The organism is Streptomyces sp. SID8374, assembly GCF_009865135.1.
Classification (GTDB): Bacteria; Actinomycetota; Actinomycetes; order Streptomycetales; family Streptomycetaceae; genus Streptomyces.
In genome coordinates, this window is sequence record NZ_WWGH01000002.1 from 228,799 (window position 1) to 344,141 (window position 115,343).

A 115,343-nucleotide genomic window follows, 5' to 3' on the forward strand; every position below is an offset into this window, starting at 1 on the left:
CTCCGCGACATGCTCCGCCGTCGACCGCAGCCCGGCGATCTCCTCCTCGGCCTGCTCCTGCAAGCCGGAGACGGAGTCCCGCACCTGCTGGGCGGTCTGCTCGGCCGCCGAGACCAGCTCGGTCGCCCGGGCGTCCGCCTCCTCGACCAGCCGCTGCGCCTCGGCCTGCGCCTCCTCCACCCGCTTGCGGGCGGAGGCCAGCAGCTCCTCGCTCTGCTCCCGGGCCCGCTCGCGCTCCTGGCCCGCTTCCGTACGGGCGGCACCAAGGATCTCCTCGGCCTCCCGGCGACGGCGTGAGGCCTCCTCCTGGGCGGCCTCCAGCGCCTCGGCGGCCTCGGCCCCGACCCGCTCGGCGGCGGCCGCGGCCTCGGCCCGCACCCGGTCGGCGGTCTCCTGCGCCTCGGTCTTCAGCCGCTCGGCCTCGGCGGCGGCCTCGCTCCGCAGCCGTACGGCGATGTTCTCGCCCTCGGCACGCGACTGCGAGGCGTCCGCCGCGGCCTCGTCACGGAGCCGCTCGGCCTCCGCCTCGGCCTGCTCGGTCAGCGTACGGACGCGCTCGGCGGCCTCGGCGCGCTGCCGCTCGGCCTCCTCGTTCGTCTCGCGGCGGATCCGCTCCGCCTCCGTACGCGCCTCGCCCAGCGCCTCCTCGGCGGCGGCGAGCCGGGTCTCGGCCTCGGTGTGCAGCCGGTTCAGCTCGTCGGCGGCCTCGGCCTGCCGGGCGGCGACCGCGCGCTCGGTCTCCTCGCGCAGCTCGGCGGCCGCCCGCTCGGCCTCGGCGGTGGTGGCCTCGGCCTGCTCCTCGGCCTCGGACCGCAGCTTCTCGGCCTCGGCGCGGGTGCGCTCCAGCGTCTCCTCGGCCTGCTTGCGCAGGGCGGCCGCGCGCTCGGCGGCCTCGGCGCGGATGCGCTCGCTCTCGCCGCTCGCCTTGGTGCGCAGCTCGTCGGCGTCGGAGCGCGCCTTGGTCAGCAGCTCCTCCGCCGTACGCGCGCCCTCCTCCAGCTGCTGGACCGCCTCGCGGCGGGCCTCGCTCCGGATGCGCTCGCCCTCGGCGACCGCCTCGGAGCGCAGCTGCTCGGCCTCGCCGCGGAGCCGGCGGGCCTCCTCCTGGAGCTCGACCGTCTTGGCCCGGTACTCCTTGGTGTCGTCCTTGGCCGCGCCCTTGAGCTCATCGGCCTGCTCGGCGGCCTCGCCGCGCAGCCGGTCCGCCTCGGCCTCCGCCTCGCGGCGGATCCGCTCGGCCTCCTCGCTCGCGGCCTTCCGCGTCGACTGCGCGTCCTCGGATGCCTTGGTGAGGACCTCCTCGGCGGAGCGGGCGGCCTTGGCGAGCTGGGCGGCGGCGTCCTCGGCGGCTGCCGTACGGGCCTTCTCGGCGGCCTCCGCGACCAGCCGCTCGGCCTCGGCACGGGCGTCGGCGAGCGCCTGCTCGGCCTCCTCCTTGAGCGCCTCGGCGCTCTTGGTGGCCTCGCCGACCAGCCGGGCGATCTCCGACTTGGCCGTACGGGTGCGCTGCTCGTTCTGCGACTCGGAGGCGGCCAGCTTCTTGGCGGCCGCGTCCTTCGCCTCGGCGAGGACCTTCTCGGCCTCAAGACGGGATTCGCGCAGCCGGGTCTCGGCCTCCTGGAGCCGCTGCTCGGCGGCCCGGTTCAGCTCGGCCGTCTGCTGGCGGGCCTGCGAGGTCTCCGCGGTGGTGCTGGAGCGCAGCTGCTCGGCGTGGCTGGTGGCCTCCTGGGCCTGCGCGGAGGCGGCGCCCAGCATGCGCTCGGCGTCCTTGCGGGCGCGCAGCAGGATCGCCTCGGCCTCGGCCCGGGCCGCCTCGGCCTCGGCGCCGACGCGCTGGCGGGTCTCCTGCGCCAGCCGCTCGGTCTCGGCCCGGGCGGCGGCGAGCGCCTGCTCGGCCTCGGCGCGGGACTCGTCCAGCAGCCGGCGGGCCTGCGACTCGGTGCGGGCCCGCAGCTGTTCGGCCCAGGCGACGTTCTCGTTGACGTGCGACTCGACGGTCTGCCGGCGCTCGGCCAGCTCCTGGTCGAGTTGCTGCCTGCGCTGGACGGCCTCGTTGTGCAACTCCGCCTGGAGGCGCGCCTGGTGCTCGGCGTGCTCCTGGAGGATGCGCTGCGTCTGGGCCCGGGCCTCACGCAGCTCGCGCTCGGCGTCGCTGCGCAGCTGCTCGGCCTGGATCTGCGCGTTCCGCAGCAGCTGTTCGGCCTGGTAGCCCATGTCCGCGCTGTCGTAGGCGGGACGGGTCGCCAGACTGCGCCGCGCCTCGTGCAGCTTGGCGCGCAAGACCTCGACCTGGTAACCGAGGTCCTCGGCGTGCTGGACGGCCTTCTCCCGGTCGGTCTTCAGCCGGTCCATCTCGGCTTCGAACCGCGAGAGATGGTCGTCTTCAGCTCGGTGGCTCTCCTGGCTTTCGTAGCCCCGCACTGCGCGGTCCCATCCTTCCCCGAGCTCTCAACTCTTCGAGCAGGGGAGACCCCAACCCTGGTCGTAACTCTGCACACGAGGACGGCTCGCCGACGAGCTGTCCTCGGGGAATGGTGACAGACAAACGACGAGGACGCGGTACGGCCCCGACCCGGCCCCGGCCCGGAACCACCCACTCTACCGGGCCGGGTATGCGCCGGGTCAGTGCTCCGGGTCGCTCGTGACCAGTTCGGTGAGGACGCCGTGGCAGTCCTTGGGGTGCAGGAAGGTGATCCGGGACCCCATCGAACCCGTCCTGGGCTCGTCGTACAGCACCCGGACGCCCTTTTCGCGGATGTCCGCGGCGTCCCCGTCCACATCCGCCGTACCGAAGGCGATGTGGTGGACGCCCTCCCCGTTCTTCGCCAGCCACTTGCCGACGGCCGAGTCCTCCCGGGTCGGCTCCAGCAGCTGGAGGTACGAAGCCCCGCCGTCCGAGGCCTCGTTGATCTTGAGCATGGCCTCCCGGACGCCCTGCTCCTCGTTGATCTCGCTGTGGAACACCTCGAATCCGTACGTGGCACGGTAGAACTCCACCGTCTTGTCCAGGTCGAAACAGGCGATCCCGATGTGGTCGATGCGCGTCAGCATGGATTCAGCATGGCTTCGCTCCACCGCTCCCGCCACGGTTACGCAACGTGCGCGCCGTCACACCGGCTGCCGGATGACGGGCGCGGTACCGCTCAGTACATTCAGGTAAACCCTCGTTCACATCCGATCCCAAGGGGCCGTGCCCATGCCAGCAACGACCGGTACCACCACCTCAGTGATCGTCGCGGGCGCCCGGACGCCCATGGGCCGTCTCCTCGGCTCCCTGAAGAGCTTCTCCGCGGCCGACCTCGGCGGCGTCGCGATCAAGGCGGCCCTGGACCGGGCCGGCATCGGCGGCGACCAGGTCCAGTACGTGATCATGGGCCAGGTGCTCCAGGCCGGCGCGGGCCAGATCCCCGCCCGCCAGGCCGCCGTCAAGGCCGGCATCCCGATGAACGTGCCTGCCCTCACGATCAACAAGGTGTGCCTCTCCGGACTGGACGCCATCGCCCTGGCCGACCAGCTCATCCGCGCCGGTGAGTTCGACGTGGTGGTCGCGGGCGGCCAGGAGTCCATGACCAACGCCCCGCACCTGCTCCCCAAGTCCCGCGAGGGTTACAAGTACGGCGCGATCGAGATGCTGGACTCGATGGCGTACGACGGTCTCACCGACGCGTACGAGAACATCCCCATGGGCGAGTCCACCGAGAAGCACAACAGCCGCCTCGGCCTCGACCGCACCGCCCAGGACGAGATCGGCGCCCTCTCCCACCAGCGGGCCGCCGCCGCCCAGAAGAACGGTGTCTTCGAGGCCGAGATCACCCCGGTCGAGATCCCGCAGCGCAAGGGCGAGCCGGTGATCTTCGCCAAGGACGAGGGCATCCGCCCCGAGACCACGGTCGAGTCGCTCGGCAAGCTGCGCCCCGCCTTCGCCAAGGACGGCACGATCACCGCGGGCACCTCCTCGCAGATCTCCGACGGGGCCGCCGCGGTGGTCGTCATGAGCAAGGCCAAGGCGCAGGAGCTGGGCCTGGACTGGATCGCCGAGATCGGCGCCCACGGAAACGTCGCGGGCCCCGACAACTCCCTCCAGTCGCAGCCCTCGAACGCGATCCGGCACGCCCTGAAGAAGGACGGCCTGACCGTCGATGACCTCGACCTGATCGAGATCAACGAGGCGTTCGCCGCCGTCGCCGTCCAGTCCATGAAGGACCTCGGCGTCAGCTCGGACAAGGTCAACGTCAACGGCGGCGCCATCGCGCTGGGCCACCCCATCGGCATGTCCGGCGCCCGGGTCGTCCTGCACCTGGCCCTGGAGCTGAAGCGGCGCGGCGGCGGCACGGGCGCCGCGGCGCTGTGCGGCGGCGGCGGCCAGGGCGACGCGTTGATCATCCGCGTCCCGGGCAAGTAACACCGTACGTAGACGAGGCAAGGCGAACGGAGCGGTGAACGTGGACGTGGACGTCCCCACGCTGGTCGAGCAGGCGCGAGCAGGCAGGCCGCGTGCGGTGGCCCGGCTGATCTCGCTGGTGGAGGGGGCGTCCCCGCAGCTGCGCGAGGTGATGGCGGCACTGGCCCCGCTGGCGGGTCATGCGTACGTCGTCGGGCTGACGGGCTCGCCGGGCGTCGGCAAGTCCACCTCCACCTCGGCCCTGGTCTCCGCCTACCGCCGGGCGGGAAAGCGGGTCGGCGTCCTGGCCGTCGACCCGTCCTCCCCGTTCTCCGGCGGCGCCCTGCTGGGCGACCGGGTCCGGATGTCGGACCACGCCTCCGACCCCGGCGTCTACATCCGCTCCATGGCCACCCGGGGCCACCTGGGCGGCCTCGCCTGGTCGGCCCCGCAGGCGATCCGCGTCCTGGACGCGGCGGGCTGCGACGTGGTCCTGGTCGAGACGGTCGGCGTCGGCCAGTCCGAGGTGGAGATCGCCTCCCAGGCCGACACCTCCGTGGTCCTGCTCGCCCCCGGCATGGGCGACGGCATCCAGGCGGCCAAGGCCGGAATCCTGGAGATCGGCGACGTCTACGTGGTCAACAAGGCCGACCGCGACGGCGCCGACGCCACGGCCCGCGAGCTGAACCACATGCTGGGCCTGGGCGAATCCCGTGCCCCCGGCGCCTGGCGCCCCCCGATCGTGAAGACGGTCGCGGCCCGGAACGAGGGCATCGACGAGGTCGTGGAGGCCCTGGAGAAGCACCGGGCCTGGATGGAGGAGCACGGAGTCCTGGCCGAACGCCGCACGGCCCGCGCCTCCCACGAGGTCGAGACGATCGCGGTCACCGCCCTGCGCGAACGCATCGCGGACCTACGAGGCGACCGCCGCCTGCACGCCCTGGCGGAACGCATCGTGGCGGGCGACCTGGACCCGTACGCGGCGGCGGACGAGCTGGTGGCGGGGGTGACGGGGGGCTCCTGAACATACGTCGACGCCGAACGGCCCCGTACCGCAGCTGCGGTACGGGGCCGTCCCCGGGGTCGCGCGGTATGTCAGTCGTCGTCCCGGTCGTCCCCACGGTCGTCGCGGTCGTCGTCACCGTCGTCGTCCCGGTCCACCGTGACCTTGCCGGTCTTCGCGTCGACCTTCAGTTCGTGGTGCTTGCCGTCCTTGCCGGTGATGTCGACGTCCCAGCGCAGGACGTTGCCCCGGCGGCCGTTGTCGTCGTCGTCATCGTCGTCGTCCAGGTCGATCGAGGTGATGCTGCCCGGTGCGGTCCTCAGGGCCGCGTCCGCCGCCTGCTTCAGGGTGACCGTGGACGAGCGGGGCGCGTGGCGGTCGCGGTCGTCGTTGTCGTCGTCGGTGCGGGACTTCAGGACCTTGCCGGTCGCCGCGTCCACCTTCACGTCGTGCCAGGTCTTGTCGGAGCCGTAGACGTCCAGCTCCCAGACCCTGTCGTCGTCCAGCTCGGCCTCCGTCACCGTGCCCGGGGCGCTCTTCAGGGCCGCCGCGACGGCCTGGTCCAGGGTGATGCCGGTGGCCTTGGCGGTGTCCGTACGGACGTCGTCGCGGTCGTCCGAGCGCTCCGTGCCCGCCGTCGGCTGCTGCACCGACGTGCCGGTCCGGCGGTCGCCGTCGTCGTCCGCGAAGGCGACGGTGGCCGCGGCGGTGCCGCCGATGAGAACGGCCGCGGTGATCGCCGCGATGGTGGCGTTGCGCTTCATGAGGTTCCTCCCCGAAGGTCGATGAGTGCTGCTGTGCTGTTCGACGGGTTCCACACTGCCGACCTGTTGCTGAACGCAGCCTGAAGCCACCTGAAGGCGTCTTCAGGTGGGGTTTGCGAGGCTGTGCGCATGCGCCTGTTGATCGTGGAGGACGAGAAGCGTCTCGCGGTGTCCCTCGCCCGGGGACTCACCGCCGAGGGCTTCGCCGTGGATGTCGCGCACGACGGGCTGGAGGGGCTCCACCGCGCGAGCGAGGGCGGCTACGACCTGGTCGTCCTCGACATCATGCTGCCCGGCATGAACGGCTACCGGGTCTGCGGTGCCCTGCGCGCCGCCGGGCACGAGGTGCCGATCCTCATGCTGACCGCCAAGGACGGCGAGTACGACGAGGCCGAGGGGCTGGACACCGGCGCCGACGACTACCTGACCAAGCCCTTCAGCTACGTCGTCCTCGTCGCCCGGGTGCGCGCCCTGCTGCGTCGGCGCGGCGGCGGCACCGCCGCGCCCGTCCTGACCGTCGGCACCCTCCGTATCGACACCGCCGCCCGCCGCGTCCACCGGGGCGAGGACGAATACGCCCTCACCGCCAAGGAGTTCGCGGTCCTCGAACAGCTCGCCCTGCGCGCCGGGCAGGTGGTCAGCAAGGCCGAGATCCTGGAGCACGTCTGGGACTTCGCCTACGACGGCGACCCGAACATCGTCGAGGTCTACATCTCCACCCTGCGCCGCAAGTTGGGCGCCGCCACCATCCGTACGGTGCGCGGCGCCGGCTACCGGCTGGAGGCGGGATGAGGTCCGTCCGGGCCAGGGCCGCCATCGGCGCCACCCTGGTCGTCGCCGTCGCCCTGGTCGCCGCCGGGCTCGCCGTGCTCCTCGTCCTGCGGGCCAACCTGATCGACCAGGCGGACCTCCAGGCGGAGGTGGCCGCCCGCGAGGTGGCCGGGCAGCTGGCCCTGGACACGCCGTACGCGGACCTCGACCTGGACGACGAGGAGGACCACCCGGTCCAGGTGACCGACGAGGAGGGGCGGGTGGTGTTCGTCTCCAAGGGGCTGCGCGCCATCTCGGGGACCGGTTCGGCGGGCGTCAGGCCCGTACCCTCGGCCTCCGTCGGCGCCACCCCGTCCCCCGGTGACGACGACGACGGCGATGACGACGATGACGGGGGCGACGACAGCGGGCGGCCCGGGCGCGGCGAGGTCTCCTCCGACGACCCGGACTTCTCCGACGGCACCGCCACCGTGGACGGCAGGGCGGCCGACTACCGCTTCGCCGCCGTCGAGGCGACCACCCCCGCCGGGCTCACCCTGACCGTGTACGCGGGCGCCCCGCTCGCCGCCGAGCAGGAGGCGGTGGGCACCGTACGCGGGGCCATGCTGACCGGGCTGCCGCTGCTGCTGGCCGTCGTCGCCGCCGTGACCTGGCTGGTGACCCGGCGTGCGCTGCGGCCCGTCGAGGGCATCCGCCGCGAGATGGCCGCGATCACCGCCTCCGAGGACCTGGCCCGCCGCGTCCCGGAGCCCGACTCACGCGACGAGATCGCCCGCCTCGCCCGCACGACCAACGAGACGCTCACCGTCCTGGAGGCGTCCGTGGAGCGGCAGCGGAGGTTCGTCGCGGACGCCTCGCACGAGCTGCGCTCCCCGATCGCCTCGCTCCGCACCCAGCTGGAGGTGGCCGAGGCCCACCCGGAGCTGCTGGACCTCCCGGGCGCGGTCGCCGACACCGTACGCCTCCAGGTGCTGGCGGCGGATCTGCTGCTGCTGGCCCGGCTGGACGCGGGGGAGAAGCCCGGGGCCGCCCGCCTTGAGGTGGGGGCGCTCGTGCGCGAGGAGGTGTCCCAGCGGGCCGGGGACCGGATCCCGGTGACGGTGGAGGTGGCCGAGGGTGCGGCGTACGAGGTGAACGGGTCGCGCGGGCAGCTGGTCCGGGTGGTCGGCAACCTGCTGGACAACGCGCAGCGGCACGCCGAGGGGTTCGTGGCGGTGTCGGTGGCGGCCGACGCCGGTGGTGGCGTGCGCGTCGAGGTCCGTGACGACGGGGCGGGGGTGCCTGAGGGGGAGCGGGAGCGGATCTTCGAGCGGTTCGTCCGGCTGGACGACGCCCGCAGCCGCGACGACGGCGGCGCGGGTCTGGGCCTCGCCATCGCCCGCGACGTGGCCGCGCGCCACGGCGGAACCCTCACGGTCCACCAGGCCCCGGAGGGCGGCGCGGCATTCCGGCTCCGGCTGCCCCGCGCGGGCGGAACGGGAGTCGCTTGAACGACCCTCCGGCTGCCCCGCGCGGCGTGAAAGGGGCCGGGCACGAAAGGCCCCGCGCGGGCTGAGCCCGGGCCGCCTGAACGCCGCCTCCGCGCCGCCCGGGAACAAGCCGTCGATGCCCGAAGGGGCGCCGGGAAGACCCGGCGCCCCTTCGGAGACGTAACCACCCCTACGGCTTCCCCCGCCGCCCCCGCAGATGCTCCGCGATCGGCGTCAGCGCCGCGTGCAGCTGCGCCAGCGCCTCCGGCGACAGCAGGTCCATGAAGTGGTTGCGCACCGACTCCACATGGTGCGGGGCGACCTTGCGCATGGTCTCGGCGCCCTGCTCGGTGAGGACCGCGTACAGCCCTCGCCGGTCCGACTCGCAGTGGGTGCGGCGGACCAGGCCCGCCGTCTCCATCCGGGTGATCTGGTGCGAGAGCCGGCTCTTGGACTGCAGGGTCGCGGCGGCGAGGTCGCTCATCCGCATCCGCTGCTCGTCCGACTCGGAGAGGTTGACCAGGATCTCGTAGTCGTTCATGGTCAGGCCGAACGGCTGGAGGTCCTTCTCCAGCTGGTGCATCAGCAGCCTGCTGACGTCCAGGTGGGTGCGCCAGGCGCACTGCTCCGTGTCGCTCAGCCAGCGGGTGGCCGTCTCGGTCTCCATATATCGATTCTACCTAAGATGTTGAAAGCCGGACGAAATTAAGGGGTGTGACGGCAGGCACCCCGGAGCCGCCGGAGTGCTGGCGGGGCGGCATGCAAGGACCGGCGGCTGGGCGCAGACGTTCGACGTCACACTCCGCAGCCTACCGCTCACAAGCCGAAGCGACGCTGGAGGTCCCCCAGCTGGCCGGGCATGCGCGGTGCGGAACCGCCGCCCGGAACGCCCGGTTCACCCGGAACCGCGCCCGTCGACTGCTCCGCCATCAGTGCCTCGCTGGACTGGAGCAGCACCGTGCCTGCCCCCACGAACTCGAACTGGTGCTCCTCGCCCGACGTGCCGCCGATGCCCGTCAGTGACCGGATTCCGCCCATCACGCCCGTCATGTACCCGTGGTCGTAGTGGTGGCACGGCGAGGGGCAGTCGGCCCAGCCCACCAGCGCCTGCGGGTCGACCCGCAGCGGCGGCTCCATGAAGACCACGGGCCCGTTCGAGGCGGCGACGAACTTCCCCGTACCGATCAGCGTCACGAACCCGGGCACGATCGACTGCTTCAGTGCGAGCGACGGGTCGAACGCCAGCAGGTTCCCCGAGCGGATCGTCAGATTGCCGTCGTCCAGGTCGAAGGAGTTGACGTCGAAGGCCCGGTCCGCCAGCAGCATCTTCCCGCTGCCCTCGGCCACCACCCAGTCGCTGGCGTGCAGCGGCGAGTGGAAGCTGGAGCGCACCAGCCGGTCGAACCGGCCGTGCCCGATGCCGTCGAAGTCGATCTGCCCGTAGTAGGCGATCATCTTCCCCTTCTGGAGGAACCACCGGCTCCCCTTGAGCTCCACGCAGAAGGTGTAGGAGTTGACGTTGTCGTCCGACGGCAGCGTCATCGGATCGAAGATCACGGGCGTGCTCACAGCTTCTCCTCCGAGGCCTGGACGTACACCGCGCCGCTCCCGCTCAGCTCCAGCTGGAACGCCTCGCCGGAGCCGCGTCCCACCATGTCCCGCCAGCCGACGGCGGTGGAGAGCTTGTTGCGGACCTCGCCGTGGTGGGCGACATACGCCTGCGGGTCGACATGGATGTCCCGGCCCGGGGTGATCGGCAGTTCGATCACCCCGCCGTGCGCCATCACCGCGACCGCGCCGTGCCCCTTGAGCGTGGTGGTGAACAGGCCCTGGCCGGTCACCTGGCCGCGCACCATGCCCATCACCCCGCCCTGCGAGCCCATGAACATCGTGCCCTGCTGGAGGGAGCCGTCGAAGGCGAGGAGGCGGTCGGCCTCCACGTACAGGGTGTCGCCGGCCAGGTTGATCACCTGGATGTGGTGGCCGCCGTGGCCGAACATCACCGTGCCCGAGCCCTCGACCGTCATCAGCGGCGTCGCCTCGCCCGTCACCCGGCGGCCGATCATCGAGGCGAAACCGCCCTGGCCGCCCTGGATGTTCGGGGTGAAGGAGACCTCACCCCGGTAGGCGAGCATCGCGCCGCGCTGGCTGAACAGCTTCTGGCCCGGGACCACCGCGGCCTCGATCATCTTGGAGTTGATCTCGCGGAACGGCATCAGACATCGCCTCCGAGGGTGTTGCGCTCGCTCGGCTGTACGTAGACCAGGCCGTCGCCCTCGAACCGCATCTGGAACGCCTCGCCCGAGCCCTCACCGATCAGGGTCCGGAAGTTGACCCCGCTCTGGAGCTGCTGGCGCAGATTTCCCTGGTGGGCGATGTACGCGCCGGGGTCGACCATCAGCGGATACTGCGGGGTCACCCGCAGCACGACCGCCTCGCCGTCCGACATGATCGCCGCCTGCCCGGTGCCCTCCACCGTGGTGGTGAACAGCCCGTTGCCGCTCGCCCCGCCGCGCAGCCCGGTGAACGTCGTCCCCGTGCGCAGCCCGGTGCCGGTGGCCAGCAGATTGCTCGCCTCCACGTACAGCTTGTCGCCGTGGAGCGTGACCAGGTTGATCTCGCTCGCCCGGTCGGCGAAGTAGCAGGTTCCCTGCCCGGAGACCTCCATCACGGCCATCTGTTCGCCGGTCAGCCGGCGGGTCACCATCCCGCGGATCCCCTCACCGCCGCCGGTCATCTTCTTGAAGGTCATCCGGCCGTCGTACGCGACCATCGAGCCGTTCTTCGCCTTGACGGCATCGCCCGTCAGATCGACGGCGAGCGTCTTGCTGCCTTGGAGTCGGAACATCGCCACGCGATGAAGGTAGCCGCCCGCCCCGCGCTCCGGCCAGGTCCTACGGAACCGTTACGCCCCTGATGCTCCCCTGATGCGTACCCGGACCGGCCCTGATATGCGGCGATACGCGCGCCCGCGGCGAGGGTGGCCCCCGGCGCCGGGAGCGGGGCGTCGCGATGCCACAATGGGGGCGGCTTGTGCCCGCGTTCACAAGCCCACGCGACCCTCCCACCGAAGGTGCCCCTGTGGACATCAAGACCGCTTCCGCCCTGCACCGGCTGCGCCTCATCTCGATTCCCGAGGCGCTGTCCTTCCCGGCCCTGATCCTCTTCGGCTCGGTCCTCAGCCGGATCTCGGACATCGACTTCCTGATGATGCCGCTCGGCATGATCCACGGCATCCTCTTCGTGATCTACGCCGTGTTCCTCCTCGACGTCTGGATGAAGGCGAAGTGGCCGCTCAAGCGCGTCGCCCTCTTCTTCGTCCTGTCGCTCATCCCCTTCGGCGGGCTCTACGGCGACAAGCGGCTCAAGCAGTACGAGGCCGACGGCATCATCGCCGCCCGCGCCCGCCGCGAGGGCACGGTCAGCGCATGATCGTCGCCTTCTCCGTGTCCCCGCTCGGTGTCGGTGAGGACGTCGGCGAGTACGTCGCCGACGCCGTCCGGGTCGTCCGCGAGTCCGGGCTGCCCAACCGGACCGACGCCATGTTCACCTCCGTCGAGGGGGAGTGGGACGAGGTCATGGACGTCGTCAAGCGCGCCGTCGCCGCCGTCGAGGCCCGCGCGGGACGCGTCTCCCTGGTACTGAAGGCCGACATCCGGCCCGGGGTCACCGACGGTCTGACCTCCAAGGTCGAGACGGTGGAGCGCTACCTCGCCCCCTGACGTCCCGTCGGCCCTCCGGCCGCCCCGCGTTCACCCGATGAGCCCCCGGCGCCACACGGCCGGGGGCTTTTCCGGTCCCGGATCGAAAACCCCTCACTCGGACCTGCCAAGTCGACACGCCGTTGCCTGTCCCCTTCTGTGGGGATATCAACCCGTTCGACAGTGGGAGGCACGGTGCGGTCGGAGGGCTACGACTACGACACCTACAGCCGGCTCGCGGGTCCGCTCACCGAGCCGGACCCCGAGGGATACCGAGTCAGGTACCGATCCCTGCTCTCGAGCGAGAAGCACCGAATAAGGGCCGTCCTCCTGATGACGCTCGCCCCGGTGCTGACCGCCATCCTGATGCTCTACCTGGTCTGGCCCTCGCACTGGACCGAGCGGGAGAACGGGGAGCGGTGGCTCGTCGTCGCCGACACCGTGATGCTGGTCTCGATCGGCCTGATCGGGCTCTTCATGCTGGTCAACGTCGTCTCCATCGCGCACGCGACGATGGTCGCCCGGGACCCCGTACCCGTGACGCCCGAGCCGGGCACCCGGGTCGCCTTCCTCACCACGTACGTCCCCGGCAAGGAACCGCTCTCCATGGTGCGCGCCACCCTCAAGGGCGCCGTACGCATGACGCATCCCGGTCCGCTGGACATCTGGCTCCTCGACGAGGGCGACGACCCGGCCGCCCGGATGCTCTGCGCGGAGCTGGGGGTGCACCACTTCACCCGGCGCGGGGTGCCCGAGTGGAACCGTAGGAAGGGCGTCCACAAGGCGAAGACGAAGCACGGCAACTACAACGCGTGGATCGCCCTGCACGGCGACGACTACGACTTCTTCGCCTCCGTCGACACCGACCACGTCCCGATGCCCAACTTCCTGGAGCGGATGCTGGGCTACTTCCGGGACCCGGACGTCGCCTTCGTCGTCGGACCGCAGGTCTACGGGAACTACGACTCGGCCGTCACCAAGGCCGCCGAGTCGCAGCAGTTCCTCTTCCACGCGCTGATCCAGCGAGCGGGCAACCGCTACGGCGCCCCGATGTTCGTCGGCACCAACAACGTGGTCCGCGTCGCCGCCGTACGCCAGGTCGGCGGCCTCTACGACTCCATCACCGAGGACATGGCGACCGGCTTCGAGATCCACCGCCGCCGCAACCCCCTCACCGGGCGCTTCTGGCGCTCCGTCTACACGCCCGACGTGCTGGCCGTCGGTGAGGGGCCCGCCTCCTGGACGGACTTCTTCACCCAGCAGCTGCGCTGGTCGCGGGGGACGTACGAGACGCTGTTCAAGCAGTACGGCAAGGCGCTGTTCCGGGTGCCGCCCGGCCGGCTCCTCAGCTACACCCTGATGCTCGTCTACTACCCGATGACGGCCGTCAACTGGCTGCTCGGCGTGCTGAGCTGTGTGCTCTTCCTCTGGTTCGGGGCCTCCGGCACCCAGGTCGCCGCCTCCATCTGGCTGATGCTCTACAGCGACGCGGCGGCCCTCCAGATCGGGCTCTACCTCTGGAACCGGCGCCACAACGTCTCCCCGCACGAGCCCGAGGGCTCCGGCGGCCTCGCCGGGATGGCCATGTCCGCGCTCTCCGCGCCGATCTACCTCAAGTCGCTCGGCTCGGCGGTCCTGCGCACGGACGGCCGGTTCGTCGTCACGCCCAAGGGCGGCCAGGTCTCCCCGGACCGGCTGCTCACCTTCCGTATCCATCTGGCCTGGGCCGCGGTCCTGTTCTCCTCGCTCGCCGCCTCGGTCTACCTGGACCACACCCATGTCGCGATGCGGACCTGGGCGACGCTGGGCCTGGCGATATCCCTGTCCCCGGTCGCGGTGTGGGCCTGGACCCAGTGGCAGGACCGGCGCGAGAAGGCACGCAACGCCGTCCCCGCTCCCGCGCCTGCTCCCGCACCCGCCCCCGTACAGCAGGCGCTGCCCGAGCCGACGTACCTGACCACCACCACGACGACCACCAGCGCCCCGGCGACCAGCAGCGCGAGTGCCGGTACCACCGCCACCACCACCGCAGGAGGGAACTGACCCATGGCCTACCGGCCTTCGAAGAAGATGCGGAAGACGCTCCTGGGCGGCGGCGCCGTGGTCGTGCTCGCGGGGCTCAACGCCCCGGCGGCGCTCTCCTTCGCGGAGGACCAGTACCACGCGTACAAGATCGCCCAGCCCAAGTACAAGGCGGAGTACGGCTCCTGGGAGCGGGTCGACATCCCGAAGGAGTACCGCACCAACGCGATCCACGCGGCGCTCCTGCACACCGGGAAGGTGCTGATCGTCGCGGGCTCCGGCAACGACGAGAAGAACTTCGACGCGGGCACCTTCGACACCGTGCTGTGGGACCCGGCCGAGAACACCTTCCAGAAGATCCCCACCCCCGAGGACTTCTTCTGCGGCGGCCACGCCCAACTCCCCGACGGGCGGCTGCTGATCGCCGGCGGCACCGCCCGCTACGAGGTCCTCGACGACAAGGTGAAGCGGGCCGGCGGCGGGATGCGGGTCAAGAACGAGAACCCGGACAAGCCGCTCAAGCTGAAGAAGGGCACGGTCTTCCGCTCGCCCTCGGGTGTCGAGTACGTCGCCAAGTTCGACGTCACCGTCCCCAAGGCGAAGCGCGAGTTCGAGGTCACGTACTTCAAGAGCGGCCAGATGAAGCCGTGGAAGACGAAGGTGACGGCGGCCGAGCAGCGGGTCTTCGTGGAGGCGGTGGACGACGGCGTGGAGGCGGTGGCGACCGACGCCGCCCAGTACGAGATCGTCGGGCTGAAGGGCAAGGAGGCCGACAACTCCTACGGGCTCGCCGAGAAGATCACCATGGACAAGCAGGACTTCCAGGGGATCAGGGCGGCCTACGAGTTCGACCCGACGGCGGAGAAGTACATCAAGGTCGACCCGATGCAGGAGGCCCGCTGGTACCCGACGCTCGTCGGCCTGGAGGACGGCAGGGTGCTCGCCGTCTCCGGCCTCGACGACGTCGGCGCGATCCTGCCGGGCGACAACGAGATCTACGACCCGAAGACCAAGAAGTGGGCCAAGGGCCCCTTCCACTACTTCCCGACCTACCCGGCGCTCTTCCTCACCAAGGGCGGCAAGCTCTTCTACCCGGGCGCCAACGCCGGTTACGGCCCGGCCGACAAGGGCCGTGAGCCGGGGATCTGGGACATCAAGAAGAACACCTTCACCAAGGTGCCCGGGCTGACCGACACCGACGAGCTGGAGACGGCGGCCTCGCTGCTGCTGCCGCCCGTGCAGGACCAGAAGGTGATGGTGCTCGGCGGGGGAGGGGTCGGCGAGTCCAAGAAGTCCACCGCCCGCACGGCCGTCATCGACCTCAAGCAGGCCAGCCCCGCCTTCACGGCCGGCCCCGACCTGCCGCAGGGGACGCGCTACCTGAACAGCGTGATCATGCCGGACGACACCGTCTTCACCAGCGGCGGCTCGAAGGACTACCGGGGCCGGGGCAACAGCAACATCCTCAAGGCGCAGTCCTACGACCCCAAGTCCAACACCTTCAAGGAGGCGGCGGAGCCGACGGTCGGCCGCAACTACCACTCCGAGGCGCTGCTGCTGCCCGACGGCCGGGTCGCCACCTTCGGCTCCGACTCGCTCTACGGCGACAAGGACAACACCAAGCTCGGCAAGTTCGAGCAGCGCATGGAGGTCTACACCCCGCCCGCCCTGCACCGGGGCAAGGACAAGCGCCCGGTCATCGGGGACGGCCCGGAGGCGGTGGAGCGCGGGAAGACGGTCACCTTCAAGACCGGCGACGCGGACCGGGTCGCGACGGCCCGGCTGATGCGCCCGAGCGCGGTCACGCACACCACGGACGTGGAGCAGCGCTCCATCGCGCTGGACCTGAAGAAGGGGAACGGCGAGGTGAGCGTGAGCGTGCCGGACGACGCCACGCTGGTGCCGCCCGGCTGGTACATGCTCTTCGTCACGGACACCGACGGGATCCCGTCGGAGGCGAAGTGGGTCAAGGCGTCCTGAGCCCGGGGGAGTTCACGGCCGCGGGTCAGGGGCTGGCCGGGTCGGCCCCGTAACGCAGCGGCTCGTTCTCCACGCGCGGATCGCGGCGGTAGACGAAGAGCGCGTCCGCCCGTGCGCCGCCGGCCGGTCCGTCCAGCTCGCAGGGGTAGGTGACCTGGACGACGGAGGGCCGGCCGGCGACCCGTATCCGTGTGCCGTCCGCGGGGCCGCCGACGAGCACGGCGGTCTCGTACGTCGATTCCGTCGCGGCGGACGGTCCTTGCGTCCGCCGCCGGTCCTGGGGTGTGGTGTGTGCCCTGGCTTCGTATCCCATGGCAACACTTTAAAGGTTGCGCAATCTTTGAACTATGAGTGTCCCGGACGTCAGGACTTCGCACGGTGGGCCAGGCCCAGCGCGTACTCCGGCCACCAGGTGCCCGCCTCCGGTCCGCCCCGGCAGGTGCCGTCCGACTCGCCGGGCCGCTTGATCCACAGATAGGCGTCGAGGCGGTCGTCGCGGGTGTCGGTGGTCGGGGGCGTGCCGAGCGCCCGGCCCGGCGGGTTGCACCAGGCCTCGGCGCGGTCGCCGGTGAGGGGGCCGCCGCCGTTGCGGCTGGTGTCGATCACGTAGTGCGCGCCGCCGACGGCGTCGGAGAGGAGGGCCCCGTACTCCTTCACGCTCGCGTTCGACTGGAAGTTGGAGACGTTCAGCGAGAAGCCGTCGGCCCGGTCGATCCCGGCCTGCCGCAGCGGTTCGGCGATCTTGGACGGCTCCTTGATCCAGTCCGGGTTGCCCGCGTCCAGGTAGACCTTGGTCCGGGGCCTGGCCTTGAGCGTTTCCACGGCCTCGGAGAGCAGCTGGTAGCGCTCGGCGTGGTGCTCGGGCGGGGTGCAGCCGTCCGCGATGTGGGGGAGGGCGTCGGGCTCCAGGATCACGGTGGCGGGGGCGTCGCCGATGGCCTCGGCGAACTCCCCGAGCCAGGACCGGTAGGCGTCCGCGTCCTTGGCCCCGCCCGCGGAGTAGAGCCCGCAGTCGCGGTGGGGGATGTTGTACGCGACGAGCAGGACGCTCTTCTTCGTCTCGGCCGCGGCCTTGACGGCGGCCACGATCTCGGGCCCGGGGGCGTCCCAGGCGGGCCAGAGCGCCACCGGCCGGTCGGCGATCCGCCGCAGTGCCTTCGCGTCGTCCTCCCGGCCCTGCCGGTCCCAGGCGCGCACCTGGCGGGCGGCATCGCTGTCCGGGTCCACCCAGTACGGGGACGCCGCGCTCGGCGCGGGTTCGCCGCGTACGGGGTCGGCCTCGGCGGCCGTGGGGCTCGCGCCGCCGGGTGCGGAGCAGCCCGCCGTGAGGGCGGCCGCGAGAGCGGCGGCGGCCAGGCCGGGGGGAACCCTGAGGACCCTGAAGACTCGGTGGACGGTGCTGCGGCCGGACATCCAGCCCCCTCGGACGGCGGTGGCTCACGGATACGGGATACGGGACACGTGCGCGAGGCGGCGTGTGGACGCGCGCCGGAGTGCGCACAGGGAAACGCCAGCAATCGTGACATAGCGGTCACCGGGAGTGGTGCCGCGACACCATCCGTGACCGGGCGCGGCTCAGGTGGACGCGGCCAGCGCGATCCCCAGCGCCGTCCGCTCGTACAGCACCTGGTGTCCGTACCGCCGCGACGTCAGCAGCCCCGCCCCGCGCAGCACCGACAGATGCGCCGATACGGAGGAGGGGGCGAGCCCGAGCCGGTGGGCCAGGGTGCTCGTCCCGGCCGGTTCGTCCAGCGCGCACAGCACATCCGCCCGGCCCCGGCCCAGCAGCCGGGCCAGGGCGTCCGGGGTCCGCTCACCGGCCGCGCTCCACAGTCCGCCGATCCCGCGCGCCGGGTAGATCAGCCCCGGCTGCCACGGCTCCTGGTGGCCGCCCACCACCTCGGGCCAGACGAAGACGCTCGGCATCAGCACCAGCCCCTGCCCGCCCAGCACCTGCTGGTGGTCGCCCCGCGTCCCCTTCACGGTGAGCGTCGCGCCGTTCCAGCTCAGCTGCGTGCTCACCTCGCCGAGCAGCCCGGCGAGTCCGCTGTCCGCGAGCCGGCGGGAGTGGTGGGCGATGTCCGCCTCCAGGACCGCCCGCAGCCGGGGCCAGTACGGTTCGATCAGGGTCTGCCAGGCCCGCTCCAGCAGATCGGCGATCTCGCCCACGGCCCGCGCCGGGTCGGCCAGCAGGCGCCGGCCCGCCGCCGACTCCAGTGCGGCGGGCCGCTCCGCCAGGGCCAGCGCCATGTCCGCCCGGGCGACCTCCGGATCGACCGCCCGGACCGCCGCGATCTCCTCCTCGAAGGTGGCCAGCGGGCCGATCGGGGGCGGGCAGATGAAGTCCGGATTGTGGCCGCCGTCCGGCATCAGCAGCCACAGGGGCTCCAGATCGAGGGTGGCGGCCGCCTCGCGGATCTGCCGGAGCCAGGGGAGGTGGTAGCCGTGCCGGTAGGGGCGGGCCAGGGTGCGCACGGCCTCCTGGGTCTCGACCAGCGGCGAGAGCGCGAACCGGCAGCGCAGCAGGTCGCTCTCGTCGAAGTGCAGCTGGAACGGCATACCGGCCCCCATCCAGGCGTCGAAGATTCGCCCCCGGCCGAAAGTCTAGGGCGCACGGCTCTCCCGCCCCAGGCTCCTGTCATGTCCCAGGTGCCCTCCTCCGCCCCGGCCGCCGGCTACCGCGCCGTCTTCGCCGTCACCGAGTTCCGGGCCGTCTTCGCCGCCCATCTGCTCTCGCTCCTCGGTGTCGTCGTCAGCGAACTCGCCCTCACCGTCCTCGTCTACGACCTCACCGGCTCCCCGCTGCTCAGCGCCCTGACGTTCGCGCTGGGGCTGCTCCCGTACGTCATCGGCGGGACGCTGTTCGCCGGGGTCGCCGACCGCTACCCGGCCCGCCGCGTCCTCGTCGTCTGCGACCTCGTCTGCGCGGCCTGCGTCGCCGTGATGCTGGTGCCCGCGACCCCGGTCGCCGGACTCCTCGCCCTGCGCTGCCTGGTCGCCGCGATCGCGCCGGTCTTCACCGGGACCCGGATGGCCGCGCTCACCGACATCCTGGGCGACGGCGACCTCTATGTCCTCGGCCGGTCCCTCCTGCGGATCGTCTCGCAGAGCGCGATGCTCATCGGGTTCGGTGCGGGCGGCGTGCTGCTCACCGTGGTGTCCCCGCGCGGGGCGATCGCCGTCACCGTCGTCACCTTCCTCTGCTCGGCGGCCCTCCTCCGCTTCGGCACCCGCAACCGCCCCGCCCGCGCCCGGAGCGGCTCCACCACCCTGCTCCGGGAGTCGCTTTCCGGGGCCCGCCTGGTGCTGGGCGACCGGCGCATCCGCGCGCTGCTCCTCCTGTTCTGGCTGCCCGCGATGTTCGTGGTCGCCCCGGAGGCGCTCGCCGCCCCGTACGTGGCCGAGACCGGCGCAGGTCCGGCCGCGCTCGGGCTGCTGCTCTGCGCGATGGCCGTCGGGCACGTGGGGGCCGAACTCTTCGTGGGGTCCGCGCTCCGGCCCCGTACCCGCTCCCGGATCGTGCTGCCGCTCGCCGCCGTGGGGCTGCTGCCGCTGGTCGTGTACGCGGTCCGGCCCGGGCTGCCGCTCGCCCTGGCCGCCCTCGCGCTGGCCGGGATGGGGGCGGCGTACGTCATCGGCCTCGACCAGTGGTTCGTGGACGCCGTACCGCCGGAGCTGCGCGGCCGGGCCATGACGCTGCTCACCGCCGGGCTGATGACGATCCAGGGCGCGGGGATGGCGCTGGCGGGGCTCGCGGCCGAGTTCTTCCCGGTGCACCAGGTGGTCGCCGGAGCCGGAATCATCGGTACCGCCGTCTCGCTCCTCGTCGTCGCCGAGGTCCGCCGTACGGCCCCCGGACAGATGTCCGATACCGAAAGGCGAGACGGGGCTGACCGGCATATGACCAGTCGGTAAGGTCGTGGCCGTGCCGAAGCCGCTCAGCCTTCCTTTCGATCCCATCGCCCGTGCCGAGGAACTCTGGCATCAGCGCTGGGGGCCCGTGCCCTCCATGGGGGCGATCACCTCGATCATGCGGGCCCAGCAGATCCTGCTCGCGGAGGTGGACGCGGTCGTCAAGCCTTATGGTCTGACCTTTGCCCGGTACGAGGCCTTGGTGCTGCTCACCTTCTCCAAGGCGGGCGAGCTGCCGATGTCCAAGATCGGCGAGCGGCTGATGGTGCACCCCACCTCGGTCACCAACACGGTGGACCGGCTGGTCAAGTCCGGCCTGGTCAGCAAGCGCCCCAACCCCAACGACGGGCGCGGCACGCTCGCCTCCATCACGGACAAGGGGCGCGAGGTCGTCGAGTCGGCCACCGAGGAGCTGATGGCGATGGACTTCGGGCTCGGGGTGTACGACGCCGAGGAGTGCGCTGAGATCTTCGCGATGCTCCGGCCGCTGCGGGTGGCGGCGCAGGACTTCGACGAGGGGTGAGCGGGGGCCGGGGGTGGGGTGAGCGGGGCCGTCCTTCCGGCGGCAGGACCGCGCGAAGACCGCTCCGGACGGCCGGGGGGTGGGCGAAGATCGCCCCGGACGCCCGGTTACGCTCGTGTGCATGAAACAGAACGTGCTCACCCGCTACCGGGTGATGGCTTACGTCACCGCCGTCTGGCTGCTCGTCTTCACGGTGGCGATCATCGCGAAGTACGCCTTCGACACCGGCGACACCATGGTGATCTCCCAGATCCACGGTGTGCTGTTCATCGTCTACGTCATCTTCGCCTTCGACCTCGGCTCCAAGGCGAAGTGGCCGTTCGGCAAACTCCTGTGGGTGCTGGCGGCCGGCTGCATCCCCTTCGCCTCCTTCTTCGTGGAGCCGAAGGTCAGCCGCGAGGCCCAGGCGCTGGTCACCAAGCCCGCCGCGGAGCCCGCGCAAGCCTGACCGGCACGGCACCCCCACCGCCCCGCGCAAAAGCGCCGGGCGGTTTGCCATCGACATTTACTAGGACGTCCTAGTAAATTCGAAGGTATGGACGCTGACGCGATCGAGGAAGGCCGCCTCCGCTGGCAGGCCCGTTACGACAAGGCCCGCAAGCGTGACGCGGACTTCACCACGCTCTCCGGGGACCCGGTGGAGCCCGCGTACGGGCCCCGCCCCGGCGACACGTACGAGGGGTTCGAGCGGATCGGCTGGCCGGGGGAGTACCCCTTCACCCGAGGCCTGCACCCCACCGGCTACCGGGGCCGCACCTGGACCATCCGCCAGTTCGCCGGCTTCGGCAACGCCGAGCAGACCAACGAGCGCTACAAGATGATCCTCGCGGCGGGCGGCGGCGGACTCAGCGTCGCCTTCGACATGCCGACCCTGATGGGCCGCGACTCCGACGAGTCCCGCTCGCTCGGCGAGGTCGGCCACTGCGGGGTCGCCATCGACTCCGCCGCCGACATGGAGACCCTGTTCAAGGACATCCCCCTCGGCGATGTCACCACCTCGATGACGATCAGCGGCCCGGCCGTCCCGGTCTTCTGCATGTACCTGGTCGCCGCCGAGCGCCAGGGCGTCGACCCGGGCGTGCTCAACGGCACGCTCCAGACCGACATCTTCAAGGAGTACATCGCGCAGAAGGAGTGGCTCTTCCAGCCCGAGCCCCACCTGCGCCTCATCGGCGACCTGATGGAGCACTGCGCCCGGGACATCCCCGCCTACAAGCCGCTCTCCGTCTCCGGCTACCACATCCGCGAGGCCGGGGCGACGGCCGCGCAGGAGCTGGCGTACACCCTCGCGGACGGCTTCGGCTATGTGGAGCTGGGCCTCTCCCGCGGCCTGGACGTCGACACCTTCGCCCCAGGGCTCTCCTTCTTCTTCGACGCGCACCTGGACTTCTTCGAGGAGATCGCCAAGTTCCGCGCCGCCCGCCGCATCTGGGCCCGCTGGATGAAGGAGACGTACGGCGCCAAGACCGACAAGGCGCAGTGGCTCCGCTTCCACACCCAGACCGCCGGGGTCTCCCTCACCGCGCAGCAGCCGTACAACAACGTCGTCCGCACGGCTGTCGAGGCGCTCTCCGCCGTCCTCGGCGGCACCAACTCGCTGCACACCAACGCCCTCGACGAGACCCTGGCGCTCCCCTCCGAGCAGGCCGCCGAGATCGCGCTGCGCACCCAGCAGGTGCTGATGGAGGAGACCGGCGTCGCCAACGTGGCCGACCCGCTGGGCGGCTCCTGGTACGTGGAGCAGCTCACCGACCGGATCGAGGCCGAGGCCGAGAAGATCTTCGACCAGATCAAGGAGCGCGGCACCCGGGCCCACCCCGACGGGCAGCACCCCATCGGCCCGATGACCTCCGGCATCCTGCGCGGCATCGAGGACGGCTGGTTCACCGGCGAGATCGCCGAGTCCGCCTTCCGCTACCAGCAGGCGCTGGAGAAGGGCGACAAGCGGGTCGTCGGCGTCAACGTCCACCACGGCTCGGTCACCGGCGATCTGGAGATCCTCCGGGTCAGCCACGAGGTGGAGCGCGACCAGGTCAGCCAGCTCACCGCCCGCAAGGCCGCCCGGGACGGTGCGAAGGTGAGCGCCGGGCTGGACGCGATGCTGGCCGCCGCCCGCGACGGCTCGAACATGATCGCGCCGATGCTGGACGCGGTTCGGGCCGAGGCCACGCTCGGCGAGATCTGCGAGGCGCTGCGCGAGGAGTGGGGGACGTACACGGAGCCGCCGGGGTTCTGAGCGTCACGGGGCCGGAGGCGGGGCCCGGACGCGCCGGGGTTCCGAGGTTCTGCGGGGCACGGTGGCGCGGGGCTTCCGAGGCGCTGTGCCCCGGAGCCGCCGGGCTTCCGATGTTCTACGGGGGAGGGCTCGCGTTCCAGGGCCTGTCGTCAAACTGCCGTCGTCGCCCGAAGGGCGGCAACGCCGCGAGCGTGCGTGCCAGGCGTCGCACGGCAGACGGCAGTTTGACGACAGGACCTACGGGCCCTCCCCGCCGAACACCACCGTGAACAGCGCCCCGCCGCCCGGCGCCGCGCTCGCCGTCAGCTCCGCCCCGTGCGCGCGGGCGATCTGCCGGGCCATCGCCAGCCCCAGCCCCGATCCGGGGAGGGCGCGGGCGGCCTCGGCCCGGTAGAAGCGGTCGAAGACGTACGGGAGGTCCTCGGCCGCGATCCCCGGCCCGTGGTCCCGGACGGTCAGCTCCAGCCCGTTCCCGTACGCGGTCAGCCCCACCTCCACCGGCGCGTCCGGCGGGCTGAACTTGGCCGCGTTGTCCAGCAGGTTGGTCAGCAGCCGGGCCAGCCGGGCCGGAACGCCCGGGCGGGCCGCCTCCGCCGCTCCCGGCCCGATCTCCAGCTCGAACGGGACGCGCGGCCAGTGCGTCCGGGCCATGGCCACCGTCTGCTGTGCCAGCTCCGCGATCCGCACCTCTTCCAGCAGCGGCAGCGGCTCCTCGTCCCGGGCCAGCTCGATCAGGTCGTTCACCAGCCCCGTCACCTCCCGGATCTGCCGCCCCAGCGCCCCCGAGGCCCGCTCGCGCTGCGCGGGCGTGAGCCGGTCCGCGCGGGCCAGCAGCTCCGCGTTGGTGCGCAGAGCGGTCAACGGGGTCCGCAGCTCGTGCGAGGCGTCCGCGACCAGCCGCCGCTGGGCGCTCACCGACTGCTCCAGCTCCCCGAGCATCGTGTTGAAGCTGGCGGCGAGCCGGGTCACCTCGTCCTGCCGCCCCGGCGGCCCGGGCGGCAGTTCGATGCGGTGGCGCGGGTCCCGGGTCGCCGCGATCCGCTCGGCGGTCGAGGTCAGCCGGGCCACGGGCGCGAGACCGGTACGCGACACCGCGTACCCGAGCGCCCCCGCCAGCAGCACCCCCGCCCCGCCGACCGCCGCCAGCAGCACCGCCGCCTGCCGTACGCCCTTCTCCACCGGGTCCGCGCGCAGCGCCACCTGGAGCGCCCGCCCCTCCCCGAACGGGGTGGTCAGCATCCGCAGGGACTGCCCGAACCGGGTGACGTTGCTGAAGTACGGGGCCCTCGCCCCCGCCGCCACTTCCCGTACGGGGGCGGAGACGGGCAGCGGATAGGAGGCCTCCGGGTCCGCCGCCGGGTCGGCCGGGACGACCTGGGCGCAGGCGGGCGCGGAGAGGAAGCGGCACTCACCGGCGATGGTCTGCGGCCCCTCGCCCCGGTTCTCCTGGATCACCCGGGTCGCGGACTGGGTCAGGGACAGGTCCAGCTGGTGCAGCAGCTCGTAGCGGATGACGAAGAACGCCGCCGCGCACACCCCGACCGCGACCAGCGCCACCGCCGCCGAGGCCGCCAGCGCCAGCCGCGTACGCAGCGGTCGCCTGCGCCGCCACCGGGCGCCCAGCCGCCGGACCCCGCTCACGCCACGTCCAGCCGGTAGCCGAGCCCGTGCACGGTGTGGACGAGGCGCGGCTCACCGCCCGCCTCCAGCTTGCGCCGCAGGTAACCGACGTACACCGCGAGCGAGTTGGAGTCGGGCCCGAAGTCCTGCCCCCAGACCCGCTCCAGGATCACCTCGCGCGGGAGCACCTGCCCGGGGTGGCGCAGCAGCAGCTCCAGCAGGGCGGCCTCCGTGCGGCTGAACTCCACGGGCCGCCCCGCCCGCCGCCCGGTCCGCGTCACCGGATCCAGGGTGAGATCGGCGAAGGACAGCTCCCCGTCCGGGGCGGGTGGCGCGGCCCGCCGCAGCAACGCCCGTACGCGTGCCACCAGTTCGTCCAGCGCGAACGGCTTCACCAGATAGTCGTCGGCCCCCGCCTCCAGCCCGTCCACCCGCTCGGCCACCGACGACAGCGCGGTCAGGACCAGCACCGGCGTCCGGTCCTCCATCGCCCGCAGCCTCCGGCAGACCGCGAGCCCGTCGAGGACGGGCATCATCACGTCCAGGACCAGCGCGTCCGGCTCCCAGGCGGCCACCGCCGACAGCGCGGCCAGACCGTCACCGACGCCCCGGACCTCGTACCCCTCGACGCTCAGCCCGTCCTCGACGGCGGCCCGCACTTCCGGCTCGTCCTCGGCCACCAGAATCCTGTTCATGGTCCGAAGCCTGCCAAACCGGACTCTTAGAACCTTCTTAGGCCGCCTCCCGAGAGTGGCGGCCATGCGCACACCACTCTCCGTCGTGATCGGTGCGGGCGGCACCGGCGGCCACATCTACCCCGGCCTCGCCCTCGCCGAGGCCCTGCGCCGCGCCGACCCGGACGCGGTCATCTCCTTCATCGGCACCGAACGCGGTCTGGAGACGACCCTGATCCCGGCCGCCGGCTACCGGCTGCACACCGTCGGCATGATCCCCTTCGACCCCGCGCTCGGCGCGAAGCGCTTCCTGCTCCCGGCCGCGCTGCTGCGCTCCGGCGCCCAGGCCCGCTCGGTCCTGCGTACGCAGAAGGCGCAGGTCGTCGTCGGGATGGGCGGCTACCCGAGTGCCCCGGCGATCGTCGGCGCGAAGCTGGCCGGGCTGCCCAGCGTGATCCACGAGTCCAACGCGGTCCCGGGCCGGGCCAACCAGTTCGCCGCCCGCCTCACCGAGCACCTCACCGTCGCCTTCGACGGCAGCCGCGCCCATCTGTCGGGCGGCGAGCGGGCCCTGACGGTCGGCATGCCGATCGCCGCGTCGCTGGCCGCGCTGGACCGGCCCGCGCTGCGTGCGGAGGCCCGGCGCGCGTTCGGGATACCGGATGGCGCGCGGGTGGTCCTCTTCAACGGCGGAAGCCTCGGCGCGGCCCGGCTGACGGCGGCCGCGGTGGGGCTCGCCGCCCGCTGGCGGGACCGGACGGACGTCCACCTGCTCATCAAGACGGGCCCGGCCGCGCTGACGGAGACCCGGCGGAAGCTGGCGGAGGCGGGGGTGGGGGCGCCGGGGGAGGCCCTCCGAGAGTCGGGCGGCACGGAGGAGGCCCACCGGAGGCTCACCGACGCCGGTGCGGGACCGGCCGCCGCGGGGGAGGCCCGCCGGCAGCCGGGCGACTCGGGGGCCGTCGGCCGAGCGGCGCCCGGCACCCCGGCCGGCCCCGTCGCCCGGGCCGTCCCCTACCTCGACCGCATGGACCTCGCCTACGCCGTGGCCGACCTGGTGGTCTGCCGGGCCGGCTCCGCCACGATCGCGGAGCTGGCGACCACCGGCGTGCCCGCCGTCCTCGTCCCGTACCCGCACGCCCCGGGCGACCACCAGACCCACAACGCCCGGGTCCTCTCCGACGCCGGTGCCGCCCACCTCGTCCCCGACGCCGAGACCACCGCCGACCGGCTGGCCGAACTGATCGACCCGCTGCTCGCGGACCCGGCGCGGCTCGCCGTGATGGGCCGCGCGGCCGACCCGGGCCACCACGCCCGCGCCGCCGACCTGCTCGCGGAAACCGTCATCCGCCTCGCCGGACAGCCCACCACCGCAAGGGAGTTCACCGCATGACCGACACGACCGGCAGCACCGCCGACTGGACCGGCCGCACCGTCCTCGTCACCGGAGCCGAAGGCTTCATCGGCTCCACCCTCGTGGACCTCCTCGTCCAACGGGGCGCGCGCGTCAGGGCGTTCGTCCACTACAAGCCGTACGCCGACAAGGGCCACCTCGCCCGCTACCTCCAGGACCCGCACAGCCCGGTCGAGATGATCGCCGGGGACGTCGGCGAGGCGGGCCGCGTCATGGACGCCGTCGCAGGCTGCGACACGGTCTTCCACCTCGCCGCGCTCATCGGCATCCCGTACAGCTACGACTCCCCGGGCGCGTACGTCCGTACCAACGTCGTCGGCACCGAGAACATCGCCGAGGCCTGCCGCCGCCACTCCGTACGCCGCCTCCTGCACACCTCCACCAGCGAGGTCTACGGCACCGCCCGCACCGCCCCGATCGGCGAGGACCACCCGCTCCAGCCGCAGTCGCCGTACTCCGCGTCGAAGATCGGCGCGGACATGATGGCGCTGTCCCACTGGCACGCCTTCGAGCTGCCGGTGACGGTGGTGCGGCCGTTCAACACCTACGGGCCCCGCCAGTCCGCCCGCGCCGTCATCCCCACGATCCTGGCCCAACTGCACTCCGGGGCACGGGAGATCCGGCTCGGCTCGCTGACCCCGACCCGCGACTTCACATACGTCACCGACACCGCCGCAGGCTTCCTGGCGCTGGCCGACTGCGACCGGGCCCTGGGCGAGAGCGTCAACCTCGGTACCGGCCGGGAGATCTCGGTCGGGGACCTCGCCAAGGCGCTCATCACCGCCTCCGGCCGCGACGCCGGGATCGTCGTGGACCCGGCGCGGCTGCGGCCCTCCGGCAGTGAGGTGCACCGCCTGCTCTCGGACAACACCCGGGCCCGTGAGTGGGCGGGCTGGGAGCCCGAAGTCACCCTGGAAGAAGGGCTGGAGCGCACATCGGCGTGGGTGGCGGAGAACCTCCACCTCTTCGCACCGGACCGCTACCAGGTGTAAGGGGCGCTACCCCGTCTGGGCGCCGGACAGCCCCAGCAGCAACAGGGTCGTGAACCCGCTCGCCCACTCGGCGTCCACCGGCTCCGCGCTCACCAGCGTGCGGTGCACCACCGCTCCGGCGATCACGTCGAAGATCAGGTCCGCGTTGCGGGCGGCGGTCGAGGCGTCGTCCTCGTACCGCAGCTCGCCGCGGGCCTGCGCGCGTTCCCGGCCCAGGAGCACCAGCCGCTTCTGCCGGTCCACGATGGCCGAGCGGATGCGGCGGCGCAGCGAGTCGTCCCGGGTGGACTCGGCGACCACCGCCATCAGCGCCGTCCGGGTCTCCGGCCGGTCCAGCAGGGCGGCGAACTGGAGCACCACGCCCTGCACATCGGCGGCCAGGCTGCCCCGGTCGGGCAGCTCCAGCTCGTCGAAGAGGACCGCCACCGCGTCCACGACCAGCTCGTTCTTGCCCGCCCAGCGCCGGTAGAGGGTCGTCTTGGCGACTCCGGCCCGGGTCGCCACATCGCCCATGGTCAGCTTCGACCAGCCGAGATCGACGAGGGAGGCGCGGGTCGCCTCCAGGATCGCGGCATCGGCCGTGGTGGACCGCGGACGTCCCGTTCGGACGGTTCTGGGGTCGGTGTCGCTCATGATGCGGCGACCATACCGGCCGGTAGGGAGGTCCGCTCCGCCCCGGGTTCCGTGAGACAGATCACCGGGGTGGCCTGTTCCGGCGGGCCGATCGGCAGTTACGCTACGGGTCGTAGCGTAAGGAAGGCGGCAGGCCCGCCCCCGTACGCCACGGAACGAACGAGCGACAGCCACTAGGCGCCGGGTGGGGACCCGGGGCCGCACGGACCGGCCGGATGGGGATCCGGAAGGTCCACCGGGTCCTATCGGGGCCCGTCTCTGTTCCACCGGGGTCTTTTCGGAGCCCCACCGGGGTTCTTCAGGGCCCCGGGGACCGTCTCGATCCGCCCGCCCGGCACACCGGCCGGCGCCGCGGACCGGCCCGGTTCCCGTATCGCTTTCCGGAACGGCGTGCTCAGGGGGGAGGATGTACGTATGCAGCCTAGGAACATGTCCATGAGCGGCGTCGTCGACCTCGCCGCTGTCAAGGCGGCCGGCGAGGCCAAGGCCAAGGCGGAGCAGGCCCGCGCACAGGCCGCCCGCACAGGGGGCACCGGCGCCGTGTCGCCCGCCGCCCTGGTGATCGACGTCGATGAAGCAGGCTTCGAGCGCGATGTCCTCCAGCGCTCCGCCGAGGTCCCGGTCGTCATCGACTTCTGGGCCGAGTGGTGCGAGCCGTGCAAGCAGCTGGGCCCCCTGCTGGAGCGCCTGGCCGTCGAGTACAACGGCCGCTTCCTGCTGGCCAAGGTCGATGTCGACGCCAACCAGATGCTGATGCAGCAGTTCGGCATCCAGGGCATCCCGGCGGTCTTCGCCGTCGTCGCCGGGCAGGCCCTCCCGCTCTTCCAGGGCGCGGCCCCCGAGGCCCAGATCCGCGAGACGCTGGACCAGCTGATCCAGGTCGGCGAGGAGCGGTTCGGCCTCACCGGGATCGCCGTCGACCCGAACGCCTCGCCGGACGCCGCTCCGGCCGAGGTGCCGGCCGGCCCGTACGACCACCTGCTGGAGGCCGCCGCCTCCGCTCTGGACGCCAACGACTTCGGCGGCGCCGTACAGGCGTACAAGAATGTGCTCACCGACGACCCGGCCAACCCGGAGGCCAAGCTCGGCCTGGCCCAGGCGGAGCTGCTGGCCCGCGTCCAGACGATGGACCCGAACGCGGTCCGCAAGGACGCGGCGGACAACCCGGGCGATGTGGCCGCCCAGGTCGCCGCGGCCGACCTGGATCTGGTCGGCGGCCATGTCGAGGACGCCTTCGGTCGGCTCGTCGAGGCGGTCCGCCGCAACACCGGCGACGACCGGAACACCGCCCGGCTGCGCCTGCTGGAACTCTTCGAGGTGATCGGCCCGGACGACCCCCGGGTCACCGCCGCCCGCACCGCGCTGGCGCGTGTGCTGTTCTGACGCGCGGGCCGATCGTCCCGCCCGCGAGCTGATTGTTCCGATGTGACAAGGCGGCCGTGATCCCCCTCGGGGATCACGGCCGTTTTGCCGTCCGAACGCTAAGAGACACCCTCGCTTTACCAAAACTTGACAATGAGACGTGCTGTTACTGGCAGTAAGTCGGCAAGGCCGCTCTGTCCCGTTTCCGGTTCGTTTCATGCCATCTCGATGTCCCTTTCGTGCCACCCTGTGTGGCCGCGTGATGTCGCCCGGTCGCGCCACGGTTATCAGGTCGTTACTGGCAAGTAACGAACCCCCTTGTGCGGCGGCTCCGAATGCACCACGATCGGCCACGCTCGGTCCCATACCTTCAGCCCGGTCTCCAGCCGGTGCGGGAGGGCCTGTTGGGTCCCCACCGAGTGGGCCGGCGGCAGTGGTGCCGGCCGTGGACAGGGGGGTTCCCGCCAGGAGGCGGGGCCTGTCCGACCGGCTGTACACACCGTGCAGCCAGTGGTTTGTCGCTCGGGGGTGAACGCCGGTGCAGCGGGTGCGGTACATGCCTCCGTCTGCGGGCGCTCTCCTTCCCGAGGACGTAGCACTTCTCCCATCCCAGGCCGGGGCTCATGCCCGGTCGGAGATGTACGTCCGAGAAGAAGGAGCAAGTTATGAGTTCCCAAGTTCGCGGTGGGACGAGATGGAAGCGGTTCGCTCTGGTCATGGTGCCGAGCGTCGTCGCGACCGCGGCGGTGGGTGTCGGTCTCGCACAGGGTGCGCTGGCCGCGTCCTTCGCCGTGTCCGGCCAGAGCTTCAAGGTCAGCACCGACAAGCTGGTGGGCGAGAACTTCGTCCAGTACGGCAGCGTCGCCGCCGGCAAGGACCTTGAGGGCAACGACGCCGCGCACCCGGTCGCGGTGTCGGGCTTCAGCGATGCCACGATCACCAACATGTGCCAGTCGGTGGTCACGCCCAAGGTGCCTTTCGGTATCGGCAACGTCAGCTTGCAGCTGAAGGCCGGTACCAACCCGGCCAACCCGGTCCGGGCCACCAACCTGTACCTGGACGTCGCGCAGCTGGACGCCGACGCCTACTTCGAGAACATCGACATCGGTGTCGCGGCCGGTTCCGTCGGTGCGCCCGGCATCCAGCCCGGAACCGAGAAGGGTGTCAACCCCAACGGCTTCGCGCAGCGGGCCAAGAAGGCCACCCTGACCGACGTGAAGCAGACGGCGTGGGCGACCACCGCCGGCACCTTCAAGCTCAGCAACCTGAGCCTGAAGCTGCACAAGGGCGTCAAGGAGTGCTTCTAAGCACTCGCCCGGGTGGCCGGGACGCCCCGGCCGGGCTCTCCGGCCACCCACCCTTTCTCTTCTCACAGCAGTACCGGTTCCAGGGAGCTGTTTTCCATGAGCCCCGAGTCCACAGGGCAGAACGAGCACAACCTCACCGTCTACCGGCGGGGATTCCGTACCTGGCGGGGTAACCGGCCGTTCTGGGCGGGTCTGTTCACCATCCTGGGCGGTGCGCCCATCGCCTACTTCCCGTACGCCGATCTCCACCTCGGCAATATGACGCTGGCGATGTCCACCACCGCCGGCGCCGGATCCCTCATCATCGGGGTCCTGCTGATCACGCTGGGCCTGACGATGTGGTTCCACTCCATCGTCCGGGTCTTCGCCGGGGTCGCGGCCATCCTTCTCGCGCTGATCTCCATACCGGTCGCCAACATCGGCGGCTTCGTGGTCGGATTCCTGCTCGCGCTCATCGGCGGAGCCCTGTCCATTTCCTGGGCGCCGGGCGAGCCGCAGACGGACGACGCGGTGGCCCCGGTCGACGAACAGGACCCGCGCGGCGAGACCTTGTCCCTGGACAAGCAGCAGCAGGAGAGCGGATACCCCGAGGGCGCCCTGCACGGCGCGGCCGTACCGCAGCAGCCGGCGGGCGACCATGACGCGGCCTCCGGCTACGACGGGGGGACACACCGTGCGGGGTGACGAGAAACAGCAGCCGAACGCGTACCCCGGCGACGACCTCCGCGAGCGCAAGGGCCCCCGTCACGCGGCCCCCAAGAAGTCGCTGCTGACCAAGTTGCACATGCCGAGCGGCAAGAAGGCCTTCGCGCTCGCCGCGATGCCGACCGCCGTCTTCGTCGGCATGGGCCTCACGCCGAAGCTCGCCATGGCCGACGGCAACCCCGACATCCCCTTCGCCCCGGGCCCCTGCGTCACCCGGTCCGACGAGCCGAGCGGGTCGGAGTCCGAGTCCCCGAAGGCCACCCCGACCCCGTCCGCGACGCCCACGGACGAGCCGGACCAGGGCGAGAAGCCCGGCGAGGGCGACGGCGCGACCCCGAAGCCCACGGAGAGCGGCGCGGCCACCGAGGACCCGGCGGCCGACGAGAAGCCGGATGCGGCCAAGCAGCCCGACGCGGCGAAGAAGCCCGCCGAGGAGCCGAGCCCCACCCCGACGCCCACCAAGTCGAAGAACCCTCTCGACCCGCTGGGCCTGGGCGACGCCCTGAAGGACCTCTTCGACCCGGACAAGGGCAAGGACAAGGCCGAGGAGAAGCCCGAGGAGACGGCGAGCCCGTCCCCGAGCCCCACGGCCGGGTCCCCGAAGCCGGCGGACAAGCCGAAGGCCCCGGAGAAGGAGGCGCCGAAGGCCCCCTCGAAGGATCCGGCCAAGGACGCCTCCGACAAGACGGCCGACGCCATCCGCGAGGCCGCCGCGAAGGCGGGCAAGGACGTCGAGGAACTCGACGACGACGTCAAGGGACTCGACCCCAAGAAGGACGAGGACATCCCCGACGGCGCCAAGCCGCGCTTCCCCTGCCCCGAACCCGACCCGGAGGCCCTCGCCGCGGCGTCCCTGGAGCCCGGCATCCCGCTGCTCCCGGCCGACCCGTGGGTCCTGGAGTCCTCGCTGCTCACGCTCAACGGCCTGGACTACAAGGGCATCGTCGAGGTGAAGAAGGCGGACGGCTCCATCAAGAAGGTCCTGAAGTTCACCGCCAGCTCCATCGACATCAAGGACCTGCACCAGCTGACCGTCGGCCCGGCGGGCACGACCGGCCACGTGAAGTCGCGTCCGGGCTCCACGTCGACCATCCGCAACGGCACGGTGACGATGTACACGGAGGAGCTGAAGGGCAACCTCTTCGGCCTCATCCCGATCACCTTCAGCCCGCAGACCCCGCCGCCCCTGAACGTGCCCTTCGCCTTCTTCACCAAGGTGAAGGTCGTCCAGGCCGGCCAGTTCGGCGGCTCGCTCAAGGTTCCCGGCCTACAGAACTACCTGGAGGGCGGCAAGAACTAGCCGCCACCACCCGATCCCGTCCGGGAGCCGCACAGAGCCGTGGGCCGTGCCCCTTACGAGGGGCACGGCCCACGGTCATCTGCCGTGGAGAACGGCGGGTCGCGTCACCGGTACCACGGTGAGCAGTCCGTCCAGCCCTCCGACCCCGCTACCCAGGCATGCCGCAGCGTGCCACCGGGTGCTGCGGCATGCGTGGCCGCCCTGCACGCGCCGCTCGGCAGTCCGTCATCAGCCACCCCGCATTTCGCGCACGCCCACGGCAACCTTTCCGCGAGCGGCGGCAACCAGGGGACACGGGCAGGCACCCACCTGCCCCCAGCCCTGCCGACCGACCGAGCGAAGGAACCACCCACGTGAGCACCAGCAGAGGACGCCACCGCAGGACCCGTACGCTTTCGGCCGCCGTGGCCGTCGCCGTGGCCGCCGGGGGCGTGGGCGTCTGGGCGGCCGCGGCCCCCGACGACGCGAGCGCCGCCGAGACCGTCGTCGTCTCGACCACGGACCAGCTGGAGAAGGCCTTCGCGGCCGCGGCCCCCGGCACCACCATCCAGCTGCGCGGCGGTACGTACACCCCGGCCGAGAGCCTCAAGAGCCAGGCGAACGGGACCGCGCAGCGCCGGATCACCGTCACCGCCCACGGGACGGAGAAGGCGGTCGTCGACGGGTCCGAGCTGCCCGAGGGGGAGTGGTTGGTCGCGATAGGCGGCGACCACTGGACCCTGTCGAACCTGACCTTCCGCAACTCCCGCGCGCACGGCGTCGTCGTGACCTCGTCGATCGGCGGGATCTTCCGCAACCTCACCACCCACGGCAACGGCGACTCCGGCTTCACTCTGCGCGGGGAGGGGACGAGCGACAACCTGATCGAGAACCTGGACTCGTACGGCAACTACGACGCCAAGAACCACGGCCAGAACGCCGACGGCCTCGCCATCAAGTTCGGCTCCGGCACCGGAAACAGGGTCGTCGGCGCGCGCCTCTACAACAACGCCGACGACGGCATCGACCTGTGGCAGTGGGCCAGCCCCGTGCGGATCGAACGCAGTTGGGCGTACGGGAACGGGGTCAACCGCTGGAACGACTCCGCCTTCGAGGGCAACGGCAACGGCTTCAAGCTCGGCGGCGGCGGGGCCGGCGCCGCGCACGTGGTCACGGACAACGCCGCCTGGAACAACAGCAAGCACGGCTTCACGGAGAACAGCAACCCGGGCGCCCTGCGCCTGCACCGCAACACCGCCTACGCCAACGAGGCCTCCGGCTACTACTTCGCCGCCTCTCCCGCCCGCCTCTCCCGTAACCTCGCGGTGGACAACGCGAACGGTGCGGCCAAGCTCTCCCGGCGCGTCGTCTCCGCCGCCAACACCTGGGACACCGGGCAGGCGCGGCCCGCGGGCCTGCGTACCGATCCCACCACCGCGTACGGGCCCCGCCGGGCCGACGGCTCCCTCCCGGCGACCAGCTTCCTGGTCACCGGCACCCCGGACATCGGCGCGGGGATGAAGTAGGCGGCGATCCGTACGTACGAGGGAGGGGTTCCGGGCATGGCCGACGACGCGTCCGCGGAGTTCCATGACTTCTTCGACCGCCACCACGCCGAACTGGCCCGCCTCGCCCACCTGCTGACGGGCGGGGCCGCCGACGCCGACGACCTGGCGGCGGACGCCCTGGTGGCGCTCTGGGACCGCTGGGACCGGGTCCGTGCGGCCGAGCACCCCGTCGCGTACGCCCGTGGGGTCGTCGCCAACATGGCCCGCAGCCGCATCCGCGCGGCCGTACGCGAACGCCACCGCGTCGCGCTCTTCTGGTCCCGGCGCGGCGACCCGGCGGAGGGCCCGGACGTGGCGGCGGTCCTCGATGTGCGGCAGGCGCTGGGGCGGCTGCCGTTCCGGAAGCGGGCGTGCGTCGTGCTGCGGCACGCGTTCGACCTGTCGGAGAAGGACACCGCCCTGGCCCTCGGGATATCCGTCGGCACGGTCAAGAGCCAGACCTCCAAGGGGATGGCGGAGCTCGAACGGCTGCTGGACGGCCGGACCTCGCTCGAACTCGCGGGAAGGGGAGAACGATGAGCGACCTGCCCAGGGAGCTGCGGGAGGCGGCCCGCTCGCATGAGCCGGACCGGGAGCGGATGCTCGCCCGTATCGGGAGCGCCCGTCCGGAGACCCGGGGCGCCCCCGCCCGCCGGACCCGGTTCGCCTGGCCGGGGGTCGCCCTCGCCGGGTTCGCCGCGGCCGGGGCGTGCGTGGTCGGCGGCTTCGCCGTGGCCTCGGTGGTGCAGGGGCCCGACGACGTACCGGGATCGTCCGTCGTACAGGAGGAACCTCCCGAGGAGCGGGCCACACCCGCGCCCCGGCCCTCCGCCCCCACCCCGTCACCCCCGGCCCCGACCGTCAGCCCCGAGGCGACGGCCCCCACGCCTTCCAGGACTCCGGAGCCGCCCGCCCGGCCGCCCTCCCCGTCGGCCGGCGGGCCCTCGCCCGGGACCGACGAGAACCGCAGGGCCCTCTCCACCACCGACGGCCCGCTCTGGGCCGACGGCTCCATCGCCCCCGAGGACAACCCCGACTGGGCGCAGAGCGAGGTCACGCTCAAGTCCCAGGAGCCGCTCACCGCGCTCACGGTGGAGCTGCTCGTGGCGCAGAACGGCCAGGTCCGCCCCACCGGCACCTGGCAGACCCGGCCGGACGGGGACTTCGACCTCTCCGTACGCGAGCGGGACGGCGTCCTCGTCCACCGCTGGACGCTCAAGGCCGGCCGCACGGTGCCGGCCGGGACGCATGTCTTCGCCGGGCAGTACGACCACGCCCCGGGCGGCCGGGACGCCGCGCCGGACACGTACCGGGCCACGGCCAGGACCGCCGACGGCGCCGTGTACGAGGTCGGCGGCGACTTCGCCCGTACGACCTGACGAAGTGACCGAACGCCGAGGGGCGGTGCTCCGGATCGCTCCGGAACACCGCCCCTCGGGGTCGTTCGGCTTGCGGGACTAGCCCTGCTCGCCGCCCAGGTGGTGGACCCGGACCATGTTGGTGGTGCCGGGGATGCCGGGGGGCGAACCGGCCGTGATGACCATCGTGTCGCCGTGGTTGTAGCGGTTGAGCTTCAGCAGCTCCGCGTCGACCAGGTCGACCATCGCGTCGGTGTTGTCCGCGTGCGGGACCACGTGCGACTCGACGCCCCAGCTCAGGGCCAGCTGGTTGCGGGTGCCCTCGTCCGTGGTGAAGGCCAGGATCGGCTGGGCCGCGCGGTAGCGGGAGAGGCGGCGGGCGGTGTCGCCGGACTGGGTGAAGGCGACCAGGGCCTTGCCGTCCAGGAAGTCCGCGATCTCGCAGGCCGCACGGGCCACCGAGCCGCCCTGCGTACGGGGCTTCTTGCCGGGGACCAGCGGCTGGAGGCCCTTGGAGAGCAGCTCCTCCTCGGCGGCGACGACGATCTTCGACATCGTCTTGACCGTCTCGATCGGGTACGCGCCCACCGACGACTCGGCCGACAGCATGACCGCGTCCGCGCCGTCCAGGATCGCGTTGGCGACGTCGGACGCCTCGGCGCGGGTCGGCCGCGAGTTGGTGATCATCGACTCCATCATCTGGGTCGCCACGATCACCGGCTTGGCGTTGCGGCGGCACAGTTCGATGAGGCGCTTCTGCACCATCGGGACCTTCTCCAGCGGGTACTCCACCGCCAGGTCGCCACGGGCCACCATCACACCGTCGAACGCCATGACGACGCCCTCCATGTGCTCCACCGCCTGCGGCTTCTCCACCTTGGCGATGACGGGGACCCGGCGGCCCTCCTCGTCCATCACCTTGTGGACGTCCTTGACGTCGTCGGCGTCCCGGACGAAGGAGAGGGCGACCAGGTCGCAGCCCATCCGCAGGGCGAAGCGCAGGTCCTCGACGTCCTTCTCGGAGAGAGCGGGAACGTTCACCGCCGCGCCGGGCAGGTTGATGCCCTTGTGGTCGGAGATGACACCGCCCTCGATGACGATGGTCTTGACCCGGGGGCCGACGACCTCGATGACCTTCAACTCGACGTTGCCGTCGTTGATCAGGATCGGGTCGCCCTTGGTGACATCGCCGGGCAGACCCTTGTAGGTCGTGCCGCAGATCGACTTGTCGCCGGGGACGTCCTCGGAGGTGATGGTGAACTCGTCCCCGCGGACCAGCTCCACCGGGCCTTCGGCGAACTTGGCCAGCCGGATCTTCGGGCCCTGGAGGTCGGCGAGCACGCCCACCGCGCGGCCGGTCTCGGCGGCCGCCTTGCGGACACGGTCGTACCGGCCCTGGTGTTCCTCGTGGGAGCCGTGACTGAAGTTGAAACGGGCCACGCTCATGCCGGCCTCGATCAGAGCGACGAGCTGCTCATGGGAGTCGACGGCGGGACCGAGGGTGCAGACGATTTTGGAACGGCGCATAGGGCGGATCCTATCGGTTTGTTTCGCTGCGGAATATTCCGTCTGGTGGAAGATACAAAGGGGCGCGGGGGTGCTCAGTTGTCGACCTGTACGGCGTCCGGGGCGACGAGCGCGAACGTCTGGTCGGCGATCTCCAGCTCCTCGTCCGTCGGCACCACGGCGACCGCCACCCGTGCGTACTCCGGAGAGATCAGCCGCGGCTCACCGGACCGTACGGCGTTGAGGCCGGCGTCCACCGCGAGACCGAACTCCTCCAGACCCGCGATGGCAGCCTCCCGCACCGGGGCCGAGTTCTCCCCGACCCCCGCCGTGAACGCCACCGCGTCCACCCGGCCGAGCACCGCCGCGTACGCGCCGATGTACTTCTTCAGCCGGTGGATGTAGATGTCGAAGGCGAGCGCGGCCTGCTCGTCGCCCTCCTCGATCCGGCGTCGGATCTCCCGCATGTCGTTGTCGCCGCAGAGGCCGACCAGCCCGCTCTTCTTGTTGAGCAGGACATCGATCTCGTCCGTCGACATGCCCGCCACCCGCTTCAGGTGGAAGGTGACCGCCGGATCGATGTCCCCGGAGCGCGTACCCATCACGAGCCCCTCCAAGGGGGTCAGCCCCATGGACGTCTCCACGCACCGCCCGCCCGCGACCGCCGATGCGGAGGCCCCGTTGCCCAGGTGCAGCACGATGACGTTGACGTCCTCGGGCGCCTTGCCCAGCAGCTCGGCCGTCTTCCGCGACACGTACGCGTGCGAGGTGCCGTGGAAGCCGTAGCGGCGGATGCGGTGCGCGTCGGCGGTCTCCACATCGATCGCGTACCGGGCGGCCGCCTCGGGGATCGTCGTGTGGAACGCCGTGTCGAAGACCGCGACCTGCGCCAGGTCCGGGCGCAGCGCCTGCGCCGTCCGGATGCCCGTGATGTTGGCCGGGTTGTGCAGCGGGGCGACCGGGACGAGGCGTTCGATCTCCTTGAGCACCTCGTCGGTGATCACGGTCGGCGCGGAGAACTTCAGCCCGCCGTGCACCACCCGGTGGCCGATCGCGGCGAGTTCGGGGGAGTCGAGGCCCAGCCCGTCCGCCGTCAGCTCCTCGGCCGCCGCCTTGAGCGCCGCTTCGTGGTCGGCTATCCGGCCCGTACGCTCCCGGGGCTCGGCGCCGCCGCCGGCCAGCGGGGTGTGCACCAGGCGCGAGGTCTCCTCACCGATCCGCTCCACCAGACCGGAGGCGAGCCGCGAGCGGTCGCGCATGTCGAGGAGCTGGTACTTCACCGAGGAGGAGCCGGAGTTGAGGACGAGGACGCGGTGCGGTTCCACAGGGGCTGCCGTGCTTTCGTTTCCGAAGGGAGTGGTGGTCGTCATGCGGGGCGCTCCTCGCCCTGCGCCTGGATCGCCGTGATCGCCACCGTGTTGACGATGTCCTGGACGAGGGCGCCCCGGGAGAGGTCGTTGACGGGCTTGCGCAGCCCCTGGAGCACCGGGCCGACCGCCACCGCGCCCGCCGAACGCTGCACGGCCTTGTAGGTGTTGTTGCCGGTGTTGAGGTCCGGGAAGATCAGCACGGTGGCCTGCCCGGCCACCTCCGACCCCGGCAGCTTCGTCGCCGCGACGGACGGCTCCACCGCCGCGTCGTACTGGATCGGCCCCTCCACCCGCAGCTCGGGCCGCTCGGCCCGCACCCGCTCGGTCGCCTCCCGTACCTTGTCGACGTCCGCGCCGGAGCCGGAGGTGCCGGTGGAGTACGACAGCATCGCGATCCGGGGCTCCACGCCGAAGCGGGCCGCCGTCACCGCCGACTGCACCGCGATGTCCGCGAGCTGTTCGGCGTTCGGGTCCGGGTTGACCGCGCAGTCGCCGTAGACGAGGACCTTGTCGGCCAGGCACATGAAGAAGACCGAGGAGACGATCGAGGCGTCCGGCTTGGTCTTGATGATCTCGAAGGCGGGGCGGATCGTCGCCGCCGTGGAGTGCACCGACCCCGACACCATCCCGTCGGCCAGGCCCTCCTGCACCATCAGCGTGCCGAAGTAGTTGACGTCCGCCACCACGTCGTACGCCAGCTCCACCGTCACCCCGCGGTGCGCGCGCAGCTGGGCGTACCGCTCGGCGAAGGCCTGGCGCAGCTCGGAGGTCTGCGGGTCGACGATCTGGGTCTCGGCGAGGTCGATGCCCAGGTCGGCGGCCTTCTTGCGGATCGTGTCCACATCGCCGAGGAGGGTGAGGTCGCAGACGTCGCGGCGCAGCAGGACGTCCGCCGCGCGCAGCACCCGCTCCTCGGTGCCCTCGGGCAGCACCACGCGCTTGCGGTCGGAGCGGGCCTGCTCCAGCAGTTCGTGCTCGAACATCATCGGCGTGACCCGGCCGCTGCGGGCCACCGAGATCCGCTCCAGGAGGGCGCCGGTGTCGACATGGCGCTCGAAGAGGCCGAGCGCGGTCTCCGCCTTACGGGGCGTCGCCGCGTTCAACTTCCCTTCCAGGGTGAAGAGTTCGGCCGCCGTGGGGAAGGAGCCGCCGGCCACCGAGACGACCGGGGTCCCCGGTGCGAGCCGGGCGGCCAGCGTGAGTATCTCCTCGCCGGGGCGCTCGTTCAGGGTCAGCAGGATGCCCGCGATGGGCGGGGTCCCGGCGCTGTGCGCGGCCAGCGAACCCACCACCAGGTCGGACCGGTCCCCGGGCGTCACCACCATGCAGCCGGGCGTCAGGGCGTTCAGCAGGTTCGGCAGCATCGCCCCGCCGAAGACGAAGTCCAGCGCGTCCCGCGCGAGCCCCGCGTCGTCGCCGAGCAGCACCGTGCCGTCCAGGGCGGCGGTGATCTGGGCGACCGTCGGGGCGGAGAGCGCCGGGTCGTCCGGCAGCACGGAGACGGGCACCGGCAGCCGGGCCGCCAGCCGCTCCGCTATCACCGCCCGGTCCTCGGGGGCGACCCGGTTCACCACCATCGCCAGTACGTCGCAGCCGAGCCCGGCGTAGGCGCGATACGCGTTACGGGTCTCGGCGCGGACGGACTCCGCGGTCTGGCCCTTGCCGCCGACGACCGCGATCACCGAGGCGCCGAACTCGTTGGCCAGGCGCGCGTTCAGTGCCAGCTCGTCGGGGAGCTGGGTGTCGGCGAAGTCGCTGCCGAGGACGAGGACCACCTCGTACTCCCGGGCCACCTGGTGGAAGCGGTCCACCAGGAGCGAGACCAGCTCGTCGGTCCCCTTCTCCGCCTGCACGGTGGAGGCCTCGTGGTAGTCCAGGCCGTAGACGGAGGCGGGGCTCTGGGAGAGCCGGTAACGCGCCCGCAGCAGCTCGTAGAGCCGGTCGGGCCCGTCGTGGACCAGCGGACGGAAGACCCCGACCCGGTCCACCTGACGCGTCAGTAGCTCCATGACTCCCAGCTCGACGACCTGCCGGCCGTCCCCCCGGTCGATCCCGGTCACGTACACGCTGCGCGCCACGCGTGCTCTCCCGTCGTTGTGCGGTGCCGCTCCCCGCGGTCCGTCCAGGACGTGGGGGGTCTCCCCGCGCTGTCCCCGGCGCTCCGAGGGGTGCGGCCATTGGCCTGCATTGCCTCTTGACGATACCTGCGCGGGCCGCTATACCGCCCGCCGGAGGTTCCGCCCTCCGGATCCCTCCTACCCGCTTCCGCGGTCCGCCCGGCCGAAAGCGCGGGTCGCGCGCCCGGCGTGGGACAATCGACGTGGTTCAGGGCACGGGGTCCGCCTCAGCCGGTCCCCCGGAAAGCGCGGTACTAACGAGCAGGAGACACACCTCGATGCGCATCGGAATTCTCACCGCGGGCGGCGACTGCCCCGGCCTGAACGCAGTGATCCGGTCGGTCGTCCACCGGGCCGTCGTGGGCCACGGCGACGAGGTCATCGGCTTCGAGGACGGCTTCAAGGGGCTGCTGGACGGCCATTACCGCCCCCTCGACCTCAACGCGGTCAGCGGCATCCTCGCCCGCGGCGGCACCATCCTCGGCTCGGCCCGCCTGGAGCGCGACCGGCTGCGCGAGGCCGCCGAGAACTGCGAGGAGCTGGCCCGCCGTTACGACATCGACGCGCTCATCCCGATCGGCGGCGAGGGCACGCTGACGGCGGCCCGGATGCTCTCCGACGCGGGCATGCCGGTCGTCGGCGTCCCGAAGACCATCGACAACGACATCTCCGCCACCGACCGGACCTTCGGCTTCGACACGGCAGTCGGCGTCGCGACCGAGGCCATAGACCGTCTCAAGACGACCGCCGAGTCCCACCAGCGGGTGATGGTCGTCGAGGTCATGGGCCGCCACGCGGGCTGGATCGCGCTGGAGTCCGGGATGGCCGGCGGCGCCCACGGCATCTGCCTGCCCGAGCGCCCCTTCCAGGTCGACGACCTGGTCAAGATGGTCGAGGAGCGGTTCGCGCGCGGCAAGAAGTTCGCCGTCATCTGCGTGGCCGAGGGCGCGCACCCGGCCGAGGGCTCCATGCCGTACGCCAAGGGCGCCATCGACCAGTACGGCCACGAGCGCTTCCAGGGCATCGGCAACCGCCTGGCCGTCGAGTTGGAGACCCGGCTCGGCAAGGAGGCCCGGCCGGTCATTCTCGGCCATGTCCAGCGCGGCGGCACGCCCACCGCGTACGACCGCGTCCTGGCCACCCGCTTCGGCTGGAACGCCGTGGAGGCCGTGCACCGAGGCGACTTCGGCCGGATGACCGCCCTGCGCGGCAACGACATCGCCATGGTGCCGCTCGCGGACGCCGTCACGCAGCTGAAGACGGTCCCGGTGGAGCGGATGTACGAGGCGGAGTCGGTGTTCTAGCCGTCTGCGGGGTTCACATCCCGCTGAGCGTCTACGGGGCTCACACCCCCGCCATCCGCCAGAACTGGTCCACCACCCGGGCCAGGAACGCCCGTCCCGCGTCACCCGTCGTCGCGGACCGTTCCTGGCTTGTGCTGCTCCAGCTCAGGGTGGAGACCATCAGGGCCTGGTAGTCCGCGTGCAGCTGTTCCAGGACGTCCTGGATCTGCCCCCGCTCCAGCGGGACGATCTTCGCCACCGGGCGGACGTACGCCTGCCAGCGTGTGGTGACCGCACTGGTCAGCAGCTCCGCCAGTTCCTCGTCGCGGCCGGTCGCCGTGAGGAACTGGGCCGGTGACAGGCCGAGCGCCCGGCACAGCGCGGCGGACTGCCGCTCGTTGCCCTTCCAGCGCCCTGTTTCCTCCATCCGCAGGTACGAGGCCCCGGTCATCCCGAGCTGCCGCGCCAGGTCGTCCACCGAGAGCTCCCGGCTCATCCGGTGCTCGCGCAGGGTGGAGGCGGCGGCCAGCAGTTCGCCGGGGGCGCACCAGAGGACTCCGGCGAGGGCGGTCAGTTCGCGTTCGCCGGGGGTCGCGAGACCGCGTTCCCAGGCGACGACGGTCTCGGCGGGTATCCGGAGCCCGTACTGCGCGGCGAGGCCGTAGGCGACATGTCCGGGAGCCATCCCCAGTGCCTCGCGGAGTCGGCGCGCGGCGGGGGCGTTGAAGGGCGGGGTGGGGTGCACGGCCCCACCGTAGGAGTCCATTTCGCCGCTGGCTACGGTCCGTCCCGCACAGAACACGCTTCGTAGGAACCTCCTAGCGCGAACCGGGCGGGCGGTACGCAATCAAGCGTCCCACCAGCGCTTTCCTTACCGCCGGTATCACCACCCCGTCACCTCCGTACGCCCTTGCGGCAAGCGCTTGCCGTATGCGGGGCCGACCGGGGGTCAGCGGCCTCCGGCCAGCCAGCGGTAGTGGAGTTCCGGTCGGCCGACCTGCCCATAATGTGGACGCCGGGCGGCGCTCCCCACGGTGACCAGGTGTTCCAGATAGCGGCGCGCGGTGATCCGGGAGATCCCGAGCCGCTCCCCGGCGGCCGCCGCCGTGACCCCCTCCGCCGACTCCCGCAGGACCCGGGTCACCGCCTCCAGGGTCGGCCCGCTGAGCCCCTTCGGCAGTGCGGCCGGCTCGGTGACCCGCAGCGCGCCCAGCGCCCGGTCCACCTCCTCCTGGCCGCTCGCCTCACCCGCGGCACCCCGGAACTCCGCGTACCGCACCAGCCGGTCCCGCAGCGTCGGGTACGTGAACGGCTTCAGGACGTACTGGACGACCCCCAGCGACACCCCCTCCCGCACCACCGCGAGGTCCCGCGCCGAGGTCACCGCGATCACGTCCGCCCCGTGCCCGGCGGCCCGCAGCGACCGCAGCAGCCCGAGCCCGTGGCCGTCGGGCAGGTACAGGTCCAGCAGGAGCAGGTCGACCGGGGTGCGCTCCAGCACCCGTACGGCCTCCGCCCGGGTGTGGGCCACGGCGGCCACGGTGAAGCCGGCGACCCGCTCCACGTACATCTGGTGCGCGTCGGCGGCCACCGGATCGTCCTCCACCACCAGGACCCGGATCACGCGCCGACCTCCTTTGTGCGGGCGGCAGCCGTACAGTCCCCGGAAGCCGTACGCTCCCCGAGCGGCAGCCGTACCGTGAACCGCGCCCCGCCCTCCGGCGCCCGGTCCAGCTCCACCGACCCGCCGTTGCGGTGGGCCGCCTGCCGCACCAGCGCGAGGCCGAGCCCGCGCCCCGCCCCATGTGTCGACCAGCCGCGCCGGAACACCTCGTCCGCCTCCTCGGGCCCGATGCCCGGTCCGGTGTCCGAGACCCGCAGCAGCAGCTCCCGCTCGTCGGCGAGCGCGGTCACGGTGACCCGGGCCCGTCCGGCACCCTGTGAACCCGTACGCTGCGCGGGCACCGCCCCCGCCGAGTCGAGGCCGTCACCCTCCGAGGCCGCGTCCACCGCGTTGTCGATCAGATTGCCGAGGATCGTCACCAGATCCCGCTGGGCCAGCGAGGCGGGCAGCGCCCCGTCGTCGATCAGGCTGTCCTCCGCCAGCTCCAGCTCCACCCCGCGTTCGTTCGCCTGGGCCGCCTTGCCCAGCAGCAGCGCGGCCAGCACCGGCTCCTCCACCGCGCCCACCACCCGGTCGGTCAGCACCTGGGCCAGCTCCAGCTCCGCCGTCGCGAACTCCACCGCCTCCTCCACCCGGCCCAACTCGATCAGCGACACCACCGTGTGCAGCCGGTTCGCCGCCTCGTGGGCCTGCGAGCGCAGCGCCTGCGTGAAGCCGCGCTCGGAGTCCAGCTCACCGGTGAGCGCCTGGAGCTCGGTGTGGTCGCGCAGGGTCACCACCGTGCCGCGCCGCTCACCGCCCACCACCGGACGGGTGTTGACCACGACCACCCGGTCCGCCGTCAGATGCAGCTCGTCGACGCGCGCCTCCGACGCCAGCAGCGCCCCGGTCAGCGGCGCGGGCAGGTTCAGCTCGTCCACGGTCCGCCCCAGCGCCTCCGTCTCCGGGGCGATGCCCAGCAGCTCACGGCCCGCGTCGTTGATCAGCGCGATCCGGCGCTGTCCGTCCAGCATCAGCAGCCCCTCGCGTACCGCGTGCAACGTGGCCTGGTGGTAGTCGTGCAGCCGGCTCAGCTCGGCCGCGTTCATCCCGTGGGTGTGGCGCCGCAGCCGGGCGTTGATCACGTACGTGCCGATCCCGCCCAGCGCCAGTGCTCCGCCCGCCGCCAGCGCGAGGGCGCCGAGCTGCTCGCGTACCTGCGAGGAGACCCGGTCCACCGTGATGCCCGCGCTGACGAGCCCGATGATCCGGTCTCCGTCCCGTACCGGGGTCACCACCCGTATCGAGGGGCCCAGGGTTCCGGTGTACGTCTCGGTGAAGGTCTCTCCGCGCAGCGCCTCCTCGGTGTGGCCGAGGAAGGTCTCGCCGATCAGCGACGCGTCGGGGTGCGTCCACCGCCGCCGCTCGGTGTCCATGATCGTGACGAAGGCGATCCCGGTGTCCCGGCGCACCTGCTCCGCGTAGGGCTGGAGTACGGCGGAGGGGTCCGGGGTACGGATGGCCTCCCGTACGGACGGGGAATCGGCCACCGCCACGGCCGCCGCCCGCACCTGCCGGGTCGCCGTCTGCTCGGCCTGGGAGGAGCCGGAGACGTACGCGAAGACCGCGCACCCGGCCACCACCGCGGCGATCAGCACGACCTGCATGGCGAAGAGCTGCCCGGCCAGGCTGCGGGGGCGGGTACGGGGGAGGCGCATGGCCAACAGTCTGCCTCGCCGGAGCGCGCTCTCCCAGTGGCTCGAAAGCGCCCGTGAACGATATGAACGCAAGGGTGACCGGGGTCACAGGCCGGTGGATAGTCACCGGAGCCCCCAGGGACCGGGGGAGCCCCAGGGACGGGGCGCAAGCCGTGACCGAGCCGAGGAGCCCCACCATGGCCGTGGCAGCCAAACAGCGGGACCGTACCCACTACCTCTACATCGCCGTGATCGCCGCCGTGGCGCTCGGCATCCTGGTGGGCTTCACGGCCCCCGGGGTGGCCGTCGAGCTCAAGCCCATCGGCGCCGGCTTCGTGAACCTGATCAAGATGATGATCTCGCCGATCATCTTCTGCACGATCGTGCTGGGCGTCGGCTCGGTCCGCAAGGCGGCCAAGGTGGGCGCCGTCGGCGGCCTGGCGCTCGGCTACTTCCTGGTCATGTCGACCGTCGCCCTCGCCATCGGCCTGCTGGTCGGCAACTTCCTGGAGCCCGGCTCCACCCTCCACATCACCGAGGCGGCCCGCGCCGCCGGTGAGAAGCAGGCGTCCGGCGCCAGCGAGTCCACCGTGGACTTCCTCCTCGGCATCATCCCGACCACCATCGTCTCCGCCTTCACGGCGGGCGAGGTGCTCCAGACCCTGCTGGTCGCGCTGCTCGCGGGCTTCGCGCTCCAGGCGATGGGCTCGGCGGGCGAGCCGATCATCCGCGGCATCACCCACATCCAGCGGCTCGTCTTCCGCATCCTCGCCATGATCATGTGGGCCGCCCCGGTCGGCGCGTTCGGCGCGATCGCGGCGGTGGTCGGCGAGACCGGCCTCGACGCCCTGAAGTCGCTGGCCATCATCATGATCGGCTTCTACGTCACCTGCGGTCTCTTCGTCTTCGTGGTGCTCGGCGCGATCCTGCGCCTGGTCGCCGGGGTCAACCTGCTCTCGCTGCTGAAGTACCTGGGCCGCGAGTTCCTGCTCATCCTCTCGACCTCCTCCTCCGAGTCGGCCCTGCCGCGGCTCATCGCGAAGATGGAGCACCTGGGTGTCAGCAAGCCCGTCGTCGGCATCACCGTGCCGACCGGCTACTCCTTCAACCTCGACGGCACCGCGATCTACCTCACGATGTCCTCGCTGTTCATCGCCAACGCGATGGGCGACCCGCTGAGCGCCAGCGAGCAGATCTCGCTGCTGATCTTCATGATCATCGCCTCGAAGGGCGCGGCGGGCGTGACCGGTGCCGGGCTCGCGACCCTCGCGGGCGGCCTCCAGTCGCACCGCCCCGAACTCGTCGACGGCGTCGGCCTGATCGTCGGCATCGACCGCTTCATGAGCGAGGCCCGCGCCCTGACCAACTTCGCGGGCAACGCGGTCGCCACGGTCCTGGTCGGCCACTGGACCAAGGAGATCGACAAGGAGCGCGTGGGCCAGGTCCTCGCCGGACAGATCCCGTTCGACGAGCGGACGCTGGTCGACGACCACGCCCCCGCGGGCAACTCCGCCGACTCCGGTGACGTACCCGAGCCGCGTGAGACGGCGGCCGAGCCCGCCAAGGTCTGACCGCCCCTTTCCAGCCACTGCGACACCCCCAGACGCAAGGACACCCGTAGCCCCCGGTACGGGTGTCCTTGTGCCGTTCGCGTACGAGGACATTCGCGTGCCCCGCACAACCATTCGCCGCCGGAACATGTCTTCCGGGTGAACAACTGCACTGCCCCCATGGGCAGTCGACCGTCATTCGACCGAGGGATTTTCATGGGGAACGCCGTTTCCGGCCGCCGTACGCTGCTGAGCGGAACCGCAGCGCTGGCGGCCGTCACCCTGATCGCGCTGGGCGCCGCACCGGCCCTGGCCGACGAGACAGAGCCCGATCTGGGGGTCGGCGGCCTCGCCCCCGTCACCGGTATCGCTCCGGGCGACGGGTTCGGGCTGCCGGTGAGCGTGCTGAACAAGGGGACGGACACCGTGCCCAAGGTCTATCTGACCTACAGCTTCTCGCCCGGCGTGGAGAGTGCCGAGACGTACTCCAACTGCGTGTACTTCCGGGTCAACTCCTACGACGAGCGGCCGGAGCGGAACCGCGCCGTCTGCACGGTGGACCAGCCACTCAAGCCCGGTGTGCTGTACGGGACGGAGAAGCCGCTCGGCCTCAAGGCGGGGGCGAGCGCGCTGTACGACAACGCGGGGTACGGGGTCTCGGTGGACGAGCCGGCGCCCGACGACGGCGGCGAGAGCGACCACGTACCGGGCACGGGCGCGCCCCTGAAGCTGGTCGAGAGGGGAGAGGCCACGGAGACGGACCGGGCCGCCCACGCGCAGCCCTCCGTACGCACGGACGTCACGGCGGACAGCACCGCCGACTTCGCCCTGACCGGCGCCGAGCTCAAGGGCAAGGCGGGCGACAAGGTCACCGCCCAGGTGAAGTTCGCCAACAAGGGCCCCGCCTGGGTCCAGGGCGAGCTGGACACCAGCGTCACCACCGTCGACGTCCGCATCCCGGCCGGTACGTCGGTGGTCAAGGCCAACGGCTTCTGCTCGAAGGTCACCGCGACGCACTACACGTGCGGCACCAGCCAGTCCTGGGTCCACCCGGCGGACGGCGAGACCTACCCCTTCGTGCTCCGTATCGACAAGGCCGTCGGCCGCACCACGGGCAAGGTCTCCTTCAGCGGCCAGGCCCGCCCGTTCGACAGGAACGCGGCCAACGACACCGCCGAGATCGTGGTCGAGACCGGCGAGGCGAGCTCCACCGGCGGCACGGCATCCACCGGCGGTTCCGGCAACGGCGGCTCGGACTCCGACGGCGGTACGGCTGCCACAGGCGGCACCACCTCCGGCTCCTCCGGCTCCACGACCGGCGGAGACCCGGCCACCACCGGCTCCGCCACCACCTCGGCCGGCGGCTCCACGACCGGCGGCACCACCCCCCAGACGGACGGCAGCCTGGCGGCCACCGGCTCCGACTCCACCCTCCCGCTGGCGGGCCTCGCGGGCGCGTCGGTCCTCGCGGGCGGCGGCCTGTTCCACGCGATGCGCCGCCGCACGGCGGCCCGCAACGGCTGACGTTCGTGGTTGCGGTGGCGGCCTTGCCCTGACGTCGGCGTCAAGGATTACGGTCGGCCCATGCGAATCGGGGAGCTGGCCGAACGGGCCGGGACGACAACGCGGACCCTCCGCTACTACGAGTCGCGCGGGCTGCTGTCCGCACGGCGCGCGGAGAACGGCTACCGCAGCTACGACGAGGGCGACCTGCGTCTCCTCCAGCAGATCCGGACCCTAGGACTTCGGGTTCGACCTGGAGGAGACGCGGCCCTTCGTCGACTGCCTGCGGGCCGGTCACCCGGCCGGGGACTCCTGCCCCGCCGCCTCGCTCGCCGTCTACCGGCGCAAGCTCGACGAGCTGGACGCGCTGATCGGCCGGCTGCATGCGGTGCGCGCCGAGGTCGGTGCCCAGCTCGCCCGAGCCGAACTGGAGCCTTCGGTCGACCTGCTCGGTGGGCCGCCGCCACGTTGTGAACTGGGAGGGGAACCGTGATCCATACCGAAGGTGTGGCCGATGTGAACGAGGAGACCTTCGAGGCGGAAGTGCTGGAATCCGGTCTGCCGGTGCTGGTCCAGTTCACCGCCGACCGGTGCGGCCCCTGCCGCCAACTCGCCCCGTTGCTGGGGGAGATCGCCCGGGAGGAGGCCGGTCGGATCAGGGTCGTCCAGCTCGATGTCGACCACAACCCCGGTGTCACCGTCCGCTTCGGCGTCATGGCGACCCAGACCCTCATGGTCTTCCGGGCGGGAGAACCGGTGAGGTCGATGGTCGGTGCCCGGCCGAAGCGCAAGCTGCTCCAGGAGTTGGAGGACGTCCTCGCCCTTGCACAGGGGTGAGGTGAGCGGACAGGCGGACGGCGCGGATCCGGGGTGCCGGTATCCGCCGCCGCCATGCGGCCGTCCGCGCCGGGCTCGACCGTCTAGTCGGGCGGTGCTCCGCGCAGATGGCGCATGAGCTGTTCCAGGGCGGCCCAGCTCTCGGCGGTATCTCCGTTGCCGAGTTGGTAGTAGAAGCCCGGCCGGGTGCTCCCGCCCAGTTGCACCGGGCGTTCCTTCAGCGGGGTCATGCTCGCGGTGTCGCGTCCTGCCTCCTGGACCTCCGCGGGGCCGAGCACGAAGGCGTACGGAAGCGGCGGGTGTTCGAAGCGCGGTGGGGTGCTCAGGTCCCGGCGGGCTTCGCGCAGCCGGCACATCATGGTCTTCAGCCCGTGCCGGGCCACCAGCTCGTCGGCCAGTGCGGGGAGGGGCTCCAGGGCCGGCTTCTCGCCGGGGCCGTAGCCCACGGTGAGGGTGATGTCCTCCTCCACGCCTTCCGGCGTGCGGAGCACACGCAGGGTGGCGATGGCGGGGCGTTCCGGGGTGCCGACGGCCACCGTCCAGGTGGGACGTGGGGCGCGCTCGTATGCCAGCTCGGTCAGCTGCCGCCGTGACCAGGCCAGACCGGCCGGCTCCGATGTCCCCCAGCTGACCGGAGGGCCTCCGGTCAGCATCTGCCAGGCGGCTTCGAGCGCGCCGCCGAGAACGAGGTCCGCCGCGGGGCGGTGCAGGGTGCGGAAGGAGACGATGAGCTGGCGTTCGCCGGTGGGCGGGTCCTGGGTGAAGGCGTCCGCCACCGGCGTCCGGCCGCTCTCGTCCCGGGCCGGGGAGAAGGAGTCGTCCTTCCAGCGCAGTACCGCGCCGGTCAGTCCGTCGTAGTAGCCGCACCGTTCGTCCTGCACCACCCAGCGCGAGGGTGTGGATTGCAGCAGCGTGCGGGTGGGCAGGGAGAGGCGGCAGTGCGGAGGGGTGACGATCTGCAGGGACCGGTCACTCTCCACGGTGGCTCGCAGTGCCTCGGCGAGCCAGCTCGTCATGGGGATGACCGGCCGGTCCTGGAGGACGACGGCGGCCTTGTCGGTGAGCATGTCTACGGCCGGCTGCGCGGCGGCGGGGGCCGGTACGGCGGTGATGCCCGAGACATCGACCGGGCGGGCCGCACCGGCCGTGCCCGGGGCGTCCGGTGGCCAGACGCGGCCGCCCAGAAGCATGGCCAGGCGGGCCGCGAAGGCACCCGCGAGCTGCTCGGCCTGCGGAACGCCCGCAGCGGCGCGGGCCTCGACCCACCACACCGGTCCGTCATCCGAAAGCTCGGCCCCGGGCCCCAGCAGCCGGGCCGCCTCGCCCGGCACCTGGAGGAGCAGCGGCACCTCGATCGAGACGAGCGGCCGGCCTTCGGCGTCGCACAGCTGGACCACGGCGCCCTCGCCGGTGGTCTCGACCCGAAGGTCCGGGCCGCCCGCGAGCAGCCCCGCCAGGATGCTCCGTGCGTCCGGCATACGCTCGGTGAGCGCGATCACGTCCTTGGTCATGCTGTGCTCCCCGGAGCGATGTGGACCGGATCGGAAAGAAACTCCCTAGCCGAACACCGCATCGGTGAGGTCCGGCCCCCGCCCGTCGACGAGGTCGGGTGCCTCGAGCCCGTATCCCTTCGCGCGACCGTAGTACGTCGGCTCGCCGGGCTCCGCCTCGACTCCGAGTACCTGGACGAGCTCCTCCAGGGCCGAGGCGAGCCGCGGCGCGTTGTTGGCGTGGATGGACGGCTGCGGCTCGCCCCGGAAGTCGCACTGGCCCCAGACATCGTGATGCACGGACAGTTCGATCCAGAGGTCCGTCTCGTCCGGCGCCACCATGAGTTCCACCAGACGGTGTTCCCGGTGCCGTTCGCCGTCCGCGTCGAACCAGGTGCCTGAGCCCAGCACGAGGATTCCGCCGATCTCTGCCTGTGGATGACCGGTCGGCCGACAGGCGCGGAGCGCATCGGGGAGCGCAGGATCGTCGAGTGGACGCGTGACGAGGTTCAGCCTGCTGTGGACACCGAGGCCGCCCCTGCCGGTCTGGAACCAGGCCCACTCAAGTGATGACGGCACCAGCAGGTCGTGCTTCTCCAGCACCACCCCCATACGCGCCGCAGTCATGAGCGCGAACTCCAGACCGGGCTCCTCGACGTCCTCCAAATTCCAGGACCACGAGCCGGTCTCTTTGGGCGCGCGCATCAGCATGGTCGGCAAACTCCTCAAGGCTTGGTGGCATTGGTCGGATAGATGGTGACGGAGCCGTCATCGAATCTTAGCTCGAAAGAAGCATTGCAGCGGTCGGCGGCCCGTTGGACGGCCTGGATATTGCGTTCCGTGAGCTCGCTCCTCAGGCCCCGGATATCCAGAATTCCGGCCTTGATGTCGATCGGGGTGCTCGGTAGGCCCGTTGCGTCCAGGGCGCCCAGAAGCTGTTTGTTCGCGATCTTCTTCACTGCCGAACCAATGCCCGTGACGCTGTCGACATCCTTGAGCTGGGCACCGTAATCGATGCGCCCGCCATTGCGGACCAGTACGTCGAGGTCGAGGTTCTCGCCGGGAATCTTCACCTCGAACTCAATTCCCTTCACCCCCTTGGCCTGGAGTTCCGCAGCATGTTCCATCGCCTGGTGCACAGCCGGGATCATGCCCTTCTGTTTGACCTGAAAAAGGAGACCTTCAGCTTTCTTGAAGCCCGGGACATCCGCAAATCTGCCGCTGGAAATATATTCTGCAACGGCCGCACCGTATTCCGACTTCTTCAGCTGGGCCAGCATTCGCCCCTGATCCACGGGCGGAACTTTCAAGTCCTTGAGAGCCGTCGCAACGGCGGCCTCCTGCGCAGGGGCCATGGGGCCACTGGGCTGCTGGCCTGTCCGGTCGCGCTCCCATGTGACCCCGGGCTGCCGCTCCGGCATTCCGGAGCCGCTGCCCGGAAGGTCGCCGGGGCCGCTGCCGTCGCCCGAGGACGGGCCGTCGGCACCTCCGGTGCCGCTTGGTGTATCCGGGCCGTCGCCGTGGCCGCCCGCGTCGTGACCGGAATGTCCTCGGGTCCCGTGACCGCCGCCTTCACCGCTCGGGGTGTGCACCCCACCGCTCCCGCCGGATGGCGGGTGCGTGTCCACGCCTCTGCCGGTTGAGTGGTCCGCGGCATGGCCGCCCGTGGACGGCGTGCTCTGCGCATCGCCGCTCCCCGTCGGGTGCGATCCGCCGGCGGGGTGTGCCGCCCCGTTCGGGTACCCGGTTCCGTTCTCCACGCGACCGGGCCCGCCCGCGCCTTCGAGGACCCTCTCCTCGGCCGGCGTGGACTCGCGCTCCTGGACGTCGGGCAGATCGTTCTTGTGCGGTTCCACAACGGGTTCGGTGTCGGGCACGACGTTGCCGTGCTCGTCCCTGATGTACCCGTCGCTGCCGACCACCCTCTTGTTGCCCGCGTGGTCGACGTACTCGAATCCAGGAGGCGTGGTCACCTCACCCGTGCGTGGTGAGGCCGTGGTGGGGGTGTTGCGGGCCATGTCGTCGACGCCCGCCTGGCCGGCCTTCAGGCTCTCCATGAAGTCGCCGGCCTTCAGCTTGGTGAGACCCACCGCCTTGCCGAGGTAGCTCATCGGGTCGACGAGCGCGCCCGCCTTGCCCACCGCGGTCGCGGCCTCCGCGCCCACACCCAGCTTGCCGGACCTGCCGAGCTTGAGCAGCGATCCCGCACCGAGAGTCAGGCCGTTGAACACCACCACCCCGAACGCCCGCGAGGGCTCCTTGCCCCACTCGTCCCAGGCGACCAGTGCCTTGCCGAAGTCGCGCAGGGCCGCCTTTCGCCTATCGCGGTCGGTGTGGTCGGCCGGGCCGAACATCTTGTCCATCGCCCAGTCGTACGGCGTGATGATGTAGCCGCTGATGCCGCCGAAGATGTCACCGATGCCTGACCAGGTCTCCTTGAAGGTGTCCCAGTCGAACACGTTGACCATGTTGGCCAGGCCCTTGACCGTGCCCCAGACCCCGTCGACGAAGAATCCCTTCAGGCCCCCGCCGACGTTGTCCTTCGTCCACTCCCACGCAGCCCGCAGCCCCGAGTACTCGCGCTCGTCAGCCGTCCCCCAAGGGGTTTCCTCCGCGTCCTTGACGTCGCTTTCCCTGAAGCCGTACATACCGGCCTTGTGCGAACCGTCATCGGCGACGAAGCGTGTACCGCCCACCAATGAAGTGATCTTGTTGGCCGCATCGCGCTCGACGCCCTGGAACGCCACCCATGTCGTACCGACTTCACGGACAAGACGCGCGTTCTCGTCGATCTTGCCCTGATCCTCCTGCCAGTCGTCATCGTCCTTGTTGTCCGCGACGAACTTCTCCGCGTCCTCGCGGAGCTGGTTCATCCTGGTCACCAGCGGACGGGCGGTCGACGCGAAACCGGTCAACGCACCACTGACGGACTCCAGCTTCTTCGCGAACTCGTCCGACTTGTCCCGCACAGGAATCGTCGAATCGAGCAACTCCTCCTGTTCGGGAGCGTCATAGACCGGATCCAGTGCCTGAAAGGCGGTGTGAACGTCTCTGCCCGTACCACGAATGCCGGAAGCGGTCGTCTTCAGAGAAGCCGCATGTGTCTCCAGCGTCTCCAGATTCCCCGTGAAGGTCGGTATCTTCTCCGGATCGATCACTTCTTGGGGCCCTTCAGCTCCTCCGGAGTCGGAGCCTTCGCGTACTGCTCCTGCTTGTTCTTCGCCATCTCCAGATCGCCCTTGAGATACTCTTCAGTGGCCAGGCGCGCCCCGGTGATCGACTTCCCCGTCCGGACGGGAAGGAACCTCAGGTCGTTCTTCGTCCGCTCCTGAAACTCCTTCAATGCCTGGGCCACAGGACCGAAAGCTCCCCCCTTGGGGATCTCGGTCCCACCCAGAACCATCGTGCCCGCCCACTTCGCGGCACCAGCCAAGCTCTCGCCGTACGATACGAATTCGTCCTCGAACTTGCCGCCGACCTTAGCTGTCCTGCTCAGGACGCTACGAACGCCATCCGGCTTGATATCCCACTTCGACACGATGCCCCCGTTGCAAGCAAACCACTTCCCCAGTGCCACCGGCGTCATCCGATGACATCGACGGCGGCCTCGGGCCCTGGCCGGCCTCGGGGTTGCCGTCGTTTCTCTCCATCATCAAGCGCAGCAGCCCGATGATCAAGCGGACCTCTGCCGTGGCCTTGCCCGGGGCTCCGGTTCCGTCAATGCCGTCAAGCGGCCGGACCCGCAGACAAGGCGGCGCCACCGGTCCGTCCGGTGGCGCCGCCTTTACCGAACCGCCCACCGGCAACGGAGTGGCAGTTCTTCGTGCTCAGCCCCTCACGCAGGCCGGAACCACACCGTCGCCAGTGGCGGCAGGGTCAGCGAGATGCTGGACGGGCGGCCGTGTGCGGGGACCGCCTCCGCCTTCAGCGGCTCCTCGTTCCGTACGTCGCTGCCGCCGTACCGGTCCGCGTCCGTGTTCAGGACCTCCACCCAGCCCTCGGTCCCGGTCTCCGGTACCCCGAGGCGGTAGTCGTGGCGGACCACCGGGGAGAAGTGGGAGACCGCGAGGAGCGGTGAGCCGTCCGCGTCGTAGCGCAGGAACGCGAAGACGTTGTCCTCGGCCGCTCCGCCGTCCACCCAGCTGAACCCCTCCGGCACGGTGTCGCGCTGCCAGAGCGCGGGCACCGCTCCGTACACCGCGTTCAGGTCGCCCACCAGGTTGCGCACCCCGCGGTGGTCGTCGGAGGCCTCGTACGTGGGGTCCAGCAGCCACCAGTCCGGGCCGTGGCCCTCGGACCACTCCGCGCCCTGGGCGAACTCCTGGCCCATGAAGAGGAGTTGCTTGCCGGGGTGGGCCCACATGAAGCCCAGGTAGGCGCGGTGGTTGGCGCGCTGCTGCCACCAGTCGCCGGGCATCTTCGCCACCAGCGCCTGCTTGCCGTGGACCACCTCGTCGTGCGAGATCGGCAGCACGTAGTTCTCGCTGTAGGCGTACACCATCGAGAACGTCATCTCGTTGTGGTGGTACTTGCGGTGCACCGGCTCCTTCGCCACGTACAGCAGCGAGTCGTGCATCCAGCCCATGTTCCACTTCAGCCCGAAGCCCAGGCCGCCGCTGTCGGTGGGGCGGGTGACGCCGTCCCAGGCGGTGGATTCCTCGGCGATGGTGACGACGCCGGGGTTGCGCCGGTAGACGGTCGCGTTCATCTCCTGGAGGAAGCCGACCGCGTCCCAGTTCTCGCGCCCGCCCTGGTCGTTGGGCGACCACTGGCCGTCCTCGCGGGAGTAGTCGAGGTAGAGCATCGAGGCGACGGCGTCGACCCGCAGCCCGTCGATGTGGAACTCCTCGCACCAGTACGTCGCGTTGGCGACCAGGAAGTTGCGGACCTCCGTGCGGCCGTAGTCGAACTCCAGCGTCCCCCAGTCCGGGTGCGCCGCCCGCTGCGGGTCGGAGTGCTCGTACAGGGGCCGCCCGTCGAACTCGGCCAACGCCCAGTCGTCGCGCGGGAAGTGTGCCGGAACCCAGTCCATGATCACGCCGATGCCCGCCCGGTGCAGGGCGTCCACCAGGTACCGGAAGTCGTCCGGGGTGCCCATTCGGGAGGTCGGCGCGTAGAAGCCGGTGACCTGGTAGCCCCAGGAGCCGCCGAAGGGGTGCTCGGAGACCGGCATCAGCTCCACATGCGTGAAGCCCAGGTCCTTGACGTACGCGGGGAGCTGGTCGGCGAGTTGACGGTACGTCAGGCCCGGCCGCCAGGACGCGAGATGGACCTCGTACACCGAGAACGGGGCCTCGTGGACCGGGCGGTCGCCCCGGTGCGCCATCCAGTCCTGGTCCCGCCACTCGTGGTGCGAGGCCGTGACGATGGAGGCGGTCGCGGGCGGGACCTCGGTGCGGCGGGCCATCGGGTCGGCCCGGACCGTGTGCGAACCGTCCGGGCGGCAGATGTCGTACTTGTAGAGCGCGCCCTCGCCGACCCCGGGCAGGAACAGCTCCCACACCCCGGTCGACCCGAGCGAGCGCATCGGCGTACCCGTGCCGTCCCAGTAGGTGAAGTCACCGGTCACCCGCACACCGCGCGCGTTCGGCGCCCACACGGTGAACCGGGTCCCGGCCACGCCCTGGTGGACCATCGGCTGAGCGCCGAGCGCCCGCCACAGCTCCTCGTGGCGGCCCTCCGCGATCAGGTGCAGGTCGAGGTCCCCGAGCGCGGGCCAGAAGCGGTACGGGTCGTCCACCTCGATGGTGTTGTCGTCGTACGCCACCTGGAGCCGGTAGACGGGGACCTCCTTCACCGGCAGCACGCCGGAGAAGAACCCGTCCCCGTCGTCGTGCAGTTCGGCCCGCACCCCCTCGGCCAGCACCGTGACCGAGCGGGCGAACGGGCGCAGCGCCCGTACCAGCACCCCGCCCGGGATGGGACGGGCGCCGAGTACGTCGTGCGGGGCGTGGTGGTCACCGGCCAGCAGCCGACCGCGGTCCGCGCCGTCCAGGGCGGGCGCCGGGCGGGCGCCCCCGCCGTCGCCGCCCTGCCGGGGGCGCGGCGGGACGGCGTCGGCGCGCTTGGGCCGGGTGCGCTTGGCGGGGGCGGCGGCCTTGGTGGCGGTGGCCGTCGTGGCGGCTTCGGCTTCGACGGTCTCCACGGAGGCGGGTGCCGGAGCCGGTGCGGGCTCAGGTGCCGTCTCCCCACGCGCGGCTTCGACAGGTGCGTTGGCTTCGGCGGCTGCGGTCTTGCGTGATCCCTTGCGGGACGGCTTGCGGGCGGTCACAGGGACTGCCTCCTCGGAGGGTTCGGAGGGCGGAGGGGAGAAGAGGGGGGAGAAGGAGGGGAGTGGGGCTCAGGCCGCTGCTGACTGGGCCAGTCGCTGGATGGCGGCCATCGGGACCGGCAGCCAGTCGGGGCGGTGCCGGGCCTCGTACACCACCTCGTACACCGCCTTGTCGGTCTCATGGGCGCGCAGCAGCTCCGGCTCGCCGCGCGGATCGGTGCCCGAGGCGAGCGCGTACCCCTCGCAGTAGGCGGCACGGCAGCGGGCCGCCCACTCGGGGTTCCACGGGCGGTGCGAGCGGGCCGCGTAGTCGAAGGAGCGCAGCATGCCCGCCACATCGCGGACCGGGGGTGCCGGGCGGCGTCGCTCGTCCAGCGGGCGGGCCGGTTCGCCCTCGAAGTCGATCAGCGACCAGAACCCGTCGGGGGAGCGGAGCGCCTGGCCGAGGTGGAGGTCGCCGTGCACCCGCTGCTGTGCCCACCCGCCGCCCCGGTGGCCGAGCGCCGTGACGGCGTCGAACGCGGTGCGCAGGGCCGGGACGTACGGGACGAGCGCGGGCACAGCCTGGGCGGCGGCCTCCAGACGCTGCGTCATCTGGGCGATCAGCTGCCGGGTCTGCGTCCCGTGCAGCGCCGGGGTGGGCAGGGCCGCGGCGAGCGCGGTGTGCACCTCGGCGGTGGCCCGGCCCAGCGCCCGCGCCTCGGGGACGAAGTCGCGGCCCGCCGTGAGCGCGGTCAGGGCGAGCTGCCAGCCGTCCCGGGCGCCGTGCAGGAAGGGCTGGAGGACACCGAGGGTGAGCGGTTCGGTGCCGGGGGCCTCGAACCAGGCGACCGGGGCCGGGACCCGTTCGCACCCTTCGCGGGCCAAGGCGAGCGGCAGCTCCAGATCGGGGTTGGTGCCCGGGAAGACCCGGCGGAAGATCTTGAGGATGTACGCATCGCCGTAGACGAGCGAGGAGTTGGACTGTTCGGCGTCCAGGACCCGGGGCGGCAGCCCGGCCGGGATCGCGGCGGTCCGCTCGAAGCGGAGGGAGCCGAGGGCGCCGGGACGGCGGAACCGTTCCAGCAGGAGATCGGCCAGGCGCGGATCGTGCAGCGCGTCGTAGACGGTCCGCCCGGCCAGCGGGCCGCGCTCCACCCGCCCGATCAGGGCCGAGGCGAGCGTGGTCGGCAGGGAGCTCCGTACGCCGATCAGGATCTGGTAGCAGTCGTCCGCCGGGCGGGCCGACGTCGACGGCTGCTGGACCCGGACCAGCAGATGGAGCAGGCCGGGGCCCGCGGTGCCCTCCAGCGGCAGCATCTCGGTGGCCGAGACCAGGGCGAAGCCGGTGACCGGCCGGCCCTTGCCGGCGAACCAACGCTGCCGGGGCAGCCATTCGTGGAGCAGGGGGGCGAGGGACGGCAGCAGGGCACCGTCCACCGTACTGCTTGGGGTTGCGCTGTTCCTCGTGCTCTTCGCCAGGGCGACGTGAGTGGATGCAGCCTCCGACATGGCATCGCGTCCTTTCCCCGGGCACACCACAGGATGCGAAGAGTGTCCCGGATTGCGGCAATGGCTGTCCGGCTGTGCGGGACGTGTCGGGAGAGGAAGGTCCGTACGGACTCGAACGGCGGAACCGAGAAGGCCCGAGGCGACGGAACCGTGAGGGCCCCAGGCCTTTCGTTTCGGTCAGAGTGCCCCGTGCGGGACGGTGGAAACCGCCCCGCACGGCTTGACGCCGACTCAGGCCGGCGGCGCGTCCTTGCGCAGCCGGAACCAGTAGAAGCCGTGTCCGGCCAGTGTCAGCAGGTAGGGCCACTGGCCGATGGCCGGGAAGCGTACCCCGCCGATCAATTCCACCGGATGACGTCCGTTGAACGATCGCAGGTCCAGTTCCGTGGGCTGGGCGAACCGCGAGAAGTTGTGCACGCACAGGACGAGGTCGTCCTTGTACTCACGGGTGAACGCCAGCACCGCCGGGTTGGAGGACGGCAGCTCGGTGTACTCGCCGAGCCCGAAGGCCGGATTCTGCTTGCGGATCTCGATCATCCGCCGGGTCCAGTGCAGCAGCGAGGACGGCGAGGCCATCGACGCTTCCACGTTGGTGACCTGGTAGCCGTAGACCGGGTCCATGATCGTGGGGAGGTAGAGCCGCCCCGGATCGCTGGAGGAGAAGCCGGCGTTGCGGTCGGGCGTCCACTGCATCGGGGTGCGCACGGCGTCCCGGTCGCCCAGCCAGATGTTGTCGCCCATCCCGATCTCGTCCCCGTAGTAGAGGATCGGGGAGCCGGGCAGCGACAGCAGCAGAGCGGTGAACAGCTCGATCTGGTTGCGGTCGTTGTCCAGCAGCGGGGCCAGGCGGCGGCGGATGCCGATGTTGGCGCGCATCCGCGGGTCCTTGGCGTACTCCGCGTACATGTAGTCGCGCTCTTCGTCCGTGACCATTTCGAGGGTCAGCTCGTCGTGGTTGCGCAGGAAGATGCCCCACTGGCAGTTCTTCGGGATCGCCGGGGTCTTGGCGAGGATTTCGGAGACCGGGTAGCGGCTCTCGCGGCGCACCGCCATGAAGATGCGCGGCATGACGGGGAAGTGGAACGCCATGTGGCACTCGTCGCCGCCCGCCTCGTAGTCGCCGAAGTAGTCGACGACGTCCTCGGGCCACTGGTTGGCCTCGGCGAGGAGCACGGTGTCGGGGTAGTTGGCGTCGATCTCCTTGCGGACCCGCTTGAGGAAGTGGTGGGTCTCGGGGAGGTTCTCGCAGTTGGTGCCCTCGCGCTGGTAGAGGTAGGGCACCGCGTCGACCCGGAAGCCGTCGATGCCCAGGTCCAGCCAGAACCGCAGGGCCGCGAGGATCTCCTCCTGGACCGCCGGGTTCTCGTAGTTGAGGTCCGGCTGGTGGGAGAAGAAGCGGTGCCAGTAGTACTGCTTGCGGACCGGGTCGAAGGTCCAGTTGGACGTCTCGGTGTCGACGAAGATGATCCGGGCGTCCTGGAACTGCTTGTCGTCGTCGGCCCAGACGTAGTAGTCGCCGTACGGCCCCTCGGGGTCGGTGCGGGACTGCTGGAACCACTCGTGCTGGTCGCTCGTGTGGTTCATGACGAAGTCGATGATGACGCGCATGCCCCGCTGGTGCGAGGCGTCCACGAACTCCACGAAGTCGGCGAGATCGCCGAACTCCGGCAGCACGGCGGTGTAGTCGGAGACGTCGTAACCACCGTCGCGCAGCGGGGACTTGAAGAACGGCGGCAGCCAGAGGCAGTCGACACCGAGCCACTGGAGGTAGTCCAGTTTGGCGGTGATGCCCTTGAGGTCGCCGATTCCGTCGCCGTTGGAGTCCTGGAAGGACCGGACGAGCACCTCGTAGAAGACGGCGCGCTTGAACCAGTCGGGATCACGGTCCTTGGCGGGTGTGTCCTCGAACGTGTCGTGGACAGGCTCATTGACGATCATGGTGTGGGTGACCCTCCGGTCGGCGGGGACGGTCGCAGGACGGCGATGTGCGCGGGCGTGATGCCCGGCTCTAGGCGCACATAGAAGGCCCTGCCCCAGTGATAGGTGTCGCCGGTGAGCTCGTCGCGCACCGGTACGCGCTCGTGCCCTTGGAGGCCGAGCCGCTCCATGTCCAACGAGACCGTGGCCTCCTGGGTGTGGTGAGGGTCGAGGTTCACGACCACCAGAACGGTGTTCGAACCGGAACGCTTGCTGTAGACGATCAGCGACTCGTTGTCGGCGTGGTGGAAGTGGACCTCGCGCAGCTGCTGGAGCGCGGGGTTACGTCGTCGGATCCGGTTCAGCGAGGTGATCAGGGGCGTCAGCGTGCGGCCCTCGCGCTCCGCCGACTCCCAGTCCCTCGGGCGCAGTTCGTACTTCTCCGAGTGCAGGTACTCCTCGCTCCCCGGCTTGGCCGGGGTGTTCTCGCACAGCTCGAATCCCGCGTAGACGCCCCAGGACGGGGAGAGGGTGGCGGCGAGCACGGCCCGGGCCTCGAAGGCCGGGCGGCCGCCGTGCTGGAGGTAGCCCGGCAGGATGTCCGGGGTGTTCACGAAGAAGTTGGGCCGCATGTACGAGGCGGCCTCGCCCGACAGCTCCGTGACGTACTCGGTCAGCTCCTGCTTGGTGTTCCGCCAGGTGAAGTACGTGTACGACTGCTGGAACCCGACCGCGCCCAGGGTGTGCATCATCGCCGGGCGGGTGAACGCCTCCGCCAGGAAGACCACGTCCGGGTCGGTGCCGTTGATCTCGGCGATGACCTTCTCCCAGAAGACCACCGGCTTGGTGTGCGGGTTGTCGACGCGGAAGATGCGGACGCCGTGGTCCATCCAGAACCGCAGGATGCGCACGGTCTCCGCCACCAGGCCGCGCATGTCCTTGTCGAAGGCGATCGGGTAGATGTCCTGGTACTTCTTCGGCGGGTTCTCGGCGTACGCGATCGACCCGTCGGGGCGGTGGTGGAACCAGTCCGGGTGGTCCTTGACCCACGGGTGGTCCGGCGAGCACTGGAGCGCGAAGTCCAGCGCGATCTCCATCCGGAGGTTGCGGGCCGCCTCCACGAAGTGGTCGAAGTCCTCCAGCGTGCCCAGCTCCGGGTGGACGGCGTCGTGCCCGCCGTCCGGCGAACCGATCGCCCACGGCACGCCCGGATCGTGCTCACCGGGCGTCAGGGTGTTGTTCGGGCCCTTGCGGTGGGTCGTCCCGATCGGGTGGATCGGAGGCAGGTACACGACATCGAACCCCATCGCGGCGACCGCGGGCAGCCGCTCGGCCGCCGTCCGGAACGTGCCGCTGACCAGCCGGGTCGGCGCGTCCGGCGAGGTGTCGGCCGGGTCCACCGGCACCCGCTTCGCCCCCTCCGAGCGCGGGAACAGCTCGTACCAGGAGCCGTACAGCGCCCGCTCGCGCTCCACGCGCACCGCCAGCGGCTTGGACCGGGTGACCAGTTCACGCAGCGGGTGCCGGGCGAGGACCGCCTCGGCGGCCGGGGTCAGGGCGGCGGCCAGCCGGGCGGCGGGGGAGTGGCCGGTGTCGCGCAGCGCGTCCACCGCGGCGAGCACCGCCTCACGCCCGTTCTTCTTCGGTACGCCGGCGGCGGCCCGCTCCAGCAGGGCCGCGCCCTCCGCCAGGACCAGATCGGTGTCGATGCCCGCCGGGATCTTGATCGCGGCGTGGTGGCGCCAGGTGGCGACCGGATCGCTCCACGCCTCCACCGTGTACGTCCAGCGGCCCTCGGAGGTCGGCGTGATCTCGGCCCCCCACCGGTCCGTGCCCGGGGCCAGCTCGCGCATCGGGGTCCACGGTCCCACCCGTCCGCTCGGATCGCGCAGGACGACATTGGCCGCCACCGCGTCATGGCCTTCGCGGAAGACGGTGGCGGTGACCTGGAAGGTCTCACCGACGACGGCCTTCGCCGGACGTCTGCCGCAGTCGACGAGGGGACGGACGTCCAGGACGGGAATACGACCGATCATGGAATCACCTGGGGGCTGGAGGAGCTCGGTGTGCACGGGCGACGGCACGGATGCGGAGGACCGACCGCGCGTGCCGCGATGATGGGGATCTGTCCTTTGTAGCTGCTCAGCTGTCTGCTGACGGGCTGTGGGCATGGCCGCTCCTGTCCGCGTTCACTCGAATGGCACTCGAATGGGTGGGTCGCGGGTGTTTCGTGCATGTTTCGGATGCACCGGGAGGGTGTGCGGGCCGGGTGGTGCCGCGTACCGGGAAGTACCGGGAAAGCCTTCCCCACGTTCGTTCCCGGGAAATCCGGCGCTGTGTTAACTACTCGGTCGTAGCCGGTCGGTCAGGACGGGTCAGGGTCCGATGGCGCCCGGCGTGCGCCCCCGTGGCGTACGGAGACCGAAGCGCCCTCACAGGTTCCGGATACCCGCTCTGCGGCGCCACACGGCAGCCTTCCCTGTGACAGGAAGGTCCACAAGGCTGCGTACGGGAAGGAAATCGGCCAAACCCGCAGGTGAAGGGTGGGGTGGGTGAGGGCCGGTGGTACCCGTGGTGCTCCTGTGGGGAGGCGCGCGGCGCCCGGCCCCGGACTCCGTGAGCCGTCCACGCGCCGTGGTCGCGGGCCACGGACGGCCGCTACCGTCAGGGGTGACGGAAGGGACGCACACCGTGGTGCGTCCGCTCGGATGCGCAAGTCCCCTGTAAAGGTGGAGTACGTGAAGGCCATTCGTCGATTCACCGTGCGTCCTGTCCTCCCCGAACCCCTCCGACCCCTCCACGACCTCGCGCGCAACCTGCGCTGGTCGTGGCACACCGAGACCCGCGAGCTCTTCCGGTCCGCCGACCCCGAGGGGTGGCGGCCCGCGGACGCCGACCCCGTACGCCTGCTCGGCTCCCTCACCGCCGGACGCCTGGCCGAACTGGGCCGGGACGAGGAGTACCTGGGCCGCCTGGCCGAGGCCTCGGCCGACCTGAAGGAGTATCTGGACGGCTCCCGCTGGTACCAGGAACAGCAGGCCGCGGGCGCCGAACTCCCGGCTGCCGTCGCCTACTTCTCACCCGAGTTCGGCGTCACCGCCGCACTCCCGCAGTACAGCGGCGGCCTCGGCATCCTCGCCGGCGACCACCTCAAGGCCGCCAGCGACCTGGGCGTCCCGCTCATCGGCGTCGGCCTGCTCTACCGGCACGGCTACTTCCGCCAGAGCCTCTCCCGCGAGGGCTGGCAGCAGGAGCACTATCCGGTTCTCGACCCCAACGAACTCCCCCTCGACCTGGTCCGCGAGGCCGACGGCACCCCCGCCCGGGTGGTGCTCGCCCTGCCCGGCGGGCGCTCGCTGTACGCCTGCATCTGGCTGGCCCGGGTCGGCCGCGTCCCGCTCCTCCTCCTCGACTCCGACGTCGAGGAGAACGCGCCGGGCGAGCGCGATGTCACCGACCGGCTCTACGGCGGCGGCAGCGACCACCGCCTCCTCCAGGAGATGCTGCTCGGCATCGGCGGGGTGCGCGCCGTGCGCACCTGGTGCCGGCTCACCCGGACCCCGGAGCCGGAGGTGTTCCACACCAACGAGGGCCACGCCGGCTTCCTCGGCCTGGAGCGCATCCGCGAACTGGCCGCCGGAGGACTCGACTTCGACGCCGCCCTCGAAGTGGTCCGGGCCGGGACCGTCTTCACCACCCACACCCCGGTCCCCGCCGGGATAGACCGTTTCGACCGGCAGCTGATCGCCCGCCACTTCGGCGACGACGGCGAGCTGAGCGGCGTACCCGTGGAGAAGATCCTGCCGCTGGGCCGGGAGACCTACCCCGGCGGCGAGCCCGAGCTGTTCAACATGGCGGTGATGGGGCTGAGGCTCGCCCAGCGCGCCAACGGCGTCTCCACCCTGCACGGGGCCGTCAGCCGGGAGATGTTCTCCGGGCTCTGGCCGGGCTTCGACCCGGCCGATGTGCCGATCACCTCCGTCACCAACGGGGTGCACGCCCCGACCTGGGTGGCCCCCGAGGTGTTCCGGCTCGGCGCCGGACAGGTCGGCACCGGCCGCGCCCACCAGGTGCTGGCGGGCGGACCGGTGGACGGCGAGGCCTCCTCCTCGCCGCAGGCCGGCACCCCGCGCCGCTGGGACGCGGTGGGCGGGATCGGCGACCAGGAGATCTGGGAGCTGCGCCGCGAGCTGCGCGGCCAGCTGGTGACCGAGGTGCGCCGCCGCCTCTACGCCTCCTGGCGCAGGCGCGGCGCGGGCACGGCCGAGCTGGGCTGGATCGACGGTGTCCTCGACCCGGACGTCCTGACCATCGGCTTCGCCCGCCGCGTCCCCTCGTACAAGCGTCTGACGCTGATGCTGCGCGACCGCGACCGGCTGCGGGAGCTCCTCCTGCACCCGACGCGCCCGATCCAGATCGTGGTGGCGGGCAAGGCCCACCCCGCCGACGACGGCGGCAAGCGGCTGGTCCAGGAGCTGGTGCGGTTCGCGGACGACCCGCGGGTGCGCCACCGCATCGTCTTCCTGCCGGACTACGGCATGGGCATGGCGCAGAAGCTCTACCCGGGCTGCGACGTCTGGCTCAACAACCCGCTGCGCCCGCTGGAGGCGTGCGGCACGAGCGGGATGAAGGCGGCGCTCAACGGCTGCCTCAACCTCTCCGTGCGCGACGGCTGGTGGGACGAGTGGTTCGAGCCGGACTTCGGCTGGGAGATCCCCACCGCCGACGGCTCGGCGGTCGACGAGGACCGGCGCGACGAGCTGGAGTCCAACGCCCTGTACGCCCTGATCGAGGACCGGGTCGCCCCGCGCTTCTACGACCGGGGCGCCACGGACCTGCCGGACCGGTGGATCGAGATGGTCCGCTCCACCCTGGTCAACCTGGGCCCGAAGGTGCTGGCGGGGCGGATGGTGCGCGAGTACGTGGAGCGGCTCTACGCCCCCGCCGCGCAGGCCCGGCGGGCGCTTGGCCCGGCGGTGGCGCGGGACCTGGCCCAGTGGAAGGCGAAGGTCCGGGCGGCCTGGCCGAAAGTCTCCGTGGACCATGTGGAGTCGGTCACCGACACGGTGGCGGGCGGCTCGGCGGAGCTGGGGGCCACCCTGTCGCTCCGGGTGCGGATCGCCCTCGGCGGACTCGACCCGGACGATGTGGAGGTCCAGGTCGTCGCGGGCCGGGTGGACTCGGCCGACGCCATCGCGGACGCCCAGGTCTTCCCGCTGAAACCGGCGGGCGGCCATGACCTGGAGGACCGCTGGCTCTACGAGGGCCCGCTCGCCCTGGACCGGACGGGACCGTACGGCTACACCGTGCGCGTCCTGCCCTCGCACGAACTGCTGGCCTCCGGCGCCGAGTTGGGCCTGGTCGCGGTGCCGAACGAGGCGACCGGGGAGGGCGCGGGCGTACTGATGCGCTGAGCGCGCCGGGGCGGGGCCCGGTACCGCGCTGCGCGGTACCGGGCCCTTCGGCTGCGGGAGGGCTCCGTGTTCGTGCAGTGAACACGGAGCCTTGACGTGTTCATGGGATGGCTTTACGTTCCTCACACATCACCCGGTTCATCATGCGGCCCCATGTTCGCATACATGAACTCCCTTGTCGGGCAGGGCCGTTGAACCACCACCGCACCGGAAGGCACCCCCACATGCGTACCGGCACCATCCCCCGCGTACTCGGCACCGCCGCCGGCCTGGCCGCGCTGCTCACCACCGCCCTCGCCGCCCCCGCCCTGGCGGAGAAGGCCCCGGCCGCCGCCCCCGCCGCGGCCGCCGCCCCCGCCGCCTTCACCCACCCCGGCGTCCTCGTCAGCCGCCCCCAACTGGACTTCGTCCGGGGCCGGGTGCAGGCGGGCGCCCAGCCCTGGAAGGGCGCGTACGACCAGATGATGGGGAGCAAGTACGCCTCCCTGACCCGGACCGCCAAGCCCCGCGCGATCGTCGAGTGCGGCTCGTACTCCAACCCCAACAACGGCTGCACCGACGAGCGCGAGGACGCCATCGCCGCGTACACGCTCTCGCTGGCCTGGTACATCACCCAGGACAGCCGGTACGCGCAGAAGGCCATCGAGATCATGGACGCCTGGTCGGCCGTGATCCGGGACCACACCAACAGCAACGCGCCGCTCCAGACCGGCTGGGCCGGCTCGTCCTGGCCGCGGGCCGCCGAGATCATCAAGTACACCTACAGCAGCTGGCCCAACTCCGGCCGCTTCTCCACCATGCTGCGCGACGTCTACCTGCCGAAGGTCACCAACGGCTCCCACTCCAACGGCAACTGGGAGCTGTCGATGACCGAGGCGGCGATCGGGATCTCGGTCTTCCTGGAGGACCGCGCCGCCTACGACAAGGCCGTCTCCAAGTTCCGCGGGCGGGTCCCCGCGTACATCTATGTGACCGCCGACGGCGCGCTGCCGAAGGTCGCACCGGGCAGCGGACTCGACACCCGGGCCAAAATCATCAACTACTGGCAGGGCCAGTCCACCTTCATGGACGGGCTCTCCCAGGAGACCTGCCGCGACCTGACCCACACCGGTTACGGCATCTCGGCCATCGCGCACATCGCGGAGACCAGCCGCATCCAGGGCCAGGACCTCTACCCGGAGGTCGCCGACCGGCTGCGGCACGCGATGGGGCTGCACGCCAAGCACCAGCTGGGCACGCCCGTCCCGTCCTCGCTCTGCGGCGGCTCGCTCAAGGACAGCCTCGGTCCCATCACCGAGGTCGGGTTCAACGCCCTGTCCAACCGGCTCGGTTACGCGATGACCAACACGCAGACGCTGACCGAGCGGCAGCGGCCGGCCGGGTCCAACAACCTGTTCGTGGCCTGGGAGACGCTGACCCACGCCAACAACCCGGCCTGATCCCAGGCGGGTTGAGCACGGCGAACGGCCCGGCAGGGGAGCAGAACCCCTGCCGGGCCGTTCGGTCATGTGGTGGTGCGGTGATCCCGTGGGGTCAGAAGGTGAGCTTGAAACTGTTGATCCGGCCCGTGTCCGAGCGGTACACGTCCTGGACCCTCAGCTTCCACTCGCCGTTGGCCACCTTGGACGAGGCGTTGACCGTGTAGGTCGCCACCACGTTGTCCGCGGAGTCCGAGGAGGAGGAGTTCTTCAGCCGGAAGGTGCCGCCGTCCGGGGCCACCAGGTCGATGACCAGGTCGCCGCGGTAGGTGTGGCTGATGTTGACGTCGACCTTGAGGGCGCTGGGGGCGTTGCCGGTGACGCCGGTGACGTTGACCGCGCTGGTGACGGCCGCGCCCGCGTCCGGGATGTTCACGACCGTGTTGTTCTCGAAGACCTTGCCGCCCGGGTCGGGGTTGCCGCCACCGGGGCGGGCGCCGACGTTGATGGCGGCCCAGGCGTGGGCCACGGCCGCGTACTCGGGGCTGGTGGCGCCGTACAGCTCACTGGCGACCGCGAGCGTGCCGGTGCGGGCGGCGGCGTAGTTGGTCGTCGAGGTGAACTTGGTGGTGAGCGCCTTGAACCAGATCAGCGACGCCTTGTCCCGGCCGATGCCGGTGACCGGCAGCCCGTCGGAGGTCGGGGAGTCGTAGCTGACACCGTTGATGGTCTTGGCGCCGCTGCCCTCGGAGAGCAGGTAGTACCAGTGGTTGGCCGGGCCCGAGGAGTAGTGGACGTCGACGCTGCCGATGCCGGAGTACCAGTAGTCCTTGGAGCTGCCGTCCCGGCTGGGCTTGTCCATGTAGCGCAGCGGGGTGCCGTTGCCACGGATGTCGATCTTCTCGCCGACCAGGTAGTCGCCCTGGTCCTGGGCGTTGTTGGCGTAGAACTCCACGGCGGCGGCGAAGATGTCCGAGGTCGCCTCGTTGAGGCCGCCGGACTCACCGCTGTAGACCAGCTTGGCCGTGACCGAGGTCAGGCCGTGGGTCATCTCGTGGGCGGCCACGTCGATGGAGGTGAGCGGCTTGACGTTGCCGTCGCCGTCGCCGTACGTCATGCAGAAGCAGCTGTCCTGCCAGAACGCGTTGACGTAGTTGTTGCCGTAGTGGACGCGGGAGTACGCGCCGACTCCGTCACCGCGGATGCCGTTGCGGCCGTGCACGTTCTTGTAGTAGTCCCAGGTGAGCGCGGCGCCGTAGTGGGCGTCGGCGCCGGCCGTCTCGGCGTTCTGCGGGGTGCCGTTGCCCCAGACGTCGGTCGACTTGGAGAACAGCGTGCCGGTGCCGGAGGTGCCCCGGTTCAGGTTGTACGTCTTGTGGTTGCCGCGCGTGGTGTCGGTCAGCGTGTACGAGGGCGCGGTGCCCAGCGTCACCTGGCCGCTGTACTGGGTGTTGCCGGTCCCGTTGTGGACGGCCTGCCACTCGTACAGCTTCTCGCCCGAGGTGGCGTCGGTGATGACGTGCAGCTCGTTGGGGGTGCCGTCGTGCTGGAGTCCGCCGACCACCGTCTCGTAGGCGAGCTGCGGGGAGCCGCCGCCCAGCCAGACGACCTTGCGCGGCGCCTTGTCGGCCTCCGTGGCCTTCGAGCCCTCTGCCTTCGCCGCGCCGAGCGCCTGCTTCTCGGCGGCGGCCGGGGCCACGTCGGCGGTGAGGCCGACGGCCTTCAGCTGCGCGGTGGTCGCCTTCGACGCCTTGACGACGCTCAGGGTCTTGCCGGCCGTGGTCTCCTGGACCACCAGGTCGCCGCCGAGGACGGGGAGCCCGTCGAGGGTGCGCTCGTAGCGGGTGTGCGTCGTGCCGTCCTGGTCCTGGACGACATCGCGGACGACGAGCTTCTCCGTGGCGCCGAGCCCGAGCTGCTTGGCGGTGGCCGCCTTGGTGGCGTCGGCCTCGCGGAGGAGTTCGGCGCGCTGGGCGGCGGAGAGCTTGGCGGGGAGGGAACCCGGGTCGGCCTTGGTGCCGGCGGTGATCCCGCCGGCGGGGGCGGCCGAGGCCGGGGTGGCGGTGGCCGGGCCGGACTGCAGTCCGACGGCGATCATGGCTGCTGCGGCTATCAGAGCGCCGGTCGCGGTGGCGCGACGGCTGGGCGTGGATCTCACGCGGACTCCTTCTGCGAGGGGGGTTACCGGCGGCGCTGGATGAGCCGTCCGGTTCGGTGCAGGCGGTGCGCAGAACGGGGTGAAGAGTGGCAGTAGATCCGTGCGCCTGTCAGGGGCGCGTCAACAAGTTGGCCGGAATTCGTTCGTTGCCGGAAAGGTCATGTTCGTTGAGCGGACGTTTCGCCGATCATTACCGGAATGTTGCCGGGGTGTGTGAAGGCCCGTATTCACAGGGTGGGCACAGGTTCGGTGCGCGGGGGGCACATTCGAACGGCATGCGCGGAAGCGGTTACCGCCCAGCTGGTGAGACAGGGTCGGGTTCTGGCCAGATCCCGCCAGCGGAAGGGGGCGGTCCGTGCGCCGGTGCTGTCGGTGCGCTCAGGCCGGGGTGGCGTCGGCCGGGTAGACCGCGTCGAGGAGCCCCCGTACGAACCGGTCCAGGTCGTCCAGCCCCGCCGCCGCCAGCGTGCCCGGGCCGCCGCCCAGCAGATGCGGGACCGCCGCGTGCAGCGCGAGCGTGACGGTGGCCGCCCGCTGCGGGGTGACGGGCAGTCCGGCGGAGCGCTGGGCCGCCTCGAACCCCGCGAAGTCGCCGCTCGTCATCGGGTCCAGGAGGGCGGAGAGCCAGGGGCGCCGGGCCGCCTCCGCCTGGAGCTCCAGACAGGCGAGGAGGCGGGGGCGGCCGGGCCCGGCGACGTTCTCCAGGAGGGAGCGGAACAGGGCGGTCAGCCCCTCGCGGTCGGCGGGGCCGGGGGCGGCGGCGAGCTGGGCGGTGAGCGCGAGGTACTGCTCCAGGCAGCGTTCGGCCACCGCGCGCAGCACCGCGTCCCGGCTGGGGAAGTAGTTCTTCGTGGTCCCGTCCGGGACCTCGGCCGCCCGGTCCACGGCCCGGTGGGTGAGGCCGCGTCCGCCCTCGGCCGCCAGGACGGCGATGGCCGCGTCGCGCAGCCGGTCGCGCCGGTCAGGATTCACGCGCGCTCCCTCACTCCCGTACCGCTGCGGCCCCTGCTCTCTGCTTGCCGATGCTACCCCAGGCGTGGTACCACGGATGTGGTGGTCGTTGCGCACCGGCCGGACGAGCTTCGGGAGTACGGCATGACAGGGCGTACGGGAACAGGGGTACGGGCCAAGGCGGCGACCGTCGTCGGGGCGGGCATCGGGGGCCTGGCCACCGCGATCGGTCTGCGGCGGGCGGGCTGGAGCGTGACCGTGCTGGAGCGCCGCACCGAACTGGAGCGGTACGGCGCCGCGTTCGGCATCCACCCCACCGCGCAGACCGCCCTCGACCGCCTCGGCGTCGGAAAGGCCCTGCGCGACCACGCGGTCCCCTACCGCGACGCGCACATCCGCACCCCCGACGGCAGGACCCTGGCCCGCCTCCCGCTGGAGCGCATCGAGAGGAAGGCGGGCCGCCCCGAACTCCTCATCTCCCGCCCCTACTTGATCGACGCCCTGCTCGCGGGCCTGGACGCCTTCGGCGACGTACCGGTGAAGCTCGGCGCGACCGTCACCGATGTGAGCGCCCTGACCGCCGGACAGGACCTGGTGGTCGGCGCCGACGGCATCCGCAGTGCCGTACGCACCGCCCGCTTCGGCGACCGCAGCGGCCCGCGCCCGGTCGCCACCGTCGCCTGGATCGGCATCGCCGACTTCGAGAGCCCGCTCCACGGCGAGACCTGGGGCAGCGGGCGGTTCTTCGGCCTGACCCCGGTGGAGCCGGGCCGCACCAACTGGTACGCCACCGTCCCCGCCGCGACCACCGCCGACGCACTGCGCGCCGCCTTCGCCGGCTGGCACGACCCGATCCCGCGCATCCTGGAGACCACCGACCCGGCCGCCTGGATCCGCTACGAGATGCGCCATCTGCACCCGGCGCTGCCCTCGTTCGTCTCCGCCGACGCCTCGGCGGGCCACGTCGCGCTGGTCGGCGACGCGGCGCACGCCATGACGCCCAACCTGGGCCAGGGCGCCTGCACCGCGATCCTGGACGCGGACGCGCTCACCCGGGCGGTCACGGCCGCGCCCCTCCCCGCCGCCCTGCGCGCCTACGACCGCGAGCGCCGCCGCAGCGCCCAGCGGACCGCCTTCGCCTCCCGGACCCTGCACCGCTTCATGTCCACGGAACGGACCCGGCTGCGGGACGCGGCGGTGCGGCTGCTGCCGGGGTGAGGCCGGCCCGGACGCGGTGTGTGTGCCTTCTGTGAATACGCTGTGTGCTGCCTCACACAGTTCGGCCGCCTCGCGGGTACAACCCCGTACCCCTCGCGGCGGTCAGACACATTGGCCTCACCCGTGTCTCCTCCACCTCGAACTCGGACGGCCCTCCCAGCCTTCGTGCCGCCCCGGCGGCACCCAGACTCTCCAGAGGACCTCATCGCATGAAGATCCGCCGCGCACTGGCCGTCGCAGCAGCGACCGCCGTACTCACCCCGGTCACCCTCCTGACGTCCTCCGCCGCTTTCGCGACGTCCTCGCCGACCCCCGAGACCACCGAGAGCTCCCCGGCACCGGAGGAGTCCGAGACGAGCCCGGCGCCCGACGAGTCCGAGACGAGCCCCGCCCCCGAGGAGTCGGAGACCTCTCCCGCCCCCGAGGAGAGCGAGACGAGCCCCGCCACCGAGGAGCCCACCGCGACGCCGTCGGAGAGCGCCACCACTCCCGCGCCGAAGCCGTCAGCCACCTCGCCCTCCGACATCTGCGAGGGCACGGAGGAGCCGAAGTTCGACAAGAACCTCCGCACCAGGCTCTCCGGCCTCCCCTCCAAGGTCGTCGCGGGCAGCGGCTTCCACGGGTTCAAGCTGAACGTGGTCAACAAGGGCGACAACTCCTACAAGCGCGTCGACCTCGGTGTCTTCGCCGCCCAGGTGGACACGGAGACGTGGGAGGAGACCACCGGTCACCTCACGCTCCAGTTCAAGGACCCGGAGACGGGAACCTGGACCGGCATATCCCTCGACGAGGACGACGAGTCCTCCGGCTACCTCGGCTACACCGACATCAAGGCCAAGGAGTCCTTCTCGATCGACCTGCGGCTGAGCATCGACAAGAAGGCGCCCGCGGGCCTCGGCTTCGCCATCACCATCGGCCTCTACGCCGACGACAAGGGCAACTGCGTCTTCGCCGACAGCGAGCAGTTCTACGAGTTCGACGTGCTGGCCGCCGGCACCGCCCCCGGCAAGCCGAACGAGGCCGAGCCCCAGGAGGGCGGCAAGAAGCCCCTGCCGGCCAAGCCCGTCGGCAACAGCCAGGTCAAGCCCGAGGGCACCCTCGCCCAGACCGGTTCGGACTCCAACCTGCCGGTCATCGCGACCATCGGCGGCGTGGCGGTCCTCGCGGGCGCCGGTGTCGTCTTCGCGCTGGGCCGCCGCCGCAAGGGCGACGCCACCGCCTGACGTACGTGAGTGAGGGGGGTGCCGCGGCCCGGACGGGTCGCGGCACCCCCTTTGCCGATGCTCGTCGACCAGGTGTCGGCGGTCGTGGCGGACCGGCCTGCCTCCGTCCGCGTCGTTCAGCCCGCCCCGGAAGCCGGGTGCCCGGCCGGCCGGGCGGGCCCGTAGGCGCTCGGCGGGCTCCCCAGCAGGGTGCGGAAAGCGGTGGTGAACGCCGCCGGGCTGTCGTAGCCGAGGTCCGTCGCGATCCGGGTGACCGGCGCACCCGCGGCCAGGTGGCGCAGGGAGTGCACGATGCAGGCCCGCTGCCGCCACTGCGCGAAGTTCAGCCCGGTGGCGCCGCGGAACTTCCGGCCGAGAGTACGTTCGCTGACGCCCAGGGCGGCGGCCCAGCGGGCGGGCGGATCGTGGACGTCGGGGTGGCGCAGGAACGCGTCGCACAGCTGACGGAGTGCCGGGTCGGCGGGCAGCGGGATGTCCAGGGGCAGTGGCGCCAGGCCCGCCAGTTCGTGCAGCAGCAGGGCGACCAGGGCCGCGTCGCGGCCGTGCTCCGGATAGCGCGGCTCCATGTCGACGGCCGCCAGGAGGAGTTGGCGCAGCAGCGCGGAGACCTCGACGACCCGGCAGCGGGCGGGGAACCACGGCACGGCGGCCGGTTCGATGTAGAGGCTGCGGGTGCTGACCCCGGGCATGGCGACCTGGTGCCGGGTTCCGGCCGGGATCAGCACCGCACGGTCCGGGGGCACCGTCCAGGTGCCCTCCGCCGTCGCCACTTCCATCACGCCGGTCTCGGCGTGCAACACCTGTACCCGGCGGTGCCGGTGGTACGGCAGCAGGTGGCCGGGCGGGTAGTCGGTGCCGATGGCCAGGACGTCGCGGTCGAAGGCGTCGACCTCGTCGATGGGGACGTTGCGCACGCCGACAGACTAGGGCCGCACCGTCCTGTCGGATACTCGAAGGAAGTCGGCGTTCATTCGATTGTCCGCCATGAGGTCGGCTCCGTAGCGTCGCAGCCGTGCTGACCTCCTACCTCCTTCTTCTTCTCTTCGGCTGTCTGACCGGGATGACGACCGTGCTCTTCGGGTTCGGCGGCGGCTTCGTCACCGTCCCCGTCGTCTACGGCTTCTGGACCGTCACGGGGCCCGACGCCGAGGCGATGCACGTCGCGGTGGCGACGTCGACCGCGGTCATGGTCGTCAACTCGGCCCTCGCCACCCTGGCGCAGTGGCGCCAGGGCCGGATCCGCCGCGAGTACATCTGGCCGATGGCCGCCTTCGTCCTGGTCGGCGCGGTGGCCGGGGCGTCGGCGGCGACCCGGATCGGAGACAGCGCGCTGCGCGTACTGTTCGCCGCCTATCTGCTGGTGACGATCGCCGACAGCCTGCTGCGCAAGGGCTTCCTCTCCGTGCCGCGCACCCGAAAGCCGCGCCCGCTGAGCCGCCCGGCCAGGACGCTGGGCGGAGTCGCGATCGGATCGGTCGCCGCCTGCCTGGGCGTGGGCGGCAGTGTCATGACCGTGCCGCTGCTGCGCCGCCGGGGCCTGCCGATGGCCGAGGCGACAGCGATGGCCAACCCGCTCAGCGTGCCCGTCGCCGTCGTCGGCACCGCCGTCTACGCCCTCGCCGCCCCCGCCCTGCACGCCCGGGCCGGGCAGCTCGGATACATCGACCTGCCCGCCTGCGCCGCGCTGCTCGGCGGTTCGCTGCCCACCATCGCCCTGGCCCGCCGCGCCGCGGCCCGCGTCCCGGACCGGGTGCACTCCGTCGCCTACGTCACCCTGCTGATCGCCGTCCTGCTGGTCCTGCTCGGCATGGGGATCTGAACGGCAGGCCGAAGGCCGCCACGGTCTGGTCCACGGGCCGTGGCGTTCCCTCGGGCCCGACCCGTCCCCTCAGACCAGGCTGTCCTTCCACGTCCGGTGCAGCCCCGCGAACCGCCCCGTACCGCCGATGAGTTCGGCCGGTGCGCCGTCCTCCACGATGCGGCCGCCCTCCATCACCAGCACCCGGTCCGCGATCTCCACGGTGGACAGGCGGTGGGCGATCACCACCGCCGTGCGGCCGTGCAGCACCGTGTCCATGGCGCGCTGCACCGCCCGCTCGCCGGGGATGTCCAGCGAGCTGGTCGCCTCGTCCAGGATCAGCACCGCCGGGTCCGCCAGCAGGGCGCGGGCGAAGGCGACCAACTGGCGCTGGCCCGCCGAGATCCGGCCGCCCCGCTTCCGTACATCCGTGTCGTACCCCTCGGGCAGCGCGGCGATGAAGTCGTGCGCGCCGATCGCCTTCGCCGCCCGTTCGATCTCGTCGCGGGTGGCGTCCGGGCGGCCGATCGCGATGTTGTCCGCGACCGTACCGGAGAACAGGAACGCCTCCTGCGTCACCATCACCACGCCCTTGCGCAGCTCGGCCGTGGACAGGTCGCGCAGGTCCACCCCGTCCAGCAGGACCCGGCCGTCGGTCGGGTCGTAGAACCGGGCCAGCAGCTTGGCCAGCGTCGACTTGCCCGCGCCCGTGGAGCCGACGACCGCCACGGTGGCGCCCGCCGGGATGCGCAGGTCGAACGTGGGCAGCACCTCGCCGCCCGTACGGTAGGCGAACCGCACCCCGTCGAAGACGACCTCCCGGCCCGGGTGGCCGTCCGAGCGGGCGGGCAGCTCCTTCGGGTCCGCCGCCACCGGGACCGTCGGGGTCTGGGCCAGCAGGCCCGCGATCTTCTCCAGCGAGGCGGCCGCCGACTGGTAGGAGTTGAGGAACATCCCCAGCCGGTCGATCGGGTCGTAGAGCCGCCGCAGATACAGCACCGCCGCCGCCAGCACCCCGAGCGCCAGCGTCCCGTCGGCCACCCGGTAGGCGCCCCACAGCACCATCCCGGCGACCGCCGTGTTGGCGACCAGCCGGGAGCCGACGACGTAACGCGCCATCTCCAGCAGCGCGTCCCCGTTGCGCCGCTCGTGCACCCGGTTGAGCGAGGCGAACGCGGCGTCGTTGGTCCGCTCCCGGCGGAACGCCTGGACCGGGCGGATGCCGTTCATGGTCTCCGCGAACTTCACGATCACCGAGGCGATCGCCGTCGACCGCGCCCCGTACACCACGCCCGCCCGCCGCCGGTAGAGCCGTACCAGCAGATACAGCGGTACGAAGGAGAGCACCGCGATCCCTCCTATGCCGAGGTCCAGCCAGAGCAGGACCAGCCCGATCGACACGAAGGAGAGGACGACGGTGATCAGCTCCTGGAGCCCCTCGCTCAGCAGCTCCTGGAGCGACTCGACATCCGTGGTGGAGCGGGAGATCAGCCGTCCCGAGGTGTAGCGCTCGTGGAAGTCCACGCTCAGGGCCTGCGCGTGGCGGAAGATCCGGCCGCGCAGGTCAAGCAGCGCGTCCTGGTTGATGCGGGCCGAGCCCCGGATGAACGCGTACTGGAGCACGCCCGCGCCCACCGAGCAGAGCAGGTAGCCCACGGCCACCGCGATGAGGGGCCCGTAGTCGTGGTCCCGGAACGCCGGGACCCCGCTGTCGATCGCGTACGCCACCAGCAGCGGGCCCGCCTGGACCGCCGCCTGCTGGAGGATCAGCAGCAGCGCCGCCAGTGCCACCCGGCCGCGCATGGGGGAGAGCAGGGAGAACAGCAGCGACTTGGTCGCGCCGGGCGGGGCGGGCAGGTCGTCCTGGTCGAAGGGGTCGCCCGCGCCCTCGGGAACGGGCAGGGCCTTGCCCGGCTCCGGGCGCTCGTCGTCATCGGGGGTGATGCGCGCGGCGCCGTCGGTGGTCGTGGTCATCGGCAACTGCCCTCCTCGGCGGGGACCTGCTGGGCAGGGGAATCGGTGGTCACGGGGCCGGGGTCCACGGCGACGGGCCGCACACCGGCCCGGGCGGGACCGGTTTCGGGGCCGGAGCCCGTGGCCGGTTCTGAGCCCACGGCGACGGGCCGCACGCCGGGTGACGTGACCTCAGGTCCGCTCACGCCCGATCCCGCCTCAGGTCCGCCCCCGGCAGCCCCGCCTCCGGGCGCAGGGGAGCCGTCGCCCGGGTCCGCCACGCCACCGCCCGTATCAGCGCCCCCGGCACCCCCGCCCCGCTCCGCCCCCGACATCAGCCACGCGTACTCCGTGTTCGACCGCAGCAGCTCCTGGTGCGTGCCCACCGCCGCGATCCGGCCCTCCGACAGCAGCGCCACCCGGTCCGCCAGCATCACCGTCGAGGGGCGGTGCGCCACCACCACCGCCGTGGTCTCCTCCAGCACCTGCCGCAGCGCCGCCTCCACCAGCGTCTCCGTGTGCACGTCGAGGGCCGAGAGCGGGTCGTCCAGCACCAGGAAGCGCGGTTCGCCCACCACCGCACGGGCCAGGGCGAGGCGTTGGCGCTGGCCGCCGGAGAGGCTCAGGCCCTGCTCGCCGACCTCCGTGTCCAGGCCCGCCGGCAGGTCGTGCACGAAGTCGGCCTGGGCCACCGCGAGTGCTCGCCGCACCTGGTCCTCGTCCGCGTCCTCGGCGCCCATCAGCACGTTCTCGCCGACCGTCGCGGAGAACAGCGTCGGCTCCTCGAACGCCACCGACACCAGCTCCCGCAGCCGCGAGCGCTCCATCGTGGCGATGTCCTCACCGTCCAGCGTGATCCGCCCGCCGGTCACCTCGTGGAGCCGGGGGACCAGCGCGGTGAGCGTCGTCTTTCCGGAGCCCGTACCGCCCACGAGGGCCATCGTCTCGCCGGGCCGCACCTGGAGGTCGACCCGGGCCAGGACCGGCGGCGAGCCCGGCTCCGCGTCCGGGTAGCGGAACTCCACGCCCTCGAACACCAGCCCGGCGGGCGCGTCCGGAGCACCCGCGCGGGCGGCCGCCGCGCCTTCCTCCTCCGCCGCGTCCATCACCTCGAAGTACCGGTCGGTCGCGGTCGCCGCCTCCTGGCTCATCGCCAGCAGGAACCCGATCGACTCCACCGGCCACCGCAGCGCGAGCGCCGTCGACAGGAACGCGACCAGCGTGCCCGCCGACAGCGAACCGTCCGCCACCTGGACCGTGCCGAGCACCAGCGCCGTCCCGATCGCCAGCTCCGGAATGGTGGTGATGAGCGCCCAGATCCCGGCGAGCAGCCGCGCCTTGCCCAGCTCCGTGGTGCGCAGCCGCTGCGACAGCGCCTTGAAGGCCTTCGCCTGGCTGCGGTGGCGGCCGAAGCCCTTGACGATCCGGATGCCGAGCACGCTCTCCTCGACGACCGTGGTCAGATCGCCGACCTGGTCCTGCGCCTTCCGCGCCACCAGCGAATACTTCGTCTCGAACACCGAGCACAGGATGATCAGCGGCACCGCCGGTGCCAGCAGCACCAGACCGAGCGACCAGTCCTGGGCGAACAGGATGAGGAAACCGACCAGGATCGTCGCCGCGTTGACGACCAGGAACGTCAGCGGGAACGCCAGGAACATCCGCAGCAGCATCAGGTCCGTCGTCCCGCGCGACAGCAGCTGGCCCGAGGGCCACCGGTCGTGGAAGGCCACCGGCAGCCGCTGGAGATGGCGGTAGAGGTCCGCCCGCATCGACGCCTCGACCCCGGCCAGCGGACGCGCCACCAGCCACCGCCGGAACCCGAACAGCGCCGCCTCCGCGATGCCGAGCAGCAGCAGGTACAGCGCGCCCAGCCAGACCCCGCCCGGGTCCCGGTCGGCCACCGGCCCGTCCACCATCCACTTCAGGATGAGCGGGATCACCAGCGACAGACAGGACGCCACGATCGCCACGAAGGCGGCGGTGAACAGGCGGACCCGTACCGGGCGGACATAGGGCCACAGACGCAGGAGGGAGCGCACGGCGGACCGGTCCGTGCGCTCTGCAGGCTTTTCGGGCATCAGAACCGACTGTACGTTTCACCACTGACATCGGGCCTCCCAATTTCGGCCGGAGCCCGCCGCGTCCCCGGGGTCGTACGCCCGGATCAACCGATCGGTCGATGCGACGCCGAGCGTGATGACGGATACCGCCGGCCCCCGCCCGCCGGAACCCTGGGGGCATGGCAATCATCGAAGTCAACGGGGTACGCAAGACCTACGCGGGCCGCCACGTGGTCGACGGCGTCTCCTTCTCCGTCGAGGAGGGCGAGATCTTCGGCATCCTCGGGCCCAACGGGGCGGGCAAGACCACCACCGTCGAATGCGTGGAGGGCCTGCGCATCCCCGACGCGGGCACGGTCAAGGTCGCCGGACTCGACCCTGTCGCCGACCACGACCGGGTGACGCGGCTGCTCGGCGCCCAGCTCCAGGAGAGCGAGCTCCAGGCCAAACTGACCGTACGGGAGGCGCTGGAGCTCTACAGCGCCTTCTACCCGGCCCCCGTCGACTGGTGGCCGCTCGCCGCCCGGCTCGGCCTCGACGAGAAGCTCACCACCCGCTTCGCCAAGCTCTCCGGCGGCCAGAAGCAGCGGCTGTTCATCGCGCTCGCCCTGATCGGCGACCCGAAGGTCGTCGTCCTCGACGAGCTGACCACCGGCCTGGACCCGCGCGCCCGCCGCGACACCTGGAAGCTCATCGAGGAGGTCCGCGACAGCGGGGTGACCGTCCTGCTCGTCACCCACTTCATGGAGGAGGCCCAGCGCCTCTGCGACCGGATCGCCGTCATCGACCGGGGCAAGGTCGTCGCCCTGGACACCCCGGCCGGGCTGATCCGGCAGGCCACCGGCTCCACCGTGCTCTCCTTCGTGCCCTCCCGGGCCCTCACCGGCCCCGACCTCTCCCGGCTCACCGCGCTCCCCGGCGTCGCGTCCGTGACCCCGCCCGACCGCGAGGGGACGCTCACGGTCCACGGCACCGACGACACGGTCACCCCGTTCGTCGCCCTGCTCGCCGAACTCGGCGTCACCGCCCGGCAGCTGCGCATCACCGAGACCAGCCTCGACGAAGCCTTCCTCGACCTCACCGGACAGGACGCCTGACATGCGGACCGCGACCACCACCGCACCGGACACCGCCCCGGCGCCCCGCACCGCCCGGCGACGCGGCCCCGCGACCGCCGTCCTGATCGCCGAGACCCGCCTCTTCCTCCGCGAACCGGGCAGCCTCTTCTGGGTCTTCGTCTTCCCTTCCCTCCTCCTGGTGATCCTCGGCTTCGTGCCCGCCTTCAAGGAGGTGCGGGACGACCTCGGCGGACGGCGCGTCATCGACCTGTACGTCCCCATCTCGATCCTGCTCGCCATGATCACGGCGGCGATCCAGGCGATGCCGCCGGTCCTCACCGCCTACCGCGAGCGCGGCATCCTGCGCCGGATGTCCGCCACCCCGGTGCGGCCCTCCGCCCTGCTCGCCGCCCAGATCGTGCTGCACGCCGCGGCCTGCCTCGGCTCCGCGCTCCTCGTCACCGTCGTCGGCCGCACCGCCTACGGGGTCCCGCTGCCCGGACAGCTCCCCGGCTATCTGCTGGCGCTGCTGCTCGCCGTCGCCGCCGCGCTGAGCCTGGGGGCCGCGATCTGTGCCCTGGCCCGGACGGCGAAGGCGGCCATCGCGGTCGGCTCGGCGGCCTACCTGGTGATGATGTTCACCGCCGGGGTCTGGCTGCCGGTCCAGGCGATGCCCGACATCCTGCGCCGCGTCGTGGAGATCACCCCGTTCGGGGCCGCCTCCCAGGCGCTGGAGCAGGCCGCGTCCGGGAGCTGGCCGGGCTGGATCCACCTCGGGGTCGTCGCCCTGTGGACCGCCGTGCTGGGCGTCGCCGCGAGCCGTCTGTTCCGGTGGCAGTGAGCCTGGGCGTGGGCGGGGCGGAGGTGGTCGTGGCGGACGCGGTGCGGCCGGGGGAGACTGCCCGCATGACGCCCTCGCTCCGCCGCACCTCTTACGCGCCGGGACCGGCGGTCCCCGTCTCGGCCGAGCAGCGCTGGGAGCAGTTCCACCGGTACGGGCCCTACGCCGTCCTCACCCTCTCGATCCTGGTCGGCGCCGTCGCCGCCGACCTGATCATGACCCGTACCGAGATGTACGCGGCCGGGGCCCTGGTCGCCGTGGCGTACGGGCTCCAGATCTGGTGGGGCCGGGTCCGCCCGCGTACCGCACCGGGCGCCCCGGCCGGGGTGGCCTACTACACCGTGCGGACCGCCCTCGCCTTCGCCCTGTCCTGGCTCAACCCGTTCTTCGCGATCTACGCGGCACTCAGCTACTTCGACGTCGAACCCCTGCTCCCCAAGCGCTTCGTCCGGATCGGGCTGCTCGTCACCGCCGCCACCCTGGCCGGTTCGCAGAGCGGAGGCCTGCCGCCCGCCTCCCTGATGAACTGGGTCGCCTTCGGTGTGCTGTACGTCGTCAACGCCACCCTCGCCCTCTTCTTCCGGCACATCGGCCTGCGGGAGGAGGAGAAGGCCCGCGTCCAGGCCGAGACCATCGCCGAGCTGGAGCGCACCAACCTCCGGCTGGAGGAGGCCATGGCGGAGAACGCCGCCCTCCACGCCCAGCTGCTCGTCCAGGCCCGTGAGGCCGGGGTCGACGACGAGCGGCGCCGGCTCGCCGCCGAGATCCACGACACCCTCGCCCAGGGTCTGACCGGGATCATCGCCCAGCTCCAGGTCGTCACCTCCGTCACGGACCGCGATCCGGAGACCGCCCGCGTCCATCTGGAGCGGGCCGCCGCCCTGGCCCGCCACAGCCTCGGCGAGGCCCGCCGCTCCGTCCACAACCTGGCCCCCGTCGCCCTGGAGCACGACGAGCTGACCGGCGCCCTGGAGAAGACGGTCGCCACCTGGGCCGAACAGCACCGCGTACGGGCCGACTTCACCGTCACCGGCACCGCCGAACCGGTCCACGACGAGGTCGCCGCCACCCTCCTGCGCATCGCGGGCGAGGCCCTGGCCAACACCGGCCGCCACGCCGAGGCCTCCCGGGTCGGCGTGACGCTCTCCTTCATGGACGGTGAACTGACCCTGGACGTACGGGACGACGGCCGCGGCTTCGACCCCTCGGCCGTCGCCCCCGCGAGCCGCACCGGCGGATTCGGCCTCGGCGGCATGCGGGCCCGCGCGGAGCGCATCGCGGGCACGGTGGAGGTGGAGTCGGAACCGGGCGGCGGTACGGCGGTCTCGGCCCGGGTCCCCCTGGTCACGCGGCGACGGCCCGCCGTACGGTGATCCCTGCCATGACCGAGAACCCCGAACGCACCATCACCCTCGTCCTCGTCGACGACCACCCCGTCGTCCGCGACGGGCTGCGCGGCATGTTCACCGCCGAACCCGGCTTCGACGTCCTCGGCGAGGCGGCGAACGGCACCGACGCCCTCGCCGTCGTCGAACGCCTCGACCCGGACGTCGTCCTGATGGACCTGCGGATGCCCGGCGGCGGGGGAGTGGCCGCCATCGCCGAGCTGACCCGGCGCGGCGCCCGCTGCCGGGTCCTGGTGCTGACGACGTACGACACCGACTCCGACACACTCCCCGCGATCGAGGCGGGCGCCACCGGCTATCTGCTCAAGGACGCCCCGCGCGAGGAGCTGTTCGCCGCCGTGCGGGCCGCAGCCGACGGGCGCAGCGTCCTGTCGCCCGCCGTCGCCTCCCGGCTGATGACCCGGGTCCGTACGCCCGCCGCCCCCGCCGACACGGCCCTCTCCGCCCGCGAGCGCGAGGTGCTGGTGCTGGTGGCGAAGGGCACGACGAACCGGGAGATCGCCGCCGAACTCTTCATCAGCGAGGCGACCGTGAAGACCCACCTCACCCACATCTTCGCCAAGCTCGGCACCAAGGACCGGGCCGCGGCCGTCGCCGTGGGCTACGACCGGGGCATCCTCGGCTGATTCCCCTTCCCTGTCACGCCGTCACGCGCAGCAGCAGCACCGAGCGGGCCGGGACCGTCAGCTCCGTACCGCCTTCGAGGACCGTGCCGGGCGGTTCGGCCTGGTCCTCCCGGGAGGTGTCCAGGACCAGTTCGTACGCCGCTGCCCACGGCGCTCCCGGCAGCTCGAAGGCGACCGGCTCCGCGCCCGCGTGCAGGATCGCCAGGAAGCTGTCGTCGGTGACCGGCTCGCCCCGTGCGTCCCGCCCCGGGATGTCCCGGCCGGAGAGGTAGAGCCCGAGCGTGGCGGCGGGCGCGTACCAGTCGCCCTCCGTCATCTCCCGCCCGTCCCGGGTGAACCAGGCGAGGTCCCGCAGCCCGTCCGGCGCCTGGGCACGGCCGGAGAAGAACGCGCGGCGGCGCAGCACCGGATGGGTCTGGCGCAGCTTCAGCACCCGGGCCGTCAGCTCGGTCAGCTCCCGCCACTCGGGCTGCTCCAGGAGCGACCAGTCCAGCCAGCTGACCTCGTTGTCCTGGCAGTAGGCGTTGTTGTTGCCGCCCTGTGTACGGCCCATCTCGTCGCCCGCCACCAGCATCGGCACCCCGGTGGAGAGCAGCAGCGTGGTGAGCAGGTTGCGGAGCTGGCGGCGGCGCAGCGCGTTGACCTCCGGGTCCTCGCTCTCGCCCTCGGCCCCGCAGTTCCACGCCCGGTTGTCGCCCGTCCCGTCCCGGTTGCCCTCCCCGTTGGCCTCGTTGTGCTTGTGCTCGTAGGAGACCAGGTCGCGCAGGGTGAAGCCGTCGTGCGCGGTGACGAAGTTGACCGAGGCGTACGGGCGGCGGCCGCCCCAGGCGTACAGGTCGCTGGAGCCGGTCAGCCGGTAGCCGAGATCCCGTACGTCGGGCAGGGCGCCGCGCCAGTAGTCCCGTACGGCGTCGCGGTAGCGGTCGTTCCACTCGGTCCACAGGGGCGGGAAGGCTCCGACCTGGTAGCCGCCGTTGCCGACGTCCCACGGCTCGGCGATCAGCTTGACCCGGCGCAGCACCGGGTCCTGGGCGATCACCGCGAGGAACGGGGAGAGCATGTCGACGTCGTGCATGGAGCGGGCGAGCGCCGCCGCCAGGTCGAAGCGGAAGCCGTCGACGCCCATCTCGGTGACCCAGTAGCGCAGCGAGTCGGTGATGAGCCGCAGCACCTGGGGCTGCACCACGTGCAGGGTGTTGCCGCAGCCGGTGTAGTCGGCGTAGCGGCGGGGGTCGTTCTGGAGGCGGTAGTAGCCGCGGTTGTCGATGCCGCGCAGCGAGAGCATCGGGCCCAGCTCACCGGCCTCGGCGGTGTGGTTGTAGACGACGTCGAGGATGACCTCGATCCCCGCTCCGTGCAGCGCGTGCACCATCCGCTTGAACTCGCCGACCTGCCCGCCCGCCGAGCCGGAGGCGGAGTAGTCGGCGTGCGGGGCGAAGTAGCCGATGGAGTTGTAGCCCCAGTAGTTGTGCAGCCCGCGCCGCAGAAGGTGGTCCTCGTGGGCGAACTGGTGGACCGGGAGCAGTTCGACGGCCGTCACCCCGAGCCGCGTCAGGTGGTCGATCGCGGCCGGGTGGGCGAGACCGGCGTAGGTGCCGCGCAGCTCGGGCGGGATGTCCGGGTGGAGCTTGGTGAAGCCGCGTACGTGGAGTTCGTAGATGACCGAGTCGGCCCACGGGGTCTTGGGGCGGCGGTCCTCCACCCAGTCGTCGTCATCGTGGACGACCACGCCCTTGGGGACGTACGGGGCCGAGTCCCGGTTGTCCCGTACGGTGTCGGCGACATGCTGGTCCGGCCAGTCGCGGACGTGCCCGTAGACCTCGGGCGGGAGGGTGAAGGTGCCGTCGACGGCACGGGCGTACGGGTCCAGGAGCAGCTTGGCCGCGTTCCAGCGGGCGCCCGTCCACGGGTCCCAGCGGCCGTGCACCCGGTAGCCGTACCGCTGGCCGGGCTGGACGCCCGGCAGGAAGCCGTGCCAGATCTCGTGGGTCAGCTCCGTCAGCGGGCAGCGGGTCTCGGCCCCGTCCTCGTCGAAGAGGCACAGGTCCACCGCCTCGGCCCCGCCTGCCCAGAGCGCGAAGTTGGTGCCCGCCACCCCGTCCGGGCCGACCCGGAAGCGGGCACCGAGCGGCATGGGCGCCCCGGGCCACACGACGGGGGTGCGGGGCTCGGCCCGTACGGTCCGCGTCACCTCGATGCGTAGGCCGTTCGGGTCCTGTGTGCGTAGGGCCTCCGTGACGTCCGTACGGGTGCCGGGTGCGGGGCCGCCCGGTGGTTCCCCGGGCCGCACCGCCCCTCCGGCCGGTTCCTGTACTGCCTCCTGCTCGGCTGCGCTCGACACCGTGTCGCCTCCCGCGGCTCATGAGGACGGGCACCGGAAAGGGGGCGCGCGACGTCCCGGCCGCGGCCCTCTCCTGGTGGTCCTTCCCTCTGTTCTGCCCACCGCGGGGCCCGCACTCACGTTTCCCCCGACCGGCCCTGGTCGTTGGGGGAGCGTGAACCACGTAGCGAAGAGCGCACGGGCGGGCTCGGCCGCCGTGCTGACATGGGCAGGACTGCTCGCCGTGCTGGTCCTGCTGACCGGATGCACCGATACGCGAGAGGCCCTGCCCAACGGCAAGCCGGGCTCTCCCAACGATGTGATCAGCATCTTTCCGGAGGACGGGGCGAAGGAGGTCGACGCGGAGACCCCGATCCGGGTCAAGATCCCCGACGGCCGGCTGGAGAGCGTCAAGGTGATGCGGATCGAGGACGCCCAGCAGCAGACGGTGGCCGGCCGCATCGCCGGGGACGGGCTCTCCTGGAACCCGGAGCCCGGCGCGGCCCGGCTCGCCCTGGCCGCGAAGTACAGCGTCGACGCGGTGGCGGTGGACGCGTCCGGACAGCGCTCGGCCCGCCACGCCACGTTCACCACGCTCGTCCCCGAACACCGCTTCATCGGCTACTTCAAGCCGGAGAACCGGTCGACCGTGGGCACGGGCATGATCGTCTCCTTCTCCTTCAACCGGCCCATCGCCGACCGCGCGGCCGTGCAGAAGGCCATCCGGGTGACCGCGAAACCGGAGGTGGAGGTGGTGGGCCACTGGTTCGGCAAGGACCGCCTCGACTTCCGGCCCCGGACGTACTGGAAGCCGGGCACCGAGGTCACCGTCGACATCGGGCTGCGGGACGTGGAGGGCGCCCCCGAGGTCTACGGCAGCCAGGACAAGACGGTCACCTTCACCGTCGGCCGCTCCCAGGTCTCCCTCGTCGACGCGGAGGCCAAGACGATGGAGGTGCGCCGCGACGGGGAGCTGGTCAGCACGGTCCCGATCACCGCGGGGGCCCCGAAGACGACCACGTACAACGGGAAGATGGTTGTCTCCGAGATGCACGAGGTGACCCGGATGAACGGCGCCACGGTCGGCTTCACGGACAAGAAGGGCAAGGGCGAGTACGACATCAAGGACGTCCCCCACGCCATCCGGCTCACCACCTCCGGCACCTTCCTGCACGGCAACTACTGGGCCGACGAGGAGGTCTTCGGCGAGGAGAACGTCAGCCACGGGTGCATCGGGCTGCGCGACGCGAAGGGCGGCAGCGCCACCACGCCGGGCGGCTGGTTCTTCGACCGGACCCTGATCGGGGACGTGGTGGAGGTCGTCAACTCGAAGGACAAGAAGGTCGCACCGGACAACGGGCTCAGCGGCTGGAACATGGGCTGGAAGAAGTGGAAGGCGGGCTCCGCCCTGCGCTGACCCCCGGGTGCGGCGCCCCTGCTTCCGGGGGCGCCCCGCACCCCGCCCCACCTGCACGGCTCTCCCCGCCACTTGGGACGGAACGGTGACATTCCGGAGGGGATTCATCGCGCCATCGGTGTGATTGTCTTGCGGTGGAGCGCGTAGGTGCAGCGCGCGGGGGATGCGGGCCCTGGCTGGAGTGCCGGGCCCGGCGAGGGGAGACGGACACAGTGAACGTGCAGCCGATATCGGGGGCATCGGCCGGGGCGGGCAGGAAGCGGCGCGGCGGATCGGGGCCCATGGCCCTGGTTCTGGGCGCCATGCTGTTGCTGGTGACGGCGTGCGGCGGGGACGCGGAAGCGGGAAGCAAGGGCGGCGGCAGGAGCGGCCCGAAGGCGGAGGACACCACGGCCTCGCAGGCGGTGGTGACCATCGCGCCGGAGGACGGCGCGGAGTCGGTGGCGACCAGCGGTGCGCTGAAGATCACCGCCGCGCAGGGCAAGCTGACCACGGTCAAGGTCGCCGACCCCAAGGGCAACGAGGTCGCGGGCGAGATCGCGGCCGACGGCGCGAGCTGGGTGCCGGAGCGGCACCTGGCCGCCGCCACCAAGTACGCGGTGCACGCGGTCGCCAAGGACGCGAAGGGCCGGGAGTCGGCCAAGGACACCACCTTCACCACGCTGGTGCCGGAGAACACCTTCATCGGCCACTACACGCCGGAGGACGGCTCCACCGTCGGGGTCGGCATGCCGGTCTCGATCAACTTCACCCGTGGCATCACCGAGCCGGCCGCGGTGGAGAAGGCCATCAAGGTCACCGCCGAGCCGCCGGTCGAGATCGAGAGCCACTGGTTCGGCAACGACCGCCTCGACTTCCGCCCGGAGCACTACTGGAAGCCCGGCACCAAGGTGACCGTCGAACTGCACCTGGACGGTGTGGAGGGGCGGCCCGGGGTCTACGGACAGCAGGCCAAGACGGTGACGTTCACCATCGGCCGCAGCCAGGTCTCCACCGTCGACGCGAGCACCAAGCGGATGAAGGTCGTCCGCGACGGCAAGCAGATCAAGGACATCCCGATCTCGGCGGGCGCCCCGGCGACGACCACGTACAACGGTCAGATGGTCATCAGCGAGAAGCTCAAGGTGACCCGGATGAACGGGGACACCGTCGGCTTCGGCGGCGAGTACGACATCAAGGACGTGCCGCACGCCCTGCGGCTCTCCACCTCGGGCACCTTCCTGCACGGCAACTACTGGGGCGCGTCCTCGATCTTCGGCAACACCAACACCAGCCACGGCTGTGTCGGTCTGCGCGATGTGCGCGGCGGCTACGACAGCCAGACCCCGGCGGCCTGGTTCTACAACAAGTCGCTCATCGGTGACGTGGTCATCGTGAAGAACTCCAAGGACAAGCAGATCCAGCCGGACAACGGCCTCAACGGCTGGAACATGGACTGGGAGGAGTGGAAGAAGTAGGCCCCGGCCACCGCTTCTTCCGTACGGACCCGGCGGGCCCGGTGCTGTGACCTACGGCACCGGGCCCGCCCGCGTTAGCAGTGGTTAACCTGCCTGCATGACTGTGACCCTCGAAGTAAGCGACAACGTCGGAACCATCCGGCTGGACCGGCCGCCGATGAACGCCCTGGACGTGGCGGTCCAGGACCGGCTGCGGGAGCTCGCCGAGGAGGCCACCCGGCGCGAGGACGTGCGCGCGGTGATCCTCTACGGCGGCGAGAAGGTGTTCGCGGCCGGCGCGGACATCAAGGAGATGCAGACGATGGACCACACGGCGATGGTCGTGCGCTCCAAGGCGCTCCAGGACTCCTTCACCGCCGTCGCCCGCATCCCCAAGCCCGTCGTCGCCGCCGTCACCGGCTACGCGCTCGGCGGCGGCTGCGAACTGGCCCTCTGCGCCGACTTCCGCATCGCGGCGGACAACGCCAAGCTCGGCCAGCCGGAGATCCTGCTCGGGCTGATCCCGGGCGCCGGCGGCACCCAGCGGCTGGCCCGGCTGATCGGCCCGTCCCGCGCCAAGGACCTCATCTTCACCGGCCGGATGGTCAAGGCGGAGGAGGCCCTGACGCTCGGTCTGGTGGACCGGGTGGTCCCGGCCGCCGAGGTCTACGAGCAGGCGCACGCCTGGGCCGCCCAGCTGGCGAAGGGACCCGCGCTGGCCCTGCGCGCGGCCAAGGAGTCGGTCGACGCCGGTCTGGAGACGGACATCGACACCGGGCTCACCGTGGAGCGGAACTGGTTCGCCGGGCTGTTCGCCACCGAGGACCGCGAGCGCGGAATGCGCAGCTTCGTGGAGGAGGGCCCGGGGAAGGCGAAGTTCCTCTGAGTTTCTCCGAGCGCTTCTTCCGGATGCACTTCTGACGCGGGTTCATCCCTCCGAGCGGATTATCCGGGCCTTAAGGCAACCTTAAGGCCCGGTGGTCCGCCCCTCGGGGCAATCCCGCCCGGGTGGTGCATCGCCGCAGCTCAACGAGGCTCCGAAAGGCCTCGTTCTGCCTCCGGCATATGCCAACCGCCCTCTACGGAATGGGGTGTTCCGGGGGGCGGATTCCCTCGGAACGGCCCCGGAGGGCGAATTCTGCGTCCATGATGGTGGGCATGGCGGGCCTGGAGGGTGTGGATCAGCCGCGACCGCGCAGCAGCGCGACCGCGGCACGCTGGACGTCGGGTATGGATGACGAACAGGCGTTCAAAGCGCTTGAGTTGTTCGGAAATCCGACCGAGAAGGAAGTCCTGCTGCCGTCGCGGCCGGAGTCCGCGGCGACCGCCCGCCGGCTCACCTCCTGTGTGGTGCTCCGGCAGTGGGCGCTCTCGCCGCAGACCGCCGAGTACGCGGTGCTCCTCGTCTCCGAGCTCGTCGGCAACGCGGTGCGCCACACCGGCGCCCGCGTCTTCGGGTTACGGATGGTGCGCCGCCGGGGCTGGATCCGGATCGAGGTGCGCGACCCCTCGCGCGGGCTGCCGTGTCTGATGCCGGTGCGCGAGATGGACATCAGCGGGCGGGGCCTCTTCCTCGTTGACAAGCTCTCCGACCGGTGGGGGGTGGATCTGCTGCCGCGCGGCAAGACCACCTGGTTCGAGATGCGGATCTCCGACCGCTGACACGTGCCGGACGCACAGAAGCCCCCGGTCGGCCGTGGTGCGGCGCTGCGGGGGCTTCTGTGGGAGGCCGTGAAATGTGGGGTGTGTTCACGGCCGCTGATGGCGACCTCGCCCGGGTCAATGGGGGTCGTGGCTCCGACTATGGCAGACGGGCGACCCCGGTGCCAAAGATGCATTCCGGGTGATTCTCGGGTGTAACGGGCATTTCGCGGCTGAATCACAGGTGGGCTCGGTCACTCGCCTGGCTTTCCATGCATTCTTATGGCGCCACCTGAATGATTCATAGATCATTCCGCCAATCGGTCAATCGTCATATTTCGCCCGTTCCGCCTCTACTGTGTCCCGGGGAATCCGGGGAATCCGTGGAACGCGAGGTGGACGGGCATGGAGGGACGCAGGGCGCCGATGCGCCGCCGCGATGCGCTGGGCGCCGGGGCCGGGATCTTCGCCGCCGCCCTGACGGCGGGGTGCGGGAGGGGCCCGGCGGGGGGAGCGGCCGTGGCCGGCGGGGCGCCCGCGCCCTCACCGTCGTACGCCCCCACCGCCGTGCGAGTCCCGCGCCGCTTCCCCGGGCAGCCCGTCCGGATCACCCACGGCCCCCGCGACCGGCCCCGCGTCGCCCTCACCTTCGAGGGCCGGGGCGACCCGGGCCTCGCAACCGCCGCGCTCGCCCGGATCGAACGGGCCGGCGCCCGGGTCACCGTCCTCGCCGTCGGCAGCTGGCTGGACGCGCACCCGTCCATGGCCCGCCGCATCCTCGACGGCGGCCACGAGATCGGCAACCACACCCAGAACCACCGCGACCTCGCCGCCCTCGACGAGCGCACGGCGTACGAGGAGATCACCGCCTGCGCCCGGCGGCTGCGCCGGCTCACCGGCTCCATCGGCACCTGGTTCCGCCCCTCGCCCGGCCCCGACGCCACCCCGCTCGTCCAGCACCTGGCCCGGCGGGCCGGGTACCCGCACGTCCTCTCGTACGACGTCGAGTCCCTGGACCACGCCGCCACCGGGGTGCCGGCCGTTCTGCGCAAGGTGACGGGCGAGCTGCGGCCCGGTTCCGTGGTGGGGCTGAGCCTCGCCCGGCCGGTCACCGTGGCCGCGCTGCCCCTGCTCCTCACCGAGATCGACCGGCGCGGCCTGCGCGCGGTGACGGCCACGGAGCTGCTGAGCTGATGTCACGGGGCCCTCGCGCCCCGGCCGCCCGGCCCGTCACCCGTACGGGCCGATAATCTGACCCCGGCATTCGGCGCCACGGAGGTGCGTCCTGGGCCTCGCGGGACAAGGCCGCCCTGGGCCGGCCGGGGGACCTGTGCCGTTTGCCGGGTGTTTGTCCACCGGAGAGGATCGGGACGTGATGTTCTCCGGACCTCCCGCCGATCCGGCCGCCCCGAAGCCACCGGCCGGCCCCGGTACGCCGTCGGCCGGTGCGCCTGACGACGCGCCGACCCTCGCGCTGTCCATCGGCGTACCGGCCGTCGCGGTGACGGCCGAGGTGGTGACGGCCGACGCGGTGCCCTCCGAGGAGCGGCCCGGCGACGAGCGGCCCTCCGACGAGCGGCCCGGCGCCGACGGTTCAGGCAGGCCGTTCCGGTTCCCCGTCACGGCCGCCCTGGCCGCCGCCGGGCTCCTGGCGCTCCTCATAGCCGTGTTCGGCCCCGGGCTCGCCGCGCGCGGCACCGGGGAGCTGCGGATACCCGGCGCGGGGCTCACCACCCTGCTCCGTACCGTCCTCTTCACCGCGCTCGCCGTCCACCTCGGCGAGCTGCTCGCCCCGCAGCTCATACGGCCCGTCCGAGGCCGCCCCCGTACCGCCGTGCGGAGCTGGTCCGGGTACGCCGCGCTCGCCGGGGCCGCCGCCGCTGCCGGGCAGATCGTCCAGCTCGCCGTCGTCAGCGGGCTCGGGATCACCGAGACGTACGCCACCCGGGACGGCGGGCTCCTCCTCCTCATCGCCAACGGGCTCGTCATCGCCGCCGGGTGCGCCGCGAGCAAGCGGCCCGCCCTCGCCCTCGCCCCGCTCGCCGTCGTCATCGGCGCGGAGGCCATCCGCGCCCACCCGGAGGCGTACAGCCCGGAGATCGGCGCCGCGCTCACCGTCGTCCACCTGACCGCAGCCTCGCTGTGGACCGGGGGGCTGCTGTACGTCCTGCGGACCATGTGGCTCTGGCGGGGGTCGCCCGTCGCCGCCCGTGCGCTGCTCGGCCGGTACGCGCGCCTGGCGATCTGGCTGTACGTGGCCCTCGCCGCCACCGGGACCGCCTCGACCCTGCGCAGGCTGCCGCTGGACGTGGTGTTCACCTCCGCCTACGGGCGCACCCTGCTGGTCAAGCTGGCGCTGATGGCGGTGGTCAGCGCGCTGGCGGTGGCGGCCCGGCGGCGGATGCTCCGGGACACCGACCCGGCCGTCGCCCACCGCCTCGCCCGCCGCGAACAGGCCGTGCTGGGCGCGGTCGTGGTCGTCTCGGCGATCCTCACCGTGGTCCCCGACCCGCACTGGATCTCGATGCGGCCTTAGGGCTGCTTCCGGTACGGCTCCCAGCCCCGCAACTCGTCGTCGCGCGGGGCGAGCACGAGGGCCGGGGCGCCGGGCCCGAAGAACCGCACCGGCCGGGACGCGTCCCAGGACGGCCACCCCGGGTCCCCCGTCGTCGCGAACTCCACCCACGCCCGGTGCATCGCGTCCGCCAGCTCCTGCGGGGCGTCCGGGCCGGTCAGGGCCACCGTGTCGGGGTGGGCGAGGGTGTCGAAGACGAAGCCCAGCTCCAGCGCGTGACAGGCACCGAGCCGCTGTACGGGGGAGGGCCAGCCGAACTCGTAGACGTACGTGGACCCCGGGGCACCGGCCCGCGCGTCGGCCAGCCGGTTGAGCGGGACCCGCAGCAGCAGGTCCGTCGCGAGGGCGCCGAGGAGTTCGCCGGGGGTGGCGTCGGGGCGGTTGGCCCGGTAGGTGCGGGCCGTCGCGTTCGGGACCTTGAACTTCAGCAGGGCCAGGCGCAGCTTCAGCCGGCTGATCCGTTCCGTCAGGCCGCCGGGGACGAACCAGAGCCGGTACTCCTCGGTGTTCGTCCCCATCAGCAGGTCGATCCCGGCCGCCGCGCCCGCGTGCAGCGCCTCGGCCGGGTCCCGGGTCAGCAGCTCGCCGTCCACCACGAGCTGGAAGGAGTTGCGGCCGGTCAGCGGGTTGCCGCCGCTCGTCACCTCGGTCTGCGCGGTCAGCAGCGCCTCGGTGTCCACGGCGGCCAGCGCGGCGGCCGTGGCGGGGACGCCGAGCCGTCCGGCGATCAGCTCGGTCGTCCCGCGCGCCGCCTCCGGGGTCAGGGCGGCGGGCGCCCCGCTCTGGAGCACCGCCCGCCGGAACAGCCCCGCCGCCCGGTCCGTGGCCAGCAGGGCGCCGATGCTCACCGCCCCCGCCGACTCCCCGGCCACCGTCACCCGGTCCGGGTCGCCGCCGAACCCCGCGATGTTGTCCCGCACCCACTCCAGCGCGGCCAGCTGGTCCAGCAGCCCCCGGTTGGCGGGCGCGTCCGGGAAGAGCCCGAAGCCCTCGACGCCCAGGCGGTAGTTGACGGAGACGAGCACCACCCCGTCCCGGGCGAACGCGGACCCGTCGTACACCGGCACCGCCGAGGAGCCGTGCAGCAGCGAACCGCCGTGGATCCAGACGAGTACGGGGAGCCCGGACGCCTCCGGCGGAAGCGCGGGCGTCCACACATTGAGGTTGAGCCACTCCTCGCCCGGCACCGAAGGGTCCGGCAGCAGCCGGTCCAGCGGTGGGGCGTAGGGCCGCTTGGGTGCCGTCGGCCCGAACGCGAGCGCGTCGCGCACGCCCTCCCACGGCTCCGGCGGCCCGGGCGCGCGGAACCTCCGCGCGCCCACCGGCGCAGCCGCGTACGGAATGCCGCGGAAGACCGCGACGCCCCGCTCCACCGCACCGCGCACGGTGCCCTGCACGGTCCTGGCCGTGGCCTCCACGATGTCGGACATGGTGCGTGCCAACCCCTCTCGCGGTGCGGTGGTCCAGCGGCCCACTTCAGGTGGGCCCGGCTACTTCAGATAGACCAGCCCGTCCGTGGTGAGGGCCGGGCGGCCCTTCGTACCGACCACCACGATCTTGACCGTGTGCTTGGCGCTGGTCGCCCAGGACCGCGTCCAGATCGCGTCCCGGTACTTGGTGGAGGCCGACTTCAGGTCCACCGTGGCCACCTTCTTGCCGTCGACATAGACGTATGCCTGCCCCGAAGTGGCCGCCCGCGACACCACCCAGGCGGCTGACCGGCCGGTGAACGTCCAGGTCAGGCCGGCGTCCTTGGTGCTGCTGGTGAGCGACTTGCCGCCCAGGTAGCTGGAGGAGGACTTCGACGTCCACTTCCCGGTCTTCTTGGCGGCGGTCTCCTGGAGGATGACCGGGGTGCCGGAGACCGAGGCGGCGGCCGTGTTGCCCGCGTGGTCGTACGCCGTCATCTTCCAGGCCGTCGCCGCGCCGGACTTCGCGGTGTGCGGGGCGGTGCCGACCGTCGGGCCGTACGTCCTGGCGAGGGGCGCGGTGAGCCGGACCTCCTTGAGGGCGGTGGCGTCGGTGGCCTTCCAGGTCAGGGTGAGCGGGACGGCGGCCGTGTCCACCGTGCCGGGGCGCAAGGTGAGGGCCGGCTTGGTGGTGAAGGCGGGGGCCGTCCGGTCGGCGATGACCGTGGCCGCCGCCGAGGTGGTGACCTTGCCCGACTGGTGGGTGGCCCGCACCTGCACGGAGTGCTTGCCGGCCGCGAGGGTGGCCGGGGCCGAGGTGACGTTGCCGGCGACGGTGGCCACCGGCTTGCCGCCGACGAGGAGCTCGTACTGCTTGACGAAGGCGGCGGGGGTGGCCGACTTCCAGCTGACGGTGATCGCCGACTTGGTGTGGTACGTGGCGCCGGAGGCGTTGGCTCCGGTCACCGAGGTGATGGCGAGGCCGGTGACGGTGTCGGTGACCAGGGCGCCGGCCAGCGAGCGGATCGCGGGGAGCTGGTTGTAGAGGCTGGTACCGGGGCACTCGGTGGCGAACCCGTCCCGGTGGCCGGAGATCTGCTGGAAGGGGTACTGCTTCCCGGCGGTGAACTGCTTGCGGTCCAGGCTGCTGCCGTCCGCCCCGGCGGTCAGCTGGACCGTGCCCGTGGGGTTGCCCTGGTACTGGCCGAGCTTCCAGGCGGCGAGGCGGGCGACCGCGTCGGTCGCGGCGCCGGAGGCCGGGGTCTGCGTGTGCATGCCCATCACGGCGATCCCGGCGGTGTCCCGGTTGAAGCCGTAGGTGTGCGCGCCCAGGACGGCCCGGTCCACCCCGCCCTTGCGGCCCTCGAAGATCGTGCCGCACTTGTCGACCACGAAGTTGTAGCCGATGTCCTTCCACTTGTTCGACTGCACGTGGTACGTGTGCAGCGCGCGCACCATGGCCGGGGAGTCGGCGCACGCGTAGTCGTTGGTCTGCGTGGTGTGGTGGACGAAGACCGCCTTGACCGAGGGCAGGTAGTCCGGCGCCTCGCTGTTGAGCGACTCGTCGGCCTTCCAGGCGGCCCGCGAGACGATCGTCGGCTGCGGGGCCGTGGACGGCGGTGCGGGCGGCAGCGGCGGGGTCGAGGAGGCGCTCGGTGTCGGCGTCGGGGTCGGTTTCGGCGAGGTGGACGGCTGCGGGGGCGCGGTGGTCGGGCTCGGCGTGGGGATCGGGGGCGCCGGGGTGGGCGACTGGGTGGTCGGGGTGGGGGCCGGTGGCTCGGGGGACGGCTCCGCCGGGGGCTCCGGGGAGGACGGCTCGGCGGACGGCGTCGGCTCGTCGGACGGGTCCTCGGCGGCGAACGCGGCGGGTTCCGCGGCGAACGCGGCCGGTTCGGCGGAGAGCGGGGTGGTGCTGCCGCCCGGGTCGACGGTGTCCAGCCGCAGCCCCGCGGGCAGCCCGGCCTTGGCACCGTCCGCGGTGCTGACCCGGACCTCGACGCCGTTCGACGGGCCGACCCAGCGCGGTTCGGTGGTGCCCCGGACGCCGGGCCGGCCGGCCTCGGTGCGCCCGTCGATCTCGGTGTCCAGGGGCAGCCAGCCGGTCCACCTGCCGGTGGCGGCCGAGCGGGTGCGGGCCTCGACCCGGCCGGTCACCTGGGCGGCGGGGTCGGTCCAGGTGACGCCGAGCAGACTGAACCGCTCGGTGGAGCGCTGCGTGAGGGAGGCGGCGGTGCCGTCCTCGGAGGTCTTGAGCGGGGTCCGGTACACATCCGCCTCCGCGGGAGCGGACTTGGCGTCCGCGTCACCGGCGGGGGTGGAGCTGCCCGTGACGCCCTGGAACACCAGGACGCCCGTCACGGCCGCGGTCGCGACGGCAGCCGTGGTCCATATTCTTCGCTGTGATCTCACGTGTGATTTCCCCGGGGGCTCTGGTGGAAGACATGGCATTCCGACCGGTCAGGCGCTGACCGGGGGCACGACGATGCGGTCGGCCCGGCCGGTGGGGCGACCCGGGACATGCTTGCGCGGGACAGTCTTCCATGCGATCGCTCACGACCGGGCCTGTTTCTTTCCGGATCGGTCGCGATGTGATCCGATCGTCCTTGTCGGAGGATCGGCCTTCGGGGGATCGTCCTTCTCGGGGGATGAGGGATCGGCCCCAGGGCCTGGAACGCTTCCGCCCTCCAGGCCCCTGGCCTCTGTTGCGGGTGCCGTGGGGTGCTGCGGGTGCCGCAGGCCGCTCTCAGGCGGCGAAATACCGGGACATCGAATTGCGGGCGTCCAGCTCCACCAGATCCGGCCGCGTGTACCGCTCGGCGCGTGCGTGATAGTCGAAGTCGCCCCGCACGAGCCCCCGGTAGTCCTGTACGCAGCGTTCGAGAGCGGCCTTGGTCGAGGCGCTGATGCCCGCCGCCTCGATTTCCTCGATCAGCTCCTTTTCGGCCCGCATCACGCGCTCGGCAATACGTGCCAGTTGAATTCCGGCCTCGTCGACGGCCTCCTGGAGCGTGGAGCCGCGGTCGCGCTGAATGAGCCGTACCGCATTGTGCTCATAGCCGAGAGCGGCCTCTTTCTCGAACGAGCAGATGTCGTTGCAGAGACCGGAATGATCGGTCACCGCGTTCCGCAGGGCGATGTACGCGGGCAGGCTGCGGGCGGAATCCGGCAGATCGATTCCGGCGATGATCTCATGCAGATCCAGGAACGGCTGCATGGCCACCGAGTCCCGGCGGTGCTTGGCGAAGTCCGCCCGGCTCGGCACCTGCCCGGCCGCCCGCTCCACCGCCTCGGCGTAGTAGGTCCAGAGCCAGGCCGCCGTGTCCCGCCGGAACTGGCGGTTCCACTGCGGGGACCGGTCGTGGCAGGTCCGGTCGCGCAGCCCGGCGAGCGCCTGCTCCATCGGCCCGCGCGGCGCCGCCCCGTCGAACACGTCGACCAGGCGGGTGATCGCGGCCTCGCACATCAGGGGGTCGCGCCCGGCCGGGCCGTCGTCGAACTCGTCGTCCACCAGGAAGGCCCAGAACAGCCATTGGCAGAAGAGGTCCAGATGGTCCTGCGACGCTTTCGGGAAGATGAGGGAGATCCAGAGTTCCGGCCGTGTGCGGATCATCTTCCTGCGGGCCGGAACGGAGAGAATCAGTCCCTCCGTTTCCGCCCATTCCCAGGCGGCTTCCCTGGTTTTCTCCAGACCCGGATTGCACCCTGCGCTGGCGAACGGCATGTGAAACGCCGGTAACGTTATCTGGCTCATTGCTGCCCCTCGTCGAATGAGTACGGACGGGCGATGCGCACCGCGCATTCCCGGTGATCGCGCATGGGCGCCGGCCCGGTCGGAACCGGCCGCCGGGCATTCGCCCGTCCGGGCCCCGGAGGGAACGTGCGAGGTGAGGCGGTCATCGGTGTCCTCTCTCCTCCACCGGGGGCCAGGTCGTGGCAGCAGGGTCGGCGGGCCGACGAGGGTGAACGCGTCACCATGCGTGAGGCCCAGTCAACCGCTAGTTGAGCGTTGAGGGAAGTCGGCCGTGACCGAAAGTGGGTGACCCCTGCAAATCTTGGGATCGCTTATGGGGGTGGAGTGCACTTCCGGGACTGGACGGGTTGCGGGTTCTGAACGGGACCACCCGGACGACCCGGACGAAAGACAGGTGTCCGGTGTCAGGCGTCCGGCGTTCAGGTGCGCTTGAAGAACTCGATCTCCCCGAGTGCGATCGGGCGGCCCCGGCGCTGGCCCGCCGCCTCCCGCAGGACGAGCTGGACGGAGACGACATCGCTGATGCCGGTCCGTACCGTCTGCTCGCCCGGCTTGTCGTTGAGCGTCAGCTCCTTCTTGTGGACCGTGCCGTCCTCCGTGGTGACGATCAGATCCGCCCGGACCGGCCGCGGCTCCTGCCGGAACTCCTCGGGCTCCGTGGACGCCCCGGTGTGCAGGACCACCCCGACCAGCCGGAACGGCGTACCGAAGGTGCACGTCAGCGAGGCGCCCAGGGCGGGTGCGCCCCAGTATTTGTTGGTCAGGCCGTCGACGGCCGCGCCTGCCGGATGACCGGGGGCGGCACCGCTCGCACTCACCCCGGAGGGGCTGATCTCCGCCGTGTCGCCGAGCTTGTCCCGTACGTCCTCGAAGAGCACGCGCCCGGCCGGCAGGAACAGGAAGCCCACGAAGAGCAGCCCGACGACCGCCAGGATCAGCAGGACGCGCCGCAGCGCCCGGCCCGACCGGACCCGCACCCGGCGGCGGAACGGCCACACCGTGCGCCACCACGGCAGGGGCGCGGACCCCTCCCTGGCCTGTAGAGGCGTCGCGCAGCGGCGGCAGAACCGGCGCCCGGGGAGGTTCGGGGTACCGCAGGACGGGCACGGCGGCCCGTCCGGCGCCTCGTCCTCCTCCACCGGCCGCACGACGGGCCGCCGCGCCACGGGCTTCGCGGGCTGGACTGCCCCGACGGGCGCCTCGGCCGGGGGCTCCGCCCGGGACGGCGTGGCGGGCGGAGCGGGGCGTACGGGGGCGGGCTGCGGGGGGAGTTGGGGGCGTACGGGCGGGGGAGCGGGAGCCGGAGCGGGGGTGGGTCGCGGTGGCTGTTGCGGTGCTACGGGGGTGGGCCGGGCAGCCGTCGGCGCGGTGCGCGGCCGGGGCGGGCGTGGGGGTGTCGCGGGGGGCGCCGGGTCCGCCGCCGGGCGCGGGGGCGTGATGGGCGGGGTGGGGGGTGCGGCCGGTGCGGAGGGGGTGGCGGGCGCGGTGGTCGGGGGTGCCGGTGCCTCCGGGGCTGTTGAAGCCGTGGGTGCCGTCGGTTCTGCTGAAGCCGTCGGTGGTGCCGGTTCCGTGGACGGAGCGGGTACGGGGTCCGGTGCCGCACGGCGCTCGCGTACGGGCTCCGGCGCAGGCTCGGGCTCCGGGGCCGACCGCCGTTCCGGCTCCGGCTCCGGTCCCGGTTCGGGCGCGGGCGTACGCTCCGGCTCCCGCGCACGTTCGGGCGCCGGTTCCGGTTCCGGAAAGGGCTCCGGCTCCCGCGTCGCCGAAGCGCGTCGAGGCTCCGTCGACCACCCCAGGTACGACCCGCAGTTGCCGCAGAAGTCGTCGTCCTCGCGGTTCGCCGTACCGCACGCCGGACACGAGCGCATCGCGTCAGCCTTCCGTTTCTACGGTCGTCCCGGGCGCCTGCTCGGGCGGGCCCGGCAGGATCTCCACCCGGCAGGTGAGGTGGACGGGGCACGAGGCCGTGACGACGTCCAGGACCCGGTTCTCGTCCACCGTGACCCCGGGGGCCACCGGCCAGACCCGTACGAGCAGTTCACCGGTCGGGGCCGGAGGCAGCTCCGTACCGGACTCGGACGACCATGCCACGCCTCCGCCGTCCCGTACATCGGCGTGCACGCCGAAGCAGAGGCGGAGGTGTTCGACCAGGCCGCGCCGGGTGGAGCGCCACCGGTGCAGCTCCACCGCGCGGGCCACCACGGCCCGTTGCAGCTCCGGCGGCCAGGCCGGGTCGATGCCCGCGCCCACCCAGGTCGCCAGCCACGGCAGGAAGTCGGCCGGGGCCAGGGCCGGGTCGAAATAGGCGGGCAGGTTGTCCAGGGTGGACAGGACCGGCGCCAGGACCGTGTCGAGGCCCGCCGTGAAGCGCTGGGCCAGGTCGTCGTCGGCGTACAGGGCGGGCAGCAGCTCGCCGATCGGGTAGCGGCTGGGCAGCCCGGGGACGGCGGCCCGGCTCATACGCCCTCACCCGGCCCGCTCGCCGTGACGATCACCTGGTGCTGGTGGGAGAAGACCAGCGCGCCCGGAGCCACGTCGATCCGGTCCACCGCGCCGCCGCGCCGCCCGGAGATCGGGTCGGCCGGGAAGAGCCGGACGTCCTCGACCAGCCCGGCGCCCCGCACCCCTTGGAGCACGGCGAACACCTCCCCGTACTGCACCGGTCGCCCGAACGGCCACCCCGCACCGTCCGCACCGCCCCGCAGCGGGTCGATGTGGCGGAACAGGGCCTCCAGCGCCTCCGCGCGCACCCGGTCCACGTCGGCCGGTGCCGCGACCAGCCGGGCGACCACGGTGACGCCCTGGTAGGCGGGCGGCTCCACGACGAGCCGGGTGCCCACCAGACGGCGTTCGTCCAGGCGTTCCGCCACCGCCGCCAACACCTGGTCGGAGGGGATCAGCTGCTCGAACCGCAGGTGGCCGCCCTCGTCGGGGACCGCGTCCGGCACCACCAGGACCCGTACCGCACCGGCCTCGCCCGGGACGGCCGGCAGACACCGGACCCGGCGCAGGGAGGGGGCCGCCTCGTGGGCGATGACCTCGTAGTCCCGTGCGGTGACGGCCCGTTCCTGCACGCGCAGGATGTTGGGCGCGCGCACCTTGGCGTTCTCGACGGTCTCCCCGTCCACGCCGCCGGCCGCCGCCTCCCGGTTGTCGACGCCCGCGACGTACGGGACCGAGCTGCGCAGTACGGAGATCGCACCCCGCGCCACGTTCCCGGCCGACCCGCCGCCCGTGCGGTAGCGGGGGACGCGGAGCTGGGCGCCCTTCTCCGGGACCGCGCCGTACGCGCGCATCGTGCCGTCCGGCTCCCGCACCTCCGGCGGGAACGCGAACTCCCCGGAGACCGCGTCGATCCGGACGTGCCGGTCACCGGGCGAGGAGGCGCCGAAGTGCTCCACGGGCGTCCAGACCTGCCAGCCCTCGGCGGTCGACACCTGGACCACCGGCGGCTCCCCGTCCATCAGCAGCGGCACCCGGCTCACCGAGAACCGCTGCCCGGCGACGCCCTCCGACTCCCCGAGGGGCACGTCGACGACGGTCTCCGCGTGTTCGACGGCGGCCGTGCCGCCCACCGTGAAGACCTCGGCCTCCCGGATCGTCGGCGACTCGGAGTAGAACGGCTGGCCCGGCTCGGGCGGCGTCACCCGGCAGCGCAGCCACCCCGCCCGCGTACCGGCGACGACGGACGCGGTGTGCCCGGCCGGGACGAACACGATGACCTCGCCGGGCCGGTTGAGCCCGCCGGTGGTGTCGTCACCCGTCGCGCACTCCACCCAGCGCGCCCCGTCCCACGCCTCCCAGACGAGCGGAGGCTGACGCGGGTCGACACCCACGCCCTCCACCCGGCTGTCCAGGCGTACGGCGACGATGCAGCGCGGTACGGCGGTGGGCAGCCCGAACAGCATCGCGTCCCCCGGCTCCGGGCGCGGCGAGAAGCACGGGATGTCCTTGCCCGCGCCCAGCGGCCCGGTGCGGTCGGTCTGGTCGCCGGTCTTCGGCGCGGTCACCAGCCGGACCAGCTCGCTCGGCACGATCGGCAGGTCCTCGGAGGTGGTGAACACCACCGGCTCCTCGGCCTCGCCCCGCGCGGTCGCCACCTCCGTACCGGCGGACAGGTGCACGGTCTCCGGCTGCGGCGCGGAGAGCCAGAAGTCGACCTCGGCGCGGGCCACGGTCGGCGGGAACAGGGTCACGCCGAGCAGGTCGAGGAAGGCCGCGTAGTTCTTGTCGGGCACCCGGTTCAGCCGGTACAGCAGCTGGTCGACCATGTACGCGAACGTCTCGATCAGCGTGACCCCGGGGTCCGACACATTGTGGTCGGTCCACTCGGGGGAGCGCTGCTGGACGTACCGCTTGGCCTCGTCGACGAGCTGCTGGAAGCGCCGGTCGTCCAGGTTGGGGGAGGGCAGGACCATCAGCGCACACCTGCTTCCGAGGAGCCCTCTTCGGACGGGATCGTGTAGAACGGGAAGACCAGGTTGCGCAGGTCGTTGGTGGCCCGCACGGTGTAGCGCACGTCGATGTAGAGCGTGCCCTCCTCGATCGCGTCGAACGCGATCACCACGTCCGTCACCTCGATGCGCGGCTCCCAGCGCTCCAGGGACGTACGGACCTCCTGGGCGATCCGCCCGGCCGTCGCGCCGTCACCGGGCGCGAAGACGTAGTCGTGGATGCCGCAGCCGAACTCGGGCCGCATCGGCCGCTCACCCGGTGCCGTACCGAGGATCAGCCCGATGGCCTCCTCGATCTCCTTGTCCCGCTCCACCAGGGCGATCCCGCCCGTCGCACCGGTCCGCAGCGGGAAGCCCCAGCCGCGCCCGATGAAGCCGCTGCCGCGCGCGATGTATCCGCCGCCGTTTCCGGTCCCGGTGTATCCACCGCCGTTTCCGGTGTATCCGTCGCCGCTCACATCGGGCCCCCGATCAGGACGTTCGGCGCGCCGCTGATGATCGGCGCGCCGCAGGTGGTCTTGTCTCCCATGCGGGCGGCGGGCAGTCCGCCGATCAGCACCGGGCCGCCGACGGCCACGGCCGGGTTGGGCATGATCACGTTGCCCGGCCCGAGCGCCGCGTGCGGGGGGACCACGCACACGTGCAGGCTCCCGGTGACGGCCGCGGGCCGGCCGCCGATCAGCACGGTGGCCACGGTCACCGCGCCCGGGGGCGGGGTGCCGATGACGCCGCCGTGGGCGGTGCTGTCGCCCGAGCGGGCTGCGGGGGGCATGGCCGGGGTTCTCCTTGCTGTGAAAGGTGATTGAGGAATCGTCAGGGGATGTGTTTACGGGGTCAGTTGATGCGGATCAGCTTGGCCTTCAGCACGGCGAGCAGTCCGCCGTCCACGGTGACGCCCGTCTTGCCGTTGATGGTCACCGACCTTCCCTTGACCTCGACGTTCCCCGTACCGGCATCGAGGGTGATGCCCGACGAGGAGAGCGTCACGGAGCTCTGCGGCCGCTTGGAGCCGGGGGCGAAGACAGTGAGGGCGATCTCGTTCTTCCGCTCGTCCAGAGTGACTTCGAGCCGCTTGTTGCCGCTGGCCAGCCGGACCCCGGACGGGCCGCGCGGAGTGTCGAGGAGTTCCAGCCGGTTGCCCGAACGGGACACCAGGGAACGGCGGTTGACCTTGCCGCTGGTCTTGTCGACGAGTGGCACGTCATGCTCCGAGGGCCGGTCGATCCCGTTGTACAGGCCGCCCAGCACATACGGGCTGTCCAGGAGCCCCTGCTCGAAGCCGACCAGCACCTCGTCGTTGACCTCGGGGCTGAAGACCCCGCCGCCGCCGTTGCCGCCCCACTGCACCGTACGGACCCAGTCGGTGACGTAGGTGTCGTCCAGCCAGGGGAACTTCAGCCGCACCCAGCCCCGTTGGCCCTTGCCCTCGCGGATGTCGGTGACCACGCCGATCGCGAGCCCCGGCATACGCGGACCGCGCGAGGGGGCCCCGCCGCCGGTCAGCCCGGCCAGGGAGCGGTCGGGCGAGGCGCTGACGATCACGGTGGTGCGGTAGCCGCCGTCCGGTTCCAGGACGTGGTGGGCGGCGGTGGCGGTGTAGCGGCCGGAGAAGGTCGGGCCGACGTTGCCGAGGGCCACGGGAGCCCCCGCGCGCAGCTGGGGATTGCCGAAGGCCACGGCCTCGATCTCGCCGAACCCCGAGCTGACCTGGGCCGCCACCGCCCCGGCGACGGCCGTGGTCTCGGCCTGGGTGCGGTACGGGGTGTCGGCGACGGTCACCCGGGCGCTCGCGCCGAACGCCCCGGACGCCACCGACGGGCTCATCCCGGGCGTCACGGTGTCGCTGCGCACGGACTGCTCCCGCGCCACGAGCCGCGTCTTGGTGTCGACGTTCCAGCCGCGCACCTCCACATCGCCCGCCCCGTCCGCGCCGGTCACCACGGCCCGCAGCGAGAGCAGGTTGTCCCCGTACTCCAGGACCATCGGGTTCTTCGCGGCCCGGGTGTCGGGCGAGGGGGCCGAGGAGGCGGGCTTCGGCTTGGTGAACTGGAGCACGCCCTGGTCGTCCACCCGCACCTGCGCACCGCTCTCGGCCGCCAGGTGCTGGAGGAACTCCCAGTCGGAGACGTTGGGCTGCGTCAGCTGCTTGTACGTGATCGGCGCCGCCTCGACCTTGCCGCAGCTCAGCCCGGCGCCCGCCGCGACCTTGCGCACGATGTCCGCCGTCTTCATGTTGCGGTACGCCACCACCTTCCGGCCGCGCTGGAGCCGGTGCGCCTTGGAGAGGGCGCGGACGACGGTGAACGTGCCGGTGGTGTCGTGGTCCAGCTCGATCGCCGTGACCTCACCGGTGAACAGCCGCTCACGGACCCGGTCCTGCACGGTGACGACGGAGATCTTCAGCGGGGTGCCGAGGGTGATCCCGCTGTCGCTCAGCAGATCGTGGTCCGGGTCCCGGTACATCAGCACCGCCGTGTCCGGCAGCCCGACGTTCTCGTCGACCACACAGCTCACCAGCTGGGCGGCCCAGCCCGGCGGCAGCTCGGCGGGTATCTCCACGATCGGATCGGCGGCGAACGAACGCCCCGGGGAGGCGGGGCTCATCGGCCGCCCTCCGCGAGGTGGTCTTCCAGTCCGGGCACCAGGAGTTCACTGCCGGGGATCAACCGCATCGGGTCGTCGATGTCGTTGGCGTGCGCGATCGTCCGCCAGGCGGTGGCATCGCCGTACTCACGCCAGGCGAGCAGCGGCAGGCTGTCCCCGGCCACGACCCGGTGCGTACGCCGGGCCTCCTTCGAACCCGAGGTGGGGTTCTGGCCGGCGGGGTCAACGCTCGCCTCCTCGATGGAGAGGGAGCAGGTGGCGCGCAGCGGTTTCCCGTCCACGTCGAACAGGGTGTACGAGACGGAGAGGTTGGAGAGCACGCCGTCGAACGAGGTCGTCCTCGACGTCCCCCAGTCGAACCGCACCCACGGGCTGGCGGGCGTCTTCCGGGCGAGGCTGGTCGGCGTGGGCACACAGGCGATCATCAGCTGCTCCACCGCCTTCTCCACGGAGTTGTCGTGGGTGGCCGTCGCGTCGAGGAAGACCTCCAGGGAGAGCGAGCGGGGCCCGCTCCCGACGAATTCGGGGAGCGCGGACTGCCCGGCCATCCGGGACGGAGTACGCCGCCACTCGGTGCTCTTGCTCAGTGACAGCTTCGAGGGGTTGAACTGGAGGGTGAGCTGGGCGAGTCGGCCGCCCGGCTTGGCGCCGACGGTCGACGGCGGTTCCATGATGGTCAGTTGGGCGCGCGCACGGCTCGCACGGAGAGCGGGTGACATGGCGTTCCTCCTTTCTGGTGTGCCTGGCGTTCCCGGTGTTCCTGTTCCCGGCCGGTGATGTGATGGGTCATCAGGACGCTTCCAGGCCCTCGTGCGCGATCTCCAGCGTCTCGATCGCCGCCTGGGAGTTGGCGGGGTCGAACGACGGGCCCTGCCAGCGCACGGGGACGATGCCCTGCACCTGCCAGCTGATGATCCGGCTCAGATCCGGCCGTAGCGCGACGATCTCGCCGTCCTTGGGCTCCACCCGCTGGATGGTCTCGTTCAGCCAGCGCGCGATCTTCATCGTGTCGGCGGTGACCGGGCGGGTCAGCGTGATGTTGGTCCAGGTGATGCGGCCCGGCAGCTGCCAGGTGAAGCCGTTGTTGCCGCCCTCGGCGTACGTCTCCATCTCGACCTCGGCGCCCAGACCCGAGCAGGTGTGGAACGCACCCAGGTCGCTGCCGCCGATCACGAGCTTGAAGAACACGCTCGTCGCGAAGATGTTGTCCGTCATGCCGTGTCTCTTCTTCTCTGCTGATTCCTACGGGAGGTGCTGGGGGAGCCGCTGTCAGCGGCGGCCGTCGTGGAGCCGTCCGGCGCGCTCACGCCCTCGGCGCATGTCGGCGCGGATGAGCCGGCTCACGGGGTCGATGAGGCGGCGGGCCAGCTCCTCGATCTCGGCTCCGGAGATGCGGCTCGCGGTGCTCGCCGCGTTCTCCGTCGACGTTTCGGCGGTGGGCGCGAAGCCGGACGGGTCGCCGCCCGCACGCTGAACGGGCCTGGGCGTGCCGCTCTGCGTGCCGCTTTGCGTGCCCTTCGGCGGGACCGCCTTCACGGGGACGCCGGTGATGCCGGCCTGGGCGGCGGCGCGTTGCAGCACTTGGGCCTGTGTCGGGGGCTGCCCTGGGGTGGTGGTGCCGCTCGGTGCGGAGGGCGACGGGTGCGGGCGTGGTGGAACCCGTACGGAGAGGGCCGGCGGGCCGACCGGGGGCGCGTCGCCGCCGGGCGCCGGGCCTGCGGGCGGGGGGCCTGCGGGGTCGGGCACGACCGGCAGGGGCATCCGCTGGACGGGTACGACGGTGGCGCCGGGCGGGGTCGCCACGGGCGGGTGGGGGCGGACGACCGGGACGGGGCGGGGGTCCGGGGTCGCCTGCGGGGGTGCCGTGGGCGCTGCGGAGGCCGTGGGCGGCATGGTGGGCGGTGAGGTGTGTGCGGGGGATGCCGGGCGGGTGGTGGGCCGCTGGGGCGTGTGGGTGGTGTGCCCGCCGTGCGTGGTGTGCCCGCTGTGGTGGTCGGCGGGGGCGGTGCTGGGGGCCGGTGCCGATGAGGCCCGCTGCACTGTCTGCCCTGGCGTTCGGACGTCGGGGCCGGGCGACGGCGGGGTGGTGGCCGCCGCGTCCCGTACCGGACGGCGCTGTACGAGCCGCTGGAGCACGCCCCCGATGGCGGACGGCCGGTTCTTGGCCGGGGCGGTGGCGCTCCTGGTGGTGCGCTGGGCCTTGGGCGCGTTCTGCCCGGGGGCGGCCTTGGGGGCGGCAGCGGTGCCTTGCGGGCTGCGGGCGTTGCTGGTGGTGTGCCGGGGTGCGGGTGCGGGGGCGGATGTGGCGTGCGCGGCGCGTTGGACGGTGGCGCCGGGCGTCGGGGCGGCAGACATCGGAGCCGGGCCGGAGGTACGGAGCTGCTGCGGCGAACCGGACGGCGCGGACTCGGTGGGCCGGGTGCGGGGTGCGTTGCGCCGGGGCGTCGCACCCGGTGACGTCCGGCGCTCCCCGGTCCGGGTGTCGCCGGCCGGTGCGTTGCCGGTCCGAGGGCTGCTGCTCCGGGCGTTCGGCGTGTTCGCGGGGCCTGGTTGTGGTTGCTGTACGTCGCGGCGCCAGGTGGCTGCCACGACCGGGCGTGCCGTGGAGCCGCCTGCCGCCGCTGTCGTCGGGGCCGCCGAAAACCCTTCGGCCGAACCGGTGCTGACCTTCAGAGCCCTGCCCGAGAGCAGGGTGCGCGACCGCTGGACGGTGGGCGGGAGCGCCTCGGTACCGAGGGAAGGCGTGGCCGTGGGCGGCGTCGCGGGACCTCGTTCGCCCAGCTGCCTCGGGCCGATGTTCCGGATGCGGACCGGGGCCGGGGGAGCGGCGTTGCCGGGCGCGGCGGTGCCCGCGTCCACCGCGCGCTGTACGGGAGCGGGCTGGGCGGGCGCCGGGGCAGAGCGGACCGGCATCTCGGCCGGGGCGCTCGGGGCGGGCGGCGGTGTGGTGGCCCGCGCGGGTGCGCTCTGCGGAGTCGGCGTACCCGAGGGGCCCGGCCGCGTACGGCGACGGTCACCGAGGAGCGGTGCGTCGCGCTGGACCCGGGCGGTCGACGGGAGCGAGGTGAGGGGCGTGCCGATCCCGCCTCGCGTACGGGCACGGGGGGCGCCGGACGCGTCGGCAGGCGGGGTGGTGGTGCCAGGGGCGTTGGGGCGTGGAGCCGGGCGGGACGCGGTGGGCGATGCCTGCGCCGGGCCCGTGGCCGGGGCCTTCTGGATGGATGTCGGTGCCGATGTCGAAGTCGACGCCGACGCTGGTGCTGCTGCCGGGGCCGGTGCGGGCTTCGGTCCCTGGGCCGTGGGCGGTGCCTGCTTCGGCGAAGGTGTCGCCGCTGGTGAGGCTGCCGGTGCTGCCTCGGCCGTCTGGCGCTGAAGCACCGGCATGGCCGCCGCTTCGTGCCCTGCCGGGGCAGTCGGCGCCACCTGCCCTTGCCCTGCCGGGCCGGAAGGGATGGCCCCGGAGGGCAGTTCCCGCAGGGGCTTGCCCAGGGCGGGACGTACGGCCTCGGGGGCAGGAGCCGACGCCCGGCCGGGGCCCTCCTGCCGTACGGGGGCGGTCGGCTGCTGAGCGGGGGCGCTCCGCTGCACGGCGTCGGAAGCCGTCGGCGCGGATGGTACGGCCGGTGCGGAGGGGGTGGCAGGCGTGGCAGGGGCAACAGGCGGCAGCCCGGTGATCTGCCGCAGCCGCATCGCAGGGCGCCGGGCGACGGTCAGGGGCGGCGCGGTCCGCCGAGGACGTACAGCGGCGGGCCGCGCACGCTGCACCGAAGCCGAAGCCGACGAAGAAGTCGAAGAGGTCGACGAAGGAGCCGCAGCCGACACCGAAGGCACAGCCGCCTGCGACGCAGGCGCTTCCGCAGAAGCCGCAGCCCCTTCCGCCGTCGCTGCACGCTGCACGTTCGGCGTGGCCGTAGCGCCCGTAACAGAGCGCGCAGACCCTGCCTTTCGCACTGCCGGCGCACTCCGCCCCGCCTTCCGGCCACCCGCGCGCCCCGCCGCAGCAGGCCCGGCCGAGCCGGTCACCCCAGCCGCCCCGGCCGCCGCCTCGTCCTCAGCACCCTCCGGCCGGGCCGCCCGCAGCAGCAGCGGCCCCCCGGGGGAAGCGGAACGTGCGACGCCCGGGCGGGCGACACCGTGGATGAGGCCCACCGGGGCGGACGGCAGTACGGCGTGGCCGAGTTCGCCGCCGAGGGTGGGGTTCTGCCAGGAAGCGAGCTGGGACCGGAACCGCAGCCCGTCGCTCACCCCGATCGAGGACCGGGCGACGGTCACCGTGGGCGGTGCGACCTGACGCCAGCCCCCGTCCCAGCCCGAACCGGAACCGGAACCGGAAGCGGAACCAGAGCCGGAGCCGGAACCGGGAGCCCCCGGACCCGCCCCCTCAGGACCGCCACCAACCCCGGCACCCGTACCCACGCCCGTACCACCATCAGCACCGGCACCAGAGCTCACACCAGCCCCGGCCTCCGAGCCCGTGCCCGCCCGTGGGCGGTCCGTTCGGCGCAGCCAGTCCCCGAACCCCACACGATCACCCGCCTTCGTTGACGCGGGTGTTGATCCGCGCTATCTCCCGCACCCACTGCTGACGTTCCGCGTGGGTGAGGTCGAGAATGTCCTCACGCTGCCAATGGAAGTGGTAGGCGACGTACGCGATCTCCTCCCGCAACCGGGGAAGCGCGTACGTCACGATTCCCCCAGGCGCCCACCCGAGAGGTCCACCTCGAACGAGCCGTGGCAGAGCGGGCAGGTCACCGCCGCGTGCGTGTGGCCCTCGCTGTTGATCCGGCGGTAGAAGTCCTGGAGGAACGCCACATCGGTGGCGTACATCCGCTCCACGATCCCCGCGTGCACATCGGTGACCGTGCCGAGCTGGGTGATGACCTGGCTCAGCAGCACCACGGACAGGTACGCCGGGTTCTCCTTCACCCGCAGGTCGATCTGCGGGCGCAGCTCGTCCCGGGCCGTCGCGAGCCGCATGGTGCCGTGCCGGTGCAGCTGGCCCTCGTCGTCGACGTACCCGCGCGGCAGCTCGAAGGCGAACTCCGTCTGCAACGAGTCCCGTTCACGGGGGCGGGCAGGCGCGGGCGCCGGTGCGGGCGCCGGCGCCTCCTGGCGTGCGGCGGTCGTGGCGGCCAGGTTGTCGAGGGTCTCTTCGAGGCCGCTGCCCGGCGAGACGGTCCGGCGCCTCATTCGACCACGATCTCCTCGAAGGTGATGGTCACCGTCTCGGTCGCCGCGCTGGACTCGCCGGCCTTGAGCGAGGGGCCCTCCCACTTGGAGGCCCAGCCCTGCATCAGCTGGATGCGCCGGACGGTCTCACCGGTCGAGTCCTTGATCTCGATCGTGAGGTTCTGGCGCGCGGTGTCGACGGCCCCGTTGTTGAGCGTCTCCTTGATCCAGGTGGTGAACTCGCTGCTCTTGTCGAGTCCGCGGGTGATCGTCACCTCGCCCGCCTGGCGCGCGCCCGGCTGCTTGCGGATGATCTGCTTGCCCTCGGCGGTCACCTGGCGGACCTCGACGACTTCTTCCTCGACGGTCATGCCGCTGATCTCCTGGATGGACTCCACGAGATAGCCGCCGAGCTGCACGCCGAATACGTGGGTGGAAAGAGCGTCGCCCTCTGCCATGACTGTGTGCCACCTGTTCCGCTAGTGAAGATGAGAGATGAAGGGGTGAGGAGGACCGCGCGGGTCACTCGTCGATGAGGCTGGTGCTGTCGGAGAACTGGGCGAGGCGGAAGACCACGAACTCCGCGGGCTTCACCGGGGCGACGCCGATCTCGCAGACGACCTGGCCGAGGTCGATGGACTCCTGCGGGTTGTTGCTCCGGTCGCAGCGGACGTAGAACGCCTCCTCGGCCGTGCGGCCGAACAGCGCCCCGCGGCGCCACTCCTCGGTGAGGAAGGCGGTGACGTTGCGCCGGATGCTGGACCAGAGGCGGTCGTCGTTCGGCTCGAACACCACCCATTGGGTGCCCAGGAGGATGGACTCCTCCAGGTAGTTGAAGAGGCGGCGCACGTTCAGGTAGCGCCAGGCCGGGTCGGAGGAGAGGGTCCGGGCGCCCCAGATGCGGATGCCGCGGCCGGGGAAGGCGCGGACGCAGTTGACGCCGATCGGGTTCAGCAGGTCCTGCTCGCCCTTGCTGAGCCGGATCTCCAGGTCCACCGCACCGCGGATGACCTCGTTGGCGGGGGCCTTGTGGACTCCGCGCTCACCGTCGCTGCGCGCCCAGACACCGGCCACGTGACCGCTCGGCGGGACCAGGGAGTTGCGGCCGCTCGCCGGGTCGAAGACCTTGACCCAGGGGTAGTACAGGGTGGCGTAGCGGGAGTCGTAACCGGCGTCGTCGTTGCGCCAGGTGCGGACCTGCTGGGCGTTCATGCCGGGCGGGGTGTCCAGGACGGCGACCCGGTCGCCCATCTGCTCGCAGTGCGAGATGACCGCGAGCTGCACGGTCTTGACGCCCTCGGCGTCGATCTCGCCGCGCTGGAAGGCGCTCATCAGGTCCGGGACGGCGACCATGGTGATCTCGTCGATCGACTCCAGGCCGCCGAAGCCGGTGCGGGCGGCGGCGTCGCCGACGTACTCCGAGGCGTCCAGGCGGGCCACGCCGGAACCGGGGGCGCTGGAGGCCGGGGCGGGGGCGAGGGCGACGGTCTGCTTCTCGGGGCGGCTCTGGGCCGTGCCGGGCTGCTCGGTGACCTGGATCAGCTTGGAGTCGCGGGCCTGGGTGACCAGGTAGCCCTTGACGTTCTTGCGGGTGGAGACGTCGTACGTCTCCACGACCTTGCCGGCCTGGCGGACCAGCAGCTTGAAGCGGTCCTCCGGGGGGTTCTCGCCCTCGGGGTCGGCGATCTCGACGGAGAGGTCGGCGCTGGTGCCGGACTTGGCGGCGACCAGGAAGCCGCCGAGGGCGACGGGGGCGGGTTCCTGGGAGACGGCGCCGGGGCCGGTGGAGCCGGAGGCGCCCTGGGCGGGGCCGCCGATGCGCACGATGTAGGCCGCGCCGCCGCCGTTGGCGAAGAAGCCGTAGACGGCGTGGGTGAGGTAGGTGTCGGCGGTGAAGGTGCCGAACGTCTGGACGTACTGGTCCCAGTTGGTCACCAGCGTGGGCTGGTGGAAGGGGCCCGTCTCGGCGAAGCCGACGAAGGCTGCGACCGCGGTGCCGACTCCCTCGATGGGCCGTGCTCCGGACTGCACCTCCTCCACGTATACACCGGGGGTGAGGTACGACGGCATGCTCGCTCCTTCGGGGTGGTCACTCGTTCACCGGTCAGTCTTGCCCGGCGGAGGTGGCGGGGAGTAGGTCTCAAAGTCCTGGGCACGGGGCAGTGAAGCTGCCTTCCCGGGCACCCGTGCGGCGGTGAATGCTGCCCTCGGCGGACCGGCCGTGCCGCTTGCGCATTCGTGGGGGCGGGGCATATTCCGGTGGCCCGAGATGAAGCGGAGGAGAACAGCGGGTCACGGAACTGTTCCTGCTCCGGCCGCCGTTCCGGGGATTCGCCGGAATTACAGATTCCGGTTCTCCGTGGCGATGTGTTCGGTATCTCTTTTTCTCGATGAACGCCGCATGGCGAAAAACCGTACGGGGTCCCGCGGGAATCGGGGCGGCATGACGGGATTCGGCCAGAATGCGCCCAGAAGGTGTGGTCGTCCGGCCCGGTTCCGCCCAGGGAAACGGGCGCCCGACCGTTCCGATCGGGCGCCCGGCGTCTCCCCCCGAACCGTCAGCAACGGCTCTGATCAGGCTCGTTCGTGCTCCGACCCGCCGCAACCGGATATTCTGCTCAGGTCGTCGGCGCCGCGCATGACCGAATTGGTATAGACCTCTGGCGGATTCGGGAGGATGAATCCGCCATCGCCCGGCACGCCGGGTTTCCTCCGGGGCCAGGTTTCTGCTGTTGTCGTCACCGATAGGTGGAGCGCGGCGCTCGGCGTCGCTGTTTCGGCTGTGCTCTACCGTGCGAGATCGCTGAGTACACCACTGACGTTAATCACCTGATGGCACCCCGAAGCCTGCGTTCCGGTCGCCGGAGTGCCGGGCTTGGAGCAGGTGACGGCGGCGGTGACCGTGGCGTTCTCCGGAATCTGAATGGGGGTGACCCAGTGATAGTCCTGGTTGCGGAAGGTTTCCAGCGCGATGGTGGTGATCTTCCGCTCTCCGAAGGAGATCGTCAGCACCCCCTCGTCGCCCTGGAAGTTCGCCACCACGAGGTCCGTGATGCCGAAGACCTTGCCCGCCGGAACCTGGTAGGTCCCCTGCTCCTCGGCCCCGGCCCTGGTCTCCACGTCGATCGTCGCGGAGCTCTGGCCGCTGCCCCCGACGCCCGTACCGCCCGGGCCGGAGCCTGTTCCCGTCCCCGGTCCCGTACCGGAACCGCCGGTGCCACCGGGCGCGCCCGGCGCGTCCGGGCCCGTGCCCTGACCCTGGCTCCCGCCCGGGCTGTCCGGGCCGCCAGGTGTGGCCGCCCCCTGCTGCTGCTCGCGGGCCGCCTCCTCCTGCGCGGCCTCGGTCACCGCCTGCTTCGCGGTGCTCTTCACCGCCGGCCGGACCAGCGCGAACCAGGCCAGCAGCAGCGCCAGCAGCGCGGCCAGCACGATCAGCAGCCACTTGGGCAGCACGGGCAGCTGGAGGAACTCACCGGGGATCGGCTCCGGACGTACGGTCTCCGGCTGCGCGGGCTCCGGCCGGACGGGCTCCCTGCCCCCGGCCTCCACCTTGACCGCCTCGACGGGCGCCTCGACCTCGGCGGCCTCCACCTCGAACGGCCAGGTGACCGGCTCGCCGAACCAGATCAGCTTGGCCGCACGGACCTTGAGCCGCACCTCGGCCGACTCGCCCGGCTCCAGCCGCCGTTGGGCGGGAGTGAACCCCAACCGCAGCTCCTCACCGGCCTGCTTGCCGGTGAAGGCGACGTCGACCGGGGTGTTCCCCTTGTTCTGCACGGCGGTACGGAAGCGGGCGCCCAGCCAGCCCCGGCGGCGGCGCGGCTCCAGCTCGGTGCGCAGCTCGTGGAAGGGCTCCACGGTGACCGTGCCCTCCGGCACCACCACCGACTCCGGGTGCTCCGCGGGCAGTACGCGGACGGCCAGCGGGGTCTCGCCCGCCTTGACCTCGTGGGAGCGGGGCGGGGCGAAGGTGAGGGTCACCGTCTCGGAGGTGCCCGGGTAGAGCGACACGCGGGCCGGCTCGACGGTGCTCCACGCGGCGCAGTCGCCGACGACTTCGAGGGTGTAGGCCTCGACGATGTCACCGTCGTTGCGCACGGTCAGGGTCGTCGTCGCGGTACCGCCGGGCGACACCGTCACCGTGGGCATTTCGAGTTCGGCAGATGTGGTCACCCTGCGACGGTAAGCCGCACCCGCGGCCGCGCAGCAGGGTCACGAGGGCAACGAGCGGGCACGCCCGGTGCCCCGAGGGCACACCGCCCCGGTGGCCCCACGCCCCCGCCCCGGGCCCGCGCCCCCTGCCGAAGACCGGTGCTGTGGGGAGCGGGGACAGGCATATCGGGTGGAAGCAGCTGAGGAAGACGGCGCGGAGCGATGACAACGGCGGAAGCGATGACGACGGCAGACATGACGAGCAGAACGACGGAGCGCGGCCGGTACCGCAGGCCCGAGGCGGCCCGGCGGACCGCCCCGGCCGCCCCCGGCGCGGGGAGCGGCGGCAGGGTCACCGTGGCGGTGTACGCGGAGGACCTGATCCTCCAGACCGGCATGATCCACCAGCTGCGGATGCGGCCGGAGATAGAGCTGATACCGGACGCCGAGGCCGACCGGGCCCAGGTCTCCCTGGTGGTGGTGGACATGGTGGACGAGCCCACCGTCCAGCTGCTGCACCGCCTCCAGCGCAACACCTCCACCCGCACCGGACTGGTCGTCGGCTTCTTCGAGTCGGGTGCGCTCCAGACGATGATCGAGTGCGGGGTCGCCGCCGTGCTGCGGCGCGGTGAGGCCGACCAGGACCGGCTGATCCACCTGGTCAAGGCGATGGCCAACGGCGAGGGCGTCCTCCCGGGCGACCTCCTCGGCAAGCTCCTGGACCATGTCAGCAGCCTCCAGCGGACGGTCCTGGACCCCCGCGGGCTCACCCTCTCCACCCTCACGGCGCGGGAGGCGGAGATGATCCGGCTGGTCTCCGAGGGCTTCGACACCTCGGAGATCGCGCAGAAGACCTCGTACTCCGAACGCACCGTCAAGAACGTGCTGCACGAGGTCGCGACCCGGCTCGAACTGCGCAACCGCGCCCATGCGGTGGGCTACGCGATGCGGCACGGGCTGATCTGACCGTTCATCACACCGACCCGTACGTGCCATCGCCGTACGGGAGTTCCTGGGCGATCCTGGACCGGGGGCGTGGAGGAGTGCGCCGCAAAGGGCAGCGGCTCCTTCCCCCGGTCCGGGTACTCGGGGCCTGTCTTCCTGCCCCGCGCGCGAGCGATGCTCGACCGTGGAGCGTCATCAACAGACTGTGAGGTGGGCCGTGACCGGCACTGCTGGCCCGGCGAAGCATTCCCGGTGGAGCCGACTGATGGGCGCCGTGGTGCTCCTGGCGCCGCTGCTGGTGGTCGGATCGGCCGCCACCCCGCACGGGGCGAGCGACGCGGTCGCCGCAGCGGCGAAGGCGGACCCGGCGGAGGCCGGGCGGATCGCCTTCGCCGGTACGGAGCACCGCAGCCTCGGCCGCGTCGCGGACCCGCAGAACACCGCACCCCTCTTCGGGGACGGCCCCGCCCACTACGACCAGGACCCCTCGGCCCGCCGCGGCGTCCTCGTCTTCACCAGCCTCCGCGACAGCGTGCGCCCCCAGGTGTACGTGCGCGACGCGGACGGGACCGTACGCAGGCTCACCACAGACCGGGACGCGGCCAACCCCGAACTCTCCCCGGACGGGCGGACCGTCGTCTTCGACTCCGCCGAACCCGGCCCCGGCGGCACCGTCCAGCGCGACCTGTGGGCGGTCGGCGTCGACGGCTCCGGTCTGCGGCGGCTGTCGGACACCCCCGACAACGAGGAGTCCCCGACCTTCTCCCCGGACGGCACCCGCATCGCGTACGCCTGCGACGGCGACACCTCGCTGGGCTGGCAGATATACGAGCAGGCCTTCGCGGGCGGCGAGCGGACCCGGATCAGCGACGGCCCGCCCGGCGACGCCAAGGACCCGTCCTGGAACCCGGTCGACGACGACACCCACCGCAGCCGGGTCGCGTACACCCACATCACCGACCCCGACCCCGAGACGGGCTACCGGCTGCGGGTCACCGAGGGCATCGGCACCGACCGGCCGCTGCTGGCCGGGGCCCACGCCGAGTGGGGCAGCC

General features: G+C 71.9%; 92 protein-coding genes and 1 pseudogene (2 of these 93 only partly in view). 43 read left to right on the plus strand and 50 right to left on the minus strand.

Translation table 11 applies throughout. The annotated features are described in order from the left end of the window. Together scy and mce are read right to left on the minus strand one after the other, a co-directional pair. Positions 1-2,421 carry the 5' portion of a polarized growth protein Scy gene (gene scy, locus GTY67_RS24690; protein WP_161280326.1) on the minus strand. It extends 1,470 nt beyond the left edge of the window, so only the first 2,421 of its 3,891 coding nucleotides appear in the window; the start codon lies at positions 2,419-2,421; its stop codon lies off the left edge, out of view. A 201-nt stretch (positions 2,422-2,622) separates the two neighbouring features. Beyond that, complete coding sequence (gene mce / locus GTY67_RS24695; protein ID WP_161280327.1) at positions 2,623-3,051, minus strand: methylmalonyl-CoA epimerase; 429 nt, start codon at positions 3,049-3,051, stop codon at positions 2,623-2,625. 145 nt (positions 3,052-3,196) lie between these two features. Here mce and GTY67_RS24700 point away from each other — a divergent pair, with 145 nt between their 5' ends. Together GTY67_RS24700 and meaB are read left to right on the plus strand one after the other, a co-directional pair. After that, positions 3,197-4,402, plus strand: a complete 1,206-nt coding sequence (locus tag GTY67_RS24700; RefSeq protein WP_093693154.1) for an acetyl-CoA C-acetyltransferase — start codon at positions 3,197-3,199, stop codon at positions 4,400-4,402. A 34-nt stretch (positions 4,403-4,436) separates the two neighbouring features. After that, positions 4,437-5,405, plus strand: coding sequence for a methylmalonyl Co-A mutase-associated GTPase MeaB (meaB, locus tag GTY67_RS24705; RefSeq protein ID WP_343238762.1), 969 nt, complete (start codon positions 4,437-4,439; stop codon positions 5,403-5,405). 71 nt (positions 5,406-5,476) lie between these two features. Here meaB and GTY67_RS24710 read toward each other — a convergent pair whose 3' ends face one another. Further along, positions 5,477-6,148 carry a PepSY domain-containing protein gene (locus GTY67_RS24710; protein WP_161280329.1) on the minus strand — a complete coding sequence of 224 codons (672 nt, stop codon included), beginning with the start codon at positions 6,146-6,148 and terminating at the stop codon, positions 5,477-5,479. Between the two features lie 129 nt (positions 6,149-6,277). Between GTY67_RS24710 and GTY67_RS24715 the strand changes: the two genes are divergently transcribed. Both GTY67_RS24715 and GTY67_RS24720 read left to right on the plus strand, forming a co-directional pair. Next, a complete protein-coding gene (locus GTY67_RS24715; RefSeq protein ID WP_161280330.1) occupies positions 6,278-6,940 on the plus strand; it encodes a response regulator transcription factor in 663 nt (220 codons plus the stop codon). Further along, positions 6,937-8,409: a HAMP domain-containing sensor histidine kinase gene (locus GTY67_RS24720; protein WP_161280331.1), complete on the plus strand. Its 1,473-nt coding sequence runs from the start codon at positions 6,937-6,939 to the stop codon at positions 8,407-8,409. Before GTY67_RS24715 ends, GTY67_RS24720 begins: the two co-directional genes overlap by 4 nt. A gap of 169 nt (positions 8,410-8,578) precedes the next feature. On the opposite strand, the gene GTY67_RS24725 is transcribed toward GTY67_RS24720, so the two are convergent. The 4 genes from GTY67_RS24725 to GTY67_RS24740 all read right to left on the minus strand — a co-directional run bounded on the left by GTY67_RS24725 (position 8,579) and on the right by GTY67_RS24740 (position 11,236). Continuing rightward, positions 8,579-9,055, minus strand: a complete 477-nt coding sequence (locus GTY67_RS24725) for a MarR family transcriptional regulator (protein ID WP_161280332.1) — start codon at positions 9,053-9,055, stop codon at positions 8,579-8,581. 149 nt (positions 9,056-9,204) lie between these two features. Further along, positions 9,205-9,957 (minus strand): AIM24 family protein, encoded by a 753-nt coding sequence (locus GTY67_RS24730; RefSeq protein WP_093693117.1) that lies wholly within the window; start codon positions 9,955-9,957, stop codon positions 9,205-9,207. Then, complete coding sequence (locus GTY67_RS24735) at positions 9,954-10,604, minus strand: AIM24 family protein (protein WP_093693118.1); 651 nt, start codon at positions 10,602-10,604, stop codon at positions 9,954-9,956. Before GTY67_RS24735 ends, GTY67_RS24730 begins: the two co-directional genes overlap by 4 nt. Beyond that, entirely contained in the window at positions 10,604-11,236 is a 633-nt protein-coding gene (locus tag GTY67_RS24740) for an AIM24 family protein (RefSeq protein ID WP_093693119.1), read from the minus strand. Before GTY67_RS24740 ends, GTY67_RS24735 begins: the two co-directional genes overlap by 1 nt. 233 nt (positions 11,237-11,469) lie before the next feature. Between GTY67_RS24740 and GTY67_RS24745 the strand changes: the two genes are divergently transcribed. The 4 genes from GTY67_RS24745 to GTY67_RS24760 all read left to right on the plus strand — a co-directional run bounded on the left by GTY67_RS24745 (position 11,470) and on the right by GTY67_RS24760 (position 16,091). Beyond that, entirely contained in the window at positions 11,470-11,820 is a 351-nt protein-coding gene (locus tag GTY67_RS24745; protein ID WP_093693120.1) for a DUF3817 domain-containing protein, read from the plus strand. Further along, positions 11,817-12,110: an MTH1187 family thiamine-binding protein gene (locus GTY67_RS24750; RefSeq protein ID WP_018492224.1), complete on the plus strand. Its 294-nt coding sequence runs from the start codon at positions 11,817-11,819 to the stop codon at positions 12,108-12,110. Before GTY67_RS24745 ends, GTY67_RS24750 begins: the two co-directional genes overlap by 4 nt. Before the next feature lie 174 nt (positions 12,111-12,284). After that, positions 12,285-14,132, plus strand: a complete 1,848-nt coding sequence (locus GTY67_RS24755) for a cellulose synthase catalytic subunit (protein WP_343238763.1) — start codon at positions 12,285-12,287, stop codon at positions 14,130-14,132. Between the two features lie 3 nt (positions 14,133-14,135). Further along, complete coding sequence (locus tag GTY67_RS24760; RefSeq protein ID WP_161280334.1) at positions 14,136-16,091, plus strand: galactose oxidase-like domain-containing protein; 1,956 nt, start codon at positions 14,136-14,138, stop codon at positions 16,089-16,091. Positions 16,092-16,116: 25 nt separating this feature from the next. On the opposite strand, the gene GTY67_RS24765 is transcribed toward GTY67_RS24760, so the two are convergent. The 3 genes from GTY67_RS24765 to GTY67_RS24775 form a co-directional block, all read right to left on the minus strand. Continuing rightward, positions 16,117-16,404: a hypothetical protein gene (locus GTY67_RS24765; RefSeq protein ID WP_093693123.1), complete on the minus strand. Its 288-nt coding sequence runs from the start codon at positions 16,402-16,404 to the stop codon at positions 16,117-16,119. Between the two features lie 50 nt (positions 16,405-16,454). Then, positions 16,455-17,504, minus strand: a complete 1,050-nt coding sequence (locus tag GTY67_RS24770; RefSeq protein WP_161280335.1) for a glycoside hydrolase family 6 protein — start codon at positions 17,502-17,504, stop codon at positions 16,455-16,457. A gap of 162 nt (positions 17,505-17,666) precedes the next feature. Further along, entirely contained in the window at positions 17,667-18,650 is a 984-nt protein-coding gene (locus GTY67_RS24775) for a DUF5937 family protein (protein WP_161280336.1), read from the minus strand. 81 nt (positions 18,651-18,731) lie between these two features. Here GTY67_RS24775 and GTY67_RS24780 point away from each other — a divergent pair, with 81 nt between their 5' ends. The 4 genes from GTY67_RS24780 to GTY67_RS24795 all read left to right on the plus strand — a co-directional run bounded on the left by GTY67_RS24780 (position 18,732) and on the right by GTY67_RS24795 (position 22,762). Continuing rightward, the gene (locus GTY67_RS24780; protein WP_161280337.1) at positions 18,732-20,006 is read left to right on the plus strand and encodes an MFS transporter; all 1,275 of its coding nucleotides are present in this window, start codon (positions 18,732-18,734) and stop codon (positions 20,004-20,006) included. 10 nt (positions 20,007-20,016) lie between these two features. Then, positions 20,017-20,526, plus strand: a complete 510-nt coding sequence (locus GTY67_RS24785; RefSeq protein WP_093693127.1) for a MarR family transcriptional regulator — start codon at positions 20,017-20,019, stop codon at positions 20,524-20,526. 121 nt (positions 20,527-20,647) lie between these two features. Then, the gene (locus tag GTY67_RS24790; RefSeq protein ID WP_093693128.1) at positions 20,648-20,974 is read left to right on the plus strand and encodes a DUF3817 domain-containing protein; all 327 of its coding nucleotides are present in this window, start codon (positions 20,648-20,650) and stop codon (positions 20,972-20,974) included. A gap of 87 nt (positions 20,975-21,061) precedes the next feature. Further along, the gene (locus tag GTY67_RS24795) at positions 21,062-22,762 is read left to right on the plus strand and encodes a methylmalonyl-CoA mutase family protein (RefSeq protein ID WP_161280338.1); all 1,701 of its coding nucleotides are present in this window, start codon (positions 21,062-21,064) and stop codon (positions 22,760-22,762) included. A 237-nt stretch (positions 22,763-22,999) separates the two neighbouring features. Here GTY67_RS24795 and GTY67_RS24800 read toward each other — a convergent pair whose 3' ends face one another. After that, positions 23,000-24,403, minus strand: a complete 1,404-nt coding sequence (locus GTY67_RS24800; protein WP_161280339.1) for a HAMP domain-containing sensor histidine kinase — start codon at positions 24,401-24,403, stop codon at positions 23,000-23,002. Continuing rightward, on the minus strand, positions 24,400-25,077 hold the full coding sequence (locus GTY67_RS24805) for a response regulator transcription factor (RefSeq protein ID WP_176727568.1): 678 nt from the start codon (positions 25,075-25,077) through the stop codon (positions 24,400-24,402). Before GTY67_RS24805 ends, GTY67_RS24800 begins: the two co-directional genes overlap by 4 nt. A gap of 64 nt (positions 25,078-25,141) precedes the next feature. Between GTY67_RS24805 and GTY67_RS24810 the strand changes: the two genes are divergently transcribed. Next, positions 25,142-26,449: a UDP-N-acetylglucosamine--N-acetylmuramyl-(pentapeptide) pyrophosphoryl-undecaprenol N-acetylglucosamine transferase gene (locus GTY67_RS24810; protein ID WP_161280340.1), complete on the plus strand. Its 1,308-nt coding sequence runs from the start codon at positions 25,142-25,144 to the stop codon at positions 26,447-26,449. Next, on the plus strand, positions 26,446-27,462 hold the full coding sequence (locus tag GTY67_RS24815) for a GDP-mannose 4,6-dehydratase (protein ID WP_161280341.1): 1,017 nt from the start codon (positions 26,446-26,448) through the stop codon (positions 27,460-27,462). Before GTY67_RS24810 ends, GTY67_RS24815 begins: the two co-directional genes overlap by 4 nt. A gap of 6 nt (positions 27,463-27,468) precedes the next feature. Here GTY67_RS24815 and GTY67_RS24820 read toward each other — a convergent pair whose 3' ends face one another. After that, positions 27,469-28,095, minus strand: coding sequence for a TetR/AcrR family transcriptional regulator (locus GTY67_RS24820; RefSeq protein ID WP_093693134.1), 627 nt, complete (start codon positions 28,093-28,095; stop codon positions 27,469-27,471). Positions 28,096-28,509: 414 nt separating this feature from the next. On the opposite strand from GTY67_RS24820, the gene GTY67_RS24825 reads away from it, so the two are divergent. From GTY67_RS24825 to GTY67_RS24855, 7 genes are all read left to right on the plus strand, one after another. Next, positions 28,510-29,478, plus strand: a complete 969-nt coding sequence (locus GTY67_RS24825; RefSeq protein WP_093693135.1) for a tetratricopeptide repeat protein — start codon at positions 28,510-28,512, stop codon at positions 29,476-29,478. A 644-nt stretch (positions 29,479-30,122) separates the two neighbouring features. Next, on the plus strand, positions 30,123-30,764 hold the full coding sequence (locus tag GTY67_RS24830) for a DUF6230 family protein (RefSeq protein WP_161280342.1): 642 nt from the start codon (positions 30,123-30,125) through the stop codon (positions 30,762-30,764). A 96-nt stretch (positions 30,765-30,860) separates the two neighbouring features. Then, the gene (locus GTY67_RS24835; RefSeq protein ID WP_161280343.1) at positions 30,861-31,448 is read left to right on the plus strand and encodes a DUF6114 domain-containing protein; all 588 of its coding nucleotides are present in this window, start codon (positions 30,861-30,863) and stop codon (positions 31,446-31,448) included. After that, a complete protein-coding gene (locus tag GTY67_RS24840; RefSeq protein ID WP_161280344.1) occupies positions 31,438-32,769 on the plus strand; it encodes a hypothetical protein in 1,332 nt (443 codons plus the stop codon). Before GTY67_RS24835 ends, GTY67_RS24840 begins: the two co-directional genes overlap by 11 nt. Positions 32,770-33,122: 353 nt before the next feature. Further along, positions 33,123-34,274 (plus strand): right-handed parallel beta-helix repeat-containing protein, encoded by a 1,152-nt coding sequence (locus tag GTY67_RS24845; protein WP_161280345.1) that lies wholly within the window; start codon positions 33,123-33,125, stop codon positions 34,272-34,274. A gap of 36 nt (positions 34,275-34,310) precedes the next feature. Next, a complete protein-coding gene (locus GTY67_RS24850; RefSeq protein WP_093693142.1) occupies positions 34,311-34,835 on the plus strand; it encodes a SigE family RNA polymerase sigma factor in 525 nt (174 codons plus the stop codon). Next, entirely contained in the window at positions 34,832-35,674 is an 843-nt protein-coding gene (locus GTY67_RS24855) for a hypothetical protein (RefSeq protein ID WP_161280346.1), read from the plus strand. The genes GTY67_RS24850 and GTY67_RS24855 overlap by 4 nt, the downstream gene beginning before the upstream one ends. Positions 35,675-35,752: 78 nt before the next feature. Here GTY67_RS24855 and pyk read toward each other — a convergent pair whose 3' ends face one another. The 3 genes from pyk to pta all read right to left on the minus strand — a co-directional run bounded on the left by pyk (position 35,753) and on the right by pta (position 40,607). Beyond that, positions 35,753-37,180, minus strand: a complete 1,428-nt coding sequence (gene pyk, locus GTY67_RS24860) for a pyruvate kinase (protein ID WP_093693144.1) — start codon at positions 37,178-37,180, stop codon at positions 35,753-35,755. Between the two features lie 74 nt (positions 37,181-37,254). Further along, complete coding sequence (locus GTY67_RS24865; RefSeq protein ID WP_343238810.1) at positions 37,255-38,484, minus strand: acetate kinase; 1,230 nt, start codon at positions 38,482-38,484, stop codon at positions 37,255-37,257. A gap of 41 nt (positions 38,485-38,525) precedes the next feature. Continuing rightward, the gene (gene pta, locus GTY67_RS24870) at positions 38,526-40,607 is read right to left on the minus strand and encodes a phosphate acetyltransferase (RefSeq protein ID WP_093693146.1); all 2,082 of its coding nucleotides are present in this window, start codon (positions 40,605-40,607) and stop codon (positions 38,526-38,528) included. A gap of 317 nt (positions 40,608-40,924) precedes the next feature. Between pta and GTY67_RS24875 the strand changes: the two genes are divergently transcribed. Continuing rightward, a complete protein-coding gene (locus GTY67_RS24875; RefSeq protein WP_093693147.1) occupies positions 40,925-41,950 on the plus strand; it encodes an ATP-dependent 6-phosphofructokinase in 1,026 nt (341 codons plus the stop codon). A 40-nt stretch (positions 41,951-41,990) separates the two neighbouring features. Here GTY67_RS24875 and GTY67_RS24880 read toward each other — a convergent pair whose 3' ends face one another. The 3 genes from GTY67_RS24880 to GTY67_RS24890 all read right to left on the minus strand — a co-directional run bounded on the left by GTY67_RS24880 (position 41,991) and on the right by GTY67_RS24890 (position 45,250). Continuing rightward, positions 41,991-42,695, minus strand: coding sequence for a helix-turn-helix transcriptional regulator (locus GTY67_RS24880; protein ID WP_202462337.1), 705 nt, complete (start codon positions 42,693-42,695; stop codon positions 41,991-41,993). A gap of 183 nt (positions 42,696-42,878) precedes the next feature. Further along, a complete protein-coding gene (locus GTY67_RS24885; RefSeq protein WP_018509853.1) occupies positions 42,879-43,553 on the minus strand; it encodes a response regulator in 675 nt (224 codons plus the stop codon). After that, positions 43,550-45,250, minus strand: a complete 1,701-nt coding sequence (locus tag GTY67_RS24890) for a sensor histidine kinase (RefSeq protein WP_161280348.1) — start codon at positions 45,248-45,250, stop codon at positions 43,550-43,552. Before GTY67_RS24890 ends, GTY67_RS24885 begins: the two co-directional genes overlap by 4 nt. A gap of 176 nt (positions 45,251-45,426) precedes the next feature. On the opposite strand from GTY67_RS24890, the gene GTY67_RS24895 reads away from it, so the two are divergent. The 4 genes and pseudogenes from GTY67_RS24895 to GTY67_RS24910 all read left to right on the plus strand — a co-directional run bounded on the left by GTY67_RS24895 (position 45,427) and on the right by GTY67_RS24910 (position 49,119). Then, positions 45,427-46,800, plus strand: coding sequence for a cation:dicarboxylase symporter family transporter (locus GTY67_RS24895; RefSeq protein WP_161280349.1), 1,374 nt, complete (start codon positions 45,427-45,429; stop codon positions 46,798-46,800). A gap of 195 nt (positions 46,801-46,995) precedes the next feature. Beyond that, positions 46,996-48,303 (plus strand): LPXTG cell wall anchor domain-containing protein, encoded by a 1,308-nt coding sequence (locus GTY67_RS24900; RefSeq protein ID WP_161280350.1) that lies wholly within the window; start codon positions 46,996-46,998, stop codon positions 48,301-48,303. 60 nt (positions 48,304-48,363) lie between these two features. Continuing rightward, positions 48,364-48,775 (plus strand): annotated as a pseudogene (locus GTY67_RS24905) (MerR family transcriptional regulator). Continuing rightward, positions 48,772-49,119 (plus strand): thioredoxin family protein, encoded by a 348-nt coding sequence (locus tag GTY67_RS24910; protein WP_161280351.1) that lies wholly within the window; start codon positions 48,772-48,774, stop codon positions 49,117-49,119. Before GTY67_RS24905 ends, GTY67_RS24910 begins: the two are co-directional and overlap by 4 nt. 83 nt (positions 49,120-49,202) lie before the next feature. Here GTY67_RS24910 and GTY67_RS24915 read toward each other — a convergent pair whose 3' ends face one another. The 8 genes from GTY67_RS24915 to GTY67_RS24950 all read right to left on the minus strand — a co-directional run bounded on the left by GTY67_RS24915 (position 49,203) and on the right by GTY67_RS24950 (position 62,324). Continuing rightward, positions 49,203-50,630: a DUF6177 family protein gene (locus tag GTY67_RS24915; RefSeq protein WP_161280352.1), complete on the minus strand. Its 1,428-nt coding sequence runs from the start codon at positions 50,628-50,630 to the stop codon at positions 49,203-49,205. 45 nt (positions 50,631-50,675) lie between these two features. Beyond that, positions 50,676-51,320, minus strand: coding sequence for a hypothetical protein (locus GTY67_RS24920; protein ID WP_161280353.1), 645 nt, complete (start codon positions 51,318-51,320; stop codon positions 50,676-50,678). Between the two features lie 14 nt (positions 51,321-51,334). Further along, entirely contained in the window at positions 51,335-53,767 is a 2,433-nt protein-coding gene (locus tag GTY67_RS24925; protein WP_161280354.1) for a hypothetical protein, read from the minus strand. After that, complete coding sequence (locus GTY67_RS24930) at positions 53,764-54,186, minus strand: DUF6507 family protein (RefSeq protein ID WP_343238764.1); 423 nt, start codon at positions 54,184-54,186, stop codon at positions 53,764-53,766. Before GTY67_RS24930 ends, GTY67_RS24925 begins: the two co-directional genes overlap by 4 nt. 258 nt (positions 54,187-54,444) lie before the next feature. Then, on the minus strand, positions 54,445-56,880 hold the full coding sequence (gene glgB, locus GTY67_RS24935; protein ID WP_161280356.1) for a 1,4-alpha-glucan branching enzyme: 2,436 nt from the start codon (positions 56,878-56,880) through the stop codon (positions 54,445-54,447). A gap of 69 nt (positions 56,881-56,949) precedes the next feature. Beyond that, positions 56,950-58,371, minus strand: coding sequence for a phosphotransferase (locus tag GTY67_RS24940; protein ID WP_093692855.1), 1,422 nt, complete (start codon positions 58,369-58,371; stop codon positions 56,950-56,952). A gap of 231 nt (positions 58,372-58,602) precedes the next feature. Continuing rightward, positions 58,603-60,309, minus strand: coding sequence for a maltose alpha-D-glucosyltransferase (gene treS, locus GTY67_RS24945; protein ID WP_161280357.1), 1,707 nt, complete (start codon positions 60,307-60,309; stop codon positions 58,603-58,605). Continuing rightward, positions 60,306-62,324: an alpha-1,4-glucan--maltose-1-phosphate maltosyltransferase gene (locus tag GTY67_RS24950; RefSeq protein WP_161280358.1), complete on the minus strand. Its 2,019-nt coding sequence runs from the start codon at positions 62,322-62,324 to the stop codon at positions 60,306-60,308. The genes treS and GTY67_RS24950 overlap by 4 nt, the downstream gene beginning before the upstream one ends. Positions 62,325-63,026: 702 nt before the next feature. Between GTY67_RS24950 and glgP the strand changes: the two genes are divergently transcribed. Together glgP and GTY67_RS24960 are read left to right on the plus strand one after the other, a co-directional pair. Then, positions 63,027-65,702, plus strand: coding sequence for an alpha-glucan family phosphorylase (glgP, locus tag GTY67_RS24955; RefSeq protein ID WP_161280359.1), 2,676 nt, complete (start codon positions 63,027-63,029; stop codon positions 65,700-65,702). Between the two features lie 224 nt (positions 65,703-65,926). Next, entirely contained in the window at positions 65,927-67,141 is a 1,215-nt protein-coding gene (locus tag GTY67_RS24960) for an alginate lyase family protein (RefSeq protein ID WP_161280360.1), read from the plus strand. A 94-nt stretch (positions 67,142-67,235) separates the two neighbouring features. On the opposite strand, the gene GTY67_RS24965 is transcribed toward GTY67_RS24960, so the two are convergent. Further along, on the minus strand, positions 67,236-69,278 hold the full coding sequence (locus GTY67_RS24965) for a M4 family metallopeptidase (RefSeq protein WP_093692859.1): 2,043 nt from the start codon (positions 69,276-69,278) through the stop codon (positions 67,236-67,238). Between the two features lie 378 nt (positions 69,279-69,656). Beyond that, a complete protein-coding gene (locus GTY67_RS24970; RefSeq protein WP_161280361.1) occupies positions 69,657-70,250 on the minus strand; it encodes a TetR/AcrR family transcriptional regulator in 594 nt (197 codons plus the stop codon). 123 nt (positions 70,251-70,373) lie between these two features. On the opposite strand from GTY67_RS24970, the gene GTY67_RS24975 reads away from it, so the two are divergent. Continuing rightward, entirely contained in the window at positions 70,374-71,447 is a 1,074-nt protein-coding gene (locus GTY67_RS24975; protein WP_161280362.1) for an NAD(P)/FAD-dependent oxidoreductase, read from the plus strand. A gap of 209 nt (positions 71,448-71,656) precedes the next feature. Continuing rightward, a complete protein-coding gene (locus GTY67_RS35355; RefSeq protein ID WP_093692862.1) occupies positions 71,657-72,670 on the plus strand; it encodes an LPXTG cell wall anchor domain-containing protein in 1,014 nt (337 codons plus the stop codon). Between the two features lie 116 nt (positions 72,671-72,786). Here the strand turns inward: GTY67_RS35355 and GTY67_RS24985 are convergent, their stop codons facing one another. Continuing rightward, on the minus strand, positions 72,787-73,584 hold the full coding sequence (locus tag GTY67_RS24985; protein ID WP_161280363.1) for a helix-turn-helix transcriptional regulator: 798 nt from the start codon (positions 73,582-73,584) through the stop codon (positions 72,787-72,789). 98 nt (positions 73,585-73,682) lie between these two features. Between GTY67_RS24985 and GTY67_RS24990 the strand changes: the two genes are divergently transcribed. After that, positions 73,683-74,489 (plus strand): sulfite exporter TauE/SafE family protein, encoded by an 807-nt coding sequence (locus GTY67_RS24990; protein WP_093692864.1) that lies wholly within the window; start codon positions 73,683-73,685, stop codon positions 74,487-74,489. 69 nt (positions 74,490-74,558) lie between these two features. On the opposite strand, the gene GTY67_RS24995 is transcribed toward GTY67_RS24990, so the two are convergent. Both GTY67_RS24995 and GTY67_RS25000 read right to left on the minus strand, forming a co-directional pair. Next, positions 74,559-76,442: an ABC transporter ATP-binding protein gene (locus GTY67_RS24995; protein ID WP_161280364.1), complete on the minus strand. Its 1,884-nt coding sequence runs from the start codon at positions 76,440-76,442 to the stop codon at positions 74,559-74,561. After that, positions 76,439-78,502, minus strand: coding sequence for an ABC transporter ATP-binding protein (locus tag GTY67_RS25000; RefSeq protein ID WP_202462340.1), 2,064 nt, complete (start codon positions 78,500-78,502; stop codon positions 76,439-76,441). The genes GTY67_RS24995 and GTY67_RS25000 overlap by 4 nt, the downstream gene beginning before the upstream one ends. Before the next feature lie 161 nt (positions 78,503-78,663). Between GTY67_RS25000 and GTY67_RS25005 the strand changes: the two genes are divergently transcribed. The 4 genes from GTY67_RS25005 (at position 78,664) to GTY67_RS25020 (ending at position 82,415) form a co-directional block, all read left to right on the plus strand. After that, positions 78,664-79,581, plus strand: a complete 918-nt coding sequence (locus GTY67_RS25005; protein ID WP_161280365.1) for an ABC transporter ATP-binding protein — start codon at positions 78,664-78,666, stop codon at positions 79,579-79,581. Between the two features lies 1 nt (position 79,582). Next, positions 79,583-80,383 carry an ABC transporter permease gene (locus tag GTY67_RS25010; RefSeq protein ID WP_093692868.1) on the plus strand — a complete coding sequence of 267 codons (801 nt, stop codon included), beginning with the start codon at positions 79,583-79,585 and terminating at the stop codon, positions 80,381-80,383. Positions 80,384-80,448: 65 nt separating this feature from the next. After that, complete coding sequence (locus GTY67_RS25015; RefSeq protein ID WP_093692869.1) at positions 80,449-81,756, plus strand: sensor histidine kinase; 1,308 nt, start codon at positions 80,449-80,451, stop codon at positions 81,754-81,756. Positions 81,757-81,764: 8 nt separating this feature from the next. Beyond that, positions 81,765-82,415 carry a response regulator transcription factor gene (locus GTY67_RS25020; protein ID WP_093692870.1) on the plus strand — a complete coding sequence of 217 codons (651 nt, stop codon included), beginning with the start codon at positions 81,765-81,767 and terminating at the stop codon, positions 82,413-82,415. Positions 82,416-82,428: 13 nt separating this feature from the next. On the opposite strand, the gene glgX is transcribed toward GTY67_RS25020, so the two are convergent. Further along, a complete protein-coding gene (gene glgX / locus GTY67_RS25025) occupies positions 82,429-84,756 on the minus strand; it encodes a glycogen debranching protein GlgX (protein ID WP_161280366.1) in 2,328 nt (775 codons plus the stop codon). Between the two features lie 154 nt (positions 84,757-84,910). Between glgX and GTY67_RS25030 the strand changes: the two genes are divergently transcribed. The 6 genes from GTY67_RS25030 to GTY67_RS25055 all read left to right on the plus strand — a co-directional run bounded on the left by GTY67_RS25030 (position 84,911) and on the right by GTY67_RS25055 (position 91,765). After that, the gene (locus GTY67_RS25030; protein ID WP_093692872.1) at positions 84,911-86,152 is read left to right on the plus strand and encodes an Ig-like domain-containing protein; all 1,242 of its coding nucleotides are present in this window, start codon (positions 84,911-84,913) and stop codon (positions 86,150-86,152) included. Between the two features lie 212 nt (positions 86,153-86,364). Next, on the plus strand, positions 86,365-87,609 hold the full coding sequence (locus GTY67_RS25035; protein WP_161280367.1) for an Ig-like domain-containing protein: 1,245 nt from the start codon (positions 86,365-86,367) through the stop codon (positions 87,607-87,609). Between the two features lie 97 nt (positions 87,610-87,706). Next, the gene (locus tag GTY67_RS25040) at positions 87,707-88,474 is read left to right on the plus strand and encodes an enoyl-CoA hydratase-related protein (RefSeq protein WP_093692874.1); all 768 of its coding nucleotides are present in this window, start codon (positions 87,707-87,709) and stop codon (positions 88,472-88,474) included. A gap of 260 nt (positions 88,475-88,734) precedes the next feature. Continuing rightward, entirely contained in the window at positions 88,735-89,250 is a 516-nt protein-coding gene (locus GTY67_RS25045; protein WP_093692875.1) for an ATP-binding protein, read from the plus strand. A gap of 384 nt (positions 89,251-89,634) precedes the next feature. Then, the gene (locus GTY67_RS25050) at positions 89,635-90,423 is read left to right on the plus strand and encodes a polysaccharide deacetylase family protein (protein ID WP_161280368.1); all 789 of its coding nucleotides are present in this window, start codon (positions 89,635-89,637) and stop codon (positions 90,421-90,423) included. A gap of 181 nt (positions 90,424-90,604) precedes the next feature. Continuing rightward, positions 90,605-91,765 carry a CopD family protein gene (locus GTY67_RS25055; protein WP_161280369.1) on the plus strand — a complete coding sequence of 387 codons (1,161 nt, stop codon included), beginning with the start codon at positions 90,605-90,607 and terminating at the stop codon, positions 91,763-91,765. On the opposite strand, the gene GTY67_RS25060 is transcribed toward GTY67_RS25055, so the two are convergent. From GTY67_RS25060 to GTY67_RS25135, 17 genes are all read right to left on the minus strand, one after another. After that, positions 91,762-93,234 carry a carboxylesterase family protein gene (locus GTY67_RS25060; protein WP_161280370.1) on the minus strand — a complete coding sequence of 491 codons (1,473 nt, stop codon included), beginning with the start codon at positions 93,232-93,234 and terminating at the stop codon, positions 91,762-91,764. The genes GTY67_RS25055 and GTY67_RS25060 overlap by 4 nt on opposite strands. A 60-nt stretch (positions 93,235-93,294) precedes the next feature. Beyond that, positions 93,295-95,622 carry a peptidoglycan recognition protein gene (locus GTY67_RS25065; RefSeq protein WP_161280371.1) on the minus strand — a complete coding sequence of 776 codons (2,328 nt, stop codon included), beginning with the start codon at positions 95,620-95,622 and terminating at the stop codon, positions 93,295-93,297. Between the two features lie 334 nt (positions 95,623-95,956). Continuing rightward, positions 95,957-96,934 (minus strand): terpene synthase family protein, encoded by a 978-nt coding sequence (locus GTY67_RS25070; protein WP_161281593.1) that lies wholly within the window; start codon positions 96,932-96,934, stop codon positions 95,957-95,959. A 449-nt stretch (positions 96,935-97,383) separates the two neighbouring features. Next, complete coding sequence (locus GTY67_RS35160; protein ID WP_161280372.1) at positions 97,384-98,130, minus strand: zinc ribbon domain-containing protein; 747 nt, start codon at positions 98,128-98,130, stop codon at positions 97,384-97,386. A gap of 706 nt (positions 98,131-98,836) precedes the next feature. After that, complete coding sequence (locus GTY67_RS25080) at positions 98,837-99,424, minus strand: phage tail protein (RefSeq protein ID WP_093692479.1); 588 nt, start codon at positions 99,422-99,424, stop codon at positions 98,837-98,839. After that, entirely contained in the window at positions 99,421-101,382 is a 1,962-nt protein-coding gene (locus tag GTY67_RS25085) for a putative baseplate assembly protein (RefSeq protein ID WP_093692480.1), read from the minus strand. The genes GTY67_RS25080 and GTY67_RS25085 overlap by 4 nt, the downstream gene beginning before the upstream one ends. Further along, the gene (locus GTY67_RS25090) at positions 101,382-101,810 is read right to left on the minus strand and encodes a GPW/gp25 family protein (protein WP_093692623.1); all 429 of its coding nucleotides are present in this window, start codon (positions 101,808-101,810) and stop codon (positions 101,382-101,384) included. The genes GTY67_RS25085 and GTY67_RS25090 overlap by 1 nt, the downstream gene beginning before the upstream one ends. Before the next feature lie 62 nt (positions 101,811-101,872). Next, the gene (locus GTY67_RS25095) at positions 101,873-102,190 is read right to left on the minus strand and encodes a PAAR domain-containing protein (protein WP_093692481.1); all 318 of its coding nucleotides are present in this window, start codon (positions 102,188-102,190) and stop codon (positions 101,873-101,875) included. A gap of 62 nt (positions 102,191-102,252) precedes the next feature. Further along, the gene (locus tag GTY67_RS25100; RefSeq protein ID WP_161280373.1) at positions 102,253-104,022 is read right to left on the minus strand and encodes a VgrG-related protein; all 1,770 of its coding nucleotides are present in this window, start codon (positions 104,020-104,022) and stop codon (positions 102,253-102,255) included. Beyond that, positions 104,019-104,741: a LysM peptidoglycan-binding domain-containing protein gene (locus GTY67_RS25105; protein ID WP_161280374.1), complete on the minus strand. Its 723-nt coding sequence runs from the start codon at positions 104,739-104,741 to the stop codon at positions 104,019-104,021. Before GTY67_RS25105 ends, GTY67_RS25100 begins: the two co-directional genes overlap by 4 nt. 70 nt (positions 104,742-104,811) lie before the next feature. Then, a complete protein-coding gene (locus GTY67_RS25110) occupies positions 104,812-105,237 on the minus strand; it encodes a phage tail protein (RefSeq protein WP_093692484.1) in 426 nt (141 codons plus the stop codon). A 54-nt stretch (positions 105,238-105,291) separates the two neighbouring features. Further along, a complete protein-coding gene (locus tag GTY67_RS35165; protein ID WP_237502910.1) occupies positions 105,292-106,935 on the minus strand; it encodes a hypothetical protein in 1,644 nt (547 codons plus the stop codon). A gap of 1,615 nt (positions 106,936-108,550) precedes the next feature. Continuing rightward, on the minus strand, positions 108,551-108,709 hold the full coding sequence (locus GTY67_RS34675; RefSeq protein WP_018492281.1) for a DUF6760 family protein: 159 nt from the start codon (positions 108,707-108,709) through the stop codon (positions 108,551-108,553). Then, positions 108,706-109,212, minus strand: a complete 507-nt coding sequence (locus GTY67_RS25120) for a hypothetical protein (RefSeq protein ID WP_093692485.1) — start codon at positions 109,210-109,212, stop codon at positions 108,706-108,708. Before GTY67_RS25120 ends, GTY67_RS34675 begins: the two co-directional genes overlap by 4 nt. Beyond that, entirely contained in the window at positions 109,209-109,649 is a 441-nt protein-coding gene (locus tag GTY67_RS25125) for a phage tail protein (RefSeq protein WP_007457189.1), read from the minus strand. The genes GTY67_RS25120 and GTY67_RS25125 overlap by 4 nt, the downstream gene beginning before the upstream one ends. Before the next feature lie 64 nt (positions 109,650-109,713). Beyond that, positions 109,714-111,261 carry a phage tail sheath family protein gene (locus GTY67_RS25130; RefSeq protein ID WP_161280375.1) on the minus strand — a complete coding sequence of 516 codons (1,548 nt, stop codon included), beginning with the start codon at positions 111,259-111,261 and terminating at the stop codon, positions 109,714-109,716. Between the two features lie 717 nt (positions 111,262-111,978). Then, a complete protein-coding gene (locus GTY67_RS25135; RefSeq protein ID WP_161281595.1) occupies positions 111,979-113,340 on the minus strand; it encodes a hydrolytic protein in 1,362 nt (453 codons plus the stop codon). Positions 113,341-113,583: 243 nt separating this feature from the next. Here GTY67_RS25135 and GTY67_RS25140 point away from each other — a divergent pair, with 243 nt between their 5' ends. Next, positions 113,584-114,309: a response regulator transcription factor gene (locus GTY67_RS25140; RefSeq protein ID WP_093692488.1), complete on the plus strand. Its 726-nt coding sequence runs from the start codon at positions 113,584-113,586 to the stop codon at positions 114,307-114,309. Between the two features lie 244 nt (positions 114,310-114,553). Further along, positions 114,554-115,343: the 5' end (the start) of a DUF11 domain-containing protein gene (locus GTY67_RS25145; RefSeq protein ID WP_202462343.1), read on the plus strand. It continues 2,441 nt past the right edge of the window; 790 of the gene's 3,231 nt are visible here — the first part of the coding sequence; its start codon is at positions 114,554-114,556; its stop codon lies off the right edge, out of view.

Excerpts from the sequence above, each read along its gene's own strand:
- mce (WP_161280327.1), bottom strand. The coding sequence starts at position 3,051 with ATGCTGACGCGCATCGACCACATCGGGATCGCCTGTTTCGACCTGGAC.
- GTY67_RS24700 (WP_093693154.1), top strand. The coding sequence starts at position 3,197 with ATGCCAGCAACGACCGGTACCACCACCTCAGTGATCGTCGCGGGCGCC.
- GTY67_RS24710 (WP_161280329.1), bottom strand. The coding sequence starts at position 6,148 with ATGAAGCGCAACGCCACCATCGCGGCGATCACCGCGGCCGTTCTCATC.
- GTY67_RS24715 (WP_161280330.1), top strand. The coding sequence starts at position 6,278 with ATGCGCCTGTTGATCGTGGAGGACGAGAAGCGTCTCGCGGTGTCCCTC.
- GTY67_RS24720 (WP_161280331.1), top strand. The coding sequence starts at position 6,937 with ATGAGGTCCGTCCGGGCCAGGGCCGCCATCGGCGCCACCCTGGTCGTC.
- GTY67_RS24725 (WP_161280332.1), bottom strand. The coding sequence starts at position 9,055 with ATGGAGACCGAGACGGCCACCCGCTGGCTGAGCGACACGGAGCAGTGC.
- GTY67_RS24735 (WP_093693118.1), bottom strand. The coding sequence starts at position 10,604 with ATGCCGTTCCGCGAGATCAACTCCAAGATGATCGAGGCCGCGGTGGTC.
- GTY67_RS24740 (WP_093693119.1), bottom strand. The coding sequence starts at position 11,236 with ATGTTCCGACTCCAAGGCAGCAAGACGCTCGCCGTCGATCTGACGGGC.
- GTY67_RS24750 (WP_018492224.1), top strand. The coding sequence starts at position 11,817 with ATGATCGTCGCCTTCTCCGTGTCCCCGCTCGGTGTCGGTGAGGACGTC.
- GTY67_RS24760 (WP_161280334.1), top strand. The coding sequence starts at position 14,136 with ATGGCCTACCGGCCTTCGAAGAAGATGCGGAAGACGCTCCTGGGCGGC.
- GTY67_RS24765 (WP_093693123.1), bottom strand. The coding sequence starts at position 16,404 with ATGGGATACGAAGCCAGGGCACACACCACACCCCAGGACCGGCGGCGG.
- GTY67_RS24770 (WP_161280335.1), bottom strand. The coding sequence starts at position 17,504 with ATGTCCGGCCGCAGCACCGTCCACCGAGTCTTCAGGGTCCTCAGGGTT.
- GTY67_RS24775 (WP_161280336.1), bottom strand. The coding sequence starts at position 18,650 with ATGCCGTTCCAGCTGCACTTCGACGAGAGCGACCTGCTGCGCTGCCGG.
- GTY67_RS24780 (WP_161280337.1), top strand. The coding sequence starts at position 18,732 with ATGTCCCAGGTGCCCTCCTCCGCCCCGGCCGCCGGCTACCGCGCCGTC.
- GTY67_RS24790 (WP_093693128.1), top strand. The coding sequence starts at position 20,648 with ATGAAACAGAACGTGCTCACCCGCTACCGGGTGATGGCTTACGTCACC.
- GTY67_RS24795 (WP_161280338.1), top strand. The coding sequence starts at position 21,062 with ATGGACGCTGACGCGATCGAGGAAGGCCGCCTCCGCTGGCAGGCCCGT.
- GTY67_RS24805 (WP_176727568.1), bottom strand. The coding sequence starts at position 25,077 with ATGAACAGGATTCTGGTGGCCGAGGACGAGCCGGAAGTGCGGGCCGCC.
- GTY67_RS24810 (WP_161280340.1), top strand. The coding sequence starts at position 25,142 with ATGCGCACACCACTCTCCGTCGTGATCGGTGCGGGCGGCACCGGCGGC.
- GTY67_RS24815 (WP_161280341.1), top strand. The coding sequence starts at position 26,446 with ATGACCGACACGACCGGCAGCACCGCCGACTGGACCGGCCGCACCGTC.
- GTY67_RS24820 (WP_093693134.1), bottom strand. The coding sequence starts at position 28,095 with ATGAGCGACACCGACCCCAGAACCGTCCGAACGGGACGTCCGCGGTCC.
- GTY67_RS24825 (WP_093693135.1), top strand. The coding sequence starts at position 28,510 with ATGCAGCCTAGGAACATGTCCATGAGCGGCGTCGTCGACCTCGCCGCT.
- GTY67_RS24830 (WP_161280342.1), top strand. The coding sequence starts at position 30,123 with ATGAGTTCCCAAGTTCGCGGTGGGACGAGATGGAAGCGGTTCGCTCTG.
- GTY67_RS24835 (WP_161280343.1), top strand. The coding sequence starts at position 30,861 with ATGAGCCCCGAGTCCACAGGGCAGAACGAGCACAACCTCACCGTCTAC.
- GTY67_RS24850 (WP_093693142.1), top strand. The coding sequence starts at position 34,311 with ATGGCCGACGACGCGTCCGCGGAGTTCCATGACTTCTTCGACCGCCAC.
- GTY67_RS24855 (WP_161280346.1), top strand. The coding sequence starts at position 34,832 with ATGAGCGACCTGCCCAGGGAGCTGCGGGAGGCGGCCCGCTCGCATGAG.
- pyk (WP_093693144.1), bottom strand. The coding sequence starts at position 37,180 with ATGCGCCGTTCCAAAATCGTCTGCACCCTCGGTCCCGCCGTCGACTCC.
- GTY67_RS24875 (WP_093693147.1), top strand. The coding sequence starts at position 40,925 with ATGCGCATCGGAATTCTCACCGCGGGCGGCGACTGCCCCGGCCTGAAC.
- GTY67_RS24880 (WP_202462337.1), bottom strand. The coding sequence starts at position 42,695 with ATGGACTCCTACGGTGGGGCCGTGCACCCCACCCCGCCCTTCAACGCC.
- GTY67_RS24890 (WP_161280348.1), bottom strand. The coding sequence starts at position 45,250 with ATGCGCCTCCCCCGTACCCGCCCCCGCAGCCTGGCCGGGCAGCTCTTC.
- GTY67_RS24895 (WP_161280349.1), top strand. The coding sequence starts at position 45,427 with ATGGCCGTGGCAGCCAAACAGCGGGACCGTACCCACTACCTCTACATC.
- GTY67_RS24900 (WP_161280350.1), top strand. The coding sequence starts at position 46,996 with ATGGGGAACGCCGTTTCCGGCCGCCGTACGCTGCTGAGCGGAACCGCA.
- GTY67_RS24915 (WP_161280352.1), bottom strand. The coding sequence starts at position 50,630 with ATGACCAAGGACGTGATCGCGCTCACCGAGCGTATGCCGGACGCACGG.
- GTY67_RS24920 (WP_161280353.1), bottom strand. The coding sequence starts at position 51,320 with ATGCTGATGCGCGCGCCCAAAGAGACCGGCTCGTGGTCCTGGAATTTG.
- GTY67_RS24940 (WP_093692855.1), bottom strand. The coding sequence starts at position 58,371 with ATGTCGGAGGCTGCATCCACTCACGTCGCCCTGGCGAAGAGCACGAGG.
- treS (WP_161280357.1), bottom strand. The coding sequence starts at position 60,309 with ATGATCGTCAATGAGCCTGTCCACGACACGTTCGAGGACACACCCGCC.
- GTY67_RS24950 (WP_161280358.1), bottom strand. The coding sequence starts at position 62,324 with ATGATCGGTCGTATTCCCGTCCTGGACGTCCGTCCCCTCGTCGACTGC.
- GTY67_RS24960 (WP_161280360.1), top strand. The coding sequence starts at position 65,927 with ATGCGTACCGGCACCATCCCCCGCGTACTCGGCACCGCCGCCGGCCTG.
- GTY67_RS24975 (WP_161280362.1), top strand. The coding sequence starts at position 70,374 with ATGACAGGGCGTACGGGAACAGGGGTACGGGCCAAGGCGGCGACCGTC.
- GTY67_RS35355 (WP_093692862.1), top strand. The coding sequence starts at position 71,657 with ATGAAGATCCGCCGCGCACTGGCCGTCGCAGCAGCGACCGCCGTACTC.
- GTY67_RS24995 (WP_161280364.1), bottom strand. The coding sequence starts at position 76,442 with ATGACCACGACCACCGACGGCGCCGCGCGCATCACCCCCGATGACGAC.
- GTY67_RS25000 (WP_202462340.1), bottom strand. The coding sequence starts at position 78,502 with ATGCCCGAAAAGCCTGCAGAGCGCACGGACCGGTCCGCCGTGCGCTCC.
- GTY67_RS25005 (WP_161280365.1), top strand. The coding sequence starts at position 78,664 with ATGGCAATCATCGAAGTCAACGGGGTACGCAAGACCTACGCGGGCCGC.
- GTY67_RS25010 (WP_093692868.1), top strand. The coding sequence starts at position 79,583 with ATGCGGACCGCGACCACCACCGCACCGGACACCGCCCCGGCGCCCCGC.
- GTY67_RS25015 (WP_093692869.1), top strand. The coding sequence starts at position 80,449 with ATGACGCCCTCGCTCCGCCGCACCTCTTACGCGCCGGGACCGGCGGTC.
- GTY67_RS25020 (WP_093692870.1), top strand. The coding sequence starts at position 81,765 with ATGACCGAGAACCCCGAACGCACCATCACCCTCGTCCTCGTCGACGAC.
- GTY67_RS25040 (WP_093692874.1), top strand. The coding sequence starts at position 87,707 with ATGACTGTGACCCTCGAAGTAAGCGACAACGTCGGAACCATCCGGCTG.
- GTY67_RS25045 (WP_093692875.1), top strand. The coding sequence starts at position 88,735 with ATGATGGTGGGCATGGCGGGCCTGGAGGGTGTGGATCAGCCGCGACCG.
- GTY67_RS25050 (WP_161280368.1), top strand. The coding sequence starts at position 89,635 with ATGGAGGGACGCAGGGCGCCGATGCGCCGCCGCGATGCGCTGGGCGCC.
- GTY67_RS25055 (WP_161280369.1), top strand. The coding sequence starts at position 90,605 with ATGTTCTCCGGACCTCCCGCCGATCCGGCCGCCCCGAAGCCACCGGCC.
- GTY67_RS25060 (WP_161280370.1), bottom strand. The coding sequence starts at position 93,234 with ATGTCCGACATCGTGGAGGCCACGGCCAGGACCGTGCAGGGCACCGTG.
- GTY67_RS25070 (WP_161281593.1), bottom strand. The coding sequence starts at position 96,934 with ATGCCGTTCGCCAGCGCAGGGTGCAATCCGGGTCTGGAGAAAACCAGG.
- GTY67_RS25080 (WP_093692479.1), bottom strand. The coding sequence starts at position 99,424 with ATGAGCCGGGCCGCCGTCCCCGGGCTGCCCAGCCGCTACCCGATCGGC.
- GTY67_RS25085 (WP_093692480.1), bottom strand. The coding sequence starts at position 101,382 with ATGGTCCTGCCCTCCCCCAACCTGGACGACCGGCGCTTCCAGCAGCTC.
- GTY67_RS25095 (WP_093692481.1), bottom strand. The coding sequence starts at position 102,190 with ATGCCCCCCGCAGCCCGCTCGGGCGACAGCACCGCCCACGGCGGCGTC.
- GTY67_RS25100 (WP_161280373.1), bottom strand. The coding sequence starts at position 104,022 with ATGAGCCCCGCCTCCCCGGGGCGTTCGTTCGCCGCCGATCCGATCGTG.
- GTY67_RS25105 (WP_161280374.1), bottom strand. The coding sequence starts at position 104,741 with ATGTCACCCGCTCTCCGTGCGAGCCGTGCGCGCGCCCAACTGACCATC.
- GTY67_RS25110 (WP_093692484.1), bottom strand. The coding sequence starts at position 105,237 with ATGACGGACAACATCTTCGCGACGAGCGTGTTCTTCAAGCTCGTGATC.
- GTY67_RS35165 (WP_237502910.1), bottom strand. The coding sequence starts at position 106,935 with ATGCCGGTCCGCTCTGCCCCGGCGCCCGCCCAGCCCGCTCCCGTACAG.
- GTY67_RS25120 (WP_093692485.1), bottom strand. The coding sequence starts at position 109,212 with ATGAGGCGCCGGACCGTCTCGCCGGGCAGCGGCCTCGAAGAGACCCTC.
- GTY67_RS25125 (WP_007457189.1), bottom strand. The coding sequence starts at position 109,649 with ATGGCAGAGGGCGACGCTCTTTCCACCCACGTATTCGGCGTGCAGCTC.
- GTY67_RS25130 (WP_161280375.1), bottom strand. The coding sequence starts at position 111,261 with ATGCCGTCGTACCTCACCCCCGGTGTATACGTGGAGGAGGTGCAGTCC.
- GTY67_RS25135 (WP_161281595.1), bottom strand. The coding sequence starts at position 113,340 with ATGCCCACGGTGACGGTGTCGCCCGGCGGTACCGCGACGACGACCCTG.
- GTY67_RS25140 (WP_093692488.1), top strand. The coding sequence starts at position 113,584 with ATGACGACGGCAGACATGACGAGCAGAACGACGGAGCGCGGCCGGTAC.